The following is a 115,343-nucleotide window of genomic DNA, read 5'->3' as shown; positions in this document are numbered from 1 at the left end:
ACATCGTATCACGTAATTTGTTAATAGCGTCCACCACAACATTAACGGCGGTATCGAATCCGATTGTATAATCCGTAAAGGAAATATCGTTGTCAATCGTACCCGGCAGACCCATCGTTTTGATACCAAGCGCGCTCAGTTTGGCAGCCCCCTGATAAGAGCCGTCCCCGCCGATCACGATCAGTCCGTCAATGCCGCGTTCGCGTAAAATGGCCGCACCCTTCTGCTGGCCTTCAAGGGTCTTGAATTCGAGACAACGTGCCGATTGGAGAATGGTTCCCCCGCGCTGAATAATATCACCGACGCTCCGAATATCCATGGAGAAAATATCGTTGTTCAGCAGTCCTTGATAACCCCTTTGAACTCCATAAACTTCAATCCCATGAAAAATAGCGCTGCGGACGACGGCGCGCACTGCTGCGTTCATTCCCTGGGAATCGCCACCGCTCGTTAAAATTGCAATTTTTTTTACTGCTGACATATGTTTTCCTCCTCAAATGAAATAAACCCAATCCTTTCGTCATAAGCCCGGGGGAGAGCTCGCAACGTCCGAAGAGATGTTTCGCAGCTTAAGCTGATTTGCTACAGAAACTTTCGTATCCACCTGCTGTTGGCCCAGAAGAATAGCCTTGTAAGCGGGCTTCTCCTCATCAGCCTGCGGGATACTTCCTTGATTTCCATGTGCTGGCCCACCTTTGGATCCGAAAGATACAACGCCAGCAGCCCTTCTATAATCATCCGGTGAAAGGAAGAAACCGGAAGCAATTTAATATCCTGTCTGGCCGATGCCGCAATCATTTCAATCCGGGTCAGCGTTTCGCTGTCGCTTTCATAATAACTGCAAAAATTCAAATCCCCGCCCAGCCGGTCCTCAGCCTGATCGATTAAATAATCAAGCATAATATGAAGACCGCAAACATGTGGAAAATACGCCTTATGAACCGTTGAGGCCGCTTGCTCATCCAGGTCAGGATCACAGGCCGACAGAAACAGCATAAACATGCCGAGCGTCGAGCCGGTTGCTGCCGCAAACTCGTTCCAATGAAGGTGCGGAGCCCTTTCCTGATGTTTCTGTCTCCAGGCAAGCAGCGCAGGCTCGCGCATTTCCGGTTTGATGTGTTTGTACACCTGTAAATCAATATATAAACCTACCAGATCTACAAGATAGGGCTGTGCCGCAGAATAACCCGGCAGTTCCCGAATGCACATCCTACACTGATTCACCAGTCCGATGAGATATCCCCCATCCTCCTTCTCCGTGCGAAGCGCGTAATAATCCGCAGGCTCACGGTCAGGAATAACAGCGTCAAGCATGGACTGATGGATGAGGCGGAAATCGTCTGCATCCATGGATGTACTGCGGTCACAAAGGTTATCCAGGTAATCGCTGATCGTCTGAAAAGCTACGATTAACGGAATCAGCACATGCCGCTGCGGAAGATTGGCCGCCGCATATACACTGCCGCCCTGGCAATGGAATTCTTTGGTCTGGATGCTGGCCAAAGCCTGCTTGCGCAGTTCTGGATCGGGAATTATAGAAGCATGCTGTCTTATCCGGCTCAACTCCGTCTTGACGGTTGGCAATATGAATTTATATACCCGGCTCATCAGACGGAGCGGATCGCTCGGCACTTGATGGCGGCTCTTGTTAAGTTCTATCAATGCTTTGCCTCCACAACGTTGTCGGGTTACCCGTAACAAAACAATCCTAATTATAATATGCCCTATAACTTTCTACAAATTAACTATATCACAAATGCGGTTTAATTGAGGAAACGTCAGCGGATACCCTGTACCAGATATGAAGATCGTTGATAATACTCGCCAAATCTGCGATTTCCCGGTTTAAGTCACAAGAGAATTCAAAGTTATCTTCATTGCCTAATTGATGCAGCTTATGTTCAATCATCCGTTCCAGCTCCATAACCCTTGAAGGAATCCTTCCTCTTATCTCTTCCCAATTCTCAACAATTTCAAGCTGCTCCTGATAGGAATAAGCTTCATACGGCTGTGTGAAATCCGGAAGCTTAATACCCAGTCTCTGATCAAAAACAAATTCAAAGGTTCCCATGATCCGCTTCCCGCCCCCATAGGTAAATGTTATCTATCATTATACAAGAGACGAGAGGGATTTGCCTTATTAAACGGCAAAAAAAGACACAGCCCGCAAGGAGCTGTGCCTTTATCATGTGCCGAAACCTAAACTTTATAAGTTATCCGCTTAAGCGCGGAGGCCTTCTTATAATTTGATTACGTTAGCGGCTTGAGGGCCACGGTTGCCATCAGTAATTTCGAATTCAACTTCTTGACCTTCGTCCAAAGTTTTGAATCCGTCGCCTTGGATAGCCGAGAAGTGTACGAATACGTCTTCGCCACCTTCAACTTGAATGAAGCCGTAGCCTTTTTCTGCGTTGAACCATTTAACTGTACCTTTCAAGTGAACAACCTCCTAAAAATATCGTCATCGGGGACGAATAACTGTATTATACTTCATCCCTAATCATAATGCAATGAGCGATTTAAAGCGCTTGCTTGGCTTGCTTGCAGCTGGATTCCAACATAATAAAAGCCGCGTCCTTCCTTGATTTATTTGCTTTCCCGCAGGCGCTGGGTTATGATTTTACAAAAAAGATTTCCTAAAGAAGACTCCCTATACAAGGAGTTAAGAATGGAGAATTCGCAAGATGATTAAAAAGCATGAGATTTACAAAAATGACAAATGGAATATGATGACCGTTGAAGTCCAGGGCAAAACTTTGGTGCTTCGCGAGATCTCGGACCAATGGGGCGAAGAATGCCACACCTTCCTCAGCCGTCCCGCTTTGATGAATTGGGCCCAGCAGCGTTTTCCCAAAGAGGATTTTGCCGGCCGTGAGCAGGAATGGGAGGAATTGATGAAGGCTTTTCAGGAAGTGTAAGGCGAATTACGGGGATCACGATCTTATATTGAAGGAGTCAAGGAACAGACGTTATGAATTCCTCTGATGTTACGATTTTTGTTATTGTCGCTTTTGCGCTTGCGCTAATAGTCCTGATGAGCCGCAACAACATCCCGCCGAAATTCAAGCGTGGGCTGGCTCTTTTTTCATTGATTATGGTGGTAGTTGCTTTTATCCTCATCATTATGAGTTTTTTTCCCTGAAATCCCGCGCTTTGAGCGAACCTCCAAATAATTGACAGCCACCCGGAGCATACTAGTTGTCAAAAATGAAAGTAGGCTCTGGAGATGAAGAAAGCGAAAGCTGTTTCCCTTCTGCTTGCCTGCTGTCTTTTGACGGCATCTATGCCCGTGGAGGCAGGTTCCGCTGACAAAGAGGTTCGGGACGACAGGTCTTCATATATTCTTTCAAGGAGGGTACCAAACGTGAGTACATTGCCTAAACGCTCAGAAGTCACTAAAGAAAACACCTGGAATTTGTCGGATATATTTCCCGATCAAAAGGCATGGGACCAAGCTTATGAGGATCTGAAGAAAGAATTGAAGAAGGTGGCCGATTTTGAGGGCAAGCTGGACAGCGCCCCTCAGATTAAAGCCATTTTCGAACTTGAGGACCGTCTCGGTCAGGCTACAGAGCGGCTGTATGTATACGCCAATCTGCACCATGACGAGGATACAGCCGACCCTACATATCAAGCGCTGCTGGAGAAAGCGAAGAAGCTGAGCGTTGAAGTCAGCGAAGCCCTTTCTTTTGTAACGCCGGAAATTTTATCGCTGCCGGAAGCGGAACTGGACAAATTGATTGAGAGTCCCGAACTTGCGGCCTACCGATTTACCTTGACCGAAATCAAACGCGAGAAAGCCCATGTGCTCTCGAAAGCCGAGGAAGCGCTGCTGGCCCAGGTCGGCAATATCTCGCAGGCTCCGCAGAACATTTTTGGCATGCTGAACAACGCGGACATGAAGTTTCCTAAAATTAAAAACGCCGACGGTCAAGAGGTTGAGCTTACACACGGCAGTTATATTCAGTTCCTGGAAAGCCCTGACCGGGAAGTTCGCAAGCGTGCCTTTAAAGCTGTATATGAAACATACGCCAAGCAAAAAAACACACTGGCCGCTACGCTCAGCGCCAATGTCACCAAAAATATTTTCTACGCCAAAGCCCGGAAGTACCCTTCCGTTCTGGAAATGTCGCTGTACGGAGACAACATCTCCAAGGATGTATACGACAATCTGATCGGCACGATCCATGAAAGTCTTCCGCTTCTGCATCGTTATATGAAGCTACGCAAGAAGCTTCTCGGTGTGGATGAACTGCATATGTACGATTTGTTTGCGCCGCTCGTTGAAGAGTACAAATGGGATATTACGTATGAAGAAGCGAAGAAGCTTTGCATCGAGGGCTTGAAGCCGCTGGGTGAGAATTACTCCTCGAAGCTGCAGGAAGGCTTCAACAACCGCTGGATCGACGTTTATGAGAATGAAGGCAAGCGGACCGGCGCCTACAGCTGGGGCTCTTACGGCACACATCCTTATGTGCTGCTGAACCACAACGACAACTTGAACAGCATGTTTACGCTGGCGCATGAAATGGGCCATGCGCTGCATTCCTATTTCTCGGATGAAGCGCTGCCTTACCGGGATGCGCAGTATACGATTTTCCTGGCCGAAGTCGCTTCCACAACCAACGAAGCCCTTCTGATGGACTATTTGCTGAAGCATGCCGACAACCCGAAACAAAAGCTGTACCTGCTCACTTATTACGCGGATCAGTTCCGTACAACCGTCTTCCGTCAAACGATGTTCGCCGAATTCGAGAAGATCGTACACGAGCGCGCGGAAGCCGGCGTGTCGATGACGCCTCAGGAGCTGTCTTCGATCTACTATGAGCTGAACAAGAAATATCACGGCGACGATATGGCCGTGGATAAGGATATTGAAATGGAATGGGCACGTATCCCGCATTTCTACAGAAGCTTCTACGTATACAAATACGCAACCGGGTTCTCTGCAGCTACAAGCTTCTCCAAGCAGATTCTTGAAGAAGGCCAGCCTGCCGTTGACCGTTACCTCGGCTTCCTTAAGAGCGGCGGCAGCGACTATTCCATCAACATTCTGAAGAAAGCCGGCGTTGACATGTCTTCGCCTCAGCCGATCCGTGAAGCGATGAGCGTGTTCGAGAACGTCATTGCCCAAATGGAGCAGCTGACGAAGTAATCGCAGGTAGAACGGTGTTAAATAAATCCCTTGCCCCCGGGGTGAGGGATTTTATACTTTTTACAGATGCTGTTACCATCTTAAAGACGTTGTTAGCCCTCTTAAAGATGACGCAGCCCGCGCTAAGAGAAGGAGGTTTCTCTATTGAAAATTCAATGGTCTTTGATTCTGGCTTTAATCTTTGCCCTGATCACCGCCGTCTTTGCCGTTATTAACGTCGAGCAGGTTGAGGTGAATTTATTGTTCAGCTCTGTGAAGCTGCCTTTGATTCTGCTGATTCTAGGCTCTGTTCTGCTTGGCGGTATTATCGTTGGCGCCTTCGGGATTTACCGCGGTTACCGTCAGCAGCGCCAGATCAAACAGCTGAATGCCAAACTCGCTCATATTCAGGAAGTAACGGGCTACGATCCGGACAAGGTGCCGGCCGATTCTTCCAGCCCTGCTGATTCCTCTGGTTCTGCTGCTGGTTCTGTTCCGCTTTCTGCTGAAGACAGCCAGATCTCGCCCGGCCAGACCAGTGCCGATGACAAGGAAACTGGACGCTGATAATTTATACATAGGAGGCTTTCTCATTCATGAAGATTAATGAACCTTACGTCATTTCCCTGCTCAAGAAACTGCTGGATACCCCAAGTCCAAGCGGCTTCACGCACCACATTATTAATTTGATTCAAGAAGAAGCGGACAAGCTGGGTATTCCGTTTGAACTCAATGCCAAAGGCGGCGCCATTCTCCGCCTGAAAGGCGAAAGCAGCTCAAACCCGCTTTGTCTCAGTGCCCACGTCGATACGTTAGGCGCCATCGTCCGGTCCATCTCGCCGCAGGGTACGCTTAAAATTTCTTCAGTCGGCGGATTTATGATGCAAAGCATCGAAAATGAATACTGCCAGATCCATACCCGGGACGGAAAAGTCTATACCGGCACCATCATGAGCACGCATCCTTCGGTTCACGTATACGGTGACGCCCGCGAGTTTCCGCGTGTGGAGAAGAACATGGAGGTTCGCATCGACGAGCTGGTGAACAGCAAAGACGATGTGCTCAAGCTTGGTATCAACAACGGCGATTTTATTTCTTTTGACTCCCGTGCTGTCGTGACCGATAGCGGCTTCGTGAAATCCCGTCACATCGATGATAAAGCGAGCGTTGCAGCCCTATTTGGTCTGCTCGAATCAGCCGCAACAGGCGGCTGGACGCCCAAACGTGAAGTAGTAATGCTGATCTCCAACTACGAGGAGGTAGGTCATGGAGCCGCCTATATTCCGGAAGGCATCGAAGAAATGATCGCCGTGGATATGGGCTGTATGGGCGACGATCTGTCCTGCAAGGAGACGGACGTATCCATCTGTGCCAAAGATTCCAGCGGGCCTTATGATTACCAGATGACCAGCAAATTGATCGACCTGGCGAAACAGGAAAACATCCCTTACGCGGTCGATATTTACCCGCAATACGGCTCTGACGCCTCGGCTGCGCTGCGCGCCGGCCATAATATCCGTGCAGCGCTGATCGGTCCTGGCGTGCATGCTTCCCATGCGATGGAGCGGACCACCAAGCAAGCCGTTATCAATACCGCTCGTCTGCTTGGTGCTTACATCAACGCCTAATCTTCTAACAGGAACGAGATCGGCTGTTTCAGGGGAACATCCGCTGACGTCTATTTTCTCAAAAGCCGTTAGTCCTGTTAAACTGCCCCTTGCCTTCTCTCTTCTGTTTAGCTATACTGATACAAATCATATTCGGATCACGCCTGTGAAGAGATTCCAACTCGGAGGCGTTCTCGTCAAGAGAGTCTGTATGCTGACGCATCTGCTCTCCTAAGTTAACCGGCACCGCCCGTTACCGCGGAACCAAGAGGATCCTGCCGCTTTCTCGGCAGGGTCAAGTTGGGTGGCACCGCGAGTCCAAAGCGCTCCTCGTCCCAAAAGACGAGGGCGCTTTTTGTATTTTTACAGGACAAAGGAGACGGTGTGAAATGTTAGACATGAAATGGATTCGGGAGCATGCGGACGAGGTGCAGCAAACCGCAGACCGCAAAGGGATTTCGCTGTCGGTCAAGGAGCTGCTGGAACGGGATAAGAACAGAAGAGCCGAACTGGCGGAGCTGGAACGGCTCAGGCAAAACAGGAACAGGCTTACGGAAGAGATTCGGGCGGCGATGCAGCGTGATGGACAGGCAAAATCCGATCTGTTAAGGGCGGAAATTGCTGATAACAAGCGACGGATTCAGGAAACGGAGATAGCGTACAGCCAGGCCGACTCCGAATTTAAACGCCTGCTGCTGCTCGTGCCTAACATCGTATCGCAGGATACGCCGGTTGGGGTATCGGATGCGGACAATGTGAAGGTGAGAAGCTGGGGCCTGCCGCCGGAGTTCGGGTTCGAGCTCCGCGATCATGTAGAACTGGGCCGTATGCTCGGTATTCTGGACACTCAGCGCGGGGTGAAGGTTGCCGGGAGCCGAAATTATTATCTGAAGGGCGACGGCTTTCGTCTCCAGCGGGCTGTGCAGCAGCTTGCCCTGGACGTGCTGGAGCGCAAAGGGTTTGATTTCCTCGAGGTACCGTTGATGGTGGGGCGGGAAGCCATGGTAAATACGGGCTTTTTCCCGCTGGGCGAAGACCAGACCTACCCGATTGCCGGGGAGGAGCGCTGGCTCGTCGGCACTTCGGAGGTTCCTCTGATCGGGTATTTTAGCGGGGACCTAGTGGACTTGAGCCAAGGACCGGTCAAAGCCGCCTCGGCTTCGGTCTGCTTCCGCAGCGAAGTCGGCTCGGCGGGCCGCGATACCAGCGGATTGTACCGGGTGCATCAGTTTTCGAAGGTGGAACAGGTGGTCATATGCCGCAATGACCCGGCGCTGTCGGAAGCCCTGCTGCAGGAGATCACGGCCAACGCCGAAGAAATCCTTCAGCTGCTTGAGCTTCCTTACCAGGTCATGGCCGTATGCACCGGCGACATGTCGCAAAAGACCTACAAGCAATTCGATATTGAAACGTGGATGCCGAGCCGGGGCAGCTACGGCGAAACCCATTCGTCGTCCAACCTGCAAGACTTTCAAGCCCGGCGTTCCAACATCCGCTACCGCGAGGAGGACGGCTGTCTTCAATTCTGCCATACGCTGAACAACACGGCCGTAGCAACGCCCCGCATTCTCATTCCCCTGCTGGAGAATCATCAGCGCGAGGACGGATCCGTTTATATTCCGCTGGCGCTGCGGCCTTATATGGGCGGGCGGGAGGTTTTGAATCCGAGCCGGCAACCCTAGACGGAGAGATAAGGCTTCTTGATCGGCCAATCCCCAAAATGGATCATAAACCAAACGGCGGCAGCCCATTTCCAGGCTGCCGCCGTTTTAAGTCGAAACTTATTAAAATTATGAGTTGATTATTCTAGTTCTACCCCCGCTGCGCTTCAATCCGCTCCGCAAGCTCGTTCAAATACGTCCAGCGCTCCATGAGGCGCTCAAGCTCGGCTTCGGCCGTCTGCTGCTGCTTCATCAGCTCCTGCAGCAGGGCTGCATCGCTGACCGCTTGTTCCATCTCGGAGGTTATGCGCTCAAGCTCCTGCTCGGCCGCTTCGACAAGCCCGTCTATGGCATCGAATTCGCGCTGCTCATTATAGCTGAACTTCAGCTTTTCGCTGCGCTGGGACGAGCCATCCCGCCCGCCGCCACCGCTGCCAACACCGCTGCTTCCGGAGGAAGCGCCGCCCTTTGAAGCGGAGGCCGCTTGAGCAGCGCCCACACCGGCATTCCCGGCTGCTGCGGATCCGCCTTCGCCGCCCGTGCGTTCGGCGTATTCGCTGTAATTGCCGACATGAACGGCAATCCGGCCGCCGCCTTCGAAGGCCATGATTTTATCGACCGTGCGGTCCAGGAAAAAGCGGTCATGCGATACCGTAAACACGGCTCCCGGAAATTCATCCAGATAAGCCTCCAGCACGCTTAACGTTTGAATGTCCAGATCATTTGTCGGTTCGTCCAGGAGCAAGACGTTCGGCGCGCCCATCAGTACGCGCAGCAGGTACAGGCGACGTTTCTCTCCTCCTGAAAGTTTGCCGATCGGCGTCCACTGCAGCGCGGACGGGAACAGGAATCGTTCCAGCATCTGTGAAGCCGTGATGCGCGATCCGTCGGCCGTCGTTACCACTTCCGCTTCTTCTTTGATGTATTCGATCACGCGCTGCTCAGCTTTCATCTCCTGATGCTCCTGCGTGTAGTATCCGAGCTTGACCGTCTGCCCCAGCTCAATGTAACCTTGACCCGGCTGCAGCCTGCCGGCGATCAGATTCAGCAGCGTCGATTTGCCGCTGCCGTTGGGCCCGACGATGCCGACCCGGTCCTGCGGCACCGCGGTGTAGGTCAAATCGCCGATCAGCGTGCGGCCTTCCACCTCATAATGCAGCTCCGAAATCTCCAGAATCTTGCGGCCCAGGCGGGAGGAAGCTACCGACATGTCGAGCGAAGCCGCCTTCTGGCCGGGCGCCTGCTCGACCAGCTTCTCAAAGCGGTCGATCCGCGCTTTTTGTTTGGTGGATCGGGCTTTGGCCCCCCTGCGGATCCAGGCCAGCTCATTGCGCAGCAGGTTCTGCCTCTTTTGCTCGGCCGACGCCTCGCGTTCCTCCCGGTCCGCCTTCAGCTCTAGAAACCGGCTGTAATTGGCCTCATAGCGGTACAGCTTGCCCTGATCCAGCTCCAGCATGACGTCGCAGACCCGGTCAAGGAAATAACGGTCGTGCGTAATCATCAGCAAAGCGCCGCGGCGTTTCTGCAGGTATTGCTCCAGCCATGCTACGGACGCGTTGTCGATATGGTTGGTAGGCTCGTCCAGAATGAGCAGCTCGGACGGCTGAATAAGAGCCGTTGCCATCGCCACCCGCTTGCGCTGTCCGCCGGACAGCTCGCCCATTTTTCGGTGAAAATCGTGAATGCCCAGCTTGGATAAAACGCTTTTCGCTTCGCTCTCCAGCTGCCAAGCCTGAAGGCGGTCCATCGTTTGGCCGAGACGGACGAGCTTCTCCTGCAAAACCTCGTTGTCCCCGCCCTGTTCCAGCTCTCTCAATGTCTCCATATATTCGTAAACGCAGCGCAGCTCTTCACCTTCCCCGCGGAAGACCTGCTGGAGCACCGTCATTTCCGGATCGAAGTCAGGATTCTGAGCCAGGTAGCGGATTCTTACGTCGTTATTGACGGCAACCTTTCCTGCATCCGGACTGTCCAGCCCGGCGATCACTTTCAAAAAAGTCGACTTGCCCGTGCCGTTAACGCCGACAAGCCCGATTTTATCCTGATCCTCCATGCCAAATGAGGCGCCTTCAAATAAAACCTTTTCTCCGTAACTTTTGGATAGCCCTTCGGCCGTTAATATGTTCATCTGTTCTCCTTGCCTTCCCGCTTTGCTGTTTATTCCGCTCGGGAATAAACGGTGTGCAAAATTTACGTTCAACGCCAGAAGAGTCCAGGAGCAAACAAGGTTCCCCAAAAACTCTGGCAGTCAAGACTGTTATACTTACCCTTCTTTATACTTAAAAAAGCCGGGCCGGGTCAAGTACCTAACCCGAAGCCCAGCCCTAAAGCGACCAGTCCTCCTACAGCGGAGCTGATCAAATTGACCGCATCATTGGTCATCCAGGACCAGCCGCGGTACAATTCCGTATCGTGCCCGCAATGACGCTCCACTTCCACGACCTGTCTGCAAATGGGACAGCGGTACATCTTCTGGACCGTTGCTCCCAGCACGGAATCGGCCATGGCTCCGGCAAAACCGCCGATACCGCCTGACAGCAGCAGCCCCGGCAGCGAAAGCGCCCACGCTCCCACCGCTCCCACAGTTGAAAAACCTCCGCCGAGCTGCAGGAGCAGCCAGGCGGAAAGCCCGATGCACAAGCCGCCGGCCAATGAGGCGGCATTGCCCATAAGCGAGACGCCGCCGGAAGTGCCTTTAGGCACCACCCGGCCCGTCAGCACCGAACGTGGAGGTTTGCGGCTGAGGCCGCCAAGCTCCGTCGCCCAGGTATCGGACGTTACCGTCGCCATGACGCCGACAAAAACATAAACCCACAACAAACTAGGAGCAATCACATAGCCGAGACAGATCAGCATACCAAGTCCGCCGTTGGCGAACACCTGACCGGCATCGCGTGTTCCGGTTTTAGCATACGATTTCTCCAGCTCGCTTTTCCGGTCCTTCTTCCATTTGGACAGCACGGTTGACGTAATGAAAAAGACGAGCAAAATCCCAAACCAGAAGGCGCTGCCTGCTCCGTAATAGATCGTCCCCATGATCACGGCCGCAATCAGACCGGACAGCGACAGGGAACGTTTCAAGTAAGCAAGACCCGCTATCACCGCCGCTCCCGCAAAGCCGATCAGCCAGTGAAGCACGCTCTAGCTCTCCTTGCTGCCGATGATGCAGGAGCCCAGAACTTGGCCGTCCCAGGCCAGCTCAAGCTTGTCTCCTTTAGCCACAGGACCAACGCCTTCCGGCGTACCCGTGAAGATCAAGTCGCCTTCGCCAAGGCCGTAATGCTCGGCGATATAATCCACGATGACCTGCAGGGAGAAGATCATATTTTTGACGTTGCCGCGCTGGGCTTCTTTGCCGTTAAGCAGCAAAGTGAAATCCTTGCTTTCCAGCTCCTCCTTGTCCGGGAAGGCAAAATAGGACGTTATCGGTGCCGAATGCAGAAACCCTTTGGCTGCCGTCCACGGCTGGCCTTTCTTTTTCAAAATGGACTGCACGTCCCGCAGCGTAAAATCAATGCCCAGAGCCGCTACGTCGACCAGGTCCTGGACAGCCATGCCTTTCTCATAAGGGCGTCCGATACGGATGACAAGCTCCGTTTCATAATGGATTTCTCCCTGATCCGCGGGAAACGGCAGCTCTCTGCCGTCCGCTTTGACCACCGCATGGCTCGGTTTCAGAAAAATCATCGGTTCGGTAGGCACTTCGTTGCCCAGTTCCTCTGCGTGAAGCTTATAATTTCTCCCGACACAATAAACATTTTGCACCATTACAATCTGCCTCCCAGTCTCCACCATTTTCTTCTTGGTTTGATTGCCGCAGGTTCAATAAAAGTTTCCCGGAATACACCCGGCTTGTTGGTGCAGATCAGAATGTTCCGATCCAGCGCAGCCAGCCTGAGCATCGACTGGGGCCGGTCCACCGTCCAGGCCATAATCCGGACCTCTTTCCTTATGGCTTCTGCAACCAGCCTGTCGTCAATCTTCCGGTGCGCCATCGATAAGAAATTACATCCCAGGTCCTTCAGTCTCCGAAAAAGCTCCGGCGTGCGCCGGTCCGAAATCAGCCCGGTTTGAATCTCGGGATCCTCAAATTTCACTTTGCCGAGCGCATTGACATCAAAGGAAGTCATGACGACATCCTGCTGCATTTCCCGGCTTCTTACGGCTTGAATCATTTTTTTCTCCAGGCCGGGATACATCCCTTCCTGAGTTTTTATTTCGAGATTGAGCTTCAATCTTCCTTTAACGGTGTCCAAAAGCTCATCCAGAGTCATAATTTTCTCACCGGCATAGAAAGAAGACTTCCAGCTTCCGGCATCCAGCTTCTTCAGCTGCGCGAGCGTCTTCTCGCGGACAAGCCCGCGTCCGCTCGTCGTCCGGTTCACCGAAAAATCATGGATAATGACCGGAATGCCATCCTTGGACATCTGCACGTCCACTTCCATCCAGGTTACGCAAGGTTCTTCCATGGCCATGCGTACTGCAGCCATCGTATTCTCAGGTGCTACACCGGAGTAGCCCCGGTGGGCGGCACAATATCGGTTCATCTCCGTTCGCTCCCTTCCGCAGGGACAGCGACTTTATTTTTCTCTCTCCAAGATAACGTCTCCTGTCTCCTGTCTCCTGTCTCCTGTCTCCTGTCTCCTGTCTCCTGTTGGCTTGTTCGCTTATTGCGCTACGGTTATGTCCTAACCGGTCCTCACCCTGCTGAAACATTCCCTGCCTTGTCAACGGTTACCCCGGGGGATAGGGATTGAATCTCCTGCAGCAGCTTGGCCGCGTCTTCAGCCTGCATCGGCACCGGCTGGGCCAGCTCGGCTGTATAAGGAATAAGCTTCATACCGCAGCTGCCCGACTTGCTGCAGCGGGCTTCGAACACGGCGGTTTCCCAGGTTTTCTCATTAGTTGACCGGGTAAAGATGAAGTTGCCTGTGCTGTAGGCAATCCATTTTCCTTTATATTGCTCCAGCCCTTGGAGGACATGAGGATGCCCGCCGATGACCAGATCGGCGCCCGCATCGATCAACCCGTGGGCCAGAGCCGTTTGCGTGTCGTCAAACTGCTGCACACGCTCCTTACCCCAATGCGTAATGACAAGGATAAGATCGGCTTTTTGGCGCGCAGCTTTAATGGCCGCATAAGCCCGGGTCGGGTCATAAACCCCGGCGATGCCTGGTTTGCTTGCGCCGGCCGCCCAGTCGGCTTTCGGCAGCACGCGGCTGAAGCCGAACAGGGCGATTTTGATCCCCTTGCGTTCAAAATATTGGGGAGCATAAGCCTGATCGGCATTAACGCCAGCTCCAACCGAGGCGATGCCTGCATTTTTCAAATGATCAAGCGTATCGAGAAGTCCTTCCTCCCCTTGATCCAGCGTGTGGTTGTTCGCCAGGTTCACGGCATCCACTCCTGCTTCCGCCATCGCCTCCAGCGCTTTCGGTGAGGACTTGAAGACATACTGCTTATCCGATGCTCCTTTGCCGCCGTAAGTAACAGGCGTTTCCAGATTGAGCACGGTCAGATCGTCCTGTGTAAACAAGCTGTTCACGTATTGAAACGGATAATCATATCCGGCGTTCTCCAGCTTTGTCTCCGCTTTGCCAGAAAACAGCGTATCCCCGCCAAAGTGAAGGACCAAATCGTCGGGAGAACCTGCAGACGTATTGCCAGCAGGCTGACCTTGCTCCGAATTCTGGGATACCGGGTTTGTTCCCGCCGCTACGGAGGAACCCCTGCCGGAAGGATCAGGATTGGCACTGCCGTCCTGGGATCCGCTGTTTGAGGTACGATCGGAAGCTCCAGCCGGATTGGAGCCTGTTTCGTCCGGTGAGGACGACTGATTTGATGAACCTTGGCCATCGACTGATCCCGTTCCCGAATTCGTTCCATGGTCTCCCGAAGTCCCGGATTGCGATGATTCTGTCCCGTTTCCGGAATCAGATGCCGCCGGGCCCGAATCTGCCGTGGTTGCATCGTTTGAACTGTAATAAATATAAAGGCCTACCAAACAAACGGCGACAATAAGCGTAAGGTTAATGATCGACCAAACCTTCGTTTGCCGCTGCTGTTTCTGCTTTTTTTTCTGTTTGTATTTTGCTGATCTAGGTGGGTACATGGTTCACTCCTCAATCCCGGTATAAGGTCTCCCTTAGAAATCCTTTTAGGAATCCATTTAGAAATCCATTTCATGCTGTCCTTAACAAGACGAAAAACAGCATCAAATGGTTTCATACACCAAATTGATTTTATTATACCAGCCGGCAAAGAACAAATAGAACCCCCGCCTCAGCAAAGGGTTCTATTTACTCAGTTCTTAAGTCGTGTTTTGTCGCAGGCTGTCTATTGGCGCTCCGCCATCTCTTCCGCCAGCTCCTTGGCCTGTTTGATGCAGTCGGGCAGGCCGACACCTCTAAAAGCAGCTCCGGTCGCATAAACGCCCGGAATTTTATCACGCAGCTCCTTCTGAAACCGGTCAATATTGTCCAAGTGTCCCACCGGATACTGCGGCATAGATTTAGGCAGGCGCGTAATTTCGGCAAACAACGGTTTAGCTTGAAGTCCCATCAGCTCTTTCAGATCTTTCAAGACAAGCTCCGTCAGCGCTTCATCCGGCAGGAACACGTTCTCCTCTTCGCCTGAACGGCCTACGTAACACCGCAAGAGCACCTTGTCGTCCGGGCTGGTATGCAGCCATTTGGTCGAGGTCCAGGTACAGGCGGTAATATTGCGTTTCTCCTTGCGCGGAACCAGGAATCCGGAGCCGTCGAATTCTTCGCCGAAATCCGCTTTATCGAAAGCAAGCACCACATTGGCCACCGAAACATAGTTAATGGCTTCAAGCGCAGACGTATCCACATGGCCGCGCAGGAATTGGGCAGCAGCAAAGGCTGGCGAGGTGACGACGATTTCATCGGCATAAAGCTGCTCGCCGCCTGCAAGCGTAACCTGATATCCTCCTGTCCCTGTCCGGGTGAAGGAGACGGCTTCACTTTCCGTCCGCAGCTCCACATCGTCCAAATCATGGATCAAGCCATGGATCAGGCTTTGCAGCCCCTGCCGGAACGTCAGGAAAGCGCTGCGTTTCGTTCCCGTATGGGTTTCGACCGGCTTGCGGCCCGTCATCATCCCCCGGATCAGGCTTCCGTAATTCTTCTCCACTTCCCCGAACTGAGGGAAAGTCGCCTGAAGGCTGAGGTTTCGTGTATCCCCGGCATAAATGCCGGCCAGCAGCGGTTCGGTCACGTTCTCCAGCACCTCGGTTCCGAGTCTGCGTTCAATAAAATTCCCCAGGGATTCATCCCCGGAGCCCTTGCGGGCCGGAATCAGAAAATCCATCAGCGCCCGCAGCTTGGCCGGACCGGAGATTAATCCGGTCTTCAGGAAGGGCTTCAGCTCCGTAGGAATGCCAAGCACCAGCCCGCCGGGCATCGGATGCAGACGGTCGCGGCTGACGATGTACGTCTTTTTGGAATGCGGATTCTGCTGAACAAGCTCATGATCGATTTCGAGGTCCTTGGCGAGGTCAATCATCGCCGTCTTCCGGGCCAGGAAGGAATCCGGCCCCTTCTCGATCACAAATCCGTCACGGTGCAGCGATTCGATCTTACCGCCCATTACCTTGCTTTTTTCCAGAACGGTTATAGCGGGACGCAGCCCTTTCTCCCTGTAAAACTTGCGGATATAGAACGCAGCGCTCAGCCCCGTAAGGCCACCGCCGACAATAATAATATGATTTGAAGAAGCTTCGCTCACCCTGATCATTCCTTTTCCAAAGCATCAGTGATGGACTCGCATAATGCCTGAATATAAAGCGGATCACTGTTCAGCATTTCAATCCGTTCCAGACGCATGTCGATTTCCTTGGCAATCGCTTTAGCCTCAATATCCAGGTCGTAGAGCACTTCCAAATGGTCGGAAACGAAGCCGACCGGCGCTACCAGCACGTCCTCTACCTGCTCTGTGCTTAACGATTTAAGCGTATCCAGAATGTCTGGACCAAGCCAAGGCTCAGCCGTGCGTCCTGCACTTTGCCAGGTGAACTGCCAATGCTCGATGCCCAGCTTATCCGCCACCGCTTTGGACGTTTCCAGCAGCTGATCCTTGTAAGGATCGCCCATGTCCAGAATGCGTGCAGGCAAGCTGTGCGCGCTGAACAAGACGCGGACCTGATCGCGTTTGGCACCCGCTTCTTCAAATTGGTCCAGCTTGGCTGAAACCTTACGGCTAATCGCTTCGATAAGCGAAGGGTTCAAATGGTATTCCTTGACGAACTTCATGGCGATGCCATGTTCCTGCGCTTTAGCTTCAGCCCGTTTGATATAACCGCCCACGCTCATTACAGAATAATGAGGAGCCAGCACGATGCCGACAGCTTCCTTAATGCCGTCTTTCGCCATCTGCTCCACCCCGTCTTCAATGAAAGGCACCGCATGCTTCAATCCCTGATAACAGACGAATTCAGCGTCTACGCGGCCTTCCTCCGTCAGCTTATTTAAGGCTTGCTGCAAGGATTCGGTCTGATGATCCGTATTAGCTCTGAGCGGGAAAACGCCGCCGACAATCGCTTCGTACCGGTCGGTCAGCTCTTTAAGCTGCTCCTCTGTCGGGCGATTGCCCCTTCTGATGTGAGTGTAATAAGCTTCGATCTGGTCCATGCTTGCGGGAGTCCCGTAGGACATAACCAGTACACCGATTTTGTTGCTCATCGAGAAAACCACCTTTGGCTTTTATAATAAACTGCTGATTGCAATATTGATCTGAATTTATTTGCTCTGCATAGACAACCCGCGGCGGCTGATCGCTTCAGCAGAGTATTCATGAACAAATTGGGTTAATTCATGGAGTTTCTCCAGGGAAGCCTCAGGGAACAGGCCATGCCCGAGGTTAAACACATAACCCGGCTCCTGAACGCCCTCATCAATGATGGCGGCCGCATGGCGTTTGATAACCTCCATTGGCGCCGTTAGCACATAAGGGTCCAGGTTGCCCTGTACAGCATGTTTGCCGCCTAATCTTCTACGGCCTTCCGTAAGGGAGACACGCCAGTCCAGTCCGATGACATCGGCCTGCAGTCCGGAAAGCGTCGGGAGCAGCTCGCCTGAGCTGACGCCTGGAAAATATATTTTCGGCACATTCAAATCCTGAAGTTCGGCAAAAATACGGGTGACTGTCGGCAGCACAAACTGCTCGAAGTCTTTAGGCGCAAGCGCTCCAACCCAGCTGTCGAACAGCTGGAACGCTTGTCCGCCGTGCGCCACGTGGGCACGCAAATAAGTGATCACCATATCGCCCAGCTTATCCATTAATCGGTGCCAAAGCTCCGGCTCGCCGTACATCATGCTTTTGGTGCGGATGTAACTCTTGGAAGGCTGGCCTTCGATCAGATAGCTGGCAATGGTGAAAGGAGCCCCCGCGAATGTAATCAGCGGAACCTCCAGCTCCCGGTTCAACAATTCAATCGTGGTCAAAATATGCCCCAGATCGCCTTCGACATCAATCGGCTTCAGCCGGTCAATGTCCGCCGCTGTGCGGATCGGATTATCGATGACGGGACCGATATTTTTGACGATATCAAAATCAATGCCGATCGAAGCGACCGGGTTCATGATATCCGAATATAAAATAGCCGCGTCCACGCCGAGTTTGCGGACAGGCATCATCGTGACCTCTGCGGCCAGCTCAGGCTGCTTGCAAATTTCGAGCAGACTGTATTTTTCTTTGATTTTACGGTATTCCGGGTCGTATCTGCCTGCCTGACGCATGTACCAGACTGGCAGCTGATCTACTTCCTGCTTGAAGCAGGCGCGAATAAAACGGTCGTTATATGTCATGAAAGAAAGCCTCCATCTCAAAAGAATCCCTAAAGTACATTATGCCCTTTTCAAAAGTAAGTAACAACCATCACAAACCGGCAAGCCTTGACAAAACTCCGAACCTTCCGGAGCTCCGGGGTATGTAAAATATGGTATACTAAAAAAATTGCATGGACCGGCTGTTTTGAACTGCTGCCTGAATCGACATACAGAAAGGAAGTGAAGCCCTTTGAAAACCTGGAAAATCAATCTCATGGTGCTTTGGGTTGGAGCTTTTCTAGTTAATGCCGGTATGACCATGATCACGCCATTCCTGTCTCTTTATTTAGCGCAAAACCTTCATGTCGAAGGCGAAAAAGCGCTGGGCTTGTGGGCCGGACTCATCTTTGCCGCCAACTTTGCCACTTCGTTTATGTTCCAGCCGCTGTGGGGCAAACTTGCCGATAAATACGGCCGAAAAATTATGCTGCTCCGCTCCGGGTTCGGCATGGCGGTTGTCATTACGCTGATGGGCTTTGCAACCGCTCCCTGGCAGCTGCTGGTGCTGAGGATGCTGAACGGTACGATTTCCGGCTTCAATCCGGCCGCTGTATCCCTGATTTCCAGCACAACGCCGAAGAAAAACATCGGCTTCGCCATGGGCATCATCCAGTCCGGCACCGTGGCCGGCACGATTCTGGGGCCGCTGCTTGGCGGACTTATGGCCAATTATGTCGGCTTCCGCCCGATCTTTTACATAACCGGGGCTCTGCTGTTCGCCGCTTCGCTGCTCGCCCTCTTCCTCGTCCGCGAGAAGTTCGACAGGGAGGAAGCAGCGAAGAGAGATGAAGTGTCCGTGCTGGCCGGCTTCCGGGAGCTTGGCAAAACACCGCAGCTTCCTGCCCTGTTCGCCGTCACGTTCCTGCTGCAGTTCGCGATGATCAGCCCGATGTCGATTCTGCCTTTGTATGTGGAGAAGCTGCATGGATCTTCGCTTAACCTGCCCTTCTGGGCGGGATTCGTCAGTGCGGTAACCGGTTTATCCAACATGATCTCTTCACCGATCCTCGGCAAATTCTCCGACAAGGTCGGCGCTCATAAAATATTGACGTTCGCTTTGATCGGCGCCTCGATCACGCTGATCCCGCAGGCTTTCGTCGGTTCGGTGTGGCAGCTGGCCGCCGTGCGCTTCCTGATGGGCGTCTGTATGGGCGGATTGCTGCCGAGCGTGAATGCCCTGATCCGCATGTACACCCCTGACGGCATGGAAAGCCGGGCCTTCGGCTTCAACAGCAGTACACTGGCCCTCGGCAATATGCTAGGCGCGCTGATCGGCGGATTTCTGTCCGGCTACATCGGGATCGAAGGGCTGTTCGTCATTTCCGGCGTTTTGCTGCTCCTGAATACTGTTTGGGTCTGGATGAAATTATACGCCCACAAGGACAAGCACAAGCAAACCTCGTTCCGATAAGATCATTTGAAAAATCATTCGAAAAGATCATTCAAAGACCCAAAAAAAGATCCGCCTTGGCTGAGAAACCTCTTCCAAAGGCGGATCTTTTCATGTTGATGGCGAGCCTACTTGACGATGGCCAGAGCCAGGCCGTCATACGCCGGCAGAAAGGTGCTCATCAGCCGCGGATTGGATGCGATCTGCTCATTGAACTGCCGCATAATCTTTACGGACGGACCGTTCTTGTCCGGATTCAGGGTACGTCCGCGAAGCAGTGTGTTGTCGCCGACGATAATGGCGCCGGGATTGGCGAGCGCGATAGCTTTTTCCAGATAATTTAGATAATTGCCCTTGTCCGCATCAATAAAAAACAAATCGAACCGGTCGCCGCGCTTCTCCAATTCTTCTATGCTGTCCAGCGCTTCGCCGATCATGTATTCGGCTACGCCTCCGAAACCGGCGGCCTCCATATTCCTGCTCGCCAGCCCGGCGTTAACGTCGCTGATCTCCAGGGACACCAGCCGTCCTTCCTCACCGGCAAATCCGCGGGCCAGGCAGATACCGCTGTATCCGCCAAGGGCGCCGATCTCCAGCACCGCTTTGGCCCCGGACATGCGCACCAGCATCGTCAGCAGGCGGCCGTAGCCTGCGGCTACCGATACGTCCTGTATGCCTGCTTCGGCAAGCGAACGTTTGACGTTTATCAGCGCCTCGTCTTCCTTATAAAGCTCTTCACTGTATTGTTCAGGTGTAATCACCGTATCCTCCTTATATAAAAGCAAAATTCCAAATGCATTTTTGGTTTGTATCTTCAGTCACATTCCCATATACTAGATTGTATGGTTTTTGGACGATCCCTACAAGTATAAACGGAGTTGAGAACATTCATGGCATCCAAACTGGAGTTAATCGCCACCGCCCCGATGGGTCTGGAGGCAGTCGTTGCCCGCGAATTGAAAGAACTGGGCTACACCGATGTAAAAGTTGAAAACGGCCGGGTCACGTTCCCCGGCGAGTTGATTGATATTTGCCGCTGCAATTTATGGCTGCGCACCTCGGACCGCGTGCTGATCAAGATGGGCGAATTCGAGGCCCGCACCTTCGATGAGCTGTTTGAAGGCACCAAAGCGATTGAATGGCAGGACTTTATTCCGGCGAATGGCGAATTTCCAGTGGAGGGACGTTCGCACAAATCGCAGCTCAGCAGCGTTCCCGCTTCTCAGGGCATCGTCAAGAAAGCGATTGTCGAGAAGCTGAAGGGCACCTACCATACGGAATGGTTCCCGGAGAACGGCCCGCGTTATGTCATTGAAGTCATTCTGCTAAATGACGTGGCGATCCTGACGCTGGACACGACAGGCGCCGGCCTGCACAAGCGGGGTTACCGCAAGCACGCTACCGAAGCTCCGCTTAAGGAGACGCTTGCTGCCGCTTTGATCCAGCTCAGCCGCTGGAATCCTTCCCGCCCGTTCTATGATCCTTGCTGCGGTTCCGGCACGCTGCCGATTGAAGCGGCCATGATCGGCTGGAACGTGGCGCCGGGTCTGCGCCGCTCCTTCAATTCGGAGAATTGGCCGGTCATTCCGGAGGAGCTGTGGGAGCAGGCGCGGGAAGAGGCTTTTGATGCGGTAGACGATTCAATTCCGCTTGAAATCACTGGCAGCGATATGGATGCGGAAGCGATCGAAATCGCCCAGGCGGCAGCCAAAGCCGCAGGCTTCGCCAAAGAAATCAAATTCCATGTGCAGCCTGCCGCACGCATGACCAAAACTGGCGAATACGGCTGTCTGATCACCAACCCTCCTTACGGGGAGCGGATTGGCGATGAGAAGGAAATCCGCAGGCTGATTTCCCAGCTGGGAAGGTTATCCGCTGAAATGCCGACCTGGTCCTTTTTTGCGATCAGCCCAACTCCAACCTTTGAAAAGGATTTCGGCCGTCCGGCGGACAAACGCCGCAAGCTCTTCAACGGACGAATCGAATGTCAGTATTATCAATACCTTGGCCCGCTTCCGCCACGGAACCGGGATTAAACAGCCTAAGTGCAGCCACCGCAGGAACGGAACCCGGACGAGGTCTGTTCCTGCCGGAGCTGCGAAGCTGTCCTAACAACGTCCGCCCCACACCGTGGGGTTATTTGTTCTTGAATGTAGAGTTATTTGTTCTTGGAAAGGAACTGTCTGTTTATGAATGCTTTGTTTATAAAAGACTCACCCGCGGATAAGCTGCCGCCCCTGATCCGGAAATACGGAGTTTATCTTCTGTTCCTGATCGTCATGGTACTGAAGCTTTGGTACCTGCATGCCCATTTGCATGCTCGTTATATTGATATGAACAAGACAGACTTCGTCATCGCGATCGGCTCTCTGATGCTGGTCTCGTTCTGGACGCTCTGGCTTTCTGTCCGCGCCGAAATCATCGCCCTGCTTATTCTGGATCTGCTGCTTACCGCTCTTCTTTATTCGGATCTGGTTTATTACCGTTATTTCCAGGATTTTATTACCGTTCCCGTATTGCTGCAGGCAGGGCAGGTTGGAGAACTCGGCGACAGCATCAAATCGCTGCTGCATGGCTCGGACCTCCGGTTTGCAGCAGACTGGATCGTCCTGATTGTCGTGTTCCCCATTTACAAAATCCTTCGGCGCCGCCGCCTAGCTCCTTATCGGGTTCAAGCGGCTCCTTGGAAAACGGCTTCCCCATCCCCTTCTCTTTCTTCTGTCCGCTCTTACAGCGCTAATGGCAGCGCCAGCAGCAATCGCGGGGACAGAAAAGGACTTAAAGGAAAAGGGTCTAAAGAAACGCTGCTCCGGCTTTCTAGCGGGCTGGCCGCCTTTGTGCTGGGCCTCGCGCTTACGCTAGGGCCGATCAAGTCCTATACGAGCACCTGGGCCGCCGGACTTTTTACGGGAAACTACTGGAGCATGTCCCTGTATAATGTGACGGGCCTGCTCGGTTTCCACTTCTACGACATCTACCGGTTTGCGAAGGATCATATCGGCGGAGATCCGCTGACTGCCCAGGAGAAAGAGGAGATGAAGCAGTGGTTTGCAGCAGCCGGGCAGAGCCGCGACGTCAGAAATGCCACTTTTGGGGCATACAAGGGCAACAACGTGATCGTGATTCAGACCGAAGCGCTGATGAACTTTATGATCGGGCAGCAGATCGGCGGCCAGGAAGTGACGCCAAACCTGAACAAACTCCAGCAGACGAGCCTCTATTTCTCGAATTATTATCATCAGACAGGCCAAGGGCGGACCTCGGATGCGGATTTTGCGTCCAACGGTTCCCTTCATCCGCTGCCAAGCGGTTCAGTGGCCACCCGGTTTGCCGATCACAAGTTTGACGTCATGCCGCAAATTTTGAAGGAAGAAGATGGCTATCACGCCTTTGCGTTCCATGCTTATGACAGCAGCTTCTGGAACCGGCTGACGATGTACAATTCGATGGGGTATGATCGTTTCTTCAGCAAAAAAGACTACCAGATGGACGAGCCGCTCGGCTGGTCGCTGGGAGACAAATCATTTTTCAAGCAGTCGCTTGGGATGCTGGCTGAAGAACAACAGCCTTTCTACGGCTTTATGATTACGTTAACAAGCCATCACCCTTATACCCTGCCGGAGAAGGTGCAGACGCTGGATGTTGGCACCTTTAAGGGAACGATCTTCGGTGACTATCTGGAGGCCGTTCATTATGTTGATGAAGCGATCGGTGAACTGATTGACCAGATGAAAGCCGAAGGACTGTGGGACAATACCATTCTCTGCATTTACGGGGATCATGATAATTCTGTTCCTGACCAGGCCGATTACGAGAAATTTCTTGGCCGCAGCCTGAGCGAGCTGGACATGCACAAAATCATGAACCAGGTGCCGCTGTTTATCCATCTGCCTGACGACAAGCTAGCCGGCACTTATACGGAAGCTGAAGGGCAGCTTGATCTGGCTCCTTCCCTGCTGCATCTGCTTGGCGTCTCTACAGCTGACAAATATATGATGGGCAACAACATGTTTGACGGGAATCCAAACCACCTGGTTGTCCTGCGGACAGGAGCTTTCACCGATGGACGTGTCCACTACATTCCATCTCCGGACGGCCTGTTCGAGAACGGCTCCTGTTACAGCGAAGAAAGTGGTGAGAAAGTCAATATCGAATCGTGCAGAGCCGGCAGCCAAGAGGCTCAGAAGCGGCTGCAAATCTCCGATGAGGTGATTACTTACGACCTGATCCGCCAATTTGAACAAGAAAAAAGCACTCCTTAGAGAGAATCTAAGGGGTGCTTTGCTATTTATGCTCAAAAGTGTTTATGCTCCAAAGTGTTTATACTTCAAAGTACGTCAGGACGATTGCACGGTTTTTTTGATAAACGGTTCAACCTTGGCCAGCACTTCTTCTTCGGTTGGAGCACTGACATAACGTCCGTTGATAAAAACAAAGGCGCGCTTGCCGCATGGGCCGCAATAAGATTTGCATCCGACCTTGATTTCAGCGTCAGGGGCCATCTTCTGCAGCTTGGGCACAATCGATTTGATCCGGGTAAACTTGCATTTATCGCATACGCGAATGTCGTTAGCCATGATTCTTTCTCCGCTCCCCGCCGATCAGTGATCGCCGTGGTTGCCTTGAGACGGGTTGGTGATGACAAAACCTTCTTCAGGGAAATAAAGGTAGTCAATCTTCACGCCGTTCAGGAAAGGATCGCTAAGATCGATCAGGACGTCAATTTCTTTGTCCGTGGATATTACTTGGTCCGATTCGGACGGTTTAACCAGATCCAGGCCGTAATGCGCATGGTCGCCATGAGCATGGGTGACGAATACTTTAAGCGCAAGTCCTTTGTCTTTGTTCTCTTCTTTATCGAGTTCTCTCTTTATCACTTTGGCCGCATTGCGGGTAATTTTGACACTCATTGCATTCGCTCCTGTCTTGTTTGAAATCCGCTATCTAAAACTGAACTAACATTCCTATTGTAAAGAATCCGGCCGTACTGCGCAAGGACAACCTTTCTCCCACCAGGGTATCCAAAGCGGTATAACCCGGGATAAATGCGCACGGAAGCCGAATTCCCCCGAATTTAACGAAGGCTCGGATTTCGCCGCTCAACCCGGTCCACAAACCAGTTCATCAGCAGCAAAGTTACAGCCATATCATCTATCGGTATAAAAGGAAGCACATCGGGCAGCACCCAATAGAGAACCGCGGGAACGAGCAGCAGAAGCTTGTCCGACCAAGGCACCCTGGATGAAAAAAGCAGACCCGGCAGCCGTTTGAACACATGGACCCACCGCCGGATCGACCAGATTTTTCTCCACTTCATGGTTATCCCTCCTTTGCAGTAAGGATACCCCATTTCCGCATATTCGAAAAGTTAAAGCGACAGAGCTTCCGCCAGAATCGCATGGACAGCCCGGTAAATCTCCTCAAAGTCCTCAGGCGGCAGCGGGTTCACACCCTCCCCTACCTCAACCGTAAAGCCCGGACGCCGAAACTCCTGAATGAACCAGTCCTTGTACCCCGCGTCGCTTCCGTCAAGCTTTACAGCCCGGTAATGACCTGCCGCCGCAAGACGCTCCGCCATATTTTCGGCTTCAGCCGGCTCGAAATCCCTGTAATTCCAGTAAATTTCTTTGCCTTGGCTGTGCAGCGACAACACATGTTCAAAGGGAACCCCTCTTGTCAGCACGGCCAAAGCTGCGGCCTCCGGTTCGCTAAGCGGAGCGGGTCCGCTGTAGTCCTGAGATGACGGACCGTTCAGCCCTCTTCTTTCGCGCTCCACTTCCCAGAAAGCTGGAAACTGGTCGTTCAGGTCGACTCCCCGAATGTTGGCTTTCCAGCGAGTAAAGTCGCCGGACTTGCCATTCCATTCCAACAGCCTGGACCGGTAAGAGCCGCAGTGGACAGCCCCATTTTGTGCCAGATCAACTCCGTCCGGATTAACCATCGGCACCGCCCATAAGGTGTAGTTGCTGTACCAGGCTTCTGCCTCCCTGCGGCTGGAAGCCAGAGAGGATTTCGGATCCTCATCCTCCAACGCGGCGGCGTAATCCTCCAGAAATCTCAGCAGCAGGGCAGAGGTTATCCATTCATTTGCATGAACCGCCGCGTTTACATGAACATGCCGCGAACCTTTGCCGATCCGGACGCACCAGATTGGCTTGCCAAGCACACTTTGGCCGATGGAAGCAAATTTAAGCACCGAATACCGGTTCTGCAGCTTTCCGCACTGCTGGCAGAAGTCGGCATATCTGAATTTCTGATCTGCAATATGGACAATACGCTCCGGGTTGTCCCCGTAACACGATATCATATCAAGAACACCTCCACTTGTTTGGTACACTTTATGATCACAATGTTGTCCGATATACCGCAAAAAGTAAACGCTTCCATTAATGATCACACCAATTGCTAAATGATCTTCCCTTTTAAAAGGGACTCCCCCATTTGTTTAATCTCAATAGGTATAACAATGGGCATAACAATAGAAATAATAATGGAACTTTCTGACGCCGGGTAACGGCGCCAGAAAGCGAGCCATCATCATAAGCAAAATAGTGAGAATTCGTTCGAATACCTTACATTCGTATACCTTACAACGTTTTGCCTACCCTACATCTTCCGCCATTCGTCCGACATGCCAGACAATCGGCGTCAGCTGGATTTCTTCGACCAGCCATTCCTTGGCGATCTGCTCGAACATCATTGCATCGCCGCTGCAGAAGAACTGGTGTACTGGAGCTTCCACTCCGCGGGCCAGTTGTCCCTTCTGGTACAGCACTGTGCTGATCTCCCTCGCAGTTTCGTCCGCCGAGCTGATCAGCTTCACTCCCGGACCCATTACTTCACTGATAGCCTTGCGGAGGAAAGGGTAATGCGTACAGCCCAATATCAGGCAGTCCATGTCATACTGCTTGATCCCTGACAAGGATCTGCGAACGACCTCTCTGGTGTGCAGCGTCTCAAATTCTCCCTGCTCGACAAGTGGAACCAGTTCCGGGCAGGCTTCGCTGACCACCTCAATATAAGGGGACAGTTCCTTCAGGGCAACGGTATAAGCTCCGCTCTGTATCGTTCCGACCGTTCCAATTACGCCGACGCGTCCCGTTTTAGTAGCGCTAATAGCCGCCCTTGCCCCCGGATGAATGACGCCGATGACCGGAATCGTCAGCTTCTCCGAGATGAAGTCAAGCGCCGCTGCCGTAGCCGTATTGCAGGCGATTACAACCATTTTAGGATTGAACTGAATCAGAAAATCTACAATTTGTTCCGTAAACAAGCGGACCTGTTCGGGAGTACGTGGTCCATAAGGAGCTCTGGCCGTATCTCCAAAATAAATAATTTTTTCCCGGGGCAGCTGGCGCATCACCTCTTTGACAACCGTTAGACCACCCACTCCTGAATCCAATATTGCGATGGCTTGATGCACGAACATACCGCTTCCTTTATTATTGGTTTGAAAGACTCACCGTTACTTTATGCACAGATAAATTAAAGCGTACCTAACGGTTAGCCATTCTTGAACAGCCCTTTTTAAAGCATCACCTTTATCCCTCCGGGCGTACCAAAAAGGCCTCCGGAAGGAGGCCTGTCGGATGAACGTAACCATCCATCCCTTATTTCTCCACAGCTTCAGCGGCTTGCTCTTCATCCCATAAGGTTTCATCCGTTTCATCCAGGAAATCATCGTCAGCAGAGAAGTCCGCATCTTCTTCAAAAGAAGAAACAATAACCTCTTCTTCAAGCTCTTTCTCTTGGCCTAAACGGGATTGGACGTCCTGTACGAGATGCCCGGCAGCCGTTTTGATACGGGAATAAAGCTCAGCGCTGTGCTCCCCGACTTTCTCGGCTGCCGCGTGGGTCTTCTCAGCCGCAGTACGCGCAGTTTCCGCGATGTCCTGGCGCAGCTCCTTGCCTGGCTTTGGCGCAAACAGAAGCGCCGTTACCGATCCGGCTACCGCTCCAATCACTGTTCCCCAAAGAAAACCTTTGCCTGCTTTGCCCATGATTCATCTCTCCTTTGCGGCCGCGCCCTATCCGTTTCCGGGCGAATGCCTAATGTTTAATTCATTATAAGCAGCATGGGCTTGACCGGTCACAAAGTGAGAAAATATATTTTTAAAGGGCAAGTTCATGGTCCAGATAGTCCTGAACCTTTACCGCAAACTGCTCCAGTACGGAGGTGAGCTGAGACGTATGGATCCCGCGTTCAGTCAGCGGGCCGTAATATTCCTGGACCAAAGGCTTGCGGAGACGGACAAGTTCCTTTAATACCGCAACAAGCTCATCCCCGATCACCTTCTCATCATGAATGATGTCGATAATATCTTCATAACTGCTGGCATCGCGCATAATAAAACCATCAATTAAATAGCTGCCCACATCCGTAACAACCTCAAGCGCCAGATGCAAAGCCCGTTCTTTCGCATAACGATGAAGCAAATCCTCGCCGGACGTTGGTTCCGAACTGCCGAGTACCTCGATGATCTCCGGCAGTACCTTCAGCCTCAAATCGATTTGTTCGCGGTTGACATAGTACATGAACGTTCCCCCTCATTCAGTAAAGCAGCTGCTGACGGACTCGATTAAAATTCGTAGTCGACCACCGACTGCGACTCACGGACTTCGCTGATGTGCTCGATAACCTTCTTGTGCTCCGGATGAACCTGGTAGCCTTGAAGGTCCTCAAGCGAGCGGAACGTTGCTTCTAATGAGAGATCATAGGAACGCGGAGTGTCCACGATGTTTTTACCGATGTGAAGATCAACCAGCTGCTCGACCTTGCCCTTCATTCCGTTCAGGACAGCATACGTCTTCTCCACGCTTTCCGGGGAATTATCTTTCAATTTAAACAAAACGATATGTTTGATCAATGTAAACTCCATCCTCTGCTCTTTATTGGTTGCTGCTGATACGACCTGATCAAAATATAACATATCTGTTTCAAAAATTGCCACCTGGCAGGCTTGCGTACAACCTATTCTATTCTCGCCGGCCTGCCTGCATAAAGCTGATAAAGTAGAGAATCAGGTAGAAGCCCGCCGTCAGCATGAACATCTTCATGCAAAAATCAACCGCAAAGGAACGCTGCCCAGCGTCATTCACTAAATCCAGCAAATCCTGACGGATCATTCTCGGGTTCTCCCATAAATCCCAGGTGTTCCACCGCACGAAACGCCCCATATAAATGCCGAAGCTGCCAAGTCCCAACATAAGGCCCGCAAACAGCCATCCAAGGAAAACGCCAAACCGCCGGCGGACTTCCTCATGGATGGACAGCAGTGAAAACGAACCCAGCAGCAAGCCAAGCACAGCCGTCAGCAGCATCGCCAGCAGGTGATCCCAGAAATGGATCTCCAGCCAGAAGCGGGTGGATGTCTCCACCGGGTAATTCGCAAATACGTGCAGCAGATCCGTGACCAGATAAGCGGCGTTGGGGTAGAAACCTAACCACAGCAGGCCGAATCCCGCAAGCAGTAAACGTCTAAAGCCCCCGGGCGCCAATTGAAGGGCCCAGTCTATAAGCAGCATAAATACGACCGGGAGCCAGGCCAGAAACATGTTCCAGAATATAAACAAATAAGGCCTGCGTCCGGAGGTCAGCTGGAAATCATACAAAGTTTTGAGGCAGACTATTGTGACTAAAGCTAATATAAGAACTACATACCACTTAGCGGGATAATGGAGTTCGGATTTTGTTCTCCTCATAAAACCTCCTTGTTGCCGATCTGATCTCTGTCTTCTTCTCATAAACCTAACGGGCAAGCCCCTTCAATAGTTACTAACCGATCAAGGACAAATGAAATAATCCCGCTTAATAACTATTAAAAAGTATAATAAAAAAGGCATTTGCCATACCTTTCGGTTTGGCAAACGCCTTCTGATTTGAACAACTTATTTGCTGTTCAGGTTGTATTTCTTGTTGAAGCGATCTACACGGCCGCCAACATCATTGTTACGTTGTCTGCCTGTGAAGAAAGGGTGGGATGCGGAGCTAGTATCCACGCGGATTACCGGATAAGTATTGCCATCTTCCCATTCCATAGTTTCATTGGAAGATTTCGTGGACGCGCTCAGGAATTTGTAGTTTGCACTTGCGTCAAAAAAAATCACCTGTTGAAATTTAGGGTGAATTTGCTCTTTCACTCTGATCACCTTTACTGTTGAGATTATTTCGTAACTTTTACGATACTTTTTATTATAACTAATTCTCAAGAAAAACACCAGCATGAATTAAAAATATCAATTATTTATGGAAAATTAATAATATATTAATATCTCTTGGATATAATAGAAACATGAAGTTACTTCAAAGCGCTTAAGGAGGACTTGGTATGAAACCCGAAACCAATTTAAGTTTGTGGATGACTGAATTTCTGTGCAGTTCGGACCAAGTGAAACTCCGCCGGATCCGTGAAGCTGAAAACCTGCACAATCCGGAGCTGATGAACAGCATTTATTTTCACCTGGCCATGCGGGACAAGCTTTATCTGCTTGAGAACCGCAAGATTGGTTAATTTAAATCCATATCTAACTTCCCTGTTCGCCGTCTTCCGGCGGCTTACAGGGAAGTTTTTTTGCATTTTACATTTTACCTAGAAAAATTAGCAAAGAAAAAACAGCCGGACCAAGCACGGCCGCATGACCCCGTGTTGTCTTGTCCCGCTTCAGAACTCATTCAAATGTTTATTCCCGTTATACAAGCTGCAACTCCAAACGCCGCCTTCACGGGCTAAAACGGTAAAAGCTGTGTTGCCGAGGTCCATTCTGTTCGACAAGCCCGGAACTAGCTTTCGGAGACTATGGTACAGCAGCACACCGTGACTGACGATCAGAATACTTTCTCCTTTATGCCGATCCGCGATTTCGGTAATGCAGGCTGCCCCGCGTTCCATGCCCAGATCCGGCGCTTCCAGCCCAAGCTCCAGCTCCTTCCAGCCGTGTCCCCACTTGCTGAGACGCTCCTCTTCGGTTGTTCCTTCAATTTGCCCGGCGTTCATTTCCCGCAGACGAGGATCGATTTCAATTTTGCTGATTCCCAGCTCTGCTGCAATGATCTCAGCGGTTTCCCGGGCACGAACCAAATCGCTGGCATAAATCCGGTCCCATTGTTGGCCGCTGAGCCACTTGCCAAGCAACTGAGCTTCCCTTCTTCCGTCTTCGTCCAGAGGGTTGTCGGTTAAGCCCTGTACCCTGCCTGTTTTATTCCATAACGTGCTGCCGTGTCGGATCAGACCCACCTGCGTCATTTCTCGTGCCCCTCCTTTAAATTCGGCTCCATTGGGGCCGTGGGGAGAAATATGGATGTTTTAGGTTCTCTACTATTATAAAGGAGCTCTTTGCCGGAAGCTATCTTCCACCTCGGCAGTGTTAGCGGGAAACGTTATTCCGGATCGGCTCCTTGAAAAAAAAGCGCCCGGTAGTCCGGACGTTTTTGGCATCGGGCATAAAGGATAAACCTGCAGAAATCCCGCGTTTTTTAATATTGGCGTATCAGATCCACTACGTTTACGCCTGGCGCTTGACCTTGCGCATACAAGCGCAAATTGTCGGTAAAAATCCCAATCAGCCTTTCGTTGTACCGAGTGGAGCTGCCCGCATTGTGCGGCGTCAAAATAACCTGCTCCAAGTCCCACAGAGGATGATCCTGCGAAAGAGGTTCTTCCTCAAACACGTCCAGGCCCGCTCCGGCAATCGTACCATTCTTCAATGCCTCCACCAAAGCCGAAGTATCCGTCGTAGCGCCTCTGCCGATATTGATATAGAAAGAACCGGGTTTCATAGCTTCAAATTGGGTTTTGCCCATGATTTTCTCCGTATCCTTCGTATAGGGAAGACAGTTCACCACGAAATCGCATTCTGCCAGCAGCTCGTTCAGCCTGCCAGGCGTATACATCCGATCCACCCATTCATCCGGTTTGTCCGAATTCCGCAGACCCAAAACGGTCATATGAAACGCTTTGGCCAGCCTGGCCGTCTCCGAGCCGATCGATCCTACTCCGAGAATGCCTATCGTCCGTCCATGAGCTTCGCCCATCCCCTCTTCGGATAATGCCCAGATCCGGCTTGCCTGATTGCGAATAGCCGTATGGACGCGGCGAGTCAAAGACAGCAGCATGGCAAAGATATGCTCCGATATAGGGTAGGGATGCACACCGCTCGCATTTGTTAACGTAATGCCAAGCTCCTTGAAGCGCTCCAGGGGCAGATGTTCCACGCCGGCTCCCCAGTTCTGAACCCATTTTAAGGGAGTCCCCTCACGCAGAAGCACATCAGCCGAATCGCTTCGCCAGCCGAGCAGTACCTCCGCAGACGGCAAATGTTCAGTCAGCTTATCCGGATCGCTGCCGTCAATCAGCTCCCAGCCGGGAGCGGCTTCCTGAATGGCCTTGCGAAAAGCTTCCTCCAGCGGGCGGACCGCTACGATTGTTCCCATGATGATCCCTCCGTTTCTCCAATTCCTTATCTGTCAAAGATGCTAACACCTGGAAACGGAAGCTGTCAAATCAGGCCGAACGTGCGGAACGGCGGTTTAATTTGTTTTTAGCTGCGCGGGAAGCATATCGAATACGATATAAGATCAATCCGATGACAATCAAACCGGTTACAGCGTACATCCCCGTAAAAGATGGCCGCGTACTATCTGAACCCTCCATAATGCCGTGAATCAAAGCCATCATATAAGTAGGGGCAGCCAGAAAATGAATCGTCCGCCACAGCTTTTTGCCCAGCTTCTTCATCAGGTCAGAACTTGCCACCAGCAGGATCATTCCGTATAAGGACAATGTGCCGAAACCGCTCCAGACCTGTTCGTAGTCCGAACCAAACGGAACCAGAATGTCAAACAGGTCAAAGTGGATATAACTTTCATAAGTCAAAATAAGCCCATGCGTCATGCCGAACAAAATGCCGAACCAGCCGCTCCACTGATGGAGCAGGTTCAATTTGGCTTTCTTGGCGCCTTTCGCCCAGGTCCCGCCCTGCAGCAATCCTGCCGTCATCGCGATAAATAAGAGGAGGTAAGCGGTAAAGCCGGCCGCTCGAGTAGCAGCCCATACGGAAAGCCAGCCGCCCAGGGTGTTCAGAATAAAGTGGATGGAATCTATCAAATTCATAAGATATTACCTTCTTTCCTAGTTCATACATGGGGATATTCAACGTTGTAGTTCTCCCAATTCTCGCGATCGCCTTCGAGAACAACCACTCCATCTTCCTTGACCATCAGCGCATGCGCCAATGGAAAATGCCGTTTCAGCCAACTCGGCCCATGCTCCGATCCGAGAAGCAGCAGGCATTTTGCTGCAACTTCAGCTGCCGTAAGCGAAGCATGCAAGACCGTAACCTGCACAAGATCGGAGGTGCCTGAAGCAAAAGTCCGCGGGTCGGTGAGGTGATGCTGTTCGTTCCCGTTCCCGTCCTTCCACCGGCGTTTCAGCCGGCTGCTTGTAGCAATCCCCGTCGTTTCGCGAATGTACAGCTTCAGCAGATTTCTGTCCGGTTCAAATGGGTGGGCTACCATAATTGGACAGGACTGATTCCAGCTTCCCCAAACCATGATGTCCCCACCGGCATCAATGACACCTTTGGTCTGCCCTCTCTGTCTTTGCATACGTGCAAACTCCTCCGCGCTCCAGCCCTTGGCGATGCCGCCCAAATCGGCCGTCCAACCGGAGGGAAGCTGAATGATGCGGAGCTGTGGATGAAGTTGGGGCTGAGCGGAAGCCGAGCCGGATGGAATAGTCATCATTGCGGAATTCTCAGAAGACAGAACCTCGTCGGGATTAGATGATCCACTGGGGGAAAGACATTCAAAGCTTTTATCATACCCCCGACTCTTCAGCGCCTGTCCCAGAAAGGGATGGAATAAACCCTCAGTGTAGTTATAATAATAGACGGCCTGCGAGACGGTGTGAAACAGCAGGGGCGATGCTGGAAAAGGCTTGCCGTCAGCCCGGTTGAGACGCGACAGTTCACTGTTCGTCAAGAACCGACTTAAATTTTTTTCCACAAAAGCAAACCAGGATTCAGCTTCACGCTGCCCCTGCTCCGTCAAACCAAAGGTGAAAAACGAGGTGTTCATAGCCGAAAAAGAATGCAGCATAAGACTTCTCCTTTCTAGGAAGCGCGGGTGCGGAACATATCATTGTCGCCATTGCTGCTATCGCCAGAATCCAGGCTTTGATCCCCCCCCTGTGCAAATCCTCCCCGTTCGTGTCCGCTGCCAAAATTCCCACGTTCTTCATAACGCTCTCCCCTGCTTGCAGAACTGTTCGTGCCTGAATCTGAAGAGTTGCCCTCCATATCGTTTTGCCATTGATCGGTGATATCACTTTTGGGGTTTCCGCTGCCCGCTTGATTGCTTTGAGTTCCTCCGGCTGCCAGGCTTGGGTTTCCAATGGCACCTTCCTGCTGTTCCCCTTTCGAAAGATAACCGACAAAACCGGTGAACATCAGTACGCCTGCCAGCCCGGTTGCCCATTTGATCCATTTTGTGTTTGCCATAACTTCTTAAGCCTCCTGTTTATGTAGATCTGACGTCAGTTTACCGATCCTTGGTGAAATCATGGTGAAAGGAAAATTAAAGTTTGCTGAAGCGAGATTTCATTCCTTTTTCATTATTAAGTGGTATTCTTTCTAAAGGAATTATGGAAATAAAGAAAGGGACCTTGTCATGAGAATATTGCTTGCAGAAGATGATCTCCGCCTCGGAGAATTGATCGCCCATATGCTTGAGAAAAAAGGATGCCATACTGTAGAGTGGGTAACGGATGGCTTGTCCGCTTTGGATTTTGCCCTCGCCACCACCTACGATCTGCTCATTCTGGACTGGATGATGCCGGGGAAAGATGGTACGGATATTTGTATAGAACTGAGGAAAAAAAGTTACATGGGAGCGATCCTTATACTGACTGCCCGGGATGCGCTCGTGGACCGGATTGAAGGACTGGATGCCGGCGCAGACGACTACCTGGTTAAACCTTTTGAAATCGGCGAGCTGCTCGCCAGAGTACGGGCGTTGACCCGGCGGAACTTTGCTCCGATCCAGGAGGAAGAGCATGAGATTGCAGGCATGGTCCTGAACCGAACTAATAAGACGGTGTCCGCTGGCGGCAAGGATGACACCCTCACTGTCCAGCTGACGCCTCGGGAATTCCAGCTGCTGAACCTGCTGCTTCAAAACTCAGGGATTACGCTGACTCGGGAGGTTATTCTTGACCGCATCTGGGGATTTGATGCCGATGTCGGCCCCAAAACGATTGACGCTACCGTTAAGCTTCTCCGCAAAAAGCTGAGCAGCTTCGGCAATGAGGAGCTTATTCAGAGCATACGGGGGGTCGGCTATAAAATTGAAGGATAAGTGGGCAATCCTTAAACAGCATCTTCTTCATGGGGATGTATTCAAACGTACGCAAAATAAGTTGACCCTCCAGTATAGCACCGTCTTAATCGCATTTTTGATTCTGTTTGTGTCCGCCGTTTACGCGCTGCTCTATTTCCTGCTCATCACCGAGCAGAAAAACGAGCTGAGCAGCTGGATAGACGATAAAACACATCTTTTTCACGAATCCATGGAGCATACGGGGAACTACAGCTTTGCCGAGAATCTGGAAAGCGGTTATGCGTCTGTCTCGGCACAGACGATTAGTTACCTAGTGACGACAAACGGTCAGCAGATCTTCGGCAGCAATGCAAGTCCGGAATTATGCCAGTCCATTGCCGCTTCAGTTTCCGGCTGGAAGCCCGAAGGCGAAAACATCCGTTACAAAACTTTATTTCTGGAGGAGTCCGAACGGAGGCTTGCCGAGCGCAAACACGGGGAACGCGATTTTGATTTCGATTCCACTGCCCGCCCGGGTTACTCCGGCTCCGATCCTTCCGGCTCGGACTCGGCTTCAGACCCAGGCCGGACGCATGATGTCCGGATGCTGCTGGCCGTCAAAAACATTTACGACAACAGCACCCTGCTCGGTACTTTATATGTAGGCAAGGACGTAACCTCCCAATATGCTCTGTTCAGGCTGCTGTTTATGGTTCTGGTCGTCATTGCGTTTCTGTTCTGCGGACTAGCTGTATTTCTAAGCCGAAAAATGTCGGTCCGGGCGATGGTTCCCATCCGCACGGCTTATATGCGGCAAAAAGAATTTGTAGCCGATGCTTCTCATGAGCTGCGCACGCCGCTGAGCATCATTCAGGCCTCCATTGACACATTGGAAATGGATGAAGAGCTGGAACAGGATACCTTTAACCGTAAGGTTCTCGGCCACATGAAAGAAGAGGCCAAACGGATGACAAAATTGCTCGGCGGGATGCTTACCTTGGCACGCTCCGATTCGGAGGCTACACAACTAAATCTCCAATCAGTGGATTTAAGCGAGGTGGCAAGGCTGACGATAGAAGCATTCCTGCCACTGGTCAATATAAAGTCTATCATGCTGGATCTGGAGATCCCGGAAAGCTGCGTTGTTCAAGCGGACGGGGAACGCCTTAAACAGCTAATGATCATTTTACTTGACAACGCGCTGAAATATACGCCGGACGGGGGAAAGGTAAAGCTCTCCATAGTGGTTAGGGAAGAAAAGCGGCGTACACTGCACCTATCTGTCAAGGATACCGGCATTGGAATTCCGGTCGAGGAACAGCAAAAAGTGTTCGACCGCTTCTACAGGGTCGATAAATCCCGTACGCGTGACCTAGGGGGGCATGGACTAGGCTTATCTATTGCCAAGTGGATCACCGAGGCCCATGGCGGACGGCTGGATGTGGAAAGCGTGCCCGGCCAAGGCAGTACGTTTACAGTATCCCTGCCGGCCGGGTAAAGCGGAGAATGTGTAAGACATGAGCACAGCGATTAAAAAGGGAGCTTCCGCGGCTCTGATGAGTCTGCGAAATGCTCCCTTTTCCTTTTATAATGGCACAAATTCCTTCAGCGCTTCAACATAGGCAAGACCCAGCTTGGACAAGGCGGCGTCTTTGTGCCTGATCCAGCCGACGTTAATCGTCTCGTCCGTGGCAAGCGGAACCGCGATAATATCGCGGCCGTTTAATTCGGCGCTGAGCACGCCGGTTGAAATCGTGTAGCCGTTTAGCCCGATCAGCAGGTTAAAGAGCGTAGCACGGTCGTTGACCCGGATGCTTTTCTTATGAGATAAGGTGCTCAGAATCTCCTCCGAGAAATGAAAGGAATTATATTCCCCCTGATCAAAGGATAGATACGGATAATCCTGCAGTTGTTCGATCTGCACGACCGACTGGCGCGCAAGCGGGTTCTTAACGCTGATGAAGATATGCGGACGGGCGACAAACAGGCTCGTAAACACCAGCCCGGCATCCTTCAGCAGCTTGTTGATGACCTTGGTATTAAATTCATTCAGATACAAAATGCCAATCTCGCTGCGCAGCGTTTTGACATCGTCAATAATTTCATAGGTTTTCGTTTCCCGCAGGGCCAGCTCGTATTCCTCATGTCCGTGATCCTGAACCAGCTTGACAAAGGCGTTGACCGCAAAAGCATAATGCTGGGCCGATACCGAAAAATGCTGCGGAGACGGTTTGGCGTTCAAATACCGCCCTTCCAGAAGCTCGGCCTGCTCGACGACCTGCCGGGCGTAACTAAGAAACTCTACACCATCTTTAGAGAGGATAATCCCTTTGTTCGTCCGCTCAAATATCGTAATCCGCAGCTCTTCCTCCAGATCTTTGATCGCGTTGGACAAACTCGGCTGGGTAATAAATAACCGTTTGGCCGCTTCGTTCATCGAACCGCGGGTCGCAATTTCAATGACATATTTCAGCTGTTGTAAAGTCAATCTGCCTTCTCCTTCCCTTGCAGCAAGAGCGGCACGTTAACGTGCTACAATGCTTATCCCCTTATCTACCTATCTACTTATCCTTTTAAATCTACTTATCTTCTTCTCCACTTGGCTCTATTATATAACAGATCACGCTCATAGACTTCCATATCAGGCAGCAATCCACATTCTGCGAACGAACAAATGATCAAACGCAAAAACGATCAAACATTCGAAACTTAAAATGGGCAAATCTTCAAATAATCAAATGCAAAAACGCGGCCCAAAGGGCCGCGCCGCGTCGAATTACACCTTACACCTTAAAACGTTCAATGGAAGCTTGAAGTTCTTGAGCCAGACCGCTCAAATGGCTGGCAGATCCGCTGACTTCCTCCACAGAAGCCAACTGCTCCTGAGCCGCAGCCGCTACGCTTTGCGAAAGCTCTTTGGCATTGTCGGCAATATCAGCTGAGGTTTCGGCCGAAGCAAGCACTTCTTCCGAAGAGGCCGACATCTGCTCCGTAACAGCGGATACGTCCTGCAGCTGCGCGGAAAGCTCGCGGATATTTTGCAGGATATTCTCAAAGTTGTGACCTACATCACGCATAGTTGCTTGTCCAGTTTGCGCATATTGTTTACTGCTCTCCATTGTGCTGAACAACTTCGACGTATCGTTTTGAATTTCCCCGATCAGCGACGAAACATTATTGGCCGACTGTCCGGTTTGTTCTGCAAGCTTCTTGACTTCTGCTGCAACGACGGCAAATCCTCTGCCTTCTTCTCCAGCGCGGGCTGCCTCGATAGCTGCATTCAGCGACAGCAGGCTGGTTTGAGCAGCAATATCATTGATGGTATTGGTGATATCTCCAATGTTCTCGGACTTCCGGTTAAGCTCTTCTACCGCTTGAGCCAGATGAACGACGGACTCATGAATTTGTTCCATTTGCTGTATCGCTTTGGTCACATACTCATGACCGGTCACCGCGTTATGCTCCGATTGACGAGAGGTTTCTACCAGTTCTCCGGTAGACTCTGCAATCCTGCTAATGCCTTTGGTCATCTCCTGCATGGTCCGGCTGACTTCTGCAGAGCCGCGCGCCTGTGAATCCGTCCCGTCGCTGATCTCCTGGATCTGTCTGGAGATATGCTCCGTCGAGCTTGCCGCCGACTCGGATACAGCCGTCAGCTGTTCGGAGCTGGCGGCAAGCATCGCCGACTTTTCGTTAACTTCTATAACCAGTGACCGCAGCGAATTCACCATCTGATTAAAAGATAAGGTAAGCTTTCCCGCTTCATCCTTATATAAATAAGTCCCTTTAACCGTTAAGTCTCCGCCTGCGGCTTTCTCCATCAGCTTCTCCAGATTGGCGAGAGGGCGGGTAATAAGTCTGACCAGCATAAAGGCAATCAATCCTAGCAGCAGAACAGCCAAGACCACCAAGGCAATACTGACAGTTTTAGCCGTTTTGCCGGCGGACACACTCTCGTCATAATGGTTCTTGGAATCCTGATCCGTATTTTGGGTCAATACATCTATCGATCTTTCGACGGCTGTTTTATTAGGTATGATTTGATTGTTGTAAGTCTGATAGGCTTCATCATTTTTATTGGATAACCCGAGTGCTACCATCTGATCGGTATCTTTGACGAGCCGTTGGAACTGATCCATCAAACTTTCATATTGAGTTTGCTCCGCCTTGTCATTGATCAGCGTTTTATACTCTTCCAGCAGAGTTTGGTTCGACTTCATCATATCGTCATAGTTTTTGTTCAAATCATGATTCTGATTCTCATCCTGCGTAAGAACCAAACTTAAAACATCATTAATAGCCACATTGAAATTAGACTTCAATTCATTGATCATTTTGACTTTCATCAAGCTCTGCTCATACAGCACTTTAGAGTTGTTCACAGTAAGGTTCACATAATAATAGCCTGTCCCGCCAATCAGCAGTAGAAAAACAATCGCAGTCAGATTCAGAATCAGCAGTTTCTGGCGGATTTTCAAATGACGCAAGTTAAACCTTTTTAACCAATTCAACCTATTCAACATGACTTCTCCTCCACGGACAGCTTGCCGCTGGTTGCGGTTCTATCCTTTTATCTTTCTCATGGTTTCTTTAGACTACTTAAATATCGACTAAATTTGATAATTTCTTTATCTAGTTTTGTAAATTCCACGTAAAATTTTGAGTATGAAGTCCCAAAGCCTTCGAGTTTAATATCTAAAAACGTTTTGTCCCTAGACAAAATACCCAGAAAAATACATTTACTCCTAAATGGACAAGTAGGTCTTCTTTAACAAGAAAGCCGAACTCGCTTCACGTTCTTTTAACATGCGGGAGTTAAGCTGAGAGTAACCTAGAGCCGGAGGAGAGATTCTATGCCGACAATTTGGATGCACATTGAATATGGAAGAAGGCTTGCAGAGGAATTCCGGGGTCAGCTTTCCTTTCTCCACGGGCTGGAAGAGAACAGAGTTTTATACCAGCTAGGCTGCCAGGGCCCCGACTTCCTGCTGTATCACCGATTTCTCCCTTGGTATAGAAAAAGCAGCGCAGCCCGGCTTGGCGATCTCATTCACCGTCAGAGCTGCGGCCCAGTTCTGATCGAATTCTGGCAGCGTACGCGTTCTCTTCCGGTTTACTTAAGAGGATCGGCGCAAATTTATTTTCTCGGATTCCTGACCCATCATCTTCTGGATCGGAATATGCATCCTTATATCAACTGGAGAGCCGGCTACAAGCAGCGGCATCATCAACGATTCGAAGTGGCTTTGGACACGGTGTTTATGAAAGAATTCAAAGGCATCAACACCTGGCAGACGGATACCTCAAAGGAAATTGATGTCGGGCCGCGGCTTCCAGCCCATATTCATGATATTTTGCATCAGACCGCTATGTCATGGTTTCCGGAAATGTCCATTGACGCGGAGAACTGGCAGGGCGCCTACAAAGATATGTTACTTGCCCATAAATGCCTTTACGACCCGGCTGGCTGGAAGAAAGCCATCATTCGGGGGCCGATTCATAAGCTGTTCTACCAGCCGCTTAGTGCGGAGGAAGAAGAACATGATTATTTGAACCTTAAACATACTTCCTGGCACCACTCCGCGCTTTATTCCGAAGTCCGCAGTGACAGCGTCTGGGATCTTTGGGATCAGGCGCTTGAGGAAGGACGGCTGGTGTTTCATACTCTGGCTGACTTCATCTCGGCCCCTACCGCTTCAGAAGCCTCCCGCCATCTCGGCAATCTGTCGCTTGTGCTGGGCAACCGTTCCTACGATACCGGCAAAAACTGCGGCAGCAATCTGGTCAACCTCTATGCGGAGCCTATTTGGTAAACCCGGCCGTTTGGAAGTTCTGGCCGGGCACGAGCATAAGAAAACCGGCAGCCAAAGGCTGCCGGTTTATTGTTATAGGCTTTAGCCTGTTGAGCGCGTGAAACGTGCGAAATATAAAACCACCCGCTATGCGGGTGGAGGGATCTAGGGTTACACCAATAAGACCATCCGGATAAAATTGAGATGTTCAGGCTCAATTCGAAAGGATGGTCTTATATGGCAAATAAAAATTTTAGTTTAGCGCACACAAAGTGGATGTGTAAGTATCACATTGTGTTCACCCCGAAGTATAGACGTAAAGAGATCTACAATCAAGTGAGACGAGATCTAATTGAAATTATGAAGCGTCTATGTAAATACAAAGGAGTCGAGATCTTAGAAGGCCATATGATGCCGGATCATGTCCACATGCTGGTAGCGATCCCACCGAAAATATCTGTATCTTCCTTTATGGGCTATCTAAAAGGGAAAAGCGCACTCATGATCTTCGAAAAGCATGCCAATTTGAAGTATAAGTATGGGAATCGGAAATTCTGGGCGGAAGGCTACTACGTAAGTACAGTAGGGTTAAATGAAGCCACCGTCGCCAAATACATTCGAGAGCAAGAGGCACATGACCAGGCAGTAGATAAGCTGAGTGTAAAAGAGTATGAAGATCCATTCAGCAGCAACAAGAGCAAGAAAAAGTGAAACCAGTTTAACTGGTAAGTGAAAGAGACAAATAACACTGAGCCTGAACGCTTTGTGGTCAGGCTAGCGTCTTTAGGCGCAGTTTGGCAACAGGGGGTTATACCCCTAGTGCAAACCACCCGTTGGACGGGTGGTTCTGATTTTTTCCCAAATGCTCTCTAATCCCTACAACATCCGCCGTTTATTTCCGTAAGGCCTGCTGTTGTCCGGGCCCCAATGCTTTCTTCCAAATGCCCAGGATCAGGCCGGAGATTACCGCACCAATGGCAACCGCCAACAGGAACAACAAGGCATGGTTAGCCAAAGCTGCTACAAAAATGCCGCCGTGCGGAGCCGGGATGTTGATGTGCCAAAGCTGAGTCAGGCCACCGGCTACCGCAGAACCCAGAATGCAGGAAGTAAGCACACGCAGCGGATCGGCCGCCGCAAACGGGATAGCGCCTTCCGTAATGAAGGACAAGCCGAGCACGTAGTTGGTAATGCCGGATTTTCGCTCGTCTTCCGTAAATTTGCGTTTGAACAATGTCGTTGCAAGCGCAATGGCGAGAGGAGGAACCATGCCGCCTGCCATAACGGCTGCCATCATCGTACCGTTGGTATTGCCGCTTGAAGTAAACACGCCGATGGCAAACGTATAAGCAGCTTTATTGAAAGGACCGCCCATATCGATGGACATCATGCCGCCCAGAACGAGGCCAAGCAAGACGGCATTGCCGGTGCCCAGGTTATTCAGACCGGATACCACCCAATCGTTGATGGTGCTGAAGACAGGGTCAAAGATGTAATACATGATTACGCCGGTAATCAGCAGACCAACGACCGGATACAGGAGGATCGGTTTCAGGCCGTCCAGCGTTTTCGGCAATCCGGCAAATACTTTGCGTAGTCCGATGACGATGTAACCGGCGAGGAAACCTGCCGCCAGGCCGCCAAGGAAACCGGAATTCGAGTTGACCGCCATCAGGCCGCCGACCATGCCGGGCATCAGAGCCGGACGGTCGCCGATGCTCATCGCGATAAAGCCGGCCAGGATCGGAATCAGGAAGTGGAACGCCCCGTCTCCACCGATCGTCATCAGCAGTTTGTAAATCGGATTGTCCGCCCCTCCTACCTGTTCAAACAGGAAGGAAATCGCGATCAGAATACCGCCTCCGACTACAAACGGCAGCATGTGGGAAATCCCGTTCATCAAATCCTTGTAAATTTTGCTGCCGACACTCGTTTTGCCTTGGCCGGAATTAGTGTCTTGCCCGGCTTTGGCTCCGGTGCTGCGATAAACCGGCGCATCCCCCCGCACCGCTCGTTCAATGAGCTCCTGCGGTTTGCGGATTCCATCGCTTACCGGTCTCTGCAGCAGCGGCTTGCCGTCAAAGCGGCTCATTTCGACCTGTTTATCAGCGGCGATAATAACGCCTTTAGCCCTGCGGATTTCCTCGGCGGTCAGCACGTTTTTGGCGCCTTCCGAGCCGTTGGTTTCCACGCGGATCTGAACGCCGAGCTCGGCCGCTTTTTTCTTCAAAGCATCTTCAGCCATGTAGGTATGGGCAATGCCCGTTGGACAAGCCGTCACGGCAACCACAAAATCATCGGATTCGTCAGACAGGGCAGCGCTTTGCCCGGTTTTGGCTTTGGATGACACGCCGCCGGCATTCGCTCCAGACTGCCCGGATTTTGGAGCATCGTTTTGAGCATTGTTTTGAGATTCGGCTTCTTCCTGCTGTTTCCCGTTAAACAAAGCCGCTACTTCGTCCGGTGTGGAAGCGGCCTGCAGCTGTTCAATGAAACCGCTGTCAATCAGCAGCTTGGAAAGCGAAGCCAACGTCTGCAAATGTACGTTTCCTGCGCCTTCCGGCACGGCAATCATAAAGAAGAGCGTTGCAGGCTCTCCGTCCAGCGTATCGTAATCAACTCCATTTTCGCTTTTGGCAAAAACAACCGTCGCTTCGTTAACCGCCTTCGTTTTGGCATGAGGCATTGCAATGCCTCCGCCAATACCGGTGCTGGCCTCCGCTTCCCGTTTCAAAATCATTTCCTTGAACAAAACCGGATCGTTGATCCGTCCGTGCGCGGCCAGACTGCTGATCAGCTCGTCGATGGCCGCTTCTTTCGTAACTGCCTTCAGATTCATAATCATCGTTTCTTTAATCATCAGGTCCGTGATTTTCATGACTTGTTCCCCCTAGCTGATTTTGGTTTCCCTGCACCCGTTAATTCCACTTCGTAATTTTGACCTGCGAACGTAATTCGCGGATATAATCCCCGGTAGCCAGATCATCGGAAAAGGCGGTTGCGCTGCCGGCAGCCACCCCTGTCCGGAAAGCTTCCAGCAAACCTTTGCCTTCGGTCCATGCACTTATAAACCCGGCGATCATGGAATCCCCTGCACCAACGGAATTTCGTACCCGGCCGGCCGGCACATTGGCTTCGTAAGTCTCTGTGTCTGTAAGCAGCAAAGCGCCGTCTCCTGCCATGGAAACGAGAACGTGCCGCGCTCCCAGCTCAAGCAGCTTGCGGCCGTAAGCGGCAACTTCGGATTTGTCCTCCAGCGTGACGCCAAACAGCTCAGCCAATTCGTGGTGATTGGGTTTGATCAGAAGCGGCTTGTGCTTCAAGGCGTTCCTTAATGCTTCGCCCGTGGTATCAATAACGAATTCCGCGCCCTTCCGCTGGCATGCCCCGATCAATCGGTCGTAAAAATCTTCTCCCAGTGAGGGAGGTACACTCCCCGAAAGCACCAATACGTCGCCTTCGTTCAGAGCATCCAGCTGCCGCAGCAGCTGCAAGGCCTCCTCTTCACGGATGGCGGGTCCGAGCCCGTTGATCTCCGTCTCTTCCCCATGCTTCAGCTTGATGTTGATCCGGGTATCCTCCTGGACCTGGACAAAACCGGTCCGTATAGATTCGGCTTTCAGGCAATCTTCTACGTAACGGCCTGTAAAACCGCCGATAAAACCAACCGCGGTATTCTCCGTACCGAGCCGGTTCAGCACCCGCGAGACATTGATGCCTTTGCCTCCAGGCAGCTTCAAATCCCTTGTCATCCTGTTCAAGCCACTCAGCTTGAAGTCTTCCACTTCCACGATAAAATCGATGGAAGGATTCAGCGTTACCGTATATATCATGGTTATCCCTCAATTATGTTGGTTTTCTGTGCGATGGAGGTTCTCCAGCGTTCCGGCACCCTATCGGTAATCAGCTCCGCTTCCTCCAGGTCAAACAGCTTGGCGAAAGTGATTTCGCCAAATTTGCTGGCATCCGCCAGCACATAAGTTTGGCCGGACAATTCATGGGCCCTGCGTTTGATCAATGCTTCTTCAGGATCTGGAGTCGTATATCCCAATGCGGGATCCACCCCGTTTGTGCCGAGAAAACATTTATCAAACCGGAAATTTTCGATATTCTGGAGCGCAATGCTGCCTATTACCGCTTTCGTATGCGTTTTCATCATTCCGCCTAACAAATAGCTGCGAATCTGTTTGCTCACCAAGGCTTCCACATGGGACAAGCCGTTCGTCACAACCGTGATGTCTTGGGCTTCAATGAAAGGAATCATCGCCAGAGTTGTCGTTCCCGCATCCAGATAGATACATTCCCCGTCCTGCAGCAGCTTGGCTGCCATTCGGGCGATGGAGGCCTTTTCTTGAACGTTTTTGAACGTTTTCTCTTCAATGCCCGGTTCTTTCCCTTTCTCTCCAGGCAAGCTGGCTCCCCCATGAACCCGCTTGAGCAGCCGCCTGCTTTCCAAATCGACTAAATCCCGGCGGATAGTGGATTCCGAAGCACCTATCAAATCTACCAGCTCCTGCAGCTTTACGATCCCCTGCTCATGTAAGCGTTGTAGAATTAAGTTATAACGTTCTTCTGTCAGCATATTCATACCTCCAACTGCTTTTATCATAACATAAAATCATTCAAAATCAATCACATTCATTCAAAATAATTCAAAAACTTTCAGCTGCTCTAACCAGGAGATCCGGCGCATATGCTGAAAGTAGACGAAGTATTCCTTTTCCATGAATTTAAAAGGATTTTTATTGCCTTAACATCCATTTGATCTGTGCTGAATATTTGAGGATTAAGATAAGGGGAATACGAGTAGTGAGGAGGTCATCCATGCGATTAGCCTTGTTTACGGACACCTTTTTCCCGCAGACGAACGGTGTTGCTTTGACGCTCAACCGGCTGACCAAACATTTGGAACGCAGAGGCATCGAACATCTCTTGTTCACCCCGAAATCGGCTCCGGAGGAACAGTATGCCGGCTCGATCCGCCCGATTGCAAGCATTCCCTTCCTGCTCTATCCGGAATGCCGTCTGGCACTGCCGAATCTGCCAGCCATCCGCAAGCAGCTTGGCGATTTCCAGCCGGATCTGCTTCATATGGCGACTCCGTTTAATCTCGGGTTATGCGGGCTTCGTTATGCCCACAGCCATAACCTGCCTCATGTCATCTCCTACCATACTCACTTTGACCGGTATCTCGAATATTACCGCCTGCAGAAAATCGTTCCCCTGTACTGGAGATATATGAGATGGTTTCACCAGACCTGCGACACCACCTTTGCCCCCTCCCAGGAAACGATAAATACGCTTCGCATGCAGGGATTTCAGCGGCTTCGTCTTTGGTCCCGCGGCGTAGACTGTACGTTCTACACTCCGGATGCACGCAGCATTGACAACGTCAAGGAACGCTACGGGATCACCGCCCCGCTGCTGCTCCTGTTCGTCGGCCGGATTGCGCCGGAGAAGGATATCACCACGTTGGCCCAGGCCATGCAGCAGCTGCCGGACAACGTCCGCTCGCAGGTGCACCTGCTGGTGGTCGGCGACGGACCGATGCTGCCCGAACTGAGAAGCCAGGTCCCGGACAACGTCACCTTCACCGGGTACAAACACGGCGAAGAGCTGGCGGAGCTGTACGCCTCCGCCGACCTGTTTGTGTTTCCGTCCAGCACGGAAACGTTCGGGAACGTCGTCCTGGAAGCAATGGCTTCCGGACTGCCCGTTATTGGCGTGAATGCAGGCGGGGTCAAGGATCTCGTTATGCCGGGCGTTACCGGCAGCCTCGTGGAGCCGCGCCGCGCCGATGTGCTGGCCGAAGAGATCAGCAGGCTCGCGGCGCTGCCTTCCCTGCTTGCTGATATGGGGCGTGAAGCGCGCAACCATGCGCTCCGCCAATCCTGGGAAAGCATCTTCGACGGCCTGATTCGGGATTACGAGGAAGCCATCGAAACGAGACGGGCAAACCGGGAAATTAAAACAGGCTGATTCTGGAGCAAAAAAATCCCTCCTTGCTGAACTTGCAGCAAGGAGGGATTTTTTTCATTTAAAAGCGTGCGCCTGACCATTTTCCTAACGTGACTTTACTTGTTCTTCACCTGCAGCAGGCTGCCGAGCTTGTCGGGATAATCGGTGATGATGGCCGCAACGCCGGCTTCTAGCAGCCGCTTCATGTCCTCTTCCTTATTAACGGTAAAAGGATGGTAAGCGATGTTCTGTTCCGCCGAAGCCGCCACCCATTCAGGCAGCACGGCAAAGTAGTGAGGATGCAGCGCATCCGCCCCCAAACCGGCCGCATATTTCCAAGGCTCATATAAACCTTCCATGTATAACACGCCTGTCCGGATTTCCGGTGCCAGCTGTTTGCATTTCACCAGCGAATAATGATTAAAGCTGGAAATAATGATCCGGTCGCTTAATCCGAGTTCGCGGACTTCCTGGATAACGGCTTCTTCCAGCCCCGGATATTGCACGATCCCGTTCTTCAGTTCAATATTGACCTGGACAGAGGTCGGCAGCACCAATTCCAGCAGCTCGCGCAGCGTTGGCACCCGTTCTCCGGCAAAAGATGGGTCATACCAGGAGCCTGCGTCCAAAGTGCGGAGCTCTTCCAAGGTCACGTCTTTGACCAGCTTCGGCGAACCGGCGGTTCTTTGCAGCCCTTCGTCATGAATAAGCACCAGATGACCGTCAGCCGTCATTTGCACATCAGTTTCGATGCCGTTTGCGCCAAGCTCAATAGCACGCTTGAACGCTGCCATCGTATTTTCCGGACAATAGCCGGATGCTCCCCTGTGGGCAATATTTAAAAAGTTGTTCACCAGATTACCTCCATGTTTACGAATGAGTACAAACTATTTTATCGCCTCAAAATTTAGAGAAATCATGACTTATGTAAAATGTTATCGCTATTCCTTTAATATTATGAGGAAATCAATAAGAAAAAGCATCCCCGATTAACGGAGACGCCTTTTCTGTAATCCTGCTTGCACCGGGTTAGTTTGTTTCAAAATTTACGCCCGTCAACTGCTCGCTGACGTTCCATAACTTGGCAGAGGCTTCCGGGTCAACCGCCCAGGAACAGACGCCGGACATATTCGGCTCGCCTTCTTTCCCGGGTTCAACCTGGCGGGCGATATCCACGTTTTCGCAATAAACGCCGCCCTTTCCGTCCAGCATCGGACTCACTGCGCACCAGACGATGGTCGCCGCGCCTTCGGGAACCGTTTTCCGCTCATTGTCATAAGCAGCGTATCCACGTTCGCCTTGCCCGTTAACTGCCCCCATCGCCATCAGCTCATCGTCAGAAAGATGACGGGCCAGATCCGTAAGGATGCTGCCTGGATGCACCGAAAATGCCCGCACCCCTTCTTTTTGGCCCCTGCGGTCCAGCTCTACCGCAAACAACGCGTTAGCCGTTTTGGCCTGCCCGTAAGCCGCCCACTTGCTGTAAGGTTTATTTTTAAAGAACAAATCGTCGAAATCTACGCCTCCAAGCCGGTGTCCTTTGGAGGATACGGACACCACTCTGGCGCCGCCGGCAGCTTTAAGCGCGGGCCACAGCCGGGCCGTCAATTGGAAGTGCCCCAGGTGGTTCACGGCAAATTGCTGCTCATACCCGCGGCTGTCATAAGCCTCCTCCGAAGCCATGACCCCTGCGCTGTTGACCAAAATATGCAATGGCCGTCCGGAGCGGACAAACCGCTCGGCAAAAGCGTCGATCGAAGCCGGATCCATCAGATCCAGCATTTCCAGCTCCACCCCGGGAATCGAAGCCAGAGCGGCCTTGGCTTTCTCAGGCGTACGCGCCGGCACGATCACCTTGGCTCCTGCAGCGGACAATACCCGCGTGGTTTCAAGCCCCAGTCCGGAATAACCGCCCGTGACGATGGCGACCTTCCCTTCTAAATTGACCTTCCCAACCGCCTCCGCCGCCGTTGTGCGCGGTCCGAAACCGGTATTCAGCGGCTCCTGAGGTGTAATCGTGTTATTTGTGTTCATGTTGATCTGCTCCTTTCGATAACTTGCCGTCTTTCACTTCCTGGAAATGCTCCAGCTTGTACTTCAACAAATCCAGCGTGGCCTTCCATTCCTCAATTTCCGATTCAACGACCTGCCGGTGCTCGTCCAGCAGGGCGTAGCATTTTTCCTCATTCTGTACGTTATAAGCTTTAATATATTCCTGAATCTTCTTAAGCGGCATGCGCGTGTTTCTGAGATGAGTGACGAACACGATTTTGCCTAAGTCCGCGGGACTATACTCACGCTGCCCGCTATATCCGCGTTCCGGCGGAAGAATCAGCCCGATTTTCTCGTAATACCTGAGCGTATCCGGCGAAAGACCGGTCTGTTCGGCAATTTCGGCAATGGTGTAGGACCGGTTATGATCAAACCCGTACACTTGGCGACCTCCCCTGCTATGGCTTGAAATTCGGTTAACACGATCATCATACCCGTTGGAGTGAACTCCAAGTCAAACCCATAAATTTACAAATCAATTCCTTTTATAAAAAAATCGCTCCCTCTTATTCAGAGCAGAACGATTTTATCTATTCCCTTATTTTGGACGTTTATTGTACCCTTGATCCCCGAACGGCTGAAGCTTCTCGAGCCACATATCCAGCAGCGCTTCGAGCTCTCCTTTATATTTCTGCAATCCGGCGGCATCAGCAAAATCTTCATCCGGCTTGATCTCATCCAGCTCTTCGAACACAAAGCTTGCTCCGCCGTACCGGTTCCAGTCCTGCTGCAGCGCGCTCATGCTGTTTACGTTGTTCTGCTGGGTAAAGGCCAGACGGTTGCGGGCGCCGTCCAGATCCATCGCGGAAGCGACCAGTATTTTTCCGTTCTCCGTATTCCGGATTTGATAAATGCCCATTCTGCGAAACGTCTGGGTGTACTTGGATGCCAATTCCTTCTTTCGCTGCTTATCCAATGACACGAGTAGCCCCTCCCTTGTTTTAAAAAACTCTTTCGATTTAATATCCCATTTCCTTTAAAATGCGCGAAAGCGTCCGCAGGCGTTCTCCGAGCAGCTCGCTGTCGTCGCTAAGCGCCTGGCTGAACAGTTTGATATCTTCCTTGATTTTGTCGTTGTCCGTAGCCACCGCAACCGTCATCGCGTCCCCCTGCAGGCCGACGCGGTCAATGATGGGATTCTCCGGATCATATAAATCTTCATACCGGTACGCTTCACGAAAATGGGCCATGCTGCTCGTCACCAAAATCGCCAGGTCGAGCACCCGGTGGAGCGGCAGCTCCTCTGACTGTCTCGACCATTTCTCCCCGGTGTACCGCCAGACTTTGGCGGAAATATCCACCTTGCCGCGGTCGTTCCATTGGGCCAAGCCTAGGGACAGCCCTTTTGCATCGGTTTCCCCGGCGTATCTTCCGTCCACGTTTTCATAATTTTCGGAGACGATAACCGGCTTATGTTTAAGACTGGTAGGAATTTTCATATAGATGCCACCTTCGATTTATTTACTTTCACCAAATTAGGGATTTGGTTGTTTGGTCATTCATTTGGTCATTCGTCCGTTTGTCATTCGCTCGTTCATTCGCTTGTTTACTAATTTACTAATTTACTAAATCCATGAGTTCATTTTATCCATACCAAACATCCCTTGTCAACCCGGGCCGCTCCAAACAGACCGCTGCTTACCCAATTAAGCTCTATTAAGCTTTTTCCGCGTAGGCTTGTCCTCTTCTGCCGTTTCCCTGATAATAGGACGGGGATCCTTCCCATACATCGCATCTTATTTTTCGTTTATAGTTGGAGGAAATACATATGAATAAGCAACGTATGATTCTGGATGCGGACACCGGCATTGACGACGCGATCGCGCTTCTTTATGCCCTGCTTTCGCCTGAAATCCAAGTCGAGGGCATCACGACCTGCTTCGGCAATATCGATGTCGAGCAAGCCACGGACAACACGTTAAAATTATTAAAATTAGCCGGCTTGGAAAATAACATTCCCGTCGCCAAAGGGGCCGCTCATCCATTAGAACGAACCGAAGTCCGGTTCTCCGAGCATGTTCACGGGCACAACGGCATCGGCGGCGCCGAGCTGCCCGCATCCGGTCAGCAGGTGATCGGCCAGTCGGCAGCCGAATACATCGTGGACATGGCTCATAAATATCCCGGCGAAATTACGCTGGTTACGCTCGCCCGCATGAGCAATCTGGCGCTGGCTCTGGAGCTTGATCCCGGCATTGCCCGCATGTTCAAACAGGTTGTCGTTATGGGCGGCAGCGTCCTGGTGCCCGGCAACGTATCTCCGGTGGCCGAAGCCAATTTCGCCGGGGACGCCGAAGCGGCGGCGGCTGTTTTTCAGTCCGGCATGCCTTTGACCATCGTCGGACTTGACGTCACCCTTCAAACGCTGCTGACCCGGCATCAGCTGGGATATCTGCTGGAGCATGCACCGGCTGATAAGCAGCCGATCGTGGCTTTCCTCCGGGATTCACTCGAGCATTATTTCCGGTTCTACCAGGAAGCGAACCACCTGATCGGCGCCTGCCCGATGCATGATTTGCTGGCCGTTTTGGTCGCCGAAAATCCCAGCCTGGTTACCATCCAAAATCTGCACGCTTTTATTGCAACGGAAGGTGAGCATGTAGCCGGCATGGTCGTTACCGACCGGAGAGCCAAACCGCATGTCGGGCAGCCGATCGATTTTTGCCTGGGCGTTGACGGAGAACGCGCCATCAACCGGATGATGGCTTTATTCCTGAGCGGGCAGCCGATTCCTGACTGAGTGCCCGGTTCCTGCACAAAAAGAGGGTGTTCCCAAGTTTACTTTGGGGACACCCTCTTTTCCATTTGCCTAAAATTCCAGGCTACCGGTTCGTTACATCCGTTCTTACCACGCCGACGTCGGAAGCGTTGATCGCAATCGGATTGCCACCCTGCCCGGTGCGGGCTGACGAGGATTGCTTGACGGTGACCGAGATTTTTTTCTTTCGGATGCCAGTGCGTTTTCTCATCGCCATTGTCACCCCCTCTCCGGGACTAGAGCGTGCAGAGGCCTTATTTCCCGGACCGGGGTTTGGCAGTGGCAGGTTTAAAAATTTTGACGTTCACCGCGTTGCTGGCCAGTGCATTGCCGTTTTGGGTGCGGGCAAACGCGTTTTGATAGATCTTGATGACAATAAAATGGTTTCTGTCTACTTTATATTTATAGACCTTTGTGTAGGAGCCTTTCATCTCTTCACCTCTCGTACCTCCAGCAGGGAATGTACTGAAGTATATGTCCGCCTGCCTGGCAGCGCTCGGGCCAATAGAACCCTGCGGGAAAAAGGGCCAAAAGACTCCGAAATCCGCCTAACCTTCCCTTAAAAAAGAAAAAGCCGAAACGCAAGCTGATGCTTGAGTTCCGGCTGCCGCCCAGATGACAGTGAGATCCGTGTCCACCTGACCTGTTTAAGATCAAACCTTAAGAGATGTTCCTTATACTTGGACAGCCTCTTGTGCCGCTGTTAACGCAAATTGATAAAAACGCACCGCCTCTTCCCGGCTGCCGAATCCGGCTTGAGCCAGCTTGTCGCTTCCGCCGCCTTTGCCCTGATATTCGGCTAAGTGGGCTTTAAAGAAAGCGCCGCAGGAGAGTTTCCCGTTCCCACTGTAGGCAAGCACCACCTTGTTGTCGCCGCCGGTCAGGAACAGGACAGGAAGACCGCTGTCCGCCGCCAGTTTGACGGCCAGATTCTGGGCGTCCTTAAGCGTTTTTCCCTCAAAAATATGCCCGATCACGCCCTCGTTAGCCGCCGTCAGCAGTTCCTTCGCCAAGTATTGGTCGTTCTGCTCCTTCAAGGCCGAGAGCTCCGACTTCTGTGCCTGCTGTTCCTGCTCCCATTTGGCGAAACGGTCTAGGATTTCCTCTTTGCCGGTATTAAATTTGGCGGCCAAAGCGTTCAGGATAACCAGATTATCGTTGAATTCTTTAAGCGCCCGCCCTCCGCATTTGAAGTAAATCCGGGTATGGCCCTTCTGCTTCTCCGCTTTCAGCAGCTTGATTATGCCGATGGCCCCTGTTGACGAAACATGAGTCCCGCCGCAGGCATTATATTCAATGCCGTCGATTTCCACAATCCGGATGTTGCTCGTGACCTTCGGCTGTTTAACGAGCGGCAGCGAAGCCGCTTCCTCTTGGCTGACGAAATAACCGCTGATCTCCCGATCCGCATAAATTTGCCGGTTAACCTCCTGCTCCAGCGCCTCCAGCTGCGCCGGGCTCAATTCCGGGGCCTCCACGTCGATAGTCGCATAATCGTTCCCCATGTGGAAACTTAAAGTCGTCGCTCCATGCAGGCTCAGGCAGACGGCGGAAAGCAAATGCTGTCCGCTGTGCTGCTGCATATGGTCGAACCGCCGCGCCCAATCTAAAACGCATCGAACCTCGGTTTCCTCCGGAAACCTTTCGACCCGGTGCCAGATGGCCTCCTTTTCATCAACCTGTACCTCAAGCACCGGAATCCCGTTGATCACCCCGGTATCCCAAGGCTGGCCGCCGCCCTCCGGATAATAAGCCGTCTCCTCCAGTTGGACGTAATAAGCACCCTCACGCTCCTGTCTGTCCGTAATCGCTGTTGTCCATTCCCGTAATCCGGCATCGCCGTAATATAGTCTAGTCGTCATAGATGGTTGTCCTAGTCCTTTCCTCGGCAGGCTCTTGGGCAAGCTTCCAGCGTAATCTCGTCGGCCTGTTTGCCTGTTTGCCTGTTTGCTCGTTTGCCTGCCTGTTTACCTGTTTCTCCTATTCTAGCTTAATTCAAATCGATATGATAATCCTTCTTTAAATATTGATGAATTCTTTTAAAATCCGCTGGCGGCAGCTCTCTTAACGCCTTATGCTTCCATTTCCGTTTAACGTGCGGGACCATTCACAATCCCCATCATAAACCCGTCGTAACCTTTACTCCCTACGGTTTGCAGCGCAGTTGCGGTGATACGGGGGTCTTTGGCCAGCATATCGAAAAAGGTCTGCACCCCTCTTACCCGCGAATCCTCGCTGTTCGGATTCAAAATCTCGCCGCCGCGCACCACATTGTCCCCGACAATAACTGTTCCGGGGTGCGAAAATTTCAAGGCCCACTCCAGATACCCCGGATTGTTTGGTTTGTCGGCATCGATAAAGATAAAATCAAAATCGCCGGCCCGCTCCTGTTCCATTTTCGCAAGCTCATCAAGCGCCGCTCCTACCCGGATTGTCACCTTGTCGCTTACGCCCGCCAGCTCCAGATTCTGCTGGGCTACCTCTGCATGATGAGGATCATATTCCAGCGTGACCAGTTCGCCGTCTCCCGGAAGAGCCCTAGCCATCCAAACCGTGCTGTAGCCTCCCAACGTGCCGATCTCCAGAATCCGTTTTGCCCCCTGCATCCTTACAAGCAGCTGCAGCAGCTGCCCCTGATTAGGCGCAACGTCGATTTCGGGGAGTGCGGCTTCTCTGTTGTTTTGCAGAATCCGCTTCAGCACTTCATCCTCGGCGACCAAACGATCGGCCATGTAGCGGTCCACTTGTGTCCATAATTTTTGCCATCCCATTTTCATCCGCTCCTTGTTTTCGTTGTTCTTTACACGTATAGTGTATGGGAACAAAAACAATAAATATAATATATCTTTTATTCATAATCATATATATAAGTTATGAAAGGAGTTATTCCCGTTGAATCTGCATGCTTTGCGTCTGTTCCATATCATTGCTTCGTCTGGCAGCGTAACCCGGGCTTCCGAGCAGTTGAATATCAGCCAGCCGGCCATTACCGCGCAGGTGAAGAAATTCGAGAAGGAGCTTGGTTTAAGCCTGCTGAAACCCCAGGGGAGAGGGATTGCCCTGACGGAAGCCGGTGAGAAATTAGCCGCCCACGCGACGCGCCTGTTCGCCGTTGAACAGCAGATCGAACAGCTGGTTTCGGATTACCAGTCCGGCGCCAAAGGAGCCATAAGGCTCACGGCTACCTATCTGCCCGCAAATTTCCTACTCCCCGCCTGGATCGCTGGATTTAAACAAAAATACGAGCAGGTCGAAATGTCCATCACCACCACCAACTCGGCCGGTGCTATGAAGCTGCTGCTAAATATGGAAGCAGACATGGCTGTGTTTGGAGGCGCAGCGGAAGAGTGGGAGGAAAGCATCCAAATGGAGCAGCTGTTCGAGGACGAGCTGTGGTTTGTCGTCTCTCCCCAACATCCTTATGCAGGCCGGCAGGTCAGCTTGGAGGAGATGGTCAAACAGCCTTTCGTCATGCGCGAAGAAGGAAGCTCCACCCGGGAGCGTTTATTTTCCCTGTGCCGCACCTATAACCTGCCTTCTCCCCGCGTGGCCCTGCAGTTTAACGGCCTGCATGAAGCCATTACCTCCGTCGTGGCCGGTTACGGAGCCAGCTTTGTTTCTTCGCTGGTGGTCCGCGATTATGTTGAACGCGGCGCGTTATGCAGGGTGGACGTGGAGGGGATCCGGCTCCGGAATATCATCGGCGTTTGTACCCGGAGAAATGAACCCTTAACTGCCGCGGCTGATCACTTCATCCAGATGATCCGGCAGAGTCCCTATGTGCAAGCCCCGGTATAAAGCCCCTCCCCCTCCTTGACCCGTCGATCTTCCATGGCTTCCTTGAAGTGAGGCTTCCCCATAAGAAAAACCCCCCGGCCTGTCTGCAAAGAAGGAACATTGCCTTCCTGCAGTCTGGCCGAGGGATTCGTCATTTTTTTGCTTATCTTCTTATCTTGCCTAACTTCTCATTTTGCAGCTTCTAATTTCTGCTCAGCTTACTGAACAGTTTTATTGTATTGGGCAAGCTTGTCAGTAATTTGTTTAGCAGCTTCATCCAATGCTGCTTTTGGTTCCTTCTGACCGTTCAGCACCGCTTCAATTGAACCTTCCACGATTTGACGGGCTTCAGGGAATACGCCCATCACCGCACCGGAAGTAGCTGTAGATTCCGTAGAAGCGTGAAGCTGGTCAACAGCCGTTTGGAACTGTGGATATTTGGCCATGTTGTCTTTCAATACCTGTTGGTCGTAAGCTGCTTTAGTGATCGGAAAGTAGCCGGTATTTACGCTCCATTTGGCTTGTACTTCAGGCGTTGCCAAATATTTGATGAACTCCCATGTTGCTTTTTGTTCTTCTTCAGGTTTGTTGTTCATGATATACAAGCTGGCACCACCTACTACAACGCCGCCTTCTTTGGCATCCGCTGGTCTAGGCAGGAAACCTGTACCTACTTCAAATTTACCGCCTACCGATTGAACGATATTGCGCAGCGAAGCTGTCGAATCCAGCGTCATAGCGATTTGTCCCGCAGCAAATGCAGCGTCGGTATCGTCTGTTTTACGTCCCAGGTTGGAGACGGCTTTCTCGTCGAGCATCCGTTTCCACCATTCCATCGTCTTCACACCAGCATCGGAATTGAGCAGCGATTCCGTTGCGGCAGCTTGGCGTCCATTGCCATTGTTAACGTAATCCGCGTTTTGATTGGCGAAGAACTGCTCCATAAACCAGCCGTAAATCGCGATCGATGCAGCTGGTTTGCCGTTTTTAGCCAAAGCCTTGGCGGCTTTCTCGAAATCTTCATACGTCTTCGGCGGGTTCTCTGGATCAAGGCCTGCGGCTTTAAACGCATCTTTGTTGTAATAAAGAATCGGGTTGGAAGTATTAAACGGCATCGCATTCAGTTTGCCGTCAATAGTATAGTAACGGGTAATGTTTGGCTCCAATTGGGACAGATCATAATTATCTGCATCAATAAATTGTTGAACCGGCGTAATCAATTTGGAATCAATCATGAATTTACTGCCGATTTCGTAAACTTGCATCAGGTCAGGACCACTATTCGATCCGATCGAAGCTTTGAGTTTGTTCAAGCTTTCGTCATAGGCACCCTGGAAAACAGCTTCTACCTGGACGTCCTGTTGGCTTGCGTTAAAATCAGATACGATCTCGTTAATCGCCTTCTCGTTAGTTCCCGACATGGAATGCCACCATGTGATCTTAACAGGGGCTGGGGCTGCAGTTGCAGCAGCTGCCGTACCGGAATTGTTGCTGGCCGCGCCTGCATTGCCGCCACCGTTGTTCGAACTTGCGCCTGCATTGCCGTTTCCGGAATTGGAACCGCATCCTGCCAAAGCTACTGTCAAAGCCGTAGTCAGCAGCAGCAAACTTTTCTTAAATCGAAACCCCTTCATGAACAGATCTCTCCCTCAGTTTTTGTATATTTATTTGTTTATATGAAGCGGCGGAGACCGCTTGATACCTGATACCTAGATTGAACTCAACCTTTGAGAGCTCCTGCCGCCATTCCGCGAACCAGCTGCTTTAAGCCAAAAATCAACAGAATCAGGGACGGCAGAATCGCCAGCGTAATGCCGGCGAACACCAGATTCCAGGAGGTTGTCTCCTGAAATTCGAGCATCGAAATGCCGATCTGAATGGTTCTCATCGGTTTGCTGTTCGTGATGAGCAGCGGCCACAGATAAGAGTTGTACATATTCAGGAAAGAATAAACGGCAAGTGTGCCAAGCGCCGGCCGGGACAAAGGCAGCATATGGAGCAGGAAATAGCGGAAATGTCCGCAGCCGTCCATTTTAGCCGCTTCAAACAGCTCTTTCGGAATTTGCAGAAAGAACTGCCGCAGCATAAAGGTGCCGAACGCCGTCGCCAGAAACGGAAGGGTCAAGCCTTGATAAGTATCCAGCCAATCCAGACCACGAACCGTCAAATAGTTCGGAATCATCGTGACTTCCCAAGGGACCATCATCGTCGCAACAAACAGGCTGAACATTAATCCCTTGCCCTTAAATTCCATCTTGGCAAAAGCGTAAGCCGCCAAACTGGAGGTTAGGAGCTGGCCCACCATCACAATGGCGGACACCAGAAAGGTATTCCCGATAAACACGGCGATAGGTACGATATGGAATACTTCCTGCATGTTCGCTAAATGAAACGTATGCGGAAACAGGCTGGGCGGATAGGCACTGGCTTCAGCCTGTGACATGACAGACATAAACAGGCTGTAAACCACCGGATACAGCACCATGACGGCTGCCACAAGGAGCAGCAGATAGGACAGGGCTTGTGCGGCTGTAAACTTTTTCATTGATAGTGCACTTTCCTTTCCACCCATTTAAACTGGATTAATGTCAGCAGCATGATGACCAGGAACAGCATGATCGCTTGCGCACTGCCCGTTCCGAAGCGGAAATTGATAAAGGATTCCTGATAAATCGAATATACGAAGACGTTGGTCGCATTTACCGGTCCGCCTTGTGTCAAAATATTGATTTGACCAAAGGACTGGAACGCGCTGATCGTCGATACCACCAGGACAAAAAACAAGGTCGGCGACAGCAGCGGCATCGTAATCTGGAAAAAGACTCGCAGCGGTCCTGCTCCGTCGATCTTGGCGCTTTCGTAGATTTCATCAGGCAGCCCCTGCATACCGCTGGATAAAATGATGTAGTTGAAGCCCAAATTCATCCATATGGTCATAATGGAAATGGACAACAGCGCCCAATGCGGATCGATCAGCCACTGAACTGGAGTCATGCCCACCTTCTCGAGCAGGTAATTCAGCATGCCGAGCGTTGGATGGAACAGAAACTTCCAAATCACGCTGGCGGAGCCAACCGAAATGACCATCGGAAGCGAGAAGGCAAATTGAAAGAATCTTTTGCCGCGCAGCAGATTATGTGTCAACGCCGACAATATCAAGGCCAGCAGAATGCCGGTAGGAACCGTCAACAAGGCAAACAGCGCCGTAATTTTTATTCCACTGATAAATAATCCGGATGAGAATAAATCCGCAAAATTATCGAATCCTACAAAAGCGGCGATACGACCGGTAGGGTCTGTACTGTGTAAACTGAGATAGACCGACTTAACCAGCGGATAGAACAGAAAAACGATAAATAAAATCAGGGATGGCGCTAGAAACGTATAGGCCAGGGCGTTTTCTTTAAATCTCAACTTCTTCAGCGACGCCGTTCGACTATAGGCAACCTCAGCCGCTGGTTTCCCTTGGATCGGTAAATTCAGCTGATTGTCCAGCTCGCTCATCACGAGGCCTCCTTAAACTTTTCAATAGTGATGTTGTTGGGCGAAGCATTGTCCTACTCACTATAAATCTCGTTTGTTAAGATAAATTCACGAGAATTGTTTGTATATGTAAAAAAATATTTAGTTTGTAAACTGGGAGAAAAAACGTTTTTCTACTATGCAAAAATACCCGCAGACCGGGAGCCGCTCTTACTTTCGGCGTCCCGGCCTGCGGGTATTGGTTTAAGATAAGATCTTTGTTATTGCCTGACTTGAAGCCTGGCTAACCTTTCATACGGTTTCCCGCCGGTTGTCCAAACAAAGCTCCAGGAATATCTCCAGTTCCCATCCTGCTTCCCGCTTTCTAACGTATTTTCCAACACCTTCTATTCTCCCTATCCTTTATTCTTTAATAGATCCAAGCAGTACACCTTTAACGAAATAACGCTGCAGAAACGGGTATAAAATCAGAATAGGCACGGTGGCGACAATGATTGTAGCGTATTTGATCGTCTCCTGAATCAGGCTTTTATCTACGTCGTTATAGCCGGAAATCATAGAATCGGTCGAGTTGGTAATCAGAATTTCCTGCAGCACCAGCTGCAGCGGATACAAATCGCGGTTCCGCAAATAAATCAGTGCATCCATGTAGGAGTTCCAGTGTGCTACACCGTAAAACAGTGTCATGACGGCCATAATCGGCAGCGACACCGGAAGAATGACACGGAACAGGATCGTAAAATCGTTAGCTCCGTCGATGCGCGCCGATTCCTCCAGCGCCACCGGGATCTCACGGAACGAGGTGCGCATGACCAGCAGGTTCCAGGTGCTGATGGCCGAAGGCAAAATCATCGCCAGCCGGGTATCGAGCAGCCCTAAGTTTCTCATATTCAAATAACCCGGAATCAATCCTCCTGAAAAAAACATCGTAAACGTAATCGCAAACATGATCGGTCCCGTGAATCGCACACCTCTGCGCGATAAAGCATACGCAGCAAAAGAAGTCAGCAGCAAATTCAGTGCAGTGCCTATAATCACGTAGACCAGCGTGTTGATATAACCTGTGCCGATCATCGGATTATGAAACACCTGCGTGTAGGCCTCCAGGCTGAAGCCTGCCGGAAACAGCAGCAGGCCGCGCCGCTGAATCAGCTCCGACGGATTGCTCATCGAAGCAAAAAATACGTACAAAAACGGATATAACGTAATCAGTACAAGAAAAAGCATCATAATCACATTGAAAGCGTCAAATATCTTTTCCCCGCGACTGGCCAGCTGTTTCACGATGCCACCTCCCTGAACATTCGATCACCATAAGCTGCTGCTGTTGACCCTGCGGCTGACCCGGTTGACCGTAACAAGCAGCAGAAAATTGATGACATTGTTAAACAGTCCGATCGCTGCTGAGAACCCGTAATCCATCTGCAGCAGCCCCCGTCTGTATACGAAGGTAGAGATAACGTCCGCCGTGTCGTAGGTAGTGGAATTATACAGCAGCAAAATCTTTTGCATATCCCCACCGGACATCAGGCTGCCGAAACGCAGAATCAGCATAATGACGATAGTCGGCATGATGCAGGGGATCGTGATGTTGATCATCTGACGGAAGCGGCCTGCTCCGTCCGTCTTCGCGGCCTCGTACAAACTTGGATCAATGCCGGCAATCGCCGCCAAATAAATGATCGACCCCCAGCCAACCCCCTGCCAGATATCCGACGACACGTAGATCGTTCTGAACCATTCCGGCAGGATCAGGAACGTTCGCGGCGTTATGCCTAGCAATTGCAGCGCCTGATTGATCAGTCCGTCACTGGCCAGGAAATCCACCAGCATGCCGGAAACGATGACAACTGAAATAAAATGGGGCAGGTAGGTGATGGATTGGACGACATTTTTGAAAATACGGCTCCTCAGCTCATTGAGCAGCAGTGCCAGCAGGATCGGAGCCGGAAACCCGAACACAAAGGTGTACAGGCTCAGCAGTACTGTATTGCGGATCAGCCGCCAGAAATAATAACTGTCATAAAATGAAATGAAATGCTTAAATCCGACCCAGTCACTGCCTCATATGCCTTTAACCGGTGAAAAATCCTTGAAGGCAATCTGCAGCCCGTACATGGGCAGGTAAAGGAAAATCACATAGTAGACGATAACGGGAATGAGCATCAAATAGATATATTTATGGCGTGCCAGGTCCTTTAGCAGCTTCATGGCGTTACTTCCTCCTTTGCGGCTCCCCTTACCGTTTCACATAACGTTCGTAGGCAGCTTTTTCAATCTCGAGCAGCTCGTTTATGCCCATCTTGTTGAGTGTTTCGGCATACTGATCGAAATGATCCAGCGATTCGGCGCCCATGACGAACTTGTCGAACATTTCGTCCCGGTATGTGGTTATATCAGCCATAAGGGCGGCCGCTCTAGCCGATTCAGAGGTCGTGAAGGAAAGCGGCGGCAGCCAGCCGCTGTTATCTACGTCCATCCAGGTGGCAAGAGCTGCTTTCTGCTGCGGAAGTGCGGCATTTTGCTCCTGGTAGCGTTTGTCCTGGACAAACGGCATCCCGAACGGGAGGGCATATTTGCCTATGGCTTCTCCGAAGGAAAGGCCATCCGGATTTTTCATGATTTCGTCGGTATAGGTTGGGTAGCCGTTCACCATGTTATAACTTTGGCCTTCTACCCCGAAATTGAACAGCATGTGCCCTTCTTCTCCATAGTTGTAATCCAGCCATTTGACGCTTTCGATGATATGCTTGTTACTTTTGGTAATGGCCGCGCCGACGCCGCCAAACATAGCGCCCGTTTGTCCAAGCTGCGGCTTATCGCCCTTGTTCAGCGTCGGGTATGGCGCGCCGACCAGCTCGAACTTGGGATCCTTGCTCTTCATAGCCGTCATGTATTTGCCGATGCCTCCGCTGTGCGCCATCTCAGCCGCACCCAGCAGCTCGCCGGTCACTTTGGCGTCCTTTTGCTTGTCGTCGGTCGCCGCATAATCGGGGTCGATCAATCCTTCCTTGTACCAGTCCTGCATCGTTTGCAGGAACTCTTTGTATTCCGGCTGCATCGGGCCATAAATGATTTCACCGTTCTTCAGGCTAAACTGGCCGTTGATGCCCCAGGCGTTCAGAAATACGTTGCTGAAATTAAGCAGCAGATTCTTGTTGATCAGCAGCGGGATTTCATCTGCCTTGCTGTTGCCGTTCGGGTCCTGTTCTTTAAACGCTTTCAAAACGGTGTGCCACTCATCGATCGTTGTTGGTACCTGAAGCCCCAGCTTGTCGAGCCAGTCTTTGCGCAGCGCCGGTCCTTCGTATGTCAAGAGATAGGGATCGATCCGCAGCAGCGGGAAAGCGTAAATCCGGCCGTCGTCTGTCGTTACCTGCTTACGCACCTCCGGATTATCCTTCAGCACCTTGCTGAAGTTCGGTGCATATTTGTCGATGTAATCGTTCAGGGGCAGAATGACACCATTGTCCATCGCTGCGAGTCCCCCGCCGGGGTAATCGGGCCATCCCCATTCGATGATGTCGGGGTAATCGCCCGAGCTCATCATCAGATTAAACTGGTCTTTCCCTTGGGTGGTTCCGACGGCCGGGGAAATAAAATCGATGTGGATGCCCGTTTTTTGCTCTTTGACCTGATAAGCCACCACATCGTTAAAGCTTTTGACATTTGGCGTTGTTCCCGTGAAATTTGCATAATAGCTGAGCGTAAGCGGAGCGGATACGATTTTGCCGTCCGGCAGGTTTTGTTCGCCCGCAGGTGCGGAGTTGTCGGCCTGATTGGTCTGGTTGGCCTGCCCGCCGCTGCCGGAGCATGCGCTTATGGCCAGCATCATCACTGTCAGCAAAGACAGAGCCGCGATCCGGCTGAACTTCCGATTCCGCTTCCGGTTGCTTGTTCGCCGCGGCATCGCTGCTGTCTCGCGATTCTGCCGGGCCGTTTCCATTTGCTGCTTGTCATCCATATTTGTAGACCTCCTCTGGGATTTAGGCTTACGGCTCAAATGTAGCCGTACGGGAGCCCTTTTGCCTACAATCCGTTTATTTGATCGGCAGCCTGTTTGTGCCCGGCGGCTAACCGTTTCTACGATCGATGTTCCGTATGCAGGTTCTCCCGGAATTGCCCCGGCGTAATGCCCTCATATTTCTTAAAAAAGCGGATAAATCCGATGTCATTGGTATAGCCAACTTCTTTAGCAATTTGCCCGATAGTGCAGCCGGAACAGGCCAGCAATCGTTTGGCTTCTTCCAGCCGGACGGAGGCGATGAACTCCATTAAAGTTTGGCCGGCAGCTTTTTTGAAGAAAGAAGACAAGTAAGACTGTGTTAGTCCCAGCTCATCCGCAATCAGGCCGACGCTGAGGCCGTTTTGACCGTAACGTTCGCGGACGATCCGCTTGACCGCCTCCAGCGTTCTGTAGGTTTGATCGGTCCGTCCCTCCCTCCACAGCCTGCACACGCCGATAAAATTTGCCTTGAGCTCTATGAAAGCCTGTTCGGCATCCCCGGGTTGTTCCCTAACCTGCGAAAAAAGTTTGGCACCCAGCTGCGGGTCTACCCTCGGCGTATACTGCACGATCCGGAACAAGGTCGAAGCCGCCTGCAGCAGAAAATATGAAGCTGAGGCTTCGGAACCCGGGCTGCTCTCTTTATGGTCTTTATAAAGCGCTTCCAATAATTGCTTCGTTTTCTCCGTATCCCCCGATTTCACGAAGTTGGTCAGCTGCTGTTCGATCTCCAGCGGATAATGATAAACGGGAACCGCTGCCGCTTCTCTGCACGGCCCTGCATCAGGCTCCCTCTCTGCTCCGCGCCGTTTCAGCGCATCCCGGAACGCTTCGCCGATCCGCTGCATGCTGTCCGCTATAAAACTTTTGCCGGCGGACACCTGCAGCCGGAAGCGCTGCTGCAGCACCTGCTGCAGCTGATCCGCAATGCGGTCTCGCTCCTGTTCCAGCTCTGCCGCCTGCTCCCCGCTAAAATTCAGCAGCAGCGCAATCCGTCCCTGGTCCAGCTCCGTTGCATACCCGACATGCCGTTCGTTGGCCAAATCTTCGGCGATGTTGGAGATGATAAAGCTGACGAATGTCCATTCCTGCTCATCTTTGGCAAAACCGCTCATATCCTCCACCTCCATCAGGATCACCGCATAATTGGAAGAAAGGAAACGCAGTCCCATAAACTGCAGCGACTCCTGCCGGAGCTCGTGCGGCTCTGCGTAGCCGCGGATCAGGCGGGACAGAAAATGCACACGGATGATCGGGGCCTGCCGCAGCAGCCGGGTTTGCAGCTCCGACTCCGTCAGCCTCGACGTTTCAACGATAGATTGAATCAGCTCGTATTCATTCAGCTCCCGTTCTCTGCCCACCGGCTGTTTCTTTTCCGTGACGGTCCGCACTAAATTGCGAAGTGGCAAATAATTGCGGTAGGCCAGATACAACGAAACTCCCGCTCCGGCCAATGCGGCTACTAGCAGCAGCACGATTGCAAGGTTTTTGACCTGGCGGACCTCCTGCAGAAAGATGTCACGCGGAACTTCCACGACATATTTCCAGCCGTACACGCGGGAGGTGGCGTAGGAAAATACGGTTTCTTCACCCTTCCATTTCATTTCCAGCTTGCCGTGGTCTTCGGCCATTTCCGCATACCGTACCGGCAGCGGATTCTGCCGTTCGTCTGTGGAGCTGATGATCCGGTTGCTCGAATCCAAAATATAAATATTGCCCGGACCGTCCGTAACCAAATCTTGAAAAAGGCTGCGCAGCTCGCTGCCGTTAATCAGGATCAGCAGGGCAGCTTTTTGCCCGTAGCCGCCTGCGGCCGGCATATAACGGGTGTAGGGGACGATCCAGCGCTGTTCACCGAAATTGTTGGTGACCGACGTTTCAGGCAGGAACTGCCAGCTCATGTTCTGCTGCGAGAAAAAAGCCATCCAGTCAGAGGCGCTTCTGTTCTCAAACCGGTACACGTCGCCAAACAGAATATCGGCCGATGTCCTGACTCCCGGTCCCAGCATCGTTTGTGTCTGCGGAAAATAAACATAATAATCGTAAACAAGCGGACTCATGGACAAATAACGTTTAAATTCATTTGTAAGCGTTATCATATTCAGGTTCTGTTGAGCGCTTATCGGTCCGTTCTCCCCCAGCAGCAGCTGCAGCTCCGGCAGGGTCATCACCTGCTGCTCCAGCTGCCTGACCTTCTCAAGCTGACCGTCAGCCAGCACGCGAAGCTGTCCGAGCAATGCCACGTTCGTATGGTCCACCGACTGCTCCACAACCGCTTTCGCCCGCCAATACAGCAGACTGCCGATAATAATCAGCAGTACCAGCAGCGCCATGTACGACCAAAAAAAAGCGTTCCACGCTCCTTTGGGCCACCAGCGCCGGCCCGACAGCTTTGCGATCATCATGTTCTTGTTCATTCCCCCACTCACCTTTGACTGTTATCCTTAGCCTCCATCGCTAGCTCCGTTAAATGGAAAGTGCAAACTTAATTATAACAAGCCCCTGCAAGACAGCCCCATAATCCATTCGTTGGATTTATGATTCATTTATTGGGTTTCTTATGCACAGCGCTTTTGCCGGCCTGAGGTTAAAAAAAGAGCCTCCTTCGCAGCGCAGGCTGCTGAAGGAGGCTTTTGCAGTTGGGCATTTGTAAGTGCATCGGTGGCCAAAATGTCAGCCTGCTTTAAAAGTTCCCTAAATAACCCTGATCAATTACTTTCTCGGAAAATAGCCAAGAAACGCCTGCGTCTCCGGATTAAAAGCAAGCACCAGCGGCCCCAAGAGCGTATCCTGTTTCGTATTAAAGGATACGGTTACTACCTGGCCTTCCGTTGCCTGGAGGTTCTCCAAGTCTTTCTTCTGGGTCTCCGTTGTTGTCATAAGACTGACATCTTTGGCCGCGATCTGTTCTACTTTGGCGTCCTTCTTCGCGGTTATGACCGTGGAGTTGCTGGCGATCTGTTTCCAGGCCAAGTCCTGAAAGGCTTTAACCTGATCCTCTGTTAATGTCCCGCTGCCGTTCGAAGAGTTTCCGTCCAGCATCACCATATAAAACAGTGGGCCTTCCGGCATTTTGCTGTCCGTATAATTCGGACCATAGTATACGCGCACTTTTTCTCCGGCTTTAACGTCTTCCCAGCTTACAGGCTGTCCTTCGGCCGTCAATACGCTTGTTTCTTTGCCGGAGGTTACCGTCAGGGTCGCGATCAGCGTGCCGCCTTTGGCTTCCCCGAATTTAACAACCCAGCCGTCGCTTGTATGCTGCACGTCTTGAATAACGTCCTCCCGGATGAGCGTTTGGGAACCTAACGTAAGAGAGGCGGCATGGGACTGTCCCGGATAAGACTTGGCTACGATCGGCCCGTATTCGGCTGTCACCTTCATGCCGGCTTTAAGGTCTTTCGCGGCCGTCTTGCTGCCAGCGCTGTTTTGGATAACCGTGTCGCCGTCCACGTTAAGCATGATCCAGCGGTCGTCGCCTTTGCCCAGCAGCTCTACTTTATAACGGTTGTCATCCGTTTTGCTGACACTGACAATAACACCGGTATTGCGCAGATGCGTTTCTTGATCGGCAGCCGGGATTTCTTCATTCTTCTTATCGATCGAGATCGACCGCTTGGAACCGTTGTAATTCAGCGTATACCCGAGTGCTTCCGCTTCGGCGCGGGCCGGCAGGTATACCTGCCCGTTGATCACAACTGGCTTCATCGAGGTGGCCTGTCCGTCCACCGTAACTTTCATATCGCCGCGCAGCAAACCGGTGACCTTCGCCGTAAAACCGGAGGCACCTGCAGCCGTCCCCGCTCCCAGCACGCCCAGCATGGCGGTGATCAAAATAACTTTGTTTTTATTGTTCATGTTCAGAGCTCCTTCCAAGCCCGCCGCGGGCTTTGATTAATGATTTCATCTGTTCAGCCACGGGCTGTGGCTAATGCTTTCACCTGTTCAGACGGCGGCGGCTGGAAAAAGGTTTCAGATTCGCTTCTAGTATCTTCATGCTTCCTTTGGAATTTACCTGTTTTGTCCCTCATTACAGAATCAGAGTTACGATATAACCGTTGTTATTGTCGCCTGAAACGGTGTAGCCGCGATTGTTCGGAATCTGAACCTTCTTCTGGGTAGCCGGAATATACAAGATTTCATAATCGGTTCCCTCTACATTCACCTTGATTTGCTGCTGCTCCCTTATGTAATCGAGATACTCCTCCAGGGTTAAATTCTTCTCCTGCATAACCGCGCTGTGCGGCAGGCCGACATATCTGAAATGCCACGGCTCATATTTGATGCCCGTAATAGCCGTTTTATCCTCGGGATAACGTAAAATAAACCCGTATTTCCACGCGTTTTTCTTCAGCCATTTCCCTTCAGGCGCCTGGCTCATCTGCTGCTCTGTGGAGCCGATGTCCAGAGCCTTGCCAGAATTATGCTCGCTGTACCCGGCCGGCAAAGCGGAATCGCTGCCCATCTGATTGTAAAGCTCATCTTGTTTATCAAAATCCCGGTACCCGCTGCTGATCAGAAAATGATTCACCCCGTCCTTGCGGGCAGCTTCTACCATCATCGAAAAATGCTCCGTAATGCTGGCGGACAGCTTAATGCTATCATCCAGCAGGCCATATCCATCCCTCAGCTCCGGATGTTCGGAAAGCTTGACGATATCCGGCATCACGCCGTCTTTATGCAGCTTGTGCTCCTGGTTCACCAGAATTAAATCCCCTTTATAAAGCTGATCTGCGCTTAAGGCCAGCGTCTGCTCGTCTGCTACTTGGCCGGATTCCCCGGCAGCAGACTGGTTTCCTGCGGGTTGATCTCCTTCTAGTTGATCTGCTGACGGCTGATCTGCTGACAGACCGGCCCCCGCGCTCGTACGGGGTTCAGCCTGTTCTGCCCTTGTCTCCTGAGCAGCGGATGGCGCCCCAGATACCCCCGAATGGATGAGACTCTCCGCATGCTGTTTCAGCAGCAGCACTCCTTTAATCCCTGCCAACAGCAGAATAAGAATCAGAAATGCTCTTTTTTTCACGCAAAAAATCCCCCTTTTCCTAATGAACCCCAGCATACCTGAAAGTTCTTAAGAAAAGAGGGCAAATTGTTTAAGAAAATATTAAAATTGCTTCTTCATAACTCTAATTTTGCAATCGGCTCGCCCTTTCACATACGGCTTCAAACCATAAACCACGTTGCTCAGCACGTATTGACCGTCGTTGACGAAAACTTCAATCAGATTGGGTTCCACAAAAATATCCAGGCGATAGTTCCCCTGCAGCTTCGGTGTCTGGAATTTCAGGCCATGGCCTTTAAGCCCTGCAAAAACCCCCGAGCGGTCCGCCTTTAGCCTGTCGTCTTCAATCCGGATTTGATAACCGCCGATATCCAAGAACTCTCCGGCATTTAGATCCGCCTGAATCCAAAATGGCTCCTGGAAGTCAAGCTGCTCCGCTGAGCTTATTTCTTCCGTGAAGCTGCGCTTCACCTGAGGATGCACTCGAAAATAAATATGCCCCTCCTGTACCTCAATCACTCTTGGCAAGGCCATCATACCGATCCACGGCTCTCTGCCATCCTCATAGCGAACGGCCATAGGCATCCGCATCCAGGCGATCATCACCCGTCTGCCCTCTGCATCCACATGGGTCTGCGGGGCATAAAGATCTTCTCCGCAATCCACCATTTGGAATGAATCAGGCAGGACAAGCTCGCAATTCTCATGCTCAAATGAAACTACGCTGCACACGGCATGGCTCGGATACAGCGAATCTTCTTTGATGCCCTCGGGCGACATGATCAGCACATTTGCCTGCTGCCCGCCGTCTAAGCGAACCTGAAACAAATCGGGACATTCCCACATATGGCCGAATCCCGGTTTCATGCAGGCATTCACATATTCCCAGTCCAGCAGGTCATCGCTGCGGTAAAAGAGCAGTTTGCCTTCGTTATCAGCTGTTTTTGAACCAAGCACCATATAGAATTGTTCCCCCTGTTTCCAAACCTTGGGGTCGCGGGTATGCGTCCGGTCCCCGAGCGCTCGGTCTGCTATAGGCGGTATAATCTGCCGTTTGGCTCCAAAGTTATCAAAATGATAACCGTCCTCGGCAATCAGAAGGGCCTGACTGGATTCAAATTGTTCATTTACGATGACATGTACATTTTCTTCGTCGAATGCCTTGTATTTCACGGCTGTATAAAAGAGATAAAGCTTGCCATTCTCTTCAATAGCGCTGCCGGAGAAACAGCCGTTTTGATCATAACTTTTGGTCGGGAACAGGGCTATCTTCTGATGCTCCCAGTGGACCAGATCACGGCTGACCGCATGTCCCCAGTGCATCGTTCCCCACTCCAGCCCATATGGGAAAAATTGATAAAACAAATGATATTCACCACGAAAATAAATGAAGCCGTTGGGATCATTGATCCAGGCCCCTGGCGCTTTCAGATGAAGCCGATCCTGCTGCAGCATGAGCGAACGCCCCCTTTTTAAATAGACAAAATGGACTTCATTCGTAAAAGTTACTTCACGGCGCCTTCGGTAACGCCTTTAATAAAATATTTTTGCAGGAACAAATATAACACGACAACCGGAATAATCGATACCAGAACCGCCGGGAAAATCAGCTCCCAAGGGTTGCTGAACTGGCCGGACAGCATTTTGGCGTAATACAGCTCCAGCGTCAGCGTTTTGACCTCGGCATTCCCCAGCACTAGAAACGGAAGCAGATAGTCGTTCCAGATCCAAAGCGAGTTCAGAATAATGACCGTAACCGTAATCGGTTTGACCAGCGGAAATACGATGCCGAAAAATAAACGGAAGATGTTAGCACCGTCGATCAAAGCCGCCTCTTCCAGGGCCATCGGTACCCCTTTGATGAAACCATGGTAGAGGAACACCGACATCCCCAGGCCGAACCCTCCGTACATCAGCACAAGCCCGGTCAAATCCTTAAGCCCCATTCCTTCAAACTCGTGAATGAGCGGATACATGAGAGACTGGAACGGGACAAGCATAGCTGCAGTGAGCAGGAGCAGAATAAGACTGCTGCTCCGAGTCCGGCTGCGTACAAGCACCCACGACAGCATGGAGGAACAAAAGACGATCAGTGCGACGGCAATAACGGTAACTACGGCTGTAATCCACACCGCACGGCCGAAATGAATCTGCTCCAGCGCGCTGGAAATATACGTAAAGGACCAGCTTGAAGGCAGAGACATCGGTGATGCAACAATTGTGCCCTGATCTTTAAACGAATTGATCAGGAGGAACAACAGCGGAAATAAGGTGCAAAGAGCAAAAAGGATCAGCAGGACAATGACGATAACTTTACCAACGGGGATTTTAGGCCGGACATTCCTGCTTCCGGCTTGCCCGGACGCCATGATGTGATTCATGCTTCAACCTCCCGTTTCTTCGTAATATAGACTTGAATAAGACCAATCACCGCAACCAGAACAAAAAATACAACCGCTTGCGCCTGTGCCTGCCCGTAATCCGGCGGCTGCGTGAATCGCACGGTTCGCAGAATCTGCAGCGACAGCATGGAAGTGTTGAAGGCCCCGTTTGTCAAAGCAACGTTCTGATCCAGCAGCTTCAGGCAGTTGGCCAGGGACAGAAACAGCACGATGGTGATGGAAGGCATCAGCATCGGCAGGGTGATGAAGCGGAATCTTTTGACCCCGCTCGCGCCGTCAATGGCACTGGCTTCATACAAATCCTTAGGAATATTGTTCAGTCCTGCCACGTAAATGATCATCATGTAGCCGGCCATCTGCCAAGTTACCATAATGACAAGCGCGAACAGATTTTTTGTAGCGTCCTGGGTCATGTTCATGAGAAACGGAATATGAAGTCCGCTCGGTCCGAACAGGATTTTTGAGAATACATTCTGGAAAATAAACTGCCAGATAAATCCGAGCGCAAGGCCCCCCAGCAGATTCGGCAGGAAAAAGACGGTGCGGAACAGCCCCACTCTTTTGCCTACAAAGTCCAGCATTTGGGCCAGCGCCAAGGCTATAACGTTAATAATAATGACGGCGATAACGGTAAACTCAAGCGTATAAACGAGAGAATGAAGAAACTTGCCGCTGTGAAAAATCCGCGCGTAATTGTCCCAACCCACAAAGGAGTTCCAGACGCTCCCGCCCACGAAATACGTGCCCCTCCAAGAAGTAAACGAATACAATAAACCGATCAGGAACGGCACCAGCACAACGGCCACAAATAAAATCAAACCGGGCAGGGCCAGGGGCCAAAACCATCTTCTATAAAAGTTACTCATCTCAATGCCTCCTGTTCATTAAAAGAAACAGCTTAATACATGGCGTCTTTCCAGCCCTGAACCGATTGTTTGGCAATATCCCTGTAATCTTCTTGGGTCCAGGCCTTAGGCGAATTTAAATAGTTTTCCTGCAGGATCGTGCCGAAGACCTCCTGCCCCCAATAGCTGCCGCCGGCCGGGGAACCGTTAAACGGATTCGACAGCGTATCCCCGGCTACCTTATAGGCAATCAGCGAATTATTGAGCGTATTGTCAAATTTGACGCCGGCATCGGCGTTATAAGGGATAAATTCAAAGTCGTTGACGATGGCCTTGCGTCCTTCCTCGGACGTATTCAGCCAGACCAGAAACTGCTGGGCCAAATCCTGCTCCCTCTTCGTCACCTTGGTATTGATGGCATAATAAGAAGGCACAAATTCAGGCACGGAGCGGTTAAACTTCTCAACCGTCAAACCCGGAACTTTAATATCACTCTGCTCCAAAGGCAGCTTAATCGGCAAAAAGGTCAAATAAGGCAGGATGTCCGTATTCAGCTTGGCGATGTTGGGATATACCCAGTTGCCCTGCTTGAGCAGCAGCGCTTTGCCGCTGGCGAACAGCTGCACGGAAACGTCATAGCTGGCCGTGGTCGAGTTGATATAATCAGGTCCCCGTTTGGCCGGCCCGTTCATCCCTGCTGCATGCTGGGAATATAAATCCAGGGTTTGAACGACTTTCTCTACCGGAGACTGAAGCTCGTCGACCTGCTCCTCCGTTGCGTTCTTGGCGGCAACCGGACTGTCAAAAATCGCGTTCAGCGCCATATTGCCCATGTGGTCTCCATAGGTCCATTTTTCAGCGCCGGCTTCGGCAAAAACTCCGGTCAGCTCCTTAGTTAACGCTGTCTTCTCCCCAGCAAACTTATAAGTATGGCCGTTTAGGGTCACACTGCCGGGTTTATCCGATTGAATGTAATCGTCAACAGCGGTCACAAAGGATTCGAACTCGTCATAAGTCGCCGCTTTGAAGTCATCCAGGAAGGCCGCCGTATGTTCCGAGCCAAACAGCCCGTCCACCATACGGGTGTCTATAATGAGCCCGTACCCTTCAATGTTGTAAGGGATTCCATAATTTTGCGAACCGTCCATGCTCAACCGCATGCTGTCCGGAATTTTGTCCGCCAGCGCCTTCAGCTCAGGGTTCGTTGCCTGGTTTAGATCCATAATCGCTTTGCTTTCAGACCATTCGGCCACGCCGCCGATATTGGTGGAGAAGATCGCCGGCTTATGGCTGGAGTTCATCTCGGAGCGAAGCGTTTCTGCACTGTCGGTAGTTCCTAGGGAGAACACCTTGATCTTCAGCCCGTTCTCCTGTTCATATTTCTTAACCACCTCGGCCAGCGCATCGGCGTTTTCGGTTTTGGCGTTAAAGATATAGAAATCATAATCCTTGGGCGCCTTAGCTTCGCCGCTGCCGCAGCCGGAAAGCACCGCCGCCCCGAGCAGCAGGCTGGTCAGCGCCAGGCCCGCCTTTTTCCACATGTTGTTCATGCCCTACCCTTCCTTTCCGTCTACAAGCTGCTTTCTTCCAGCACCATGGATTGATATGGATTCAAAATCAGATTTTCGCCTTCCAGGTGTAGATCTGACTGATTGGTTAATAAACATGTTTCGACTTGTACAGGGAGTTTCACTGATTCACTGCTCATATTGCACACTATAGTAAGCGTTCTTCCCTTGTAGCTGCGCCGGTATGCAATCAGCGATGGATATTGCTCCAGAATGGGGTTAAAGCTGCCGAAACACAAAACGTCTGACCAATCTGAATTTTTGCGGAGCTTGATCATTTTCTTGTAATAAGCCAAAATCGAGTTGTCGTCGGCCTGAGCCTCTTCCGCATTTACCGTTTGATAATCCGAATGAACGGGCATCCAGGGTGTGCCTGACGTAAATCCGGCGTGCTCCATACGGTTCCACTGAAAGGGGCTGCGGCCGTTATCCCGCCCAATGTCATTCAATTCCTTCAGCATCTCCGCATCGGACTTCCCCAGCGCCAGCCCTTCCTTCCAGAAGTTATGGGCGGACACGTCTTTAAACTCCCTGATGCTGTTTCGGACTGTATTGGTCATCCCTAACTCCTGGCCCTGATAAATCAGCGGCGTGCCCCGCAGGAAGAAATAAAGGGTGGCTAAGGTTGTGATGCTTTCTCGGCTGCGATTCTGTTTATCTAAAAATTTATTAGGAGACCGGGGGTGATCGTGGCTCTCCAGAAAGTTCGCGCTCCAGCCTGCCTGCTGGATCTGCATTTGGCTTTTGAATATTTTGTCCCGCCAGGCGGACACGGCTTCAGGAGCCCCTTTGATTTCCACGCCGCGCATATGCTCCCAGCTGAAATCAAAGATCATGGAAAAATATCCATCTTCCCCTGCATAATCCCCGAATTTCTCCGGAGGAACACCCGGGGCTTCTCCAACAGTCAGGCAGTTAAATTTCTGGAATGTTGCCTGCTTCAGTTCGGTCAGAAAGGTTCCGATCCCCGGATAATTCTGATAGTTCTCGATTGGATACAGCCGGCCTTCTTCCGTTTCACGGGAAGCGAAGGTGGTATCCTTTTTGATAAACGTAATCGCATCTACCCGGAACCCGCCAATGCCTTTATCCAGCCACCAATTAATCATATCGTAGAGCTTGCGGCGCAGCTTCGGGTTCTCCCAGTTCAAGTCGGGCTGCTCTTTGGAGAACGTATGCAAATACCAGCGGCCGTCTGCGGTTTGGGTCCAGGCTGGTCCGCCAAAGTTGGAACGCCAGTTGTTCGGGGCTTCGCCCGAATCCGTTTTCATAAAGTAAAAATATCCGGCTTCCTCACTGTCAGGCTCCTGCAGCGCCATCTGAAACCAGGCATGCTGGTCGGAGCAGTGGTTGATGACCAAATCAAGGATGATTTTGATTCCCCGCCTGCCCGCTTCCTCAATCAGCTGATCCAGGTCCTCATCTGTGCCGTAGATCGGATTAACGCGGTAATAATCGGATATATCGTAACCGTTATCAATCAGGGGCGACTGAAAGATTGGGCCGATCCAAATTACGTCTATCCCCATCGCTTCCAGGTAATCCAGCTTCTCTAAAATTCCGGGCAGATCCCCTATGCCATCCCCGTTATGATCTTTAAAGCTCTGGGGATAAATTTGATAAATCACCGACTTCTTCCACCATGGTTCTGTCATGTTAGCGTATTCCCTACCTCCCGCACTATTGTGGAACTGTTCCACAATAGAGAAAAATAAACTTCGTTTTCGGTGCCAAATAATCGGCTGCCTTGGAAGCGCTCCCCGAATACGAATCAATAAGTGGAACTGTTCCACAGACGATTAAAAAAAACTGACTGCACCTGCTGTATCATAAATATGGAACAGTTCCACTATGCAATCAGATTATACCTTTTTTAAGCAAAGATCAATCTTTTTTTGATGGCCTCGAAAAAAAGGCGGCTACTTAAGTGGCTATTTATGGGGTTGTTTCGCCCTGCTGCAGGGTTACCCCGATCTGGATTCTCTCCTCGTTCAAAGGTTTATCGTTAATAAGTTTCAAGAGCACCGAAACTGTCTGTTTTGCCAATTGATGCACGTCCTGCACGATAGCCGTAAGACTTGTCGAATTAAAATCGGTGACAAAAGTTCCGTCATAAGCGATAATTTTGAGCTTGTCCGGAACAGATATCCCAAGGGACTTGGCAGCCTTTAGAAAAGCCGAAGCCTGCAAATCAGAGGCCAATATACCGTCAATATCCATATTTTTCGCCAATAAGGATTTTGTGATTTTAAAACATCGGGCAAAGTCCGTTGTATCTTCCCATGATATCTCTTTGGTTATCGTTTGCACCCCATGCTCCCTCAGGTAATGATCGAAAGCATCGTTCCCTTCGTGTGAAGGCAGACGATAAGTCCGGTCCCCGCGGGTATACAGCACTTTGCGGCAGCCGCTTTCAATAAGCTTACGGGCAGCCAGTTCCCCGCCCTGCTGGTGATTGGAGCTTACAACAGGAATTCCGGGGATAATCCGGTCAAGAAAAACGATCGGTTTCTTCAGCTTGGTGTAGCTTTCATCCGGCAGGGATGCCGTCCCTACAATAACACCGTCAAACAAATTACGTTCCAATGTATCTAAATACTCCCGTTCCCGCTGAATTTCGCCTCCAGTGCTGCAGAGCATCATGTTATAGCCGAATTTCCGGAGCTCAAGCTCCAAGTGGTTCCATAGAGAGGAGAAGAAAGGGTGAATTAGTCCTGGAGCAATCACGCCAATAATGCCGGTGCTTTGTCTGTACAAATTTCGTATCCACTGATTTGGGACATAATCGAGCTCAGCTACCGCCGCTTTAATTTTCTCCCTGGTTTCTTCGGCCACGTAGCCGCTGTCGTTCAGTGCCCTCGAAACGGTGCTCGGCGCTACTTTGGCCAGACGCGCCACTTCCCTTATGCTTGCCATGCTAATTCCTCCTACTGCTCGGACCTGATTAAATTCAAGTAATATTATCATGTGCGGCCAGGTTTCTCAAGACTGCTGAACTTGATCTACCTGCTTAATCCCTGAACAGAGACATAAAAATTCATTTGAAATTCTTTTCTTTTCCTGTATTGCAGACGAATCGCTTATCTATTCATTAGCCCTGTCATACTGCTCCAACCCTTTTATTATATAGGGACGAACGAGGTTTATAAGTAAATCGGTTCGATGGTTTCCCTCAACTCTTAACCACTCATGCGCAGCGCTGTAAATCGTTGAGCTCACCATGGCCGAAAGGAGCTTTGTTTGGTGAAGGTCGCTATTTTGCCTTCTCGATAAAATATCCTCTATTATTTGCTGCAGCATCTTCTTTACCTTTTCATCCACTAGTGCAGCAATCGATTTGGAATCCATTCTGCATATTTGTTGGACACCATGCGGTCAGCCAAAAAGCAGAAATCATGTTATTAGATGAATTGTTCCATAAAAAATTATCTATAGAATATATGGTATCACCCTAAACTACAACATTAGACTGGCCAAGGGGATCCGGAGAGGCGGTATCCCTTTAATGCGGGCCGATTGCCTATCCCCCCATTCTCAAAAAAACATCAAAAACGGCCTGTCTCCGATCTTCACCGGAAACAGGCCGTTGGTTTTCATAATGCTCTTTATATGGTGTTCCTAAAATCTTACTGCGGCAGCTTCACCAGCACCTGATATTCGGCGCCCGGCTGCAAATCTTTCGCTACGCCGTCTACGGCTAAATTGCCGTTTACGTACACTTCGGTGGCAGTCACACCTGCTTCACGTTTCATCTCGATGTGCAGCCCCGCGCCTCTGAAGGTCCGTTTCACCGTTGCCTCCTGCCAGTCGGATGGCAGCTGCGGCTGAATGCGCAGCCCTTCTTTCGTGCCCTGCACGCCAAACAGTCCGTCTACGAGGCAGCGGTAAACCCAAGGCACGGTTCCCGTGTTGAACAGATGGCTGGAGCGGCCGGCTGTTTTCGGGAACTGCCGGTAAGCACCCCGGTAATAGTTCGGAATGAAGACGGGCAGTTGTCCGCGCCGCAGGATGTCTTCGCGGTCCGGTCCCGGCAGCATTTTCCGCAGTAGCCGGTAGGCATTGTCCTGTTCTCCGACCGCGTACAGCCCATAGATATAGAAAGCGGCCGCATGATTGTATACCGCGCCGTTCTCCGCGCTGCCCGGGTGCTTCTGCGTAACCCGTCCGACGTCTTCGCGCATAGACGTATAGGATGGCGCCAGCTTTTCCACCCCATAAGGCGTCTCCAACTGCTCCTCGACGGCACGCATCAGCTTCTGCTGCTTGATATCGTCGGCAGCGCCGCTTAGCAGCGCCCAGCCCTGCGGGTTGATAAAGATCCGGCCTTCTTTGTCGGTGCTGATGCCAAACACAACGCCATCATCTGTGATGCCGCGCGCGTACCAATCGCCGTCCCAAAGGTACTCGTTGACGATGGCGTTTGTCTCGTCTGCCGCAAGGCGATACTGCTTGGCCGCATCCGGATGTCCGCTGTGTTCACAAATATCCGACCAAACCAGGAAAGCATAAGCCGTCGCAATCGTCAGCCAGCCGGAAACCCCTTTGCCTTTGTAACCGACCATATTCATCGGATCGCACCAGTCACCTTGGTTGATGAAGTTAAGCCCCCGCTCATCCCGGTCCTTGATCAGCCACTGCATGGCCCGGTGAATATGCTCCAGAACGGTCACAGCTTCACTGCTGTCCCCAAAAGGAACTTGTTCATCCAGAATGGTATAATCACCGGTTTCGTCCAGATAAGTGCTGAGGCAGATCGGCAGCCAGACGCAGTGGTCGGTATGCGGCACCTGATTGATATATTTGAGCTCGGCATCCTTATGCAAAATAATCCCGTCAGGCATCGCCCCGCTCGCTTCCTGCTGGCTCAGCGCCGTCAGGAACGCTGCCCGGGCCGTTTCCGGCTTGATGTAGCTCATGCCCATGTTGTCCTGCAGATAATTCCGGGTTTGCGGGTCTGTTGTCAGCCGGTTGGTAATGCCATGGTAATACAGCTGCCGAGGCAGCCAATGGTTAACGAAATTGTCGAGATCAGCGTCAGGCGTTTGAATCTCAATCGTGCCTTTTCCCTCGCTGATGTAATCCGCATATTCGCGTTCCGCCTGCACAAATCCGTCTTCTCCTTGGTTGTTCTTCCCTGAATAATATTTACGGCGAATCTCCGCGACCTCAGCCTCGTCGTGCGCCGGTCCAAAGACAAACCGGAACTCGCGCTCCTCACCGGGCGCCAGCTCAAGTCTGTACTGCAGCACCGCCGCAGGTGTTTCATAGCGGGCTTCCCCTCCGGCCAGCGTTTCAGCCTGAATAGCGGACGGCATCATAATGCCGCCTTCCCCTTCGAAGGCCTCCTGATTCACTTCCCAGGCATCCGGTTTATGCTCAGCCAGCAGGAAGGTTTTATCGCTGAAATGTTTGATTTTATCGTAATCCTGGTACTTTTGATAAGGCGTTACGGAAGAAGCCACAATAGCCTGAAGCTCCTCCCGGTATTCGCCAGATTGGTTCATCCAGGACATATAACCTATCGTAAAATAAGGATAAAGGCTGATCTTGCGCTGCTCCTGAGACATGTTCTTCACTTTGACCCGCCAAAGCTCCAGAGCATCTTCCTTGGGCAGGCTTAAGGTCGTTACGACCCGCAGGCCCTGATGCTGGACCTCCCAGCGGATATCGTGTTTCCCCACCGAAAAAAGGTACTGCTCCGGCTGCACACGCACCGGCTCATAAGGTGCAGAAAAAACAGCGCCGTTCTCCTCGTCTTTGACATATACAAAACGACCCGGATGATGCGCGTAATAGGGCTGCTCCGGCTGCATAAACGTCTTGGCTTCCAAATTCGGCGCATGCGAATATTTAGCAGGTTCTGGCTGCATGAACTGGGCCACCGCATAACCACGGCAGTTCATGTGAATCATCATTTTCTCATTCCACAAGAATCCCGAAGCTTTGGGCAGCAAAGTCGGGCTCGATAGTTCATAACGTTTCTGGTCATCGGTAGGTCTGATCATATCCCTTGCACTCCTCATCCTTTTTGTTCTTTATCTTCCTGAGTCATGACTTGTATGCCCTGCCATACGGGACCCGCAGATTCTCCGGTCATTCTTGTCAGCGCTTTCTGAAAGGGTTTCCTCGGATGACTTCTAGTAGATCATACCGTATACAGTTAAGGATTGCACTTTGAAAGAAACCTAAGAAACACGAGCAAGGAGAAGCTTGGATACAAGTATACGATTAAAAATAGCCAAAAATGAAAAAAAACGGCCGTACACCTTCTCCTTTTAACTCTGTTTGCGTTATTGTTATAATTACATAGGGAAGGAGCGGGATTACTTTGGATATGGATCATCTTTTTATCAATCAATATATACGCAGCGAACAGGAAAAAGCCCGTGTGAACCGAGTTTCGGAGCTGGCTGCTGTCTTTGCACGGCGGGCGGCCAAACATGACCAGGAGGGCTCTTTTCCATTTGACAACTTTGCAGATCTGAAGGAAGCCGGTTATATGAAGCTGACCGTTCCCAAGGAATACGGCGGTGATGAAATTTCCCTTTATGAAATGGTTATGCTTCAGGAACGGCTGGCCTACGGGGACGGCTCTACCGCCTTGGCGGTTGGCTGGCATCTGGGACAGGTGCTGCATTTACGGACCAGCCGGAAGTGGCCTGAGGAATTGTTTGCGGCATTCTGCCGGTCTGCCGTAGAACACGGCACCATGACTAATACCTTTGCAAGCGAAGCGGCTACAGGCAGCCCAAGCCGGGGAGGCAAACCCGAAACAAAGGCGGTTCCTACGGATGGCGGCTGGCTGATTACGGGCCGAAAAACCTTCAGCACCTTGTCGCCGATTCTCGACCATTTTGTCGTGACTGCTTATGTCCCTGACGAAGAGACGATGGCCGAGTTCCTTGTAGAACGTACAGATAAAGTTGAGGTTGTCGAGACCTGGAACACACTCGGGATGCGCGGCACCGGCAGCCACGATGTTGTATTAAACGGCGTTTTCGCACCTGCAGCTAACCGGTTGATCGGCAAAGGTTCCGACGATGGAGGCGGCTGGCTGCTCCATATCCCGGCTTGTTATATGGGCATTGCCTTAGCGGCCAGGGACTACGCGCTGAATTTCGCCAGAACGTATAAGCCGAATAACTTAAACGAACCGATCCGTTCTCTCCCATCCGTGCAGAACCAAATCGGGCTAATGGAGGTTGAACTGCGGACCGCCCGCTCCCTGCTGTATGCAACTGCGGACCGCTGGGATAAGGAGCCGGACAACCGGCCTCATCTGAAGGCGGATCTAGGACTGGCTAAATATGTCGCGACCAACCACGCGATCAAGGTCGTAGATCTGGCTATGCGGATAGTTGGCGGTACCAGCTTGTCACGGAATCTTCCTTTGGAGCGTTATTACCGGGATGTCCGGGCCGGTCTTCACAATCCTCCTATGGAGAATACGGTTATTCAGATGCTGGCGGCAGGGGCATTAAACGAAGAGTAGACCTATGGCAAGCAAAAATACCCCTTGGTTTTCCAAAAGGATTCTTCTTCCTTTGGATGACCAAGGGGTATTCTTATATTTGCCTGAACAAATTTTTAAACTTTGGAAACTTACTTTTTAACCTTTTGTCGGAATCTATTTCACTAAATCAGCCAGCATAAGCACTACGTCTCTGCGTGTTACCGAGCCGTCAGCCGGAACTGCCGCGGCTTCATCACCAGAGACTGCTGCAATAATGGCTGCTGCCTCTGCAGCTGTTACTTTCTGGCTAGCCGCAAACGTGCTGCCCTTGAATGCGTCCAGCAGGCCTGCTGCGTTCAAAGCGGAAACCGCCGGTAAAGCCCAAGCCGGAATGTTTGCAGCATCGGCATACGCCAGGTTAGCATCCGAAGCTTTGACTTGGAAAGCCCGGCTGACCATAACCGCAAATTCAGCCCGCGTAACCTGTTGATCCGGACGGAAAGTTCCATCGCCGTAACCATTCACCAATCCGGCAGCCGCTGCGGCCTGAATAGCTTCTTTGGCGCTGTCATTGGCCAGATCGGTGAAGACGGCCGCATTAGCGCCGCTGCCTTCGGAACCAGACATACCGCCGATTTCAGCTGGAAGCGCTGCGCCCTTCAGATCAGTGATACGGCCTTCTGTCGAAGGATTTACGGTTCCAATCTTGTCCAAATATTCGTGGAACACTTCATAATCCACTAGGTTGAGTTCATAATAACGTCCGTCATTCTTTGCTTCTTTCATGGAGCGGTAGAAGTCCCCGCCATCCGCCATGTAAGAGTTGGTAGCCACAATGTAATAAGCATTAGGATCAATATCCGTATAAGTTCCGTCGTTGTTCTCAATTTGTACCTTCACTACGCGGTTGCCTGCTTGCTTCAGCTCGCCGGTAACGTCATCCAGCACTTCAGGCTGCTTAGTCGAATCGTAATAGAAACGCATGCCGGAAATTTGCGGGAAACGTCCCTCGCCGCTTTCAACGCCGCTGACCCCGTTCTCCAAAGCTGCCGTAATTTCTTTACCGGTCATTTTCACTGCGCTTAAGTTGTTGCCAAACGGCATCATCGTCAGCAAATCGCCCAGAGTAATATCGCCGGCACCGATGGATGCGCGGATCCCGCCGCCGTTTTGAATCGTGACATAACCTTTAACGTCCGGTTCATTAACAATGCTCATGACTTTGGCACGCATGCCGTCAGCCATCAAGTCGCCCAGATTGGTCTCCTCGCTGCGCACGTTGTCGCGTTCGCCGTTAAGGTCAACTTCAACCTTGCCGATGATAGTCTTCTTCAATTCTTCCAGCGGTTTGGCAAATTCCGCAAGTTTTGCTTCAGAAGCGGCATCGCTCTTAATCAAATAATTGCCTGCAGCATCTTGGGCGTCAAGCGCAATCAATTTATCTTTCCAGGATGTAAGAACGCCGTTTTCGTCAAATGTCACATCAAGCTGGCCCAAGTTGTTGTCATATTCGCCGGTTTGCACAATCAGCGTCGGTTCGGAGTCCGCATGATGCACTTCCGCATCATTTAATTGGGTATGGGAGTGCCCGCCCACGATCACGTCAATGCCTTTAACAGCTTCAGCAAGCTGCTGGTCTACTGTATACCCCAGGTGAGTTAATGCGATAATTTTGTTGATGCCTGCCTGCTCCAGAGCATCTACCTGCTTCTGGGCACTTTCCACTTCATCCAGGAATTTGATGTTAGGTCCCGGGGATGCCAGTACGGCAGATTCAGGGGTTGTTAAACCGAAAATGGCGACTTTCTCCCCGTTGATTTCTTTAATAATGGCCGGGTAAATTTGCCCGTCTTCGCCCGGTTCTCCAACGGTTTGATGAAGGCTGCCGTTTAAAGCCGGCTCTTTGGAGAAGTCAACATTTGCGCTGACAAACGGAAATTTCGCCTGCTTCACGAATTCGGCCAGCGTGGCAGGGCCTTTGTCGAATTCATGGTTGCCGAATGTCATGGCATCATAACCTAATTGGTTCATGAAATATAGGTCAGCAAGTCCATTATATTGGTTGAAATATAACGTCCCGGAGAAAACATCCCCGGCATCAAGCAGGAGCGTGTTAGCCGTTCTTGCTTCATTAATCGCAGTTACCCGACGGGCAATATTATCAATATGGGCATGCGTATCATTGGTATGTAATATTCTGAATTCAAAGCCTTTCGACGTACCCGTGTCTCCGTCTCCCGCAGCAGCAGCACCTCCGGCAAAGCTTGGCAGCATGCCAAGGGTCATGATCGCAGCGGCAGCTATTTTACCTAAGGGTCTCTTTCTTAATTTCATGAACAAATATCCTCCTCTTCCCTCTTCTGATTTGAGATCCACTGTAAAGAGAAAATCTATGAAAGCCGGTAGAAACCGGTTCCATAAGTATAAAAAAGAATTGTTTAGTTAATGCTTATTAAACGTTAAACTATGTAAAAAAATAAGAGAGGCCAGATCTCCGGGAATCCTGGTTCCCTTACCTCTCTCTGGCAAGCCATTCTTTCATTTGCGGGATCGACATTCCCTCCGCTTTCATTTGTTTGATTTTTTGGATCTGTTTCACGGTAGTTTCTCTATGAAATCTTCGCGTTAAATTCTCTTCGGCCTGTTCAAAGGGCAGCATGCCTTCCTCCGTATAAAATTTCAAAGTGCTGTAGCGCGTACCTGTGAGCCGTACCAATTCGCCAATGGATACGTATTCGGAGGCCAAAATTACTTCCAGGGATCGTTGTCTCGACATTTTGCCGCCACCTTTGCCATATTAGCCACCTTAGCTGCCTTAAAATGGACGTCTCGGGAGCAGCCGCACGCCATGAATCGGCACTCTTCCGTAAATCACATGCGGAATAGCCTCGTAAACGACATTATCAATTTGGATCAGCGGGATCTGACCTTCCCGGAGGATGGTAAATTTATGGCCCTGCGATTCCAATCTGTTCTTGATATCTCTTAACCGCCGCTCGGGATTGGAGAACCATGCTTCCATTTCGATAAAAACCGACTGAGACCGCTCCAAGGCCGGAAACAGAAAGTTAATTCCGCTGCCCGTTTGCGTCCTTACGGCTCTGCTCTTAAACTTCAGGAACTGCTTATAGGCCATTTCGATTCCCCGGCGCACCCTAAGCATGTAAAGCTGTTTGGCCAGCGGATTGCCACGGTATAACGCTCCCATCTTCTCCCCGGCGGTCTCGATTTCGTTCCTCGAGAATAAATCATGCATGCACCCGCTCTCCCTGAGCAGCCAGAGCATACAGATGGCTTCATCCGGAATCGTTCCCTCCTCAAGCACTTCAGCCCGGACAGACTCCGTAATAGTTAAGAAACTCTGACTGTCGCTGCGGTATTCCTTGATCTCAACTCCCGAAGAATGCAGATACAAATCGCAGCCCAGTAGTCCGGGGATTTCCTCGATCAGCCCCTGTTTTCTCAAAGGATCAGTTATGGCCTTCTCCAGCTGGGTCATTTTCCTTTTGGACAAACCAGAGACTTTCCTGATCCACCAGCTCAGGTCCTTATTCTTGCCTTTGGGCAGCAGCGTCTTCATCACCAAACTTCTATAGGGCTCTTCGCAAAAAGAATCGATCGAAAGCGGGTCGATCATAAACCACTCTCGATCCCAGACAAAAACTCCCTCCAGCCATGCTTCCAGAACTACCGCTGCTGCTACACAGCGAAGGGTCGCTTTCTTCACTACTGTCTGATAAAGGCTATCCTGTCCATTTAATCCGATTAATGAAAATTGCTGAGCCAATGTTAAATTGTCCATACGCAAATCTCTCCTTGTTTAGGGGATCAGCGGGCTTATTCTAAGGTGGGAGTTACTTTCATGAATGAATCCTTGCTCATTTTTTATTTACATCTTACTACTTATTACTTATTACTTATTACTTACGATTTATAATTTATTTATATGCTATTTGGTTAATTTTGTCAAAGGTTTGAAGCCCTTCTCCGAATATGTTATGATGACTCCAAACTTATCGATGGGAGTGACGGAATAATGTAAAATTTCTTGCCAGGTTTTAAAGAATGGAACAGCTTTTTTTGTTTTGTTCTTTGGGCCGCATGTGCAAGAAGTTACTTATTCCTTCACTCTGAATATATCCCTTTTCCAGCCCCCGCGGGACTGGACTGGTCTGTTGTATTCTTATGAGCTGCAGGAAAAGTAACTTTTCTTGTGGCTCATTTATTTTTCAACACCAGGAGGGATTCACATGTCTTTAATCAACGTATCCAACCTCACCTTTGCTTACGAGGGAAGTTATGACAACATCTTTGAGCAGGTCAGCTTTCAAATTGATACGGACTGGAAACTGGGCTTTACGGGCAGAAATGGACGCGGCAAAACGACGTTCCTGAATCTGCTGCTCGGCAAACTGGAGTACAGCGGAACGATCTCGGCGGCGGTAAGCTTTGATTATTTTCCATTTACGGTAGAGCACCCGGAACACCTGACCTATGATGTGGTCAGCGATATTTACCCGGATTATGAGCATTGGCGGCTGCAAAAGGAGTTGTCCTTGCTGCAATTATCGGAGGACGTTTTGTACCGTCCATTCGAGTCCTTATCTAGCGGCGAACAAACCAAGGTGCAGCTGGCTGCTTTGTTTTTGAAAGAGAATCATTTTCTGCTGATTGACGAACCGACCAACCATCTGGATATCCACGCCAGACAGCTGGTCAGCCAATATTTAAGCCGGAAGAAGGGGTTCATTCTGGTATCCCACGACCGTGCGTTTCTGGATCAATGTGTGGACCATATTTTGTCAATCAATAAAACTAATATCGAGATTCAAAAGGGGAATTTCTCTGACTGGTGGCTCAACAAGCAGCGTCAGGATCAATATGAGCTGAATGAGAATGAGAAGCTTCACAAAGACATTAAAAGGCTCTCTGACGCCTCCAAAAGAACCGGGCAATGGTCTCAAGAGGTGGAGAAAACTAAAAATGGAACACGCAACTCGGGTTCCAAGGTCGATAAAGGTTACATTGGACACAAAGCTGCCAAAATGATGAAGCGCTCCAAAACGATTGAGCAAAGGCAGCACACGGCAATGGAAGAGAAATCCAAGCTGCTGCAAAACATTGAAACTTCGGATAGTCTAAAGATTTCGCAGCTTGTCTACCCGAAATCCCAGTTGGCCGAATTGGATCATGTATCCATTAACTACGAAGGGAAGAACGTGTGCCAAAATGTCAGTTTCTCGATCGAACAAGGCGACCGGATTGCTGTCACCGGCCCTAATGGTTCCGGCAAATCGAGTCTGCTGAAGCTGATTCTTGGCGAAGAAATTTCGTTCTCCGGAACCTTCCGTAAGGGCAGTCAGCTGAAAATTTCCTATGTTTCGCAGGACACTTCAAATTTAAGAGGAAGCTTGTCCGACTACGCCCGGCAGCAGGAGATTGACGAAAGCCTGTTTAAAGCCATTTTAAGAAAGCTGGACTTCTCCCGCCTGCAGTTCGAGAAGGATATGGCTTGGTTCAGCGGCGGACAGAAAAAGAAAGTGCTGATCGCAAGGAGCCTCTGCGAACAGACTCATCTGCATATTTGGGATGAACCGCTTAATTTCATCGACGTTATTTCTCGTATGCAGATCGAAGAGGTGCTGCTGGAATATGAGCCGACTATGGTGTTTGTCGAGCATGATCGTGAATTCGCTCGAAAGATCGCAACCCAAACGGTTGAACTTGAGGGATAATCGTCGGGCTAAAGAGATGATCATTGAACTTTAGGTGATGGTCCCTAAATAATCCATAAGCTTGAAGAGGAGATGAAAGCAATGTGGGATGAGATTGTGGATGATTAAGGCGAACCGCTTGTTAAGGAATAAGGGGTTCGCCTGGTATTCGCAAAGGAAGAGGTATTGTAGAGAGCAGCTAAACGTTCAGTTATCTCTAAACTCAAAACCCCTTCTCCACACCCAGAAATTCACAGCCAACAAAATCACCAGATAACCATAAACTCCATAACTAAACCGCAAGGACAGGAAATGCAAAAGAGCAAACACGCCCAAAATAGCCAGCAACCCCAGCGTTTTCATCCCGGCTCCTTCCTCCGGAACCGTCTCAAACCGCCGCGAGAACGGCAGCTCTCTGCCTATTAACAGGAACGATATATAGGTGTACAGGAAAATAACTAACAGTACGACAAGCAAATCCGGCAGGATCCGCAAGCCGAAGATCGCCATAAAAATGATCGCCTCTACCAGAAACAAAGGCAGGAGCAGCCGCATCAAAAAAGCCTTCAACGTCCCTTTATAAAGGTCCTTTATTTGAATGAGCGGCGCAGTGGTATAAATCCAGGCCCCTTTATAATTTCCCGAGTATTTCAGCGTCATGATCACCGTTGGAACCATAATGGTACAGAAATAAATAAACAGGTAACTTTGCCCGGACGAGATTTCGGCCCAATTCTTACCTTCCTTAAAGTTAATTAACATAAAGATAAACGGGAACACGATGGACAGACCGAGAGACGGATAAACCTTCAGTTTGAAATCCCGTTCTCTTCTCAGCATAATGGATGCAAAGTCAAAGAAGACGGCCTCCTCCTTGGTCCGGCAAATCCATGAGCCTAACCGTTTGTGGAAATGTGAAGTTCGGTTCCTTCCCCCATCCCCCTGCTCGGACAGCTTCTGCAAATGCTGTTCAAAGCGCGGCATCAGCAGGGTATACACAGTCAAGGAAAGAATCGGCACAAGCAGGGCAAGCAAAGCAAAAGAAACATAAATGCCTGAATGCTCCCCGTTAAACAGCACTTCAAAAGGGCCGGCAAACCAGACGGGAGGCAGCAAATACTGCCAAATTTTCGGCTCGAAATGGACCGCAAAGCCCGAAAGATCAAACAAACGAAACACAAGCTGATAGCCCACCATCAAAACAATCGTCAGCCCGATCTGCACATAATTAATGATGTCCTTAAGAACCTCCCCGTTAAATAGACGAAGGACCAGGAAATACAGCAGTGCGGTTAGAGCCACAATGAAAAAATCCATCAGAATAATTTCTGCCAAATAGACCAGTAAAAAAACGAACCCATGCTTAAAAAGCGCCGCGATCAGCGAAGGAAGCGTTACAGCTGCCGTAATATAAGACAAATAAATCAGGATATGAATCATTTTTGCCAAATTGATTGTCTTTGCGTTCACCGGTCTGGATAACAGGATTGTTTTATCCCGGATGTCCAGCAGCACCGATGAGAAGTCGGAAATCAGCGAGCTTGTAACCATAAAGAACAGAATAGAGAAGCTCACGCTCATCTGAAACAAATAATTGTCACCTATCAACATAAAAGGAAGAAGCACAAGTCCAATCAATACGTAGAGCCACAAGGAACGGATAAACCGGTTCCCGGTTTCTAACTCTTCTCCGAAACGTTGGCTGGATAATTGATTGTCTGACCCGTTTCGCTCTTTGCTGCGGGAGAACATGCCCGCTCCAACAGTTGGAACCCTCCGCCCGTCCATGGTCAGCTTAACCTGCAAAATAAGCCTTAATTCCGGGTATTGCACGCCGATTTTCTCAAGTGGAGCACGTATCTTGTCCAGCAGCTTCAAGGTTCGGAATTCCTTCATCGATCCACCTCGTTCACCGCTGCAACAAAACGTTCAGCCAAACTCCGGTGCTCATCAAACCCCGTAAGCTGCGTAAAAATATCCTCCAGACTGCTCTCCAGATTTTGCGCCTTCAGCTCTTCAAAGCTGCCGTCGGCCGCAACTCGCCCGTCATTTAACAAGATAATCCGGCTGCTGACCTTTTCAACGACATCCATGATATGAGAAGAATAAAAGATCGCTTTCCCCTGCTGCGACAGCAGTTCTAAGATCTCCTTAATCACCATCACACTGTTGGCATCAAGACCGCTAAGCGGTTCGTCCAGAAATAAAATATCCGGATTATGCAGCAGGCTCGAGATCAGCATCACCTTCTGTTTCATCCCTTTGGAATAAGAGGCAATCCGGCTGTCGAAAGCAGTTCTAAGTCCTAAAATATCCGCCATCTGCAGCCCTTTGTATTCGGCCTCCCGGGCGTCTATCCCGTAAAGTCTGCCAATAAACGTCAGGTACTCGCGGGCTGTGAGCGTATCGTAAAGGTCTGCCACCTCGGGCACATAACCGATTCTGCGTTTATAATCAGGCCCGGCCTCCGCGATGTCCTGCCCAAAAATACGCACCTCGCCGGTATATCCCTGCACAAGCCCCAGCATGATCTTGACGGTGGTGCTTTTTCCCGCTCCATTAGGTCCTATGTATCCAATTATCTGACCGGTATGTACCGTAAGGTCAATGCCATTCAGCACAAATCTTGCTCCGTATCTCATCCTTAGATCCTTGATCTCGATGACCGGTACGGATTCTATCATCGTTCCCATCTTTTATAGCCGCCCCTCTTCCGTTTTCCTAAATTATCCCATAATAGAATTGGGATTAACAGGATAAATTCGTAGGGGAGAAATGAACCCGCCAATACAGGACAGATCCTTTGGTTTGGCGGGTAAGGAGTTGCATCCAATATTAAGGTTTGGGTTCAGGGTAACTCCCGTACAGCTTGTCGAGCAAGAATGTAAATCCATACATGCTCCAAATTGAAATGGATGAAGCGATCCACATCCAGCTCTCTTTGTAGAGAATCAAATTATAGCGGGCTGCCAGCCAATGTCCAAAATAAAGAACCGCTAGCAGCAGCAGCTTCCATCCCCAGCGAATGCTCGAAAAATAGAGGAACATAACGAATACGCCCAGCAGCAGCATATAGAAAGCTGATAAAACAACTAAGCTGTGCTCTTTATCAGGCAATACATGCTCGCTCAGGAGCCGAATGCCAGTTAATCTCAACACCCATACAATCAGATGCTCATGCAGCGTAATTAAACCCAGGAAAATAAACAAGTACCGAAGCCAACGCTTCAAATAAGTCCTGCCAGCAGCACAAGTATGTTTGGCTACCCAGAACAGCAGAAGAAGGCTCACCATAGTCATCCAGGTACGATACCAGTGCTGACGGTAAATCCCCAACGCTTTAAAACCTTCTTCAATGCCGCTGTACGCCGCAATAAAGATCAGCTTCCACACCCCATTCAGATCAAAAACCGTCAGCAGCAGTGCCGTGGCCGAAACCGAGAACTGGGAAAACAAATTCCCGGCAATATTATCGTCTGCAGAAGAGTCGGGGAAGATTTTCGGATAATAGTTATATGCCTTTAAATAGGATAAAACAAACATTTCAAAACAGAACGTCATCCCGCTGATGGTTAAATATACTGCGGCTGTCCGCCTTCGGTCATCGGCTTTCCGGAAAATCAAGACCAATTCCAGAATCGTTGTCATTCCGAGTAAAACAAACCAAATTGTATTTTTCCAAAACATGGCATTCATCGCTTGAATTCCTTTCCCGCTCACAACTAACAACAGGATATCCTCATATTGGAAAAATATTCAATTTATTTCAACCTTCCCCTATCTCTATTTACTAGGGCTCCCGGCTCAGCATCGCTTCCATTACTGCCAAGCGGCAAAGGGGCGAAAGCCAAAATGACTCAGACGGTGGGTACCCGATCGTCCTAACCAAACATGGGCGACGCCAAAAGGACCGATCCGATGAAGACCAGTTGAAGCGGCAGCCGGACCATCAGCTTTGGCACAGGTTTGCCGCCCATCGTCAAGTTTTCTCTAGCTGCGTACACATACCTATTTCCCGATCCCGATCCGATAGCTCAAAGGAAAATAACACGGGCAGGCCGGTCGGCCTGCCCGTGTACATTCTCCGGGATTCCCCCCCCCGGAAGCTTCTCTATTTCTCTCAAAACTAGCTTGGTTAGTTTAAAACATCCTTCATAAACCGTTCCAGTTGAGACACATCGGTAATATTCTGGTTGCACTTGGCGCTGTCGATGCACATATAATTTCCGACCCGCCCAAAATGATCCAATGCCGGTCCCTTGGCTTTCGTCTGCGCGGTCACGAAGGCCACCTCTTCATGCTTGTTGCAGAGGCAGCAGACCCCCTTCTTGTTCGTCGGGGTGAACCGGCCCTCAATGCCCGTCATTTTCCCGTCCAGATTGTAGACGATGAATAGTTTATTCGTTGAAATGTCGGCCCAGCCGATATAGGTCAGGAAGCGGAAATCGAGCTCGGACAGCGGCGGAAGCTTCAGCTTTTTAATTTTGGGATAAAGCTTCTTCAGCTGCTGTTCCGTTACCTGCGGAAAGGCTGTCACGCATGACTCCAGCTCGCTCAAATAAGCATGGAACTCCTCGGCACGGTTTAGCGTCGGAATCCGGTCGAAAAACCGCTTCTGTTCCTCCGTCATAGCAGGGAACATCTCCATGACCCGGGTCCAAGTCGTGTGCCGGATGGCCGATATAACTTTCTGGTCGGCTGTGGTTTTGATGTTATATTCGAGGCGCCCCAACAGGCGTTTGATCAAATTAAATTCGTGGTTTTCCATAAATGGCGTTAGCATGTGTTTTCCTCCTCAGTTCACCCAAAAAAAACGGAGTACCTCAAATAAGGCACTCCGTCGGTATCCAAAAAATATGATGCGAGAAGTTCCTTGTATTAGGTCAAAAGGGCATACGTATTCCGTGAACGAACTCACGAAATTTTGCACTTTTGCCGCCTACAAGCAAACAACTGCCACTTATGGATTCCCCTTTCGAACTTCTACACATACAGTTAACATTATAGAATCTCATTTCAGGCTTGTAAAGATGAGAAACAATCACTATCCAAGCATAGAAAAAAGCCTTCAAACACTCGAAAATCCTTGTGTTTAAAGGCTTTTTTTAATATGGAGCCTAGGGGGATCGAACCCCTGACCTCATCGCTGCCAGCGATGCGCTCTCCCAGCTGAGCTAAGGCCCCTCATTTCGTATATCGTCGTCTTTTCAGAGGCGACTTCTAAATATTACAGAAAATACTGGGACATGTCAATACTATTTTATTATAAATTTTCTCAGGCGCAAATGAGAGAGAAAGTGTTTGCGCCAACTGCGAAATTTGAATACATGGGATTGCTTTACTCTTTACCGGAATCGGGGTGGTTCGGAAGGCGGACCGTAAATGTGCTTCCGGCTCCATAAACAGAGGTCGCCGAAATTTGGCCCTGTAACAGTTCTGTCAGCTCTCTCGCGATGGCAAGGCCAATGCCGGCCCCTCCATACATTTGATTGCGCGATTCCTCTACCCGGTAAAACCGGTCAAAAATCCGATTTAGCCTGTCGGAAGGAATTCCGGTTCCTTCATCCTTTACTTCAAAACAGGTATAATCTCTGTCATTATATATATTTAGCCAAATGGTTGTCCCCGGTCTGGAGAATTTAATTGCGTTGCCGATCAGATTGTATAAGATCCGCTCCATGCAGGTTTTGTCCGTATAAACCGAAACGCACTCCTCGCTGATCTTGACTTCGATTGTTCGGTTCTCCTTCACGATTTGCGCCTCAAAGGTTTGCAGTGTGTTCACCAAAAGCTGATCAAGCCACAAAATTTCCATGCTGATTTCAATATTTTTCTGGTCAATGGCCGCGATGGAGAAGAGCTCATTGGCAAAGGATACGACCCGTTCGGTTTGCTCTCCGATACCAAGCAAATAGCTGCGGACGTCATCCGGCTTATGCACCATCCCGTCAAGCAGCGCTTCCGAATATGAACGTATGGAAGCTAACGGCGTTTTGATGTCATGCGACAGATTGGCAATCAATTCATTGCGCCTGCTTTCCTCTTGCTGAAGCGCAGTGATTTTTTCCTTGATTTCCTGGGCCATCATATGCAGCGACTTTCCCAATTCATGTAGCTCGAGGGTACGGCTTTCCGTAACGCTAATGTCATACTCCCCCTTGGCAATTGCCTGGCTTTGTTTATTCAACCGGGCGATCGCTTTAGCCATCGGAAAAATAAAAAAGGAGTTGATCAACAAGGATAACACACTGGATGATATCGTAATGACCATAGCCATTTTCAGCTTATTGTAATCCAGAAACATTTGCTGGTAAGCGCCAAACAGCAGCAGCGTTACCACACATAAACTAGCCAAATAAGAAAGCAGCAGGACGGTTCGCAGCTTCATTATTGCTCCCCCTCCTCTCCCTTGAATTGGTAACCAATGCCCCATACTGTCTTAATGGACAGCGTGTTTCCTTTATCCAAAGCAGCCAATTTTTCGCGTAAATGATGAATATGAACATTAACCGTAGCGGCGTCTTCGTAATATTCGTAACCCCATACCTTTTTCAGCAGCTCGGATTTAGACAATACGCGATGCTTCTCTTCGACCAGGGTCCACAGCAAATCAAACTCTTTGTTCGTCAAATCAAGTATTTCTCCATAGAGGCGGGCTTCGCGTTCATCCTTGTTCAAATAAAGTTCTTTCTCGCGCAAAAAACGGACCTCGGTCTGTTTAAATTTATTAACCCGCTTCAATATATTTTTAATACGGAAGGCCAGCTCCCTAGGGCTAAAGGGCTTGGTAATATAATCGTCTGCTCCCAGTGCAAGGCCGTACAACGTATCCTTCTCCTGATTCAGCGCCGTCAAATATAAAAAAGGGATATCCATCCCTTCATTATGAAGCATTTCAATAAACTCATAGCCATTTTTCTTTGGCATCATCACATCAATCACGATGAAATCAATCGGATGGTTCCGGACCATTTCCTCCGCTTCTTCGCCGTTGCTGGCGGTGTAAACCGTGTATCCTTCATTTCGTAAATACAACTGGCAAATCTCTACAATTGGCCTTTCATCATCAACAATCAAAATAGAAGACAATACGGTCACATCCCCGTGTCCAGCCTGCGATTTTTCCATTTCGGGTACAGCCAGCGCTCTATGCTTACAGCGGTGCTGAACTTATGGCCCACTAACAAAATGACCGCAAGCATGATTTCGGCTGGATAAGTAAAGATCATATCCGCCAGGATATAGTTTACATTAACGAACACTGACATGACAATTGCCGGCACTGCCAGCAGTCCGAGCACCAGACCTACTCCGATCAGCAGCTCTCCAATAGGAATGACCAGATCAAACACATTCGCATACGGACCTACCACCTGGGCAAAAAAATGCTTATACCACACCGGTGAATCGGCATTGGCGGCAACAACCGGGACCAGACTTTCCACGCCAAACCCCCCGGAAATTTTGGCATAGCCAGACTTGAACCACATCAATCCAAACACTACCCGAAGCAGGCTAAACCCATATCCGGCCAGAAGATAAATGACTTTCACCGTAACACCGCCTTTCTGTTTCTAATGCTATCCTTTCGAACGTACCTTCATTATCGTCCTGATGTTTTCCCGGTATTTACCTGGACAATTTTCGAGGGCTTCTCCTTTACCGTCCAGAAGAGGCCCCCGGAAACGTTATTTCAGATCAGCAGCGCCAAATGCCACATGCGCCTTGTTGCAGTAGATGACGACGGAATCGTATTCCCCCGGATCGGCGCCGGCCAGATCGAAGGTTTGCTCCGATTGCTTCAGGTCAATTTTACCGAGGCTTTTTCCTGTGGCTATGTCCTGCCCCTTGGCCAAATAGATGTGCAGATCCGGACCTTCCGAGGTTTTAAAGTTGGTGAGCATCAATTTTCCGTCTTTGATTTCTATGTTGCCTTGTGATACTTCCTTGCCGATTGGGCTCAACATCCCGGTTTTAACCATTGCGACTGTAGTATCCGTTGTATCTGCTGTTTCCGAAGTCGTTGTCCCGCCATCGGCCGAATTGCCATCACTTAAATTAGCAGCGCCAAATGCCACATGCGCCTTGTTGCAGTAGATGACAACGGAATCGTATTCCTCCGGATCGGCGCCGGCCAGATCGAAGGTTTGCTCCGATTGCTTCAGGTCAATTTTACCGAGACTTTTTCCTGTGGCTATGTCCTGCTCTTTGGCCAAATAGATGTGCAGATCCGGACCTTCCGAGGTTTTAAAGTTGGTGAGCATCAATTTTCCGTCTTTGATTTCTATGTTGCCTTGTGATACTTCCTTGCCGATTGGGCTCAACATCCCGGTTTTAACGACTGCTGCTGCGACTGAGGCTTCCGGCGCCGAAGCCTGCGCCTCGGCTGAGGCTGCAGGTGACGTATTCGCTGCCTCCTTTCCCGAACCGCATCCGGCAAGCACTGCCGCCGTAACCATCATCGTTGCTCCTGCCATCCAAAGCTTTTTCATCTTGAAAATTCCCCATTTCCTATAATTTTGGTGTGTTATTTGCTGTAATTGAATTATAGATTTGGCCGCTGATAATTGAAATTAAGCCGTCATAAGGGATTTATTAAATTATTATTAAGTCTTTTTCGCGTATTGATTTAAATGCGGAGAACAAAGCAAAAGGTATTTGCGTGCCGAAGGCGTTCATGTCCTTAATGATCCGATCTGTGGACAGTCAACAAAAATTGGCCCGAAGGAGACAGGTAGCGAATACCTTAAGTTGACGTTTGGTTTAATATCCGGAGTTCCAAGATCGCCCTCCTGTATCCAAAAATTAAAAAAAGCCCGTGAGCTTCCATAAAGGAAACTTACGGGCTTCTTTAAAAAGAATGCGGTCGAGAGGACTCGAACCTCCACGGGGGTTAGCCCACACGGACCTGAACCGTGCGCGTCTGCCAATTCCGCCACGACCGCATATTGTAGTTGCTATTAGTTAGTTATTAACTTTAGCAGCGACAAGATAGATAATATCACGATATCCAAAAGCTTGTCAACATCTTTTTGTCATTTATTTCTTCCACTAAAAACCCCCTCGCCGCTCCGGGCAGCAAGGGGGTAGAAGATCAATCTTCCTTAGTGTTCAGCCGACATTACAGCAGCCAAGCGCGGGAAATGATAACAAGCAATATGAACAACACCAAAATTGCACCTGTCGAAGTAAATGCACCGCCTACACCGTAACCTGCTCCTCCTACTTCACCCATTTTAACGACCTCCTCTTGTTGGATTACTCTATACCATATGAAGATCCTCCCTTTTTGCTGTGGGCTTAAGCCCTTGAGCACAGATTTCCACATCTGCCTATGAGCCGTCCTGAAAGCCCTACAGTAACAAAACAAAAGACCCTGCTTCCGCAAGGTCTTATCCATCATTTTCTTTATGTATCTTTCGTTTATATATCTTGTATATTTAAGGCACGCCCTATATCCAAGGGAATATGTGCCGAATTGGAATCCGGCTGATCGGGAATCTGCCGGCCCCACCCAGCAAATTCCCGTCAACCAATTTATCATTAAGAGGGTAATTTCAATATACACGCCCTAGATTAACGTAACCTTATAAAAACCTGAAAATTACCTTAAACTTTTCTGCCCCCGTTTGATCATCATCTGCTTAAACCAGAAGAACAATTCGATCCCAAGCAGCGTAAGCACTCCCCCTACCCCATGTAGAAGCGTGAGCTGTTCGTTCAGCAGGAAAGCAGCCAGCAGAATCGCTACCGCCGGCTCCGCGACGATAACCATGGAGATTGTCGTTGCCCCCAACGAACCGAGCAGACGATTGAACAGCATTTGTCCAAATATCGTAGGTACGATTGCAAGCAGCAGGAAGAGCAGCCATTCCTTGCTATCGTATTCAAATAACGCCACGCCCTGAACCAGATTGTAGATCAGCATCACAACACCGCCAACCCCAAAGACGATATAGCTGTAGGCAATGGGCGGTATTTTTCGCACGAGATTTTGCCCCGTCAACATGTATAAGGAAGAAGCAACAGCCCCCAACAGTGAGAGCACATCGCCATACATAGCTTTCGAGGACACGCCAACGTCTCCCCAAGCTGTTACGGCAGAGCCAATCACGGCCACGCTTAAGGCGAGGACCCCGCCCCCGGTTGTCCGCTCCTTAAACATAAAGAAAGAACCAACCATGATGAATACGGGCTGGAGCGACAACAAAATCATGGAGCTGGCAACAGACGTATAAGCGAGTGATCCCATCCAGAGCAGGAAATGCAGTCCCAGAAAAATACCGGAAAGGATTAATAACACAATCTCTTTCCTCGATAATTCCTTCAAAACCGCCCGTAAAGATAATTTGCGCAGCATAGGGGTAATCAATACCAACGTGAATAAAAGCCTGTACATACCGAGTACAGAAGCCGGTGCGGAGGACCATTTGATAAAGATGGAGGACAACCCGATCGAAATGACTCCAATGGTCAACAATATCGCATTTACATACACTGATTTTGTTTCCTTCATGATTGTAGATTCCTTCTTCACTTCAAAATCCAGACTTTTCGCTCATTTGCGGGGCGCAAGCATCACTAATGCCCCGATCAGACAAATGATCATCCCTGCCCAGTCATAAGCGTCAGGATTTTTACGGTCGACCCACCATCCCCACAGGAAGGACAACACGATAAAAATCCCTCCATAAGCCGCGTATACACGGCCAAAGGACGAGAAAGACTGCATAGTCGCAACTATGCCGTAGGAGATCAGAAGCACGGCGCCAAACAGGCCGTAGAGCGGGCTTTTGCCATCCCGCAGCCAAAGCCAGATCAAATATCCGCCTCCAATTTCCGCTAGTCCCGCAAGTACAAATAATACCGCAGCTTTCATAACGAATGTCCTCCCTTCCCGGACTCTTCGAACGCCCTCTCACATGGTACTTCATTAACAGATTGTTTGTACAGAAAATTATTGCAGCAAACAAAAAGAGCCCCGGAATCGTTACCAGAGCTCATTTGCATTTGATTATTTTAGGTTAACCAATCCTTATTCCCCACTGCCCGAATCTTTGGACAGCAGCCCCTTCAGCTCACGCATGAACATGTCAATATCTTTGAACTGGCGATATACAGAAGCAAACCGGACATAAGCCACTTCATCAACCGGATATAGATGTTCCATGACAAGTTCACCGATCTCCATGCTTTCCACTTCAGCCACCGCTGTATTGCGCAGCGACGTCTCGACCTCGGTGACAATCGACTCCAGCTGTTCTACGGACACCGGACGTTTTTCACAAGCACGAATCAAACCGCGCAGCATCTTCTCCCTGCTGAATTCCTCGCGGCTGCCGCCCTTCTTGATCACAATTAACGGTGTTTCCTCCACCATTTCAAAAGTCGTAAATCGGCGGTTGCACTTCTCACATTCCCGCCGTCTGCGAATGGAGCGGTTTTCATTCGCAGGCCGGGAATCCAGCACTTTAGTGCCATTATAATCGCAGTACGGACACTTCAAAATACCCTCTCCTTTCTTAGCAAATCAAGGCTTTCACCCATTTGGATAACAATTCCACCCAGGAATTTTAAACTTTGCGAGTAGATTTCGTAATACGGCACATAATACAGTTACCAACCCAAGGAGGTGAAAAAGACAATGGCAAACAACAATAGCGGCAACTCCAACAACTTGGTAGTTCGACAAGCATCTGGTGCACTCGAGCAAATGAAATATGAAATCGCTCAAGAACTCGGCATTTCTTTTCCACAAGATGGATATGCAGGTAACTTGACTTCTTACGAAAACGGTTCTATCGGGGGTTACATTACTAAACGTCTTGTAACACTGGCAGAACAACAACTGGCTGGTCAATTCAAATAAGAACTGACAAGCAGCTAAGAAGCGCCGGGAGAATTCTACATTCTCCCGGCGTTTTCTCTTTGTTAAAACTGCTTATAGATGCTGGTGTATTGCTCATAATAATGAACAACCCGCTGCACATAATGCCTGGTTTCCCCCAGCGGGATATTTTTGGTTGTTTCCACAGTGCCGTCCCATGTTCCGCTCTTCAACCAGTTCTTTACCCGCGTAGGCCCTGCATTATAAGCGGCGATCACCGCAACCATATTCCCATTAAACTGATCCGACAAGCTCTTTAAATACCAGGTCCCAATTTCAATGTTTGTCCCGGTTTCATCATTAATCCTGTCCATCGAAACACTCGGCAGCTTCGCTTGCTCCAGCACCCACTGCGCTGTATCCGGCATAATCTGCATCACGCCAAGCGCACCTTTTCTGGACTGCCTGCTGGGTTTATAATTGGTTTCAACTTTAATAATAGCGGCGACTATAAATGGATCAAGCTGATTTCGCTGCGCATGCTTACGAATATCATCCTTATAATAAATCGGATAAAACAAAGAGAGCCACTGGGTGTTCATGAAGATCAGCACGACAAAACCCAAAAACAAAAGCAGCAGCACTCTTTTCTTACGCAGCCACTTCATGACAACCCACAGCTTTTCCAGAACGCTTCAACCTGGGCTTCAGTTTGTTCAAGTCCCTGGCTGTTATCAATCACAATGTCTGCAAGCGTCTTCTTCTGTTCAATGTCCATCTGAGCGGACAATCTGGCTTCAGCCTGAGGAGTATCAAGGCCATCGCGCTCCATCAAGCGGACGAGCTGGATCTCCCGCGGTACATAAACCACCATAATGGTTTCGTAAAGCGAGTCCAAACCGGATTCATATAGGAGCGGAATGTCCGCCACGACCAACTTATCTGGATATTCCGCTTCATAAGCGTCTATTCTGCGCTTCGTCTCCGCCCGGATGGCAGGGTGTGTAATGTCATTCAGAGCTAGAAGGTCTTCCGGATTCGCGAAGACGCGAGCTCCCAGCTTTTTACGGTCCAGCGTTCCATCCGGCAGCAGCATGTCCCTGCCAAAACGGTCCACGACGGCCTCCAATACCGGATGCCCCGGTTCCATGATCTCGCGGGCCAGGACATCCGCATCAATCAACAGCGCTCCCCTGCGGGTCAGCATCCGGGAAACCGTGCTTTTTCCCGTCGCTATTCCGCCTGTCAGCCCGATCTTCAATGAACTCACCTCATTACATCATTCTTGCTATTCTTGCATTCTTGCTATTCATCCATTCTTGTTACAACTGCTGGCATCGCGGGCAATAATGGGTACCGCGACCGCCTACAACGGACTTCTCGATCACGCCGCCGCAGCGGTTGCAGATCTCATTTTTCCGGCCGTAAATCTGCAGCTGCTGCTGAAACATGCCCATCTCCCCTTGTCCATTCACATAGGATTTGATGGAAGAACCGCCGGCCTCAACAGCTTCTGTCAAGGTCGTGATTATACTTTGATACAATTTCACAAACTCATCATCACTTAAGGAATCGGCTGGGCGCTCCGGGTGGATGCCGGCACGGAATAAAGCTTCATCCACATAAATATTGCCAAGCCCTACAATGTATTCCTGATTGAGCAGGGCCACCTTGATTTTTGTTTTTCTTCCGGCTAAAACCTTTCTTAACGACTCCAGCGTAAAGCTTTCATCCAAAGGCTCAAGCCCAAGCTTCATCAGGGGTTTATTCTTAAATTCCTCACCGGGTGCAAATAAATGCATCGTCCCGAACTGGCGGACATCCCGGTAACGAAGTTCTGTTCCGTCCGTGAAGTGGAAGATCACGTGGGTATGCTTCTCCACCGGCTCGTCGCTCTTGTACAAACCATACCTGCCTTCCATCCGCAAATGGGACACAAGCACCAGGTTGTCCATTTCAATCCGGAGAAACTTGCCTCTTCGGCCCACACCTGTAATCACATGACCTTCCATCTCTTGGCTAAACAGCCGGGGATCGTCAGGGCGCTGGATAATCCGCGCCAGATTCACAGTAACTTTCTCTATCTTCTTTCCTGTAATTAACTGAGTTAATGTTCGTCTTACGGTTTCAACTTCCGGCAATTCCGGCATTCTTTCTTCACCTCATGTCCCATTATACCGGAAAAAGGCCAGGCGTGCCCCTTTATTTAGCCTCATACCAATTGTTCCCGCTGCTGACCTCCGCTTTAAGCGGTACGGACAGCTCCAGCGCCTTCTCCATCACTTCAGGCACCAGACGAGTCATCAGTTCAAGCTCATCCTCCGGAACCTCAAACACAAGTTCGTCATGTACTTGCAGCAGCATGCGGCTTCTCAGCTTCCGTTCGCTCAGCGCTTCCACCATCCGCACCATCGCGAGTTTGATAATATCTGCCGCCGTTCCCTGAATCGGCGTATTCATAGCCGTTCTTTCGGCAAACGAGCGCAGATTAAAGTTGCTTGCGTTGATTTCCGGCAAATACCGTCTGCGTTCCAGTAGTGTAGTTACATAACCGTCCCGCTTGGCTTCCTTCACGATCGAGTCCATATACTTGCGAACGCCTTGGAAGATGGCAAAATACTGTTCAATAAATTGACCGGCTTCTTTTCTCGTAATGTTAAGATTCTGGGACAAGCCGTAGTCGCTGATTCCGTATACAATCCCGAAATTGACCGCTTTTGCCGAACGCCGCATATTGGAGTCCACCTGCTCCTGCGGAACGCCGAACACGTCGCTGGCTGTTTTGGTGTGAATGTCCATCTCATGCAGGAAAGCTTCCTTCAGCCGCTCGTCACCCGAAATATGCGCCAGCACCCGCAGCTCGATTTGAGAATAGTCGGCCGCCAGGATATGCCAGCCCGGTTCCGAAGGCACAAACACCTTGCGGATTTTGCGGCCTTCTTCCAGACGGATCGGGATATTCTGCAGGTTAGGATATTGGCTGCTCAGCCGTCCGGTTGCGGTAATCGTTTGACGGAAAAACGTATGTACCTTGCCGGTCTCCGGACGAATTTCTTTCAGCAAACCTTCCACATAGGTGGATTGCAGTTTGGCCAGCTGGCGATAATCGAGAATAAATTGAACGATATCATGATATGGTGCCAGTTTCTCCAAAACATCGGCGTCAGTCGAATAACCGGTTTTCGTCTTCTTGATGACAGGAAGCTGCATTTTATCAAACAAAATTTCTCCAAGCTGTTTAGGCGAGTTCAGGTTAAATTCCGTTCCTGCAATCTCGTATATCTGAGTAACCAGCTTGTTAATTTGCTCTTGGAACTCGGTTCCAAGCTGCTGCAGATCTTCCCGGTTGACGGCAATGCCTTGCTTCTCCATATCGGCCAAAATCCGTGATAAAGGCATCTCCAGATCGAAAAAGAGTTTGCTCATGCCGTTTTTCTCCAGATCCTCCTGCTGCAAAGGCACCAGCTTCGCGATGACGGCAGCTTTTCTTGCCAGATGAAGACCCAGTGCTTCCTCCTCCGGAAGCTTGTATTTGGCCCCTTTGCCAAACACGCTTTCGTCGGAAGCGATTGGGGCAAGGCCATACTTGTCTGCCAGCGCTGAAAGGCTCTGATCTCCACCGGTAGGATCAAGCAGATAAGCGGCAATGCTGACGTCAAAAGCTGCCCCGGCAAACGGAATCCCGTGCCAATGAAGCGCCAGATCGGCACGGTGCAAATCGTAGCCGCTTTTGGAAATCGTTTCGTCGCCGAGCCAGTTTGCAAGAGGAGCGGCGGCTTCCTTTTTCAACAGATCGTAAGAAACGAAGTAATACATCCTTTGAGAAGAGAAGGTTATGCCCACAACTTCAGCTTGATGCGGATTATCCCCGTTGGTCTCAATATGGAGCGCTTCAACCGCAGACAGAGCCTCCAGCAATTCGCCAAGATTATCTTCTGTGCAAATCCGAATATCCAGCGCTTCTTCCGCTCGCCGTTCTCCTTGCCCATCAGAGGCTGCCCCGCCTTCAGCAGCGAAAGACAAACGTTCCAGCAGCGATTTGAATTCAAGCTTGCGAAGCACCGGCGCTGCCTTGTCCTCCGTTAACCCTGCAAACGCCATGTCCTCCCAGCTTCTCTCCACCGGCATCTCGCGGTGAATCGTCGCCAGCTGTTTGCTCATCCGCGCGTCTTCGGCATGGTTCACCAGGTTTTCTTTCATTTTCCCTTTAAGCTCGTCCGTCCGGGCGAGGACTTCCTCCACGCTGCCGAATTGGTGCAGCAGCTTGAGCGCCGTTTTCTCACCAATGCCGGGCACCCCTGGAATATTATCCGAGGTATCTCCCATTAGACCTTTCAAATCTGTAATCTGCTCCGGTTTAAGTCCGTACCGCTCCTGGATTTCAGCATAACCATACGGCTCTACCTCCGTAACGCCCTTGCGCGTCAATGCCACCTGGACCCGGTCAGATACCAGTTGAAGCATATCCTTGTCGCCGGTAACAACGAGAACCTGCCGGCCTTCCTCATCCGCACGTTTGCTGACTGCACCGATAATATCATCCGCTTCAAAACCTTCCGATTCGTACCGAGCAATACCAAAGCTGTCCAAAAGCTCCTTGAGCATTGGAAATTGTTCCGACAGCTCCGGAGGTGTCTTCTCCCGCCCGCCTTTATAATCCTTATAGCCCTCATGCCGGAAAGTCTGCTTTCCAGCATCAAACGCTACCAGGATATGGCTTGGCTGCTGCTCCTGGATTAACCGAAGCAGCATGTTCGTAAAGCCGTATACGGCATTGGTATGCTGTCCGGCCGAATTGGTAAGCGGGGGCATGGCAAAAAACGCCCTGTATATAATGCTGTTCCCGTCAATCAGGATCAATTTCTCCATTTCGTGCACCTCGTTCTTAGGTTTGGCTTCCTGTACCTATGATAACACAGCGCTGCACACCAGCAAAAACAAGAAAAAGACCACAGAACGGATTCCGCGGTCTTTGCCTGTAATTAAAAAGTTTTGATGCTACTGTTATTGCTTTAAAATTATTGATTCAAATCCGGACGTTTGCCGGTTACGAGATAAACGGTGCTTTCTCCGATATTCGTGGCATGGTCACCGACCCGCTCGATATAACGGCCCACCAGCGTAAGCAGCAGAGCCTGATGAATCTGTTCCGGATCTTTGTTCATGATTTCATACAGATCGCGGAGAATCTGACTGTAGAGATGATCGACTTCATCATCATCCTGGGCCATTTTATAAGCCAAATCTGTATTTTCGTCGAGGTAGGAATTCAGGGAATCCTCCACCATCTTTTCAACGAGACCCGCCATCTTAGGAATATCGATCAGCGGTTTGATCAGCTTCTGGTCCTCAAGGCGAAGCGTAACCTTGGCCACATCTACGGCCAGATCACCCATCCGTTCCAAATCACTGGAAATTTTGAAAGCCACAATAATCTTACGTAAGTCCTTGGCCACAGGCTGCTGAGTAACGATCAGTTTGGAGCCCAGCTCCATAACCTGTTCTTCCATACGGTTTAGCTCAGCATCTTTGGCGACTACTACTTGGGCTTGCTCAAGATTCACGTTCTGCAGAGAAGAAACAGCGTTCTGAAGCGCCACCTTCACATGTTCTCCCATTTCGCGGAGCTGCTGCCGCAGGCCTTCCAAATGCAAATCAAATTCTTTTCTCTGTATCATCGGCACACGCCCCTTTCATTTATCCAAAACGGCCGGAGATATAATCTTCGGTCCGGGAATCCCGGGGATTCGAGAACAACTGCTGGGTTTCATTGGCTTCTACGACTTCTCCATTCAGGAAAAAGACGGTCCGGCCGGAAATACGAGCGGCCTGGTGCATATTATGGGTAACCATCACGATCGTGTAACTGCTCTTCAGTTCCTGTACCAGCTCTTCAATCTTCAAAGTCGAAATAGGATCAAGCGCGGAAGTCGCTTCGTCCATCAGCAGGACGTCAGGCTGCACCGCAAGAGCTCTGGCAATGCAGAGACGCTGCTGCTGGCCTCCGGACAGCCGAAGCGCCGAACGCTTCAGATAATCCTTTACTTCATCCCATAAAGCGGCTTGGCGAAGACTTTTCTCCACAAGAGTGTCCAATTCAGACCGGCTGCGAACCCCATGAAGTCTGGGACCGTAAGCGACATTATCATATATGGTCTTCGGGAAAGGATTCGGCTGCTGAAAAACCATGCCGACGTTGCGTCTCAGGGATTCGACTTCAACCTGATCGCTGTAAATATCGCTTCCTCCGACTTCTACCTTACCTTCAATTCTTGTTCCCGGAATCATATCGTTCATACGGTTCAATGTGCGAAGCAGTGTGGATTTCCCGCAGCCCGAAGGTCCAATAAAAGCAGTAATCTCTTTCTCGGGGATATCCATAGATACGTTCTTCAGGGCATGAAAAGAACCGTAATATAAGTTTAACTGGTTGATGTGGATAATAGGTTTCATCGACTTCTCCTTCCATTTGCCTATGCAAATGAATTGTAAACCATATTTGATTTTACAATTGGAATGTAAAACGGAATGAGCCAAATTGTTAACGCAATGTAAAATATGGTTTATTAGTCATTCGATCCTATTGTTCACATGAACTCATTTAATTATAGCTAGCCAAGACGATTTAACTCTCCCAAGACATATTGAGCCTGCTGACGGGCAGCATAAGCCAATCTGGAAATTTCCTTATCGGCCAGATCAACCGCTTTAACCGCCTCCACCATGGATTGGAAAGTTTGATCGGCCGAGTCCACCCTGCCTTTGCCCTGCTCCATTTCCTGGCCTGAATCCGCCGAATATTGAACGGCCTGATGAACAAGGACATTGACCTGCTTGAGCGTAGCTCCGATCTCGTCGGAGAAGCTTTTCGTCTGGTTCGCCAAGTTCTTTACCTCGTTCGCGACAACGGCAAATCCCCGGCCATGTTCCCCTGCATGCGAAGCCTCAATCGCTGCATTCATAGCCAGCATTCCGGAACGATCGGCGAGTTCGCGGATGGACGCGGAAATGCACAGAATATCATCCGTCATGTTCCGTAAATGACCGATCTGCTCGGCCTGTGCCGTGATCATGGACAGCACCCGTTCAAAGGATAGTTTGACCATTTGCAGCTCAATTCGTCCGTCCTGCGTCAGATCTATCATGCTCTCTGTTAACGCTTGGCCCCGCTCGGCAGCGCTTGCCACCTCTCGAGTTGCCGCTTCAATCGTCTCAACCGCATTGCGGGAGGAAGCGAGAACAGTATAACGGGAATGCCGGGCTTCCTGCTGCAATTGACGGGATAACATCATTAAAAGGTGAACAGTGATCACCCCTTCAAATCGGCCATTGTCCGTTAAAATAACGCAATCATAGAAACGCGATTCCTCTCTTTCGAGCGCTGCATCTATAATATCTGCCGGATCCCGGCTGATCTCCATGATCAGCGGGCGGGTGTCCGCAAATTTGGAAACCGGACGATCATAAAAGAGTTCGGCGGCAAACCGGCCGGTCAGCTTCCGGTAGAACTGTTCCCGCATAATCAGACCTATCACGTCACCGGAATCATCGCATAAAACGACGCATGGCGGTTCATCCTGCTCCTGAAAACGCGAAAGCAATTGCTTGCAAGTAACTTCGGGCGAAACCACAGGTACTTTAATTATCCATAAATGAGTGGCGGCTTGTTCACGTTCTTGGACCGGTGTTAACTGCATCTATTAGACCCCCTGTAGTCATTGGTCAAACTCTAGATTTATCATAAGTCTGGAAAGTTAAAATCATTTATAAAGTATGTAAATTCACCAAACAGACAAAAAACAAGGGCTATCCCGGGCTGTTAAGCCTTCTGGGATAACCCTTTTTTCTTATTTACTACCAGCTTGTACCCAACACCGCGGATTGAATCAATATGCACCGATTCGGGATCGAGTTCTAGCTTCTTGCGGAGCGAGCTGACGTGCACGTCCACCGTACGTTGTCCGCCAATGTAGTCGAATCCCCATACTGCATTCATCAGATCGTCTCTAGTCATGACGACTCCAGGCTTGCGGGCCAGGTAGAGCAGAACTTCAAACTCTTTCGGACGAAGAGTAATCGTTTCACCGCCCAGCGTTACTTCGTATTTCTCCGGATAAATAACCAGTTCTCCCAATACAATCTGAGATTCGGTTTCCAGCATTGGCTTCACGATTTCCTCGTCCCCTGAGGATCTACGGAGCACCGCAGCGACGCGGGCAAGAAGCTCGGCCACGCCAAACGGTTTGGTTATATAATCATCGGCCCCTGATTTAAGTCCTTGTACCACTTCTTCTTCGGCATTTTTAGCTGTTAGAATAATGATCGGGGTCCCAATACCTTCGCTTCTCAGCTTGGACATAATTTCAAAGCCGTTCATTCCCGGAAGCATTAAATCCAGCAGAATCAGATCAAAGCTTGACCTGAGCCCCGTCTCGCATCCGCTTTGGCCGTTTTCCTCTACTGTAACCTCGTAGCCTTCGTTCTTTAAGTTATAAGACAGCAGCCGTGATAGTGTCGGCTCGTCCTCAATAACCAGCAATCGCTTAGCCATAGGTACCCCCATTTTTCTGTTCTGGATGGCCCGGCAGGAAGCCGGGACTCATTTATTATCAGCATAGCACCGAAATGTTAACTTGGTGTAAAATCTTATTTTTCCTGTCCAGTTAAACCCGACTTCTCCTCGGATCAATCAATATGCTGAACCATCGGTAGGTCCAAAATAAACGAAGTCCCTTCTCCGACTTTGCTTTCCACCTTGATGGTCCCGTGGTTGAGGTCCACCAGATGCTTCACAATAGACAAGCCTAGCCCTGTACCGCCTGAGCTCCTCGACCTTGCTTTATCTACTCTGTAGAAGCGTTCGAAGATCCGGGGCAGATCTTTTTTCGGGATGCCGATTCCTGTATCGGATATGACAAAACGGATTTTCTCTTCCTCTTCATCATCCAAAATATCAGCCGCTAATTTGACTCTTCCGCCGTCCGGGGTATAACTGATCGCATTGGACAGCAGGTTCATGAAAATTTGCCGCAGCCGGTCTTCATCCCCTTCCATAAACATGCCTTCCGGTACTTCAAGCTTCAAAGAGATGGATTTCTTGTCTGCTGCCGATTTCAAAACCTCAAACAGGCTTTCAATCAGCGGGCGCACTTCAATAGGTTCAAATGCGAGCGGCACCTGGCGTGATTCGATTTTGGATAGCTCCAGAATATCCCCGATCAACCGGTTGAGCCGGTCTCCTTCATCATAAATGATCTGCAGGAAAGAACGGGCCGTCTCCTCATCTTTCACTTCGCCTGTTAGCAGCGTTTCGGCGAATCCCTGCACGGCAGCGATCGGCGTCTTCAACTCGTGGGACACGTTCGCAACAAATTCGCTGCGCATCCTTTCAAGTTTGCGGATTTCCGTGACATCCTGGAAGTGGAACAACATGCCCCGGTAGCCGTCGCCTTCTTCATACATCGGCACAACGTCTATTCGCAGAATTTTCTCTTCCGGATCATAAACAGTCAGTTCTTCGGATACATAACCTCTGCGCGATACGCCTTCTTCAATAAATTTAGTCAATTCATAACTTCGTTTAATTTCCTGGTATGGTCTTCCGATTATTTCCTGCTCCCGTACCCGTAAAATCCGGCAGGCCGCACGGTTAACCAGCGCGATATGCCCCTCGACATCGACGATTATAATACCGCCAGTCATATTGGCAAGTACGCTTTGCAGCAAATCTTCATTCTCGCGGATAATTTTAAGCTGCTGCTGAAGGCTGTCCGCCATCCGGTTGATGGCACCGCCAAGCTGCCCGATTTCATCCACTCTCCGCTGCAAATAAACCCTGGCGTCATAATCCAGCCTGGAAATCCGATTGGCAACCTGGGTAATTTTGTTGAGCGGCTTAGTAATGCTGTAAGCCAGCCGATAGCTGAACAGTCCCGCAGCCACAAACAGGATCAGCAGCCCCCCGATCATCAGGGACCATGCCTTCCATAACCCTTCCTTAACCGTATGCAGGCTCATTGCGAGCCGGATATATCCGTCAAATCCCTGATTGCTGGTTACCTTTTCGGCGACATACAGCATATCTTCCTTGATGGTATCGCTGAACCGAATAGAAGTGCCCGGATTGCCGGAACCGGCTTGTCCGGCCGTCTTGATCTCATGACGGTTCAGGTGATTTTCCATTTCAGAGGCATTGCTTTCGGAATCGCCTATGACTAGACCATCCGACCGGATGAATGTAACCCGAAGCCCGGTAAGCTTGTCTAATTCAACTGCTTTGGAGGAATAGTAGCTTAAGGCATCCGGATTATCCTCCGCCGGCCTAAATGCAAAGGTACTCGACAACACATTTATTTCCCGGGCCATATTATCTTCCAGAACGGAAATGTGGGAATCCTTAAATACTTTGGCCATGGTCAGGCCGGCCGCGCACATGGAGATGCCGACCAGCCCCATCAGGATCCAGGCCAATCTGGTACGGAATGATTTCATAACGCACTCCTATCCAAATGTTCTCTCTATAAGTTCAGCAAATACATTCTAAACCTCAAAAACCACTTAAAAAATCACTTGAAATCACTTGAAATCACTTGAATACCGGATCTTTAAACTGGCTCAGCTTCTCTAATGAATCCTTCTCAACTTCAGCATGCAGGCTGTTGCCATGGGAATCCATCGTAACGATAGCAGCAAAACCGTCAACCTCCAGATGCCACATCGCTTCCGGAACACCAAATTCCATGAAATCCACACCGTTAACCTTCTTGATACATTCCGCATAATACTGAGCTGCTCCGCCGATTGCGTTCAGGTATACGCCGCCGTGTTCCTGAAGAGCTGCCAGCGTTTTGGGCCCCATACCGCCTTTACCGATCACGGCCCGGATGCCGAATTTCTTCAGAATATCTCCTTGATAAGGTTCCTCACGAATACTGGTGGTCGGACCTGCTGCCTTGACATGCCATCCCTCTTCGTCCTTCAGCATGACCGGTCCGCAGTGATAAATCACCGCTCCGTTCAGGTCGATCGGCGCATCGTGATCCATCAAATATTTGTGCAGCGCATCCCTGCCGGTATGCATTTCTCCTTTGATGACCACCACATCGCCTACGCGCAGGTTCCGAATTTGTTCTTCGGAGATTGGAGTCTGCAGCACCACTTCCCTTGAAGAAGAAGCCGCCGTTTGCTCAGCGGTTTGTTCCGTGGTAACTCCCGCGGCCGCACTTTCCGCCCCCTGTTGTTTCTGTGCTGATGACAGAGCGGACATATTCACCTCGGAGCCTCTAGGATAAATCCAGCTGCGGATCTCCCCCGTGGCCGAATCGATTAACACGCCTTGACGGCGGAATGCCCAGCAGTTATAAGCGACAGATACGAAAAAGCTTGCAGGCAGCCGGTTCATCACGCCGATTTTGCAGCCAAGCAGCGTCACTTCGCCTCCGAAGCCCATCGTACCGATCCCCAGCTTGTTGGCGTTATCTATAATATACGCCTCAAGCTCGGCCAATTCTGGAATAGGGTTCGTGTCTTCCAGATGCCGGAACAGCTGCTGTTTGGCCAGCTCATAACCGGTAGTCCGGTCGCCGCCAATGCCCACACCAAGAAAGCCGGCGCTGCAGCCTTGGCCTTGAGCCTGATAGATGGCATGCAGGATGCATTTACGGATTCCGTCCAGGTCGCGTCCGGCTTTGCCGAGTCCTTCCAGTTCGGTTGGAAGGCTGTACTGGATATTTTTATTTTCGCAGCCGCCGCCTTTCAGAATAAGGCGCACATCGATTTCATCCTTCTCCCATTGCTCGAAATGAACAACGGGCGTTCCCGGACCCAAGTTATCTCCGCTGTTTTTTCCGGTTAATGAATCGACCGAATTGGGGCGCAGCTTGCCTTCTTGGGTAGCTTTGACAATAGCGGAATGAATCTCCCGCTTCATTTGAATCTGATTAGCGCCGACCGGCGTATGAACGATAAAAGTCGGCATGCCCGTATCCTGACAGATCGGTGAAACCTGATCTTCAGCCATTTCAATGTTGGTTACAATCGTAGACAGCGCCAGGCCGGCCCGGGTCGCCTCGTTCTCAGCAGCTTTCCCCCGCTGTACCGCAATCCGTACGTCACCAGGCAGGTTAGTTGAGGTTTCCACAATAAGCTCGTATACACTTTGTTCAAATGATTTCATCACGAAGCTTCCCCTTTCTCTGCTTTTCCAGCTCATTCTACAGTTATCATAACACAGGGTCGGCCGCATTTCTGCCTTCATTTCATTAAATTTAAAGCGCATACAATTCCATTTGGGCATCAAAAAAAGCCCCGGGAAACCCGAAGCCTTTCAAAACTCAGCTGCTGCGCATCGCTGTTTATCTAATCACGACGCCGCCTATCATTGCCTGTTATGTCATTATCCGTTTACCACGGTGCCGCCGTTAATATGAATCGTTTGGCCGCTGATATAAGAGGAATCGTTGCAGGCCAGGAACACATACGCCGGAGCCAGTTCCTCCGGTTGTCCCGGACGTTTCATCGGTGTGTCAGCCCCAAACTTCTTAACTTTCTCCGCATCGAATGTAGATGGAATGAGCGGTGTCCAAATCGGCCCCGGTGCTACCGCATTTACGCGAATACCTTTTCCTACAATGTTGTTGGACAATGCGCGGGTAAAACTTACGATGGCCCCTTTCGTCGAGGAATAATCGATCAGCGTAGGATTGCCTTCGTAAGCGGTAATAGAAGCCGTATTAATAATCGCGCTTCCTTTCTTCAAATGCGGCATGGCTGCTTTCACAAAATAAAACATGCCAAATATGTTTGTCCGGAACGTTTTCTCCAGCTGCGCTGAAGTGATGTCCTCAATGCTCTGCTGCGGATGCTGCTCCCCGGCGTTGTTGACCAGAATATCCAGCCCGCCAAACGCGTCCACCGTTTGCTTGACCGCATTTGCAGCGAATGTTTCATCCCCGACATCTCCCGGGATCAGCAGCGCCTTTACGCCTTCCTGCTCCACTTCCTGTTTGGTCTTCTGGGCGTCCTGATCTTCATTCAAATAGACGATAGCTACGTTTGCGCCTTCTTTGGCATACGCTACGGCTACGGCGCGGCCAATCCCGCTGTCACCACCGGTAATCAAGGCTGTTTTGCCTTTCAGTTTGCCTGCTGCTTTATAATTCCCCTCATATTGCGGAAGAGGGTGCATTTCACTTTCCGCTCCCGGCTGCTGATTTTGATGCTGAGGAGGCAAGGTTTGTTTAGGTTGTTGATTTTGTGGCATGATGGTAAACTCCTTTCTTGTCTTCCAGGTATAGGATCAAGATTAGAATGACCTAATTGGCGCCACTTATGCTGCAACCTTCTATTTGACGCCGTTCCTCTATCCCTTACCACCATCCGCTAAACCTCAAACAACCGCTGGTTTTCTGCTCATCTCCACATATGAAAAAAACACCCCGTCCCGCGGTCAATAGAAACCGCTAAGACGGAATGCTTCTCCGAACCTGACTTAGATAATGTGACGGTAAACCATAAAGAAGCTCAGGACCAGCACCACGATCGCCAGCAAAGAGCTGAAACTGCGGATTTTGCCAAAGGCAGAACTGGCTTCACCCGTTTTGGCTAAACGAAGCGGCTTGCCCAGCATACCACTTAAACCGCCGGCAATAATAAACAAAATGCCGACAACCGTTGTCCAGGCCATCGAGTAGTCGCCTTGAAATACGAGGTAAATGCCTGTCAGCAATTGAAGGACAAGTCCGTATTGGGCGAAACGATTTAGTGAGCGGATAATATTCAATACGCCTTCCCGGCTGGCCTGGGTCAACCGGCTGATTCCGCCGACCACAAACGGGAGTACCAAATAAAATCCCAAGGCCAGCGATCCCAAAATATGAAGAAACATAATCACTTTAAACATCTTGCATCTTCATCCTTTCCATTCATTCTCAGAGGTTAGGGCTGCTAATGATTCCCATCTATTATAGCCGGAAGCTTGTCCCCCTGCAAAGCCGATAAGTGACAAAAAAAGCAAAAGAGGCCTATTTCAACTCAGCCTCCTTTTTATCTGATACATTCCCTGTACAATAGCCGGAACATAGTAAACATCCCAGCATAAAAGCAGATATGGCGCCGGGGATACCGGCGCCATATCTGTAATTGCCATGCGGTGAATCACGATCGTCTTCAAACCATATTACATGTTTTTAATGACTTCGTCCGCAAATTCGGAACATTTCACCTGCGTTGCGCCTTCCATCAAACGCGCAAAATCGTAAGTTACTGTTTTATTGTTAATCGAGGTTTCAAGACCTTTGTAGATCAGGTCAGCAGCTTCCTGCCAGCCCAAATGCTCCAGCATCATAACACCGGACAAGATCACGGAACCTGGGTTAACCACGTCTTTATCCGCATATTTAGGAGCTGTACCATGAGTGGCTTCAAAGATCGCATGACCGGTCACGTAGTTGATGTTGGCGCCCGGAGCAATACCGATGCCGCCTACTTGCGCTGCAAGCGCGTCAGACAGATAGTCGCCGTTCAGATTCAATGTCGCAATCACATCAAAGTCTTTAGGACGAGTAAGCACCTGTTGAAGGGCAATATCGGCAATCGCATCCTTGATAATGATTTTGCCTTCCTTCTCAGCTGCTTCCTGAGCCGCATTTGCTGCATCTGCACCAGATTCCTCCTTGATGCGGTCATATTGAGCCCAAGTGAACACTTTGTCGCCGAATTCGGCTTCAGCTACTTCATATCCCCAGTTCTTAAAGGCACCTTCCGTAAATTTCATGATGTTGCCTTTATGAACGAGCGTTACGCTCTTACGGCCATGTTTGATCGCATATTCAACCGCTGCGCGAACCAGGCGTTTCGAACCTTCTTCCGATACCGGCTTGATACCGATCCCGGACGTTTCCGGGAAGCGAATTTTATTGACTCCCATTTCATTCTGCAGGAAGGACAGCACCTTCTTAACTTCCTCGGAGCCTTCCTTATATTCGATGCCTGCGTAGATATCTTCCGTATTCTCACGGAAAATAACCATGTCCACGTCTTCTGGGCGTTTAACCGGCGAAGGCACGCCGTCGAAGTAACGTACCGGACGAAGACATACATACAAGTCCAATTCCTGGCGAAGCGCTACGTTCAAGGAACGGATACCGCCGCCGATAGGCGTAGTCAAAGGTCCTTTAATAGCCACAATATATTCACGGATCGCTGTCAGCGTATCTGCAGGCAGCCATTCTCCGTAGGTGTTAAATGCTTTCTCACCGGCAAAAACTTCATACCAGGCGATTTTCTTTTCTCCGCCGTAGGCTTTCTCAACCGCTGCATCCAGCACCCGTTTGGAAGCCTTCCAAATATCGCGGCCTGTTCCGTCGCCTTCGATGAAAGGCAGGATTGGATGGTTAGGAACGACAAGCTTACCGTTTTGAATCTCGATTTTTTCCCCTTCGGTAGGCAGAGCAAATTTCTCCAACTTTGGCATGATTTCAAGTTCCTCCTCAGTTTATGTAATGGATATGGAACATCCGCAAAAGCGAGCCGGCGGCGAGGCAGTCAGTTCAGCGAAATTCATTGCTGAGCGAAAATGCGGTCCCCAGCCGGCTTGGCGCCTTCACGTGAGACTAGTGTAACATAAATCACCTGTAGTTCTCATGCTGATGTTTATTGTCTCAATTCGATAGGAATATATTGTTGGTTGAACTGCCCCGTGTATTCGGCGCGAGGACGGATAATCCGGTTGTTGTCCAGCTGCTCCAGAATATGTGCGGTCCACCCGGACAAGCGGCTGATCGCAAAGATCGGAGTGAACAAATCCTTAGGAATACCCAGCATTGTATAAACAGAAGCCGAATAGAAATCCACGTTTGGCTGCAGCCCTTTCTGTCCCGTTACCAAGCTCTCCACCTTGACTGAGATGTCAAATAACGTGGTGTCGCCCTGCATCAAGCCCAGCTGGCGAGACATCTTCTGCAAATGTTTGGCCCGCGGGTCTCCGTTTTTGTATACCCGGTGTCCAAAGCCCATAATTTTTTCTTTGTTCTGCAGCTTGCGCTGAATATACGGCTCGGCGTTCTCAAGGCTGCCGATTTCACGCAGCATATCCATAACGGCTTCATTTGCGCCTCCATGCAGAGGCCCTTTCAAAGTCCCGATCGCAGACGTAATCGCCGAATAAATGTCAGTCAAGGTCGCGATCGTAACACGGGCAGAGAAAGTCGAAGCATTTAATTCATGGTCAGCGTGAAGCACGAGCGCTTTGTCCAAAGCCACCACTGAGGTTGCATCCGGTTCCGTTCCAGTAAGCATGTACAAGAAGTTATGCGCAATGGATACGCCAGGCAGCGGAGCCAGCGGTTCTTTGCCTTCCCGAATGCGGGCATAAGCCGCAATAACCGTTGGGAGCTGAGCCTGGAGCTTGATGGCTTTCAGCTGATTGGCTTCCTTGGAATTATCATTCGCTGTTTCGTCATACAAAGCAAGAGCAGATACGGCAGTCCGCAGCACTGCCATGGTGCTTGCATCCTTGGGATAAAGCTTAAGCTGCTCGATCAAAACGTCCGGTATGGTGGAATTTTCGCTAAGAAGCTGTTTCAGCTCCGCCAGTTCCTGATGATTGGGCAAATGGCCGTGCCAAAGCAGGTACGCCGTTTCCTCAAACGTTGCATGCTCCGCCATCTCATCGATATTAATGCCTCGGTAGGCAAGTACGCCGTCTTCAATGGAACTGATCGAAGAAGTGGCTGCAACAACGCCTTCCAGACCCTTGGTAGCTGTCATAATACATCTCTCCTTTGTGAACGAAATGTGTCAACAAGCCGAATGAAAACATTTACATTTTTAAAGTTTACAAAATTTCGGTGAAGAATGACAAGAGGACCAGGTCAATTTGTTCGAAAAAATGTCAAAATAAAAGTAACATGCGGTGAAACCTTCTATCATCATACTGGATTTTACCGAGCAAGGGAACAATTTAAGCGATTCTAAGAGCATCAAAATGTTTTATCAGTTGCATAAACATTTTTTGTGTTTGGTTACAAATCAATGATTTTTCTCACCGTTTGCCTTTAAATGGGCTTTTCCTGCATACTATGAAAAGGAGACAAGGATCGTAGGAGGGGTTGTTCGTGGATCAAATTATCGTCAAACGCATTTTGCGCGGCTTATGGGTATTGGTTGCTTCTGTCCTTCTGCTCCTTGGAGCTTATTGGCTGCTTCCGCTGCTGTATCCGTTCCTGATCGCCTGGCTGATTGCCTATGCTATGAAACCTTTTGTCCGTTTCCTGCAAATGAAGGCCAAAATGCCAAGATGGCTGGCTGTCACCTGCGGATTGTTGGTTTATTTCGGCGGAGCAGTGCTTGTATTGTCTGCGGCGGTAACCCGGATGGTTAAAGAAATTATACATCTTACCGAGTCTTTTGATACCTATGTAGATCAAGTAAGAGAGATTTTTATCCGTTGGTCGAACAGCGAGGGCATCCAGAATATCGTCTATGAGATCAACAAATTTATCCAGAATAATCCGAAATACGAAGATACGATCAACAAAAATATCAACAAAACTACAGACACGATCAGTGCCGCGGTCACCCAGTTTGTGTCCGATTTCTTAAACGGGATTGTCGGGGTATTAACTTCCTTGCCGCATTTCCTGCTGATTCTGATTGTAACGGTTCTGGCGACTTTCTTTTTCGAGAAAAATTGGGAGAAACACAACAAAACCATGGCCGGTTGGGTACCAGCCCCGCTGCGGAAAACGACCGTT

At 50.4% G+C, this 115,343-nt stretch carries 107 protein-coding genes, 2 tRNA genes and 2 pseudogenes (2 of these 111 cut by a window edge); 21 read left to right on the top strand and 90 right to left on the bottom strand.

What is annotated here, in order from left to right:
* The 4 genes from pfkA to CBE73_RS21380 all read right to left on the bottom strand — a co-directional run.
* Positions 1-481 carry the start of a 6-phosphofructokinase gene (gene pfkA, locus CBE73_RS21395; protein WP_094095970.1) on the bottom strand. It extends 491 nt beyond the left edge of the window, so the window shows 481 of its 972 coding nt (coding positions 1-481); its start codon is at positions 479-481; the stop codon falls past the left edge of the window.
* 101 nt (positions 482-582) lie between these two features.
* Positions 583-1,662: a tetraprenyl-beta-curcumene synthase family protein gene (locus CBE73_RS21390; RefSeq protein ID WP_094095969.1), complete on the bottom strand. Its 1,080-nt coding sequence runs from the start codon at positions 1,660-1,662 to the stop codon at positions 583-585.
* Positions 1,663-1,750: 88 nt separating this feature from the next.
* Positions 1,751-2,071, bottom strand: coding sequence for a hypothetical protein (locus tag CBE73_RS21385; protein WP_094095968.1), 321 nt, complete (start codon positions 2,069-2,071; stop codon positions 1,751-1,753).
* A 168-nt stretch (positions 2,072-2,239) separates the two neighbouring features.
* Positions 2,240-2,437 (bottom strand): cold shock domain-containing protein, encoded by a 198-nt coding sequence (locus tag CBE73_RS21380; protein ID WP_094095967.1) that lies wholly within the window; start codon positions 2,435-2,437, stop codon positions 2,240-2,242.
* A 247-nt stretch (positions 2,438-2,684) separates the two neighbouring features.
* Here CBE73_RS21380 and CBE73_RS21375 point away from each other — a divergent pair, with 247 nt between their 5' ends.
* The 6 genes from CBE73_RS21375 (at position 2,685) to serS (ending at position 8,423) form a co-directional block, all read left to right on the top strand.
* The gene (locus tag CBE73_RS21375; protein WP_094095966.1) at positions 2,685-2,918 is read left to right on the top strand and encodes a hypothetical protein; all 234 of its coding nucleotides are present in this window, start codon (positions 2,685-2,687) and stop codon (positions 2,916-2,918) included.
* A 53-nt stretch (positions 2,919-2,971) separates the two neighbouring features.
* Entirely contained in the window at positions 2,972-3,142 is a 171-nt protein-coding gene (locus CBE73_RS22020) for a hypothetical protein (RefSeq protein ID WP_157739639.1), read from the top strand.
* A gap of 222 nt (positions 3,143-3,364) precedes the next feature.
* Entirely contained in the window at positions 3,365-5,155 is a 1,791-nt protein-coding gene (gene pepF, locus CBE73_RS21370; RefSeq protein ID WP_094095965.1) for an oligoendopeptidase F, read from the top strand.
* Between the two features lie 144 nt (positions 5,156-5,299).
* Complete coding sequence (locus tag CBE73_RS21365; protein WP_094095964.1) at positions 5,300-5,701, top strand: LapA family protein; 402 nt, start codon at positions 5,300-5,302, stop codon at positions 5,699-5,701.
* 29 nt (positions 5,702-5,730) lie between these two features.
* On the top strand, positions 5,731-6,762 hold the full coding sequence (locus tag CBE73_RS21360; RefSeq protein WP_094095963.1) for a M42 family metallopeptidase: 1,032 nt from the start codon (positions 5,731-5,733) through the stop codon (positions 6,760-6,762).
* A 368-nt stretch (positions 6,763-7,130) separates the two neighbouring features.
* Positions 7,131-8,423: a serine--tRNA ligase gene (gene serS, locus CBE73_RS21355; RefSeq protein ID WP_094095962.1), complete on the top strand. Its 1,293-nt coding sequence runs from the start codon at positions 7,131-7,133 to the stop codon at positions 8,421-8,423.
* 130 nt (positions 8,424-8,553) lie between these two features.
* Here serS and CBE73_RS21350 read toward each other — a convergent pair whose 3' ends face one another.
* The 8 genes from CBE73_RS21350 to hemE form a co-directional block, all read right to left on the bottom strand.
* The gene (locus CBE73_RS21350; protein WP_094095961.1) at positions 8,554-10,530 is read right to left on the bottom strand and encodes an ABC-F family ATP-binding cassette domain-containing protein; all 1,977 of its coding nucleotides are present in this window, start codon (positions 10,528-10,530) and stop codon (positions 8,554-8,556) included.
* Between the two features lie 170 nt (positions 10,531-10,700).
* Positions 10,701-11,540, bottom strand: a complete 840-nt coding sequence (locus CBE73_RS21345) for a DUF92 domain-containing protein (RefSeq protein WP_094095960.1) — start codon at positions 11,538-11,540, stop codon at positions 10,701-10,703.
* 3 nt (positions 11,541-11,543) lie between these two features.
* On the bottom strand, positions 11,544-12,170 hold the full coding sequence (locus tag CBE73_RS21340; RefSeq protein WP_229752750.1) for a fumarylacetoacetate hydrolase family protein: 627 nt from the start codon (positions 12,168-12,170) through the stop codon (positions 11,544-11,546).
* Complete coding sequence (locus CBE73_RS21335; protein WP_094095958.1) at positions 12,170-12,949, bottom strand: glycerophosphodiester phosphodiesterase; 780 nt, start codon at positions 12,947-12,949, stop codon at positions 12,170-12,172. The genes CBE73_RS21340 and CBE73_RS21335 overlap by 1 nt, the downstream gene beginning before the upstream one ends.
* Before the next feature lie 152 nt (positions 12,950-13,101).
* Positions 13,102-14,514, bottom strand: a complete 1,413-nt coding sequence (locus CBE73_RS21330; protein WP_094095957.1) for a CapA family protein — start codon at positions 14,512-14,514, stop codon at positions 13,102-13,104.
* Between the two features lie 224 nt (positions 14,515-14,738).
* Positions 14,739-16,151, bottom strand: coding sequence for a protoporphyrinogen oxidase (gene hemG, locus CBE73_RS21325; protein ID WP_229752752.1), 1,413 nt, complete (start codon positions 16,149-16,151; stop codon positions 14,739-14,741).
* A 5-nt stretch (positions 16,152-16,156) separates the two neighbouring features.
* Positions 16,157-17,104: a ferrochelatase gene (gene hemH, locus CBE73_RS21320; RefSeq protein WP_094095955.1), complete on the bottom strand. Its 948-nt coding sequence runs from the start codon at positions 17,102-17,104 to the stop codon at positions 16,157-16,159.
* A gap of 57 nt (positions 17,105-17,161) precedes the next feature.
* Positions 17,162-18,229, bottom strand: coding sequence for a uroporphyrinogen decarboxylase (hemE, locus tag CBE73_RS21315; RefSeq protein ID WP_094095954.1), 1,068 nt, complete (start codon positions 18,227-18,229; stop codon positions 17,162-17,164).
* Positions 18,230-18,464: 235 nt separating this feature from the next.
* Here hemE and CBE73_RS21310 point away from each other — a divergent pair, with 235 nt between their 5' ends.
* A complete protein-coding gene (locus CBE73_RS21310; protein ID WP_174704830.1) occupies positions 18,465-19,661 on the top strand; it encodes an MFS transporter in 1,197 nt (398 codons plus the stop codon).
* Positions 19,662-19,768: 107 nt separating this feature from the next.
* Here the strand turns inward: CBE73_RS21310 and CBE73_RS21305 are convergent, their stop codons facing one another.
* Positions 19,769-20,425 (bottom strand): O-methyltransferase, encoded by a 657-nt coding sequence (locus tag CBE73_RS21305; RefSeq protein ID WP_244905508.1) that lies wholly within the window; start codon positions 20,423-20,425, stop codon positions 19,769-19,771.
* A gap of 105 nt (positions 20,426-20,530) precedes the next feature.
* Between CBE73_RS21305 and CBE73_RS21300 the strand changes: the two genes are divergently transcribed.
* Positions 20,531-21,676 (top strand): THUMP domain-containing class I SAM-dependent RNA methyltransferase, encoded by a 1,146-nt coding sequence (locus CBE73_RS21300; RefSeq protein ID WP_094095951.1) that lies wholly within the window; start codon positions 20,531-20,533, stop codon positions 21,674-21,676.
* Positions 21,677-21,829: 153 nt separating this feature from the next.
* Positions 21,830-23,902 carry an LTA synthase family protein gene (locus CBE73_RS21295; protein ID WP_229752754.1) on the top strand — a complete coding sequence of 691 codons (2,073 nt, stop codon included), beginning with the start codon at positions 21,830-21,832 and terminating at the stop codon, positions 23,900-23,902.
* A 75-nt stretch (positions 23,903-23,977) separates the two neighbouring features.
* Here CBE73_RS21295 and CBE73_RS21290 read toward each other — a convergent pair whose 3' ends face one another.
* From CBE73_RS21290 to CBE73_RS21245, 10 genes are all read right to left on the bottom strand, one after another.
* Positions 23,978-24,217 carry a YuzB family protein gene (locus tag CBE73_RS21290; protein WP_094095950.1) on the bottom strand — a complete coding sequence of 80 codons (240 nt, stop codon included), beginning with the start codon at positions 24,215-24,217 and terminating at the stop codon, positions 23,978-23,980.
* A gap of 24 nt (positions 24,218-24,241) precedes the next feature.
* On the bottom strand, positions 24,242-24,550 hold the full coding sequence (locus tag CBE73_RS21285; protein ID WP_068694425.1) for a HesB/IscA family protein: 309 nt from the start codon (positions 24,548-24,550) through the stop codon (positions 24,242-24,244).
* 164 nt (positions 24,551-24,714) lie between these two features.
* Positions 24,715-24,957: a YkvA family protein gene (locus tag CBE73_RS21280; protein WP_094095949.1), complete on the bottom strand. Its 243-nt coding sequence runs from the start codon at positions 24,955-24,957 to the stop codon at positions 24,715-24,717.
* Between the two features lie 51 nt (positions 24,958-25,008).
* Positions 25,009-25,947 carry a M14 family metallopeptidase gene (locus tag CBE73_RS21275; protein ID WP_094095948.1) on the bottom strand — a complete coding sequence of 313 codons (939 nt, stop codon included), beginning with the start codon at positions 25,945-25,947 and terminating at the stop codon, positions 25,009-25,011.
* 294 nt (positions 25,948-26,241) lie between these two features.
* Positions 26,242-27,069, bottom strand: coding sequence for a glutamate racemase (gene racE / locus CBE73_RS21270; protein WP_174704787.1), 828 nt, complete (start codon positions 27,067-27,069; stop codon positions 26,242-26,244).
* A gap of 181 nt (positions 27,070-27,250) precedes the next feature.
* The gene (locus CBE73_RS21265; protein ID WP_094095947.1) at positions 27,251-27,640 is read right to left on the bottom strand and encodes a YtxH domain-containing protein; all 390 of its coding nucleotides are present in this window, start codon (positions 27,638-27,640) and stop codon (positions 27,251-27,253) included.
* Between the two features lie 112 nt (positions 27,641-27,752).
* A complete protein-coding gene (locus CBE73_RS21260; RefSeq protein ID WP_094095946.1) occupies positions 27,753-28,175 on the bottom strand; it encodes a DUF86 domain-containing protein in 423 nt (140 codons plus the stop codon).
* A 44-nt stretch (positions 28,176-28,219) separates the two neighbouring features.
* A complete protein-coding gene (locus tag CBE73_RS21255; RefSeq protein WP_094096460.1) occupies positions 28,220-28,507 on the bottom strand; it encodes a Dabb family protein in 288 nt (95 codons plus the stop codon).
* A 109-nt stretch (positions 28,508-28,616) separates the two neighbouring features.
* On the bottom strand, positions 28,617-29,342 hold the full coding sequence (locus CBE73_RS21250; protein ID WP_157739638.1) for a DUF1361 domain-containing protein: 726 nt from the start codon (positions 29,340-29,342) through the stop codon (positions 28,617-28,619).
* A 186-nt stretch (positions 29,343-29,528) separates the two neighbouring features.
* Complete coding sequence (locus CBE73_RS21245; protein ID WP_068694419.1) at positions 29,529-29,780, bottom strand: type B 50S ribosomal protein L31; 252 nt, start codon at positions 29,778-29,780, stop codon at positions 29,529-29,531.
* 188 nt (positions 29,781-29,968) lie between these two features.
* Between CBE73_RS21245 and CBE73_RS21240 the strand changes: the two genes are divergently transcribed.
* Positions 29,969-30,151 carry a hypothetical protein gene (locus tag CBE73_RS21240; protein ID WP_094095944.1) on the top strand — a complete coding sequence of 61 codons (183 nt, stop codon included), beginning with the start codon at positions 29,969-29,971 and terminating at the stop codon, positions 30,149-30,151.
* 150 nt (positions 30,152-30,301) lie between these two features.
* Here the strand turns inward: CBE73_RS21240 and CBE73_RS21235 are convergent, their stop codons facing one another.
* The 5 genes from CBE73_RS21235 to CBE73_RS21215 form a co-directional block, all read right to left on the bottom strand.
* Positions 30,302-30,883 carry a histidine phosphatase family protein gene (locus CBE73_RS21235; RefSeq protein ID WP_094095943.1) on the bottom strand — a complete coding sequence of 194 codons (582 nt, stop codon included), beginning with the start codon at positions 30,881-30,883 and terminating at the stop codon, positions 30,302-30,304.
* A gap of 230 nt (positions 30,884-31,113) precedes the next feature.
* Entirely contained in the window at positions 31,114-32,070 is a 957-nt protein-coding gene (locus tag CBE73_RS21230) for a D-2-hydroxyacid dehydrogenase (protein WP_094095942.1), read from the bottom strand.
* A 70-nt stretch (positions 32,071-32,140) separates the two neighbouring features.
* On the bottom strand, positions 32,141-32,749 hold the full coding sequence (locus CBE73_RS21225) for a ferric reductase-like transmembrane domain-containing protein (RefSeq protein WP_094095941.1): 609 nt from the start codon (positions 32,747-32,749) through the stop codon (positions 32,141-32,143).
* Positions 32,750-32,772: 23 nt separating this feature from the next.
* A complete protein-coding gene (locus CBE73_RS21220; protein WP_094095940.1) occupies positions 32,773-33,735 on the bottom strand; it encodes an FAD:protein FMN transferase in 963 nt (320 codons plus the stop codon).
* 14 nt (positions 33,736-33,749) lie between these two features.
* The gene (locus CBE73_RS21215; protein ID WP_094095939.1) at positions 33,750-34,136 is read right to left on the bottom strand and encodes a hypothetical protein; all 387 of its coding nucleotides are present in this window, start codon (positions 34,134-34,136) and stop codon (positions 33,750-33,752) included.
* Positions 34,137-34,305: 169 nt separating this feature from the next.
* Here CBE73_RS21215 and CBE73_RS21210 point away from each other — a divergent pair, with 169 nt between their 5' ends.
* Positions 34,306-34,992 carry a response regulator transcription factor gene (locus CBE73_RS21210; protein ID WP_094095938.1) on the top strand — a complete coding sequence of 229 codons (687 nt, stop codon included), beginning with the start codon at positions 34,306-34,308 and terminating at the stop codon, positions 34,990-34,992.
* Complete coding sequence (locus CBE73_RS21205; RefSeq protein WP_174704786.1) at positions 34,982-36,451, top strand: sensor histidine kinase; 1,470 nt, start codon at positions 34,982-34,984, stop codon at positions 36,449-36,451. Before CBE73_RS21210 ends, CBE73_RS21205 begins: the two co-directional genes overlap by 11 nt.
* 87 nt (positions 36,452-36,538) lie before the next feature.
* On the opposite strand, the gene CBE73_RS21200 is transcribed toward CBE73_RS21205, so the two are convergent.
* Together CBE73_RS21200 and CBE73_RS21195 are read right to left on the bottom strand one after the other, a co-directional pair.
* On the bottom strand, positions 36,539-37,441 hold the full coding sequence (locus CBE73_RS21200; RefSeq protein WP_094095936.1) for a LysR family transcriptional regulator: 903 nt from the start codon (positions 37,439-37,441) through the stop codon (positions 36,539-36,541).
* Between the two features lie 295 nt (positions 37,442-37,736).
* Entirely contained in the window at positions 37,737-39,440 is a 1,704-nt protein-coding gene (locus CBE73_RS21195; protein ID WP_244905507.1) for a methyl-accepting chemotaxis protein, read from the bottom strand.
* 366 nt (positions 39,441-39,806) lie between these two features.
* On the opposite strand from CBE73_RS21195, the gene CBE73_RS21190 reads away from it, so the two are divergent.
* Together CBE73_RS21190 and tnpA are read left to right on the top strand one after the other, a co-directional pair.
* A complete protein-coding gene (locus CBE73_RS21190; RefSeq protein ID WP_094095934.1) occupies positions 39,807-40,766 on the top strand; it encodes a zinc dependent phospholipase C family protein in 960 nt (319 codons plus the stop codon).
* 216 nt (positions 40,767-40,982) lie between these two features.
* Positions 40,983-41,456: an IS200/IS605 family transposase gene (gene tnpA, locus CBE73_RS21185; RefSeq protein WP_068693347.1), complete on the top strand. Its 474-nt coding sequence runs from the start codon at positions 40,983-40,985 to the stop codon at positions 41,454-41,456.
* Between the two features lie 181 nt (positions 41,457-41,637).
* Here the strand turns inward: tnpA and CBE73_RS21180 are convergent, their stop codons facing one another.
* The 3 genes from CBE73_RS21180 to CBE73_RS21170 are packed head-to-tail and all read right to left on the bottom strand — an operon-like array spanning position 41,638 to position 45,327.
* Positions 41,638-43,623 (bottom strand): PTS fructose transporter subunit IIABC, encoded by a 1,986-nt coding sequence (locus CBE73_RS21180; protein ID WP_094095933.1) that lies wholly within the window; start codon positions 43,621-43,623, stop codon positions 41,638-41,640.
* A gap of 40 nt (positions 43,624-43,663) precedes the next feature.
* Entirely contained in the window at positions 43,664-44,578 is a 915-nt protein-coding gene (gene pfkB, locus CBE73_RS21175; protein ID WP_094095932.1) for a 1-phosphofructokinase, read from the bottom strand.
* 2 nt (positions 44,579-44,580) lie between these two features.
* The gene (locus tag CBE73_RS21170; RefSeq protein WP_094095931.1) at positions 44,581-45,327 is read right to left on the bottom strand and encodes a DeoR/GlpR family DNA-binding transcription regulator; all 747 of its coding nucleotides are present in this window, start codon (positions 45,325-45,327) and stop codon (positions 44,581-44,583) included.
* 242 nt (positions 45,328-45,569) lie between these two features.
* Between CBE73_RS21170 and CBE73_RS21165 the strand changes: the two genes are divergently transcribed.
* Positions 45,570-46,724, top strand: coding sequence for a glycosyltransferase family 4 protein (locus tag CBE73_RS21165; RefSeq protein ID WP_094095930.1), 1,155 nt, complete (start codon positions 45,570-45,572; stop codon positions 46,722-46,724).
* A 95-nt stretch (positions 46,725-46,819) separates the two neighbouring features.
* Here CBE73_RS21165 and CBE73_RS21160 read toward each other — a convergent pair whose 3' ends face one another.
* The 5 genes from CBE73_RS21160 to CBE73_RS21140 all read right to left on the bottom strand — a co-directional run bounded on the left by CBE73_RS21160 (position 46,820) and on the right by CBE73_RS21140 (position 50,194).
* Positions 46,820-47,557 carry a glycerophosphodiester phosphodiesterase gene (locus tag CBE73_RS21160; protein ID WP_094095929.1) on the bottom strand — a complete coding sequence of 246 codons (738 nt, stop codon included), beginning with the start codon at positions 47,555-47,557 and terminating at the stop codon, positions 46,820-46,822.
* 175 nt (positions 47,558-47,732) lie between these two features.
* Positions 47,733-48,737, bottom strand: a complete 1,005-nt coding sequence (locus tag CBE73_RS21155) for an oxidoreductase (protein ID WP_094095928.1) — start codon at positions 48,735-48,737, stop codon at positions 47,733-47,735.
* Positions 48,724-49,137: a MerR family transcriptional regulator gene (locus tag CBE73_RS21150; RefSeq protein ID WP_094095927.1), complete on the bottom strand. Its 414-nt coding sequence runs from the start codon at positions 49,135-49,137 to the stop codon at positions 48,724-48,726. Before CBE73_RS21150 ends, CBE73_RS21155 begins: the two co-directional genes overlap by 14 nt.
* Before the next feature lie 156 nt (positions 49,138-49,293).
* Complete coding sequence (locus CBE73_RS21145; RefSeq protein ID WP_094095926.1) at positions 49,294-49,677, bottom strand: GIY-YIG nuclease family protein; 384 nt, start codon at positions 49,675-49,677, stop codon at positions 49,294-49,296.
* A gap of 37 nt (positions 49,678-49,714) precedes the next feature.
* Positions 49,715-50,194, bottom strand: a complete 480-nt coding sequence (locus CBE73_RS21140; RefSeq protein ID WP_094095925.1) for a DUF6530 family protein — start codon at positions 50,192-50,194, stop codon at positions 49,715-49,717.
* 329 nt (positions 50,195-50,523) lie between these two features.
* Between CBE73_RS21140 and CBE73_RS21135 the strand changes: the two genes are divergently transcribed.
* Positions 50,524-51,495, top strand: coding sequence for a nucleoside hydrolase (locus CBE73_RS21135; RefSeq protein WP_094095924.1), 972 nt, complete (start codon positions 50,524-50,526; stop codon positions 51,493-51,495).
* Positions 51,496-51,577: 82 nt separating this feature from the next.
* Here CBE73_RS21135 and CBE73_RS22250 read toward each other — a convergent pair whose 3' ends face one another.
* From CBE73_RS22250 to CBE73_RS21125, 4 genes are all read right to left on the bottom strand, one after another.
* Positions 51,578-51,724 (bottom strand): hypothetical protein, encoded by a 147-nt coding sequence (locus CBE73_RS22250; RefSeq protein WP_174704622.1) that lies wholly within the window; start codon positions 51,722-51,724, stop codon positions 51,578-51,580.
* Between the two features lie 43 nt (positions 51,725-51,767).
* Complete coding sequence (locus tag CBE73_RS22245) at positions 51,768-51,944, bottom strand: hypothetical protein (protein ID WP_174704785.1); 177 nt, start codon at positions 51,942-51,944, stop codon at positions 51,768-51,770.
* Positions 51,945-52,187: 243 nt separating this feature from the next.
* Positions 52,188-53,375, bottom strand: coding sequence for an alanyl-tRNA editing protein (locus CBE73_RS21130; RefSeq protein ID WP_094095923.1), 1,188 nt, complete (start codon positions 53,373-53,375; stop codon positions 52,188-52,190).
* A 228-nt stretch (positions 53,376-53,603) separates the two neighbouring features.
* Complete coding sequence (locus CBE73_RS21125) at positions 53,604-54,284, bottom strand: O-methyltransferase (protein WP_094095922.1); 681 nt, start codon at positions 54,282-54,284, stop codon at positions 53,604-53,606.
* 121 nt (positions 54,285-54,405) lie between these two features.
* Between CBE73_RS21125 and CBE73_RS21120 the strand changes: the two genes are divergently transcribed.
* Complete coding sequence (locus CBE73_RS21120; protein WP_094095921.1) at positions 54,406-55,311, top strand: LysR family transcriptional regulator; 906 nt, start codon at positions 54,406-54,408, stop codon at positions 55,309-55,311.
* Positions 55,312-55,508: 197 nt separating this feature from the next.
* Here CBE73_RS21120 and CBE73_RS21115 read toward each other — a convergent pair whose 3' ends face one another.
* The 16 genes and pseudogenes from CBE73_RS21115 to CBE73_RS21035 form a co-directional block, all read right to left on the bottom strand.
* Entirely contained in the window at positions 55,509-56,924 is a 1,416-nt protein-coding gene (locus CBE73_RS21115) for an ABC transporter substrate-binding protein (protein WP_094095920.1), read from the bottom strand.
* A gap of 86 nt (positions 56,925-57,010) precedes the next feature.
* A complete protein-coding gene (locus CBE73_RS21110; protein ID WP_094095919.1) occupies positions 57,011-57,835 on the bottom strand; it encodes a carbohydrate ABC transporter permease in 825 nt (274 codons plus the stop codon).
* Positions 57,832-58,794, bottom strand: coding sequence for a carbohydrate ABC transporter permease (locus CBE73_RS21105; protein WP_094095918.1), 963 nt, complete (start codon positions 58,792-58,794; stop codon positions 57,832-57,834). The genes CBE73_RS21110 and CBE73_RS21105 overlap by 4 nt, the downstream gene beginning before the upstream one ends.
* 381 nt (positions 58,795-59,175) lie before the next feature.
* A complete protein-coding gene (locus tag CBE73_RS21100; RefSeq protein ID WP_373286399.1) occupies positions 59,176-60,057 on the bottom strand; it encodes a carbohydrate ABC transporter permease in 882 nt (293 codons plus the stop codon).
* Between the two features lie 24 nt (positions 60,058-60,081).
* Positions 60,082-60,984, bottom strand: a pseudogene (locus tag CBE73_RS21095) (ABC transporter permease).
* A 28-nt stretch (positions 60,985-61,012) separates the two neighbouring features.
* Positions 61,013-62,737 (bottom strand): type 2 periplasmic-binding domain-containing protein, encoded by a 1,725-nt coding sequence (locus tag CBE73_RS21090; protein ID WP_308420963.1) that lies wholly within the window; start codon positions 62,735-62,737, stop codon positions 61,013-61,015.
* Between the two features lie 119 nt (positions 62,738-62,856).
* Positions 62,857-65,196, bottom strand: coding sequence for an AraC family transcriptional regulator (locus CBE73_RS21085; protein WP_094095917.1), 2,340 nt, complete (start codon positions 65,194-65,196; stop codon positions 62,857-62,859).
* Between the two features lie 295 nt (positions 65,197-65,491).
* Positions 65,492-66,637, bottom strand: coding sequence for a stalk domain-containing protein (locus CBE73_RS21080; protein ID WP_094095916.1), 1,146 nt, complete (start codon positions 66,635-66,637; stop codon positions 65,492-65,494).
* Positions 66,638-66,959: 322 nt separating this feature from the next.
* Positions 66,960-67,445: pseudogene (locus tag CBE73_RS22730) on the bottom strand (M15 family metallopeptidase); the annotation flags it as partial.
* A 438-nt stretch (positions 67,446-67,883) separates the two neighbouring features.
* Positions 67,884-69,236: a glycoside hydrolase family 32 protein gene (locus CBE73_RS21070; RefSeq protein ID WP_094095914.1), complete on the bottom strand. Its 1,353-nt coding sequence runs from the start codon at positions 69,234-69,236 to the stop codon at positions 67,884-67,886.
* Between the two features lie 50 nt (positions 69,237-69,286).
* Complete coding sequence (locus tag CBE73_RS21065) at positions 69,287-70,162, bottom strand: carbohydrate ABC transporter permease (protein ID WP_229752836.1); 876 nt, start codon at positions 70,160-70,162, stop codon at positions 69,287-69,289.
* Entirely contained in the window at positions 70,159-71,049 is an 891-nt protein-coding gene (locus CBE73_RS21060) for a carbohydrate ABC transporter permease (RefSeq protein ID WP_094095913.1), read from the bottom strand. The genes CBE73_RS21065 and CBE73_RS21060 overlap by 4 nt, the downstream gene beginning before the upstream one ends.
* 32 nt (positions 71,050-71,081) lie before the next feature.
* A complete protein-coding gene (locus CBE73_RS21055; RefSeq protein WP_217349723.1) occupies positions 71,082-72,578 on the bottom strand; it encodes an ABC transporter substrate-binding protein in 1,497 nt (498 codons plus the stop codon).
* Positions 72,579-72,598: 20 nt separating this feature from the next.
* The gene (locus CBE73_RS21050; RefSeq protein ID WP_094095912.1) at positions 72,599-74,251 is read right to left on the bottom strand and encodes a glycoside hydrolase family 13 protein; all 1,653 of its coding nucleotides are present in this window, start codon (positions 74,249-74,251) and stop codon (positions 72,599-72,601) included.
* Between the two features lie 280 nt (positions 74,252-74,531).
* Positions 74,532-75,512, bottom strand: a complete 981-nt coding sequence (locus tag CBE73_RS21045) for a LacI family DNA-binding transcriptional regulator (RefSeq protein WP_094095911.1) — start codon at positions 75,510-75,512, stop codon at positions 74,532-74,534.
* 710 nt (positions 75,513-76,222) lie between these two features.
* Positions 76,223-78,601, bottom strand: coding sequence for a GH36-type glycosyl hydrolase domain-containing protein (locus tag CBE73_RS21035; RefSeq protein ID WP_094095909.1), 2,379 nt, complete (start codon positions 78,599-78,601; stop codon positions 76,223-76,225).
* 329 nt (positions 78,602-78,930) lie between these two features.
* On the opposite strand from CBE73_RS21035, the gene CBE73_RS21030 reads away from it, so the two are divergent.
* Positions 78,931-80,088 (top strand): acyl-CoA dehydrogenase family protein, encoded by a 1,158-nt coding sequence (locus CBE73_RS21030; protein ID WP_094096455.1) that lies wholly within the window; start codon positions 78,931-78,933, stop codon positions 80,086-80,088.
* Positions 80,089-80,223: 135 nt separating this feature from the next.
* Here CBE73_RS21030 and CBE73_RS21025 read toward each other — a convergent pair whose 3' ends face one another.
* The 3 genes from CBE73_RS21025 to CBE73_RS21015 form a co-directional block, all read right to left on the bottom strand.
* On the bottom strand, positions 80,224-82,383 hold the full coding sequence (locus CBE73_RS21025) for a 5'-nucleotidase C-terminal domain-containing protein (RefSeq protein ID WP_094095908.1): 2,160 nt from the start codon (positions 82,381-82,383) through the stop codon (positions 80,224-80,226).
* Positions 82,384-82,561: 178 nt separating this feature from the next.
* Positions 82,562-82,825: a helix-turn-helix domain-containing protein gene (locus tag CBE73_RS21020; RefSeq protein ID WP_094095907.1), complete on the bottom strand. Its 264-nt coding sequence runs from the start codon at positions 82,823-82,825 to the stop codon at positions 82,562-82,564.
* A 39-nt stretch (positions 82,826-82,864) separates the two neighbouring features.
* Positions 82,865-83,851, bottom strand: a complete 987-nt coding sequence (locus tag CBE73_RS21015; protein ID WP_094095906.1) for a hypothetical protein — start codon at positions 83,849-83,851, stop codon at positions 82,865-82,867.
* A gap of 448 nt (positions 83,852-84,299) precedes the next feature.
* Here CBE73_RS21015 and CBE73_RS21010 point away from each other — a divergent pair, with 448 nt between their 5' ends.
* The gene (locus CBE73_RS21010; protein ID WP_094095905.1) at positions 84,300-85,784 is read left to right on the top strand and encodes an Lsa family ABC-F type ribosomal protection protein; all 1,485 of its coding nucleotides are present in this window, start codon (positions 84,300-84,302) and stop codon (positions 85,782-85,784) included.
* A gap of 186 nt (positions 85,785-85,970) precedes the next feature.
* Here the strand turns inward: CBE73_RS21010 and CBE73_RS21005 are convergent, their stop codons facing one another.
* The 15 genes from CBE73_RS21005 to nrdR all read right to left on the bottom strand — a co-directional run bounded on the left by CBE73_RS21005 (position 85,971) and on the right by nrdR (position 97,269).
* A complete protein-coding gene (locus CBE73_RS21005) occupies positions 85,971-87,659 on the bottom strand; it encodes a hypothetical protein (protein WP_094095904.1) in 1,689 nt (562 codons plus the stop codon).
* The gene (locus tag CBE73_RS21000) at positions 87,656-88,447 is read right to left on the bottom strand and encodes an ABC transporter ATP-binding protein (RefSeq protein WP_094096454.1); all 792 of its coding nucleotides are present in this window, start codon (positions 88,445-88,447) and stop codon (positions 87,656-87,658) included. The genes CBE73_RS21005 and CBE73_RS21000 overlap by 4 nt, the downstream gene beginning before the upstream one ends.
* 151 nt (positions 88,448-88,598) lie before the next feature.
* Positions 88,599-89,411, bottom strand: coding sequence for a hypothetical protein (locus tag CBE73_RS20995; protein WP_244905506.1), 813 nt, complete (start codon positions 89,409-89,411; stop codon positions 88,599-88,601).
* A 233-nt stretch (positions 89,412-89,644) separates the two neighbouring features.
* Positions 89,645-89,767 carry a hypothetical protein gene (locus CBE73_RS22610; RefSeq protein WP_268237190.1) on the bottom strand — a complete coding sequence of 41 codons (123 nt, stop codon included), beginning with the start codon at positions 89,765-89,767 and terminating at the stop codon, positions 89,645-89,647.
* Positions 89,768-89,898: 131 nt separating this feature from the next.
* Entirely contained in the window at positions 89,899-90,546 is a 648-nt protein-coding gene (locus CBE73_RS20990; RefSeq protein ID WP_068694385.1) for a FusB/FusC family EF-G-binding protein, read from the bottom strand.
* 328 nt (positions 90,547-90,874) lie between these two features.
* Positions 90,875-90,947: transfer RNA gene (locus tag CBE73_RS20985), tRNA-Ala, on the bottom strand.
* Between the two features lie 154 nt (positions 90,948-91,101).
* Positions 91,102-92,151, bottom strand: coding sequence for a sensor histidine kinase (locus CBE73_RS20980; protein ID WP_094095903.1), 1,050 nt, complete (start codon positions 92,149-92,151; stop codon positions 91,102-91,104).
* On the bottom strand, positions 92,151-92,891 hold the full coding sequence (locus CBE73_RS20975; protein ID WP_308420962.1) for a response regulator transcription factor: 741 nt from the start codon (positions 92,889-92,891) through the stop codon (positions 92,151-92,153). The genes CBE73_RS20980 and CBE73_RS20975 overlap by 1 nt, the downstream gene beginning before the upstream one ends.
* Positions 92,858-93,316 carry a DoxX family membrane protein gene (locus CBE73_RS20970; protein ID WP_094095901.1) on the bottom strand — a complete coding sequence of 153 codons (459 nt, stop codon included), beginning with the start codon at positions 93,314-93,316 and terminating at the stop codon, positions 92,858-92,860. Before CBE73_RS20970 ends, CBE73_RS20975 begins: the two co-directional genes overlap by 34 nt.
* Positions 93,317-93,451: 135 nt before the next feature.
* The gene (locus CBE73_RS20965; protein ID WP_094095900.1) at positions 93,452-94,255 is read right to left on the bottom strand and encodes a DM13 domain-containing protein; all 804 of its coding nucleotides are present in this window, start codon (positions 94,253-94,255) and stop codon (positions 93,452-93,454) included.
* Positions 94,256-94,624: 369 nt separating this feature from the next.
* Positions 94,625-94,708, bottom strand: a tRNA-Leu gene (locus CBE73_RS20960).
* 176 nt (positions 94,709-94,884) lie between these two features.
* Complete coding sequence (locus CBE73_RS20955) at positions 94,885-94,998, bottom strand: sporulation protein YjcZ (RefSeq protein WP_094095899.1); 114 nt, start codon at positions 94,996-94,998, stop codon at positions 94,885-94,887.
* A gap of 369 nt (positions 94,999-95,367) precedes the next feature.
* Entirely contained in the window at positions 95,368-96,279 is a 912-nt protein-coding gene (locus CBE73_RS20950) for a DMT family transporter (RefSeq protein ID WP_094095898.1), read from the bottom strand.
* A gap of 42 nt (positions 96,280-96,321) precedes the next feature.
* Positions 96,322-96,642 carry a YnfA family protein gene (locus CBE73_RS20945; protein ID WP_094095897.1) on the bottom strand — a complete coding sequence of 107 codons (321 nt, stop codon included), beginning with the start codon at positions 96,640-96,642 and terminating at the stop codon, positions 96,322-96,324.
* 156 nt (positions 96,643-96,798) lie between these two features.
* Entirely contained in the window at positions 96,799-97,269 is a 471-nt protein-coding gene (gene nrdR / locus CBE73_RS20940; RefSeq protein ID WP_094095896.1) for a transcriptional regulator NrdR, read from the bottom strand.
* A 138-nt stretch (positions 97,270-97,407) separates the two neighbouring features.
* Here nrdR and CBE73_RS20935 point away from each other — a divergent pair, with 138 nt between their 5' ends.
* Positions 97,408-97,632, top strand: coding sequence for an alpha/beta-type small acid-soluble spore protein (locus CBE73_RS20935; protein WP_068694376.1), 225 nt, complete (start codon positions 97,408-97,410; stop codon positions 97,630-97,632).
* Between the two features lie 62 nt (positions 97,633-97,694).
* Here the strand turns inward: CBE73_RS20935 and CBE73_RS20930 are convergent, their stop codons facing one another.
* From CBE73_RS20930 to CBE73_RS20865, 14 genes are all read right to left on the bottom strand, one after another.
* Positions 97,695-98,258 carry a lytic transglycosylase domain-containing protein gene (locus CBE73_RS20930; RefSeq protein WP_094095895.1) on the bottom strand — a complete coding sequence of 188 codons (564 nt, stop codon included), beginning with the start codon at positions 98,256-98,258 and terminating at the stop codon, positions 97,695-97,697.
* Positions 98,255-98,851 (bottom strand): dephospho-CoA kinase, encoded by a 597-nt coding sequence (gene coaE / locus CBE73_RS20925; RefSeq protein WP_094095894.1) that lies wholly within the window; start codon positions 98,849-98,851, stop codon positions 98,255-98,257. Before coaE ends, CBE73_RS20930 begins: the two co-directional genes overlap by 4 nt.
* Before the next feature lie 61 nt (positions 98,852-98,912).
* Positions 98,913-99,740, bottom strand: coding sequence for a DNA-formamidopyrimidine glycosylase (mutM, locus tag CBE73_RS20920; protein ID WP_094095893.1), 828 nt, complete (start codon positions 99,738-99,740; stop codon positions 98,913-98,915).
* 52 nt (positions 99,741-99,792) lie between these two features.
* Positions 99,793-102,459 carry a DNA polymerase I gene (gene polA / locus CBE73_RS20915; protein ID WP_094095892.1) on the bottom strand — a complete coding sequence of 889 codons (2,667 nt, stop codon included), beginning with the start codon at positions 102,457-102,459 and terminating at the stop codon, positions 99,793-99,795.
* Between the two features lie 149 nt (positions 102,460-102,608).
* Positions 102,609-103,268: a phosphate signaling complex protein PhoU gene (gene phoU / locus CBE73_RS20910; RefSeq protein WP_094095891.1), complete on the bottom strand. Its 660-nt coding sequence runs from the start codon at positions 103,266-103,268 to the stop codon at positions 102,609-102,611.
* Between the two features lie 19 nt (positions 103,269-103,287).
* Positions 103,288-104,043 (bottom strand): phosphate ABC transporter ATP-binding protein PstB, encoded by a 756-nt coding sequence (pstB, locus tag CBE73_RS20905; RefSeq protein WP_094095890.1) that lies wholly within the window; start codon positions 104,041-104,043, stop codon positions 103,288-103,290.
* Between the two features lie 158 nt (positions 104,044-104,201).
* Positions 104,202-105,287 (bottom strand): methyl-accepting chemotaxis protein, encoded by a 1,086-nt coding sequence (locus tag CBE73_RS22605; RefSeq protein WP_094095889.1) that lies wholly within the window; start codon positions 105,285-105,287, stop codon positions 104,202-104,204.
* 122 nt (positions 105,288-105,409) lie between these two features.
* Positions 105,410-106,141, bottom strand: coding sequence for a response regulator transcription factor (locus CBE73_RS20895; protein ID WP_094095888.1), 732 nt, complete (start codon positions 106,139-106,141; stop codon positions 105,410-105,412).
* Positions 106,142-106,275: 134 nt separating this feature from the next.
* Complete coding sequence (pnpS, locus tag CBE73_RS20890; protein ID WP_094095887.1) at positions 106,276-108,081, bottom strand: two-component system histidine kinase PnpS; 1,806 nt, start codon at positions 108,079-108,081, stop codon at positions 106,276-106,278.
* Positions 108,082-108,175: 94 nt separating this feature from the next.
* Positions 108,176-109,765 (bottom strand): fumarate hydratase, encoded by a 1,590-nt coding sequence (locus tag CBE73_RS20885; protein ID WP_094095886.1) that lies wholly within the window; start codon positions 109,763-109,765, stop codon positions 108,176-108,178.
* Positions 109,766-109,984: 219 nt separating this feature from the next.
* A complete protein-coding gene (locus tag CBE73_RS20880; protein WP_094095885.1) occupies positions 109,985-110,851 on the bottom strand; it encodes an SDR family oxidoreductase in 867 nt (288 codons plus the stop codon).
* A 228-nt stretch (positions 110,852-111,079) separates the two neighbouring features.
* Positions 111,080-111,490, bottom strand: coding sequence for a hypothetical protein (locus CBE73_RS20875; protein WP_094095884.1), 411 nt, complete (start codon positions 111,488-111,490; stop codon positions 111,080-111,082).
* 276 nt (positions 111,491-111,766) lie between these two features.
* Positions 111,767-113,062: an NADP-dependent isocitrate dehydrogenase gene (icd, locus tag CBE73_RS20870; protein ID WP_094095883.1), complete on the bottom strand. Its 1,296-nt coding sequence runs from the start codon at positions 113,060-113,062 to the stop codon at positions 111,767-111,769.
* A gap of 179 nt (positions 113,063-113,241) precedes the next feature.
* A complete protein-coding gene (locus CBE73_RS20865; RefSeq protein WP_094095882.1) occupies positions 113,242-114,357 on the bottom strand; it encodes a citrate/2-methylcitrate synthase in 1,116 nt (371 codons plus the stop codon).
* Positions 114,358-114,704: 347 nt separating this feature from the next.
* Between CBE73_RS20865 and ytvI the strand changes: the two genes are divergently transcribed.
* A protein-coding gene (gene ytvI / locus CBE73_RS20860) for a sporulation integral membrane protein YtvI (protein WP_094095881.1) crosses the window boundary here: on the top strand, positions 114,705-115,343 show its 5' portion. Its footprint extends 480 nt past the window's final position; the window shows 639 of its 1,119 coding nt (coding positions 1-639); its start codon is at positions 114,705-114,707; the stop codon falls past the right edge of the window.

Source organism: Paenibacillus physcomitrellae (assembly GCF_002240225.1).
GTDB lineage: Bacteria > Bacillota > Bacilli > Paenibacillales > Paenibacillaceae > Fontibacillus > Fontibacillus physcomitrellae.
This window is presented reverse-complemented; position numbering and strand designations above follow the sequence as displayed.

Excerpts from the sequence above, each read along its gene's own strand:
- CBE73_RS21385 (WP_094095968.1), bottom strand. The coding sequence starts at position 2,071 with ATGGGAACCTTTGAATTTGTTTTTGATCAGAGACTGGGTATTAAGCTT.
- CBE73_RS21375 (WP_094095966.1), top strand. The coding sequence starts at position 2,685 with ATGATTAAAAAGCATGAGATTTACAAAAATGACAAATGGAATATGATG.
- CBE73_RS22020 (WP_157739639.1), top strand. The coding sequence starts at position 2,972 with ATGAATTCCTCTGATGTTACGATTTTTGTTATTGTCGCTTTTGCGCTT.
- CBE73_RS21360 (WP_094095963.1), top strand. The coding sequence starts at position 5,731 with ATGAAGATTAATGAACCTTACGTCATTTCCCTGCTCAAGAAACTGCTG.
- serS (WP_094095962.1), top strand. The coding sequence starts at position 7,131 with ATGTTAGACATGAAATGGATTCGGGAGCATGCGGACGAGGTGCAGCAA.
- CBE73_RS21350 (WP_094095961.1), bottom strand. The coding sequence starts at position 10,530 with ATGAACATATTAACGGCCGAAGGGCTATCCAAAAGTTACGGAGAAAAG.
- CBE73_RS21340 (WP_229752750.1), bottom strand. The coding sequence starts at position 12,170 with ATGGTGCAAAATGTTTATTGTGTCGGGAGAAATTATAAGCTTCACGCA.
- CBE73_RS21335 (WP_094095958.1), bottom strand. The coding sequence starts at position 12,949 with ATGAACCGATATTGTGCCGCCCACCGGGGCTACTCCGGTGTAGCACCT.
- CBE73_RS21330 (WP_094095957.1), bottom strand. The coding sequence starts at position 14,514 with ATGTACCCACCTAGATCAGCAAAATACAAACAGAAAAAAAAGCAGAAA.
- hemH (WP_094095955.1), bottom strand. The coding sequence starts at position 17,104 with ATGAGCAACAAAATCGGTGTACTGGTTATGTCCTACGGGACTCCCGCA.
- hemE (WP_094095954.1), bottom strand. The coding sequence starts at position 18,229 with ATGACATATAACGACCGTTTTATTCGCGCCTGCTTCAAGCAGGAAGTA.
- CBE73_RS21310 (WP_174704830.1), top strand. The coding sequence starts at position 18,465 with ATGGTGCTTTGGGTTGGAGCTTTTCTAGTTAATGCCGGTATGACCATG.
- CBE73_RS21300 (WP_094095951.1), top strand. The coding sequence starts at position 20,531 with ATGGCATCCAAACTGGAGTTAATCGCCACCGCCCCGATGGGTCTGGAG.
- CBE73_RS21295 (WP_229752754.1), top strand. The coding sequence starts at position 21,830 with ATGAATGCTTTGTTTATAAAAGACTCACCCGCGGATAAGCTGCCGCCC.
- CBE73_RS21290 (WP_094095950.1), bottom strand. The coding sequence starts at position 24,217 with ATGGCTAACGACATTCGCGTATGCGATAAATGCAAGTTTACCCGGATC.
- CBE73_RS21285 (WP_068694425.1), bottom strand. The coding sequence starts at position 24,550 with ATGAGTGTCAAAATTACCCGCAATGCGGCCAAAGTGATAAAGAGAGAA.
- CBE73_RS21280 (WP_094095949.1), bottom strand. The coding sequence starts at position 24,957 with ATGAAGTGGAGAAAAATCTGGTCGATCCGGCGGTGGGTCCATGTGTTC.
- CBE73_RS21275 (WP_094095948.1), bottom strand. The coding sequence starts at position 25,947 with ATGATATCGTGTTACGGGGACAACCCGGAGCGTATTGTCCATATTGCA.
- racE (WP_174704787.1), bottom strand. The coding sequence starts at position 27,069 with ATGTTCGTGCATCAAGCCATCGCAATATTGGATTCAGGAGTGGGTGGT.
- CBE73_RS21265 (WP_094095947.1), bottom strand. The coding sequence starts at position 27,640 with ATGGGCAAAGCAGGCAAAGGTTTTCTTTGGGGAACAGTGATTGGAGCG.
- CBE73_RS21260 (WP_094095946.1), bottom strand. The coding sequence starts at position 28,175 with ATGTACTATGTCAACCGCGAACAAATCGATTTGAGGCTGAAGGTACTG.
- CBE73_RS21250 (WP_157739638.1), bottom strand. The coding sequence starts at position 29,342 with ATGAGGAGAACAAAATCCGAACTCCATTATCCCGCTAAGTGGTATGTA.
- CBE73_RS21240 (WP_094095944.1), top strand. The coding sequence starts at position 29,969 with ATGAAACCCGAAACCAATTTAAGTTTGTGGATGACTGAATTTCTGTGC.
- CBE73_RS21235 (WP_094095943.1), bottom strand. The coding sequence starts at position 30,883 with ATGACGCAGGTGGGTCTGATCCGACACGGCAGCACGTTATGGAATAAA.
- CBE73_RS21230 (WP_094095942.1), bottom strand. The coding sequence starts at position 32,070 with ATGGGAACAATCGTAGCGGTCCGCCCGCTGGAGGAAGCTTTTCGCAAG.
- CBE73_RS21225 (WP_094095941.1), bottom strand. The coding sequence starts at position 32,749 with ATGAATTTGATAGATTCCATCCACTTTATTCTGAACACCCTGGGCGGC.
- CBE73_RS21220 (WP_094095940.1), bottom strand. The coding sequence starts at position 33,735 with ATGCTGCATTCTTTTTCGGCTATGAACACCTCGTTTTTCACCTTTGGT.
- CBE73_RS21215 (WP_094095939.1), bottom strand. The coding sequence starts at position 34,136 with ATGGCAAACACAAAATGGATCAAATGGGCAACCGGGCTGGCAGGCGTA.
- CBE73_RS21210 (WP_094095938.1), top strand. The coding sequence starts at position 34,306 with ATGAGAATATTGCTTGCAGAAGATGATCTCCGCCTCGGAGAATTGATC.
- CBE73_RS21190 (WP_094095934.1), top strand. The coding sequence starts at position 39,807 with ATGCCGACAATTTGGATGCACATTGAATATGGAAGAAGGCTTGCAGAG.
- tnpA (WP_068693347.1), top strand. The coding sequence starts at position 40,983 with ATGGCAAATAAAAATTTTAGTTTAGCGCACACAAAGTGGATGTGTAAG.
- CBE73_RS21180 (WP_094095933.1), bottom strand. The coding sequence starts at position 43,623 with ATGAAAATCACGGACCTGATGATTAAAGAAACGATGATTATGAATCTG.
- pfkB (WP_094095932.1), bottom strand. The coding sequence starts at position 44,578 with ATGATATATACGGTAACGCTGAATCCTTCCATCGATTTTATCGTGGAA.
- CBE73_RS21170 (WP_094095931.1), bottom strand. The coding sequence starts at position 45,327 with ATGCTGACAGAAGAACGTTATAACTTAATTCTACAACGCTTACATGAG.
- CBE73_RS21165 (WP_094095930.1), top strand. The coding sequence starts at position 45,570 with ATGCGATTAGCCTTGTTTACGGACACCTTTTTCCCGCAGACGAACGGT.
- CBE73_RS21155 (WP_094095928.1), bottom strand. The coding sequence starts at position 48,737 with ATGAACACAAATAACACGATTACACCTCAGGAGCCGCTGAATACCGGT.
- CBE73_RS21140 (WP_094095925.1), bottom strand. The coding sequence starts at position 50,194 with ATGAAAATTCCTACCAGTCTTAAACATAAGCCGGTTATCGTCTCCGAA.
- CBE73_RS21135 (WP_094095924.1), top strand. The coding sequence starts at position 50,524 with ATGAATAAGCAACGTATGATTCTGGATGCGGACACCGGCATTGACGAC.
- CBE73_RS22250 (WP_174704622.1), bottom strand. The coding sequence starts at position 51,724 with ATGAGAAAACGCACTGGCATCCGAAAGAAAAAAATCTCGGTCACCGTC.
- CBE73_RS22245 (WP_174704785.1), bottom strand. The coding sequence starts at position 51,944 with ATGAAAGGCTCCTACACAAAGGTCTATAAATATAAAGTAGACAGAAAC.
- CBE73_RS21130 (WP_094095923.1), bottom strand. The coding sequence starts at position 53,375 with ATGACGACTAGACTATATTACGGCGATGCCGGATTACGGGAATGGACA.
- CBE73_RS21125 (WP_094095922.1), bottom strand. The coding sequence starts at position 54,284 with ATGGGATGGCAAAAATTATGGACACAAGTGGACCGCTACATGGCCGAT.
- CBE73_RS21115 (WP_094095920.1), bottom strand. The coding sequence starts at position 56,924 with ATGAAGGGGTTTCGATTTAAGAAAAGTTTGCTGCTGCTGACTACGGCT.
- CBE73_RS21110 (WP_094095919.1), bottom strand. The coding sequence starts at position 57,835 with ATGAAAAAGTTTACAGCCGCACAAGCCCTGTCCTATCTGCTGCTCCTT.
- CBE73_RS21105 (WP_094095918.1), bottom strand. The coding sequence starts at position 58,794 with ATGAGCGAGCTGGACAATCAGCTGAATTTACCGATCCAAGGGAAACCA.
- CBE73_RS21090 (WP_308420963.1), bottom strand. The coding sequence starts at position 62,737 with ATGGATGACAAGCAGCAAATGGAAACGGCCCGGCAGAATCGCGAGACA.
- CBE73_RS21085 (WP_094095917.1), bottom strand. The coding sequence starts at position 65,196 with ATGAACAAGAACATGATGATCGCAAAGCTGTCGGGCCGGCGCTGGTGG.
- CBE73_RS21080 (WP_094095916.1), bottom strand. The coding sequence starts at position 66,637 with ATGAACAATAAAAACAAAGTTATTTTGATCACCGCCATGCTGGGCGTG.
- CBE73_RS21070 (WP_094095914.1), bottom strand. The coding sequence starts at position 69,236 with ATGCTGCAGCAGGATCGGCTTCATCTGAAAGCGCCAGGGGCCTGGATC.
- CBE73_RS21065 (WP_229752836.1), bottom strand. The coding sequence starts at position 70,162 with ATGAATCACATCATGGCGTCCGGGCAAGCCGGAAGCAGGAATGTCCGG.
- CBE73_RS21060 (WP_094095913.1), bottom strand. The coding sequence starts at position 71,049 with ATGAGTAACTTTTATAGAAGATGGTTTTGGCCCCTGGCCCTGCCCGGT.
- CBE73_RS21055 (WP_217349723.1), bottom strand. The coding sequence starts at position 72,578 with ATGAACAACATGTGGAAAAAGGCGGGCCTGGCGCTGACCAGCCTGCTG.
- CBE73_RS21050 (WP_094095912.1), bottom strand. The coding sequence starts at position 74,251 with ATGACAGAACCATGGTGGAAGAAGTCGGTGATTTATCAAATTTATCCC.
- CBE73_RS21045 (WP_094095911.1), bottom strand. The coding sequence starts at position 75,512 with ATGGCAAGCATAAGGGAAGTGGCGCGTCTGGCCAAAGTAGCGCCGAGC.
- CBE73_RS21035 (WP_094095909.1), bottom strand. The coding sequence starts at position 78,601 with ATGATCAGACCTACCGATGACCAGAAACGTTATGAACTATCGAGCCCG.
- CBE73_RS21030 (WP_094096455.1), top strand. The coding sequence starts at position 78,931 with ATGGATCATCTTTTTATCAATCAATATATACGCAGCGAACAGGAAAAA.
- CBE73_RS21025 (WP_094095908.1), bottom strand. The coding sequence starts at position 82,383 with ATGAAATTAAGAAAGAGACCCTTAGGTAAAATAGCTGCCGCTGCGATC.
- CBE73_RS21020 (WP_094095907.1), bottom strand. The coding sequence starts at position 82,825 with ATGTCGAGACAACGATCCCTGGAAGTAATTTTGGCCTCCGAATACGTA.
- CBE73_RS21015 (WP_094095906.1), bottom strand. The coding sequence starts at position 83,851 with ATGGACAATTTAACATTGGCTCAGCAATTTTCATTAATCGGATTAAAT.
- CBE73_RS21010 (WP_094095905.1), top strand. The coding sequence starts at position 84,300 with ATGTCTTTAATCAACGTATCCAACCTCACCTTTGCTTACGAGGGAAGT.
- CBE73_RS21005 (WP_094095904.1), bottom strand. The coding sequence starts at position 87,659 with ATGAAGGAATTCCGAACCTTGAAGCTGCTGGACAAGATACGTGCTCCA.
- CBE73_RS21000 (WP_094096454.1), bottom strand. The coding sequence starts at position 88,447 with ATGATAGAATCCGTACCGGTCATCGAGATCAAGGATCTAAGGATGAGA.
- CBE73_RS20995 (WP_244905506.1), bottom strand. The coding sequence starts at position 89,411 with ATGACAACGATTCTGGAATTGGTCTTGATTTTCCGGAAAGCCGATGAC.
- CBE73_RS20990 (WP_068694385.1), bottom strand. The coding sequence starts at position 90,546 with ATGCTAACGCCATTTATGGAAAACCACGAATTTAATTTGATCAAACGC.
- CBE73_RS20980 (WP_094095903.1), bottom strand. The coding sequence starts at position 92,151 with ATGAAGCTGCGAACCGTCCTGCTGCTTTCTTATTTGGCTAGTTTATGT.
- CBE73_RS20975 (WP_308420962.1), bottom strand. The coding sequence starts at position 92,891 with ATGGAAAAATCGCAGGCTGGACACGGGGATGTGACCGTATTGTCTTCT.
- CBE73_RS20965 (WP_094095900.1), bottom strand. The coding sequence starts at position 94,255 with ATGAAAAAGCTTTGGATGGCAGGAGCAACGATGATGGTTACGGCGGCA.
- CBE73_RS20955 (WP_094095899.1), bottom strand. The coding sequence starts at position 94,998 with ATGGGTGAAGTAGGAGGAGCAGGTTACGGTGTAGGCGGTGCATTTACT.
- CBE73_RS20950 (WP_094095898.1), bottom strand. The coding sequence starts at position 96,279 with ATGAAGGAAACAAAATCAGTGTATGTAAATGCGATATTGTTGACCATT.
- CBE73_RS20945 (WP_094095897.1), bottom strand. The coding sequence starts at position 96,642 with ATGAAAGCTGCGGTATTATTTGTACTTGCGGGACTAGCGGAAATTGGA.
- CBE73_RS20935 (WP_068694376.1), top strand. The coding sequence starts at position 97,408 with ATGGCAAACAACAATAGCGGCAACTCCAACAACTTGGTAGTTCGACAA.
- CBE73_RS20930 (WP_094095895.1), bottom strand. The coding sequence starts at position 98,258 with ATGAAGTGGCTGCGTAAGAAAAGAGTGCTGCTGCTTTTGTTTTTGGGT.
- mutM (WP_094095893.1), bottom strand. The coding sequence starts at position 99,740 with ATGCCGGAATTGCCGGAAGTTGAAACCGTAAGACGAACATTAACTCAG.
- polA (WP_094095892.1), bottom strand. The coding sequence starts at position 102,459 with ATGGAGAAATTGATCCTGATTGACGGGAACAGCATTATATACAGGGCG.
- phoU (WP_094095891.1), bottom strand. The coding sequence starts at position 103,268 with ATGATACAGAGAAAAGAATTTGATTTGCATTTGGAAGGCCTGCGGCAG.
- pstB (WP_094095890.1), bottom strand. The coding sequence starts at position 104,043 with ATGAAACCTATTATCCACATCAACCAGTTAAACTTATATTACGGTTCT.
- CBE73_RS22605 (WP_094095889.1), bottom strand. The coding sequence starts at position 105,287 with ATGCAGTTAACACCGGTCCAAGAACGTGAACAAGCCGCCACTCATTTA.
- CBE73_RS20895 (WP_094095888.1), bottom strand. The coding sequence starts at position 106,141 with ATGGCTAAGCGATTGCTGGTTATTGAGGACGAGCCGACACTATCACGG.
- pnpS (WP_094095887.1), bottom strand. The coding sequence starts at position 108,081 with ATGAAATCATTCCGTACCAGATTGGCCTGGATCCTGATGGGGCTGGTC.
- CBE73_RS20885 (WP_094095886.1), bottom strand. The coding sequence starts at position 109,765 with ATGAAATCATTTGAACAAAGTGTATACGAGCTTATTGTGGAAACCTCA.
- CBE73_RS20880 (WP_094095885.1), bottom strand. The coding sequence starts at position 110,851 with ATGCCACAAAATCAACAACCTAAACAAACCTTGCCTCCTCAGCATCAA.
- CBE73_RS20875 (WP_094095884.1), bottom strand. The coding sequence starts at position 111,490 with ATGTTTAAAGTGATTATGTTTCTTCATATTTTGGGATCGCTGGCCTTG.
- icd (WP_094095883.1), bottom strand. The coding sequence starts at position 113,062 with ATGCCAAAGTTGGAGAAATTTGCTCTGCCTACCGAAGGGGAAAAAATC.
- CBE73_RS20865 (WP_094095882.1), bottom strand. The coding sequence starts at position 114,357 with ATGACAGCTACCAAGGGTCTGGAAGGCGTTGTTGCAGCCACTTCTTCG.